At 71.2% G+C, this 111,551-nt stretch carries 105 protein-coding genes, 8 tRNA genes and 1 other RNA gene (1 of these 114 running past the window's edge); 56 read left to right on the forward strand and 58 right to left on the reverse strand.

Going from position 1 to position 111,551, the window contains the following annotated elements; all coding sequences use genetic code 11:
- Positions 1-96 precede the first annotated feature (96 nt).
- From ACZ4AA_RS19680 to purS, 4 genes are all read right to left on the reverse strand, one after another.
- The gene (locus ACZ4AA_RS19680) at positions 97-891 is read right to left on the reverse strand and encodes a maleylpyruvate isomerase family mycothiol-dependent enzyme (RefSeq protein WP_467603342.1); all 795 of its coding nucleotides are present in this window, start codon (positions 889-891) and stop codon (positions 97-99) included.
- A gap of 151 nt (positions 892-1,042) precedes the next feature.
- Positions 1,043-3,316, reverse strand: coding sequence for a phosphoribosylformylglycinamidine synthase subunit PurL (purL, locus tag ACZ4AA_RS19685; protein WP_467603345.1), 2,274 nt, complete (start codon positions 3,314-3,316; stop codon positions 1,043-1,045).
- Positions 3,313-3,993, reverse strand: coding sequence for a phosphoribosylformylglycinamidine synthase subunit PurQ (purQ, locus tag ACZ4AA_RS19690; protein WP_467603348.1), 681 nt, complete (start codon positions 3,991-3,993; stop codon positions 3,313-3,315). Before purQ ends, purL begins: the two co-directional genes overlap by 4 nt.
- Complete coding sequence (purS, locus tag ACZ4AA_RS19695; RefSeq protein ID WP_005482678.1) at positions 3,990-4,253, reverse strand: phosphoribosylformylglycinamidine synthase subunit PurS; 264 nt, start codon at positions 4,251-4,253, stop codon at positions 3,990-3,992. Before purS ends, purQ begins: the two co-directional genes overlap by 4 nt.
- 361 nt (positions 4,254-4,614) lie before the next feature.
- Between purS and ACZ4AA_RS19700 the strand changes: the two genes are divergently transcribed.
- The 8 genes from ACZ4AA_RS19700 (at position 4,615) to ACZ4AA_RS19735 (ending at position 9,403) form a co-directional block, all read left to right on the forward strand.
- Positions 4,615-4,932, forward strand: a complete 318-nt coding sequence (locus tag ACZ4AA_RS19700; protein ID WP_467603353.1) for a histone-like nucleoid-structuring protein Lsr2 — start codon at positions 4,615-4,617, stop codon at positions 4,930-4,932.
- Positions 4,933-5,089: 157 nt separating this feature from the next.
- Positions 5,090-5,161 (forward strand) — tRNA-Gly (locus ACZ4AA_RS19705).
- A gap of 77 nt (positions 5,162-5,238) precedes the next feature.
- A tRNA-Gly gene (locus tag ACZ4AA_RS19710) sits at positions 5,239-5,311 on the forward strand.
- A 161-nt stretch (positions 5,312-5,472) separates the two neighbouring features.
- Positions 5,473-6,477, forward strand: coding sequence for an ABC transporter ATP-binding protein (locus ACZ4AA_RS19715; RefSeq protein ID WP_467603357.1), 1,005 nt, complete (start codon positions 5,473-5,475; stop codon positions 6,475-6,477).
- Entirely contained in the window at positions 6,474-7,277 is an 804-nt protein-coding gene (locus tag ACZ4AA_RS19720; RefSeq protein ID WP_467603359.1) for an ABC transporter permease, read from the forward strand. The genes ACZ4AA_RS19715 and ACZ4AA_RS19720 overlap by 4 nt, the downstream gene beginning before the upstream one ends.
- Before the next feature lie 20 nt (positions 7,278-7,297).
- Complete coding sequence (locus ACZ4AA_RS19725) at positions 7,298-8,650, forward strand: sensor histidine kinase (protein ID WP_467604339.1); 1,353 nt, start codon at positions 7,298-7,300, stop codon at positions 8,648-8,650.
- A 13-nt stretch (positions 8,651-8,663) separates the two neighbouring features.
- On the forward strand, positions 8,664-9,308 hold the full coding sequence (locus ACZ4AA_RS19730) for a response regulator (protein WP_467603362.1): 645 nt from the start codon (positions 8,664-8,666) through the stop codon (positions 9,306-9,308).
- A gap of 22 nt (positions 9,309-9,330) precedes the next feature.
- Positions 9,331-9,403: transfer RNA gene (locus ACZ4AA_RS19735), tRNA-Gly, on the forward strand.
- Positions 9,404-9,512: 109 nt separating this feature from the next.
- Here the strand turns inward: ACZ4AA_RS19735 and ACZ4AA_RS19740 are convergent.
- The 6 genes from ACZ4AA_RS19740 to ffs all read right to left on the reverse strand — a co-directional run bounded on the left by ACZ4AA_RS19740 (position 9,513) and on the right by ffs (position 18,403).
- The gene (locus tag ACZ4AA_RS19740) at positions 9,513-10,412 is read right to left on the reverse strand and encodes a phosphoribosylaminoimidazolesuccinocarboxamide synthase (RefSeq protein ID WP_467603365.1); all 900 of its coding nucleotides are present in this window, start codon (positions 10,410-10,412) and stop codon (positions 9,513-9,515) included.
- Positions 10,413-10,546: 134 nt separating this feature from the next.
- Positions 10,547-12,067, reverse strand: a complete 1,521-nt coding sequence (locus tag ACZ4AA_RS19745; protein WP_467603368.1) for a N,N-dimethylformamidase beta subunit family domain-containing protein — start codon at positions 12,065-12,067, stop codon at positions 10,547-10,549.
- A gap of 209 nt (positions 12,068-12,276) precedes the next feature.
- Positions 12,277-14,115 carry a hypothetical protein gene (locus ACZ4AA_RS19750; protein ID WP_467604341.1) on the reverse strand — a complete coding sequence of 613 codons (1,839 nt, stop codon included), beginning with the start codon at positions 14,113-14,115 and terminating at the stop codon, positions 12,277-12,279.
- Between the two features lie 365 nt (positions 14,116-14,480).
- Positions 14,481-15,734 carry a phosphoribosylamine--glycine ligase gene (gene purD, locus ACZ4AA_RS19755; RefSeq protein WP_467603371.1) on the reverse strand — a complete coding sequence of 418 codons (1,254 nt, stop codon included), beginning with the start codon at positions 15,732-15,734 and terminating at the stop codon, positions 14,481-14,483.
- Positions 15,735-15,878: 144 nt separating this feature from the next.
- Positions 15,879-18,200 carry a DNA polymerase III subunit gamma and tau gene (locus tag ACZ4AA_RS19760; protein WP_467603373.1) on the reverse strand — a complete coding sequence of 774 codons (2,322 nt, stop codon included), beginning with the start codon at positions 18,198-18,200 and terminating at the stop codon, positions 15,879-15,881.
- 104 nt (positions 18,201-18,304) lie between these two features.
- Positions 18,305-18,403, reverse strand: an RNA gene (gene ffs, locus ACZ4AA_RS19765) — signal recognition particle sRNA small type.
- Positions 18,404-18,475: 72 nt separating this feature from the next.
- Between ffs and ACZ4AA_RS19770 the strand changes: the two genes are divergently transcribed.
- A tRNA-Ser gene (locus ACZ4AA_RS19770) sits at positions 18,476-18,563 on the forward strand.
- A gap of 219 nt (positions 18,564-18,782) precedes the next feature.
- On the forward strand, positions 18,783-20,204 hold the full coding sequence (locus ACZ4AA_RS19775) for an ATP-binding protein (protein WP_467603376.1): 1,422 nt from the start codon (positions 18,783-18,785) through the stop codon (positions 20,202-20,204).
- A 102-nt stretch (positions 20,205-20,306) separates the two neighbouring features.
- Here the strand turns inward: ACZ4AA_RS19775 and ACZ4AA_RS19780 are convergent, their stop codons facing one another.
- From ACZ4AA_RS19780 to ACZ4AA_RS19790, 3 genes are read right to left on the reverse strand one after another with little or no spacing between them, the layout of a single operon-like run.
- The gene (locus tag ACZ4AA_RS19780) at positions 20,307-22,202 is read right to left on the reverse strand and encodes a copper resistance protein CopC (protein ID WP_467604344.1); all 1,896 of its coding nucleotides are present in this window, start codon (positions 22,200-22,202) and stop codon (positions 20,307-20,309) included.
- 42 nt (positions 22,203-22,244) lie between these two features.
- Positions 22,245-22,877 carry a GNAT family N-acetyltransferase gene (locus ACZ4AA_RS19785; protein WP_467603380.1) on the reverse strand — a complete coding sequence of 211 codons (633 nt, stop codon included), beginning with the start codon at positions 22,875-22,877 and terminating at the stop codon, positions 22,245-22,247.
- The gene (locus ACZ4AA_RS19790; protein WP_467603384.1) at positions 22,867-24,927 is read right to left on the reverse strand and encodes a penicillin acylase family protein; all 2,061 of its coding nucleotides are present in this window, start codon (positions 24,925-24,927) and stop codon (positions 22,867-22,869) included. The genes ACZ4AA_RS19785 and ACZ4AA_RS19790 overlap by 11 nt, the downstream gene beginning before the upstream one ends.
- A gap of 141 nt (positions 24,928-25,068) precedes the next feature.
- On the opposite strand from ACZ4AA_RS19790, the gene ACZ4AA_RS19795 reads away from it, so the two are divergent.
- Complete coding sequence (locus tag ACZ4AA_RS19795) at positions 25,069-25,653, forward strand: HhH-GPD-type base excision DNA repair protein (protein WP_467603388.1); 585 nt, start codon at positions 25,069-25,071, stop codon at positions 25,651-25,653.
- A 132-nt stretch (positions 25,654-25,785) separates the two neighbouring features.
- Here the strand turns inward: ACZ4AA_RS19795 and ACZ4AA_RS19800 are convergent, their stop codons facing one another.
- Positions 25,786-27,414, reverse strand: coding sequence for a helicase HerA-like domain-containing protein (locus ACZ4AA_RS19800; protein ID WP_467603392.1), 1,629 nt, complete (start codon positions 27,412-27,414; stop codon positions 25,786-25,788).
- Between the two features lie 105 nt (positions 27,415-27,519).
- On the opposite strand from ACZ4AA_RS19800, the gene ACZ4AA_RS19805 reads away from it, so the two are divergent.
- Together ACZ4AA_RS19805 and ACZ4AA_RS19810 are read left to right on the forward strand one after the other, a co-directional pair.
- Positions 27,520-27,816, forward strand: a complete 297-nt coding sequence (locus ACZ4AA_RS19805) for a type II toxin-antitoxin system VapB family antitoxin (protein WP_003999914.1) — start codon at positions 27,520-27,522, stop codon at positions 27,814-27,816.
- A 90-nt stretch (positions 27,817-27,906) separates the two neighbouring features.
- Positions 27,907-28,563, forward strand: a complete 657-nt coding sequence (locus tag ACZ4AA_RS19810) for a LytR C-terminal domain-containing protein (protein WP_467603396.1) — start codon at positions 27,907-27,909, stop codon at positions 28,561-28,563.
- 70 nt (positions 28,564-28,633) lie between these two features.
- Here ACZ4AA_RS19810 and upp read toward each other — a convergent pair whose 3' ends face one another.
- Complete coding sequence (gene upp, locus ACZ4AA_RS19815) at positions 28,634-29,269, reverse strand: uracil phosphoribosyltransferase (RefSeq protein WP_467603400.1); 636 nt, start codon at positions 29,267-29,269, stop codon at positions 28,634-28,636.
- A 138-nt stretch (positions 29,270-29,407) separates the two neighbouring features.
- On the opposite strand from upp, the gene ACZ4AA_RS19820 reads away from it, so the two are divergent.
- The 4 genes from ACZ4AA_RS19820 (at position 29,408) to ACZ4AA_RS19835 (ending at position 32,043) form a co-directional block, all read left to right on the forward strand.
- Positions 29,408-29,590 (forward strand): hypothetical protein, encoded by a 183-nt coding sequence (locus tag ACZ4AA_RS19820; protein ID WP_209441133.1) that lies wholly within the window; start codon positions 29,408-29,410, stop codon positions 29,588-29,590.
- Positions 29,591-30,496: 906 nt separating this feature from the next.
- Positions 30,497-31,036, forward strand: a complete 540-nt coding sequence (locus ACZ4AA_RS19825) for a tRNA adenosine deaminase-associated protein (protein ID WP_467604347.1) — start codon at positions 30,497-30,499, stop codon at positions 31,034-31,036.
- Between the two features lie 364 nt (positions 31,037-31,400).
- A complete protein-coding gene (tadA, locus tag ACZ4AA_RS19830) occupies positions 31,401-31,832 on the forward strand; it encodes a tRNA adenosine(34) deaminase TadA (RefSeq protein WP_467604350.1) in 432 nt (143 codons plus the stop codon).
- A gap of 126 nt (positions 31,833-31,958) precedes the next feature.
- Positions 31,959-32,043: transfer RNA gene (locus tag ACZ4AA_RS19835), tRNA-Ser, on the forward strand.
- Positions 32,044-32,930: 887 nt separating this feature from the next.
- Here the strand turns inward: ACZ4AA_RS19835 and ACZ4AA_RS19840 are convergent.
- The 6 genes from ACZ4AA_RS19840 to ACZ4AA_RS19865 form a co-directional block, all read right to left on the reverse strand.
- Positions 32,931-34,178, reverse strand: coding sequence for a tyrosine-type recombinase/integrase (locus ACZ4AA_RS19840; protein WP_467603406.1), 1,248 nt, complete (start codon positions 34,176-34,178; stop codon positions 32,931-32,933).
- 9 nt (positions 34,179-34,187) lie between these two features.
- Positions 34,188-34,433, reverse strand: a complete 246-nt coding sequence (locus ACZ4AA_RS19845) for a helix-turn-helix domain-containing protein (protein ID WP_467603409.1) — start codon at positions 34,431-34,433, stop codon at positions 34,188-34,190.
- 194 nt (positions 34,434-34,627) lie between these two features.
- Positions 34,628-35,776, reverse strand: a complete 1,149-nt coding sequence (locus tag ACZ4AA_RS19850; protein ID WP_467603412.1) for a DUF3631 domain-containing protein — start codon at positions 35,774-35,776, stop codon at positions 34,628-34,630.
- Entirely contained in the window at positions 35,773-36,207 is a 435-nt protein-coding gene (locus ACZ4AA_RS19855; RefSeq protein ID WP_467603414.1) for a hypothetical protein, read from the reverse strand. The genes ACZ4AA_RS19850 and ACZ4AA_RS19855 overlap by 4 nt, the downstream gene beginning before the upstream one ends.
- A complete protein-coding gene (locus tag ACZ4AA_RS19860; protein WP_467603417.1) occupies positions 36,204-37,097 on the reverse strand; it encodes a bifunctional DNA primase/polymerase in 894 nt (297 codons plus the stop codon). Before ACZ4AA_RS19860 ends, ACZ4AA_RS19855 begins: the two co-directional genes overlap by 4 nt.
- Positions 37,094-37,846, reverse strand: coding sequence for a class I SAM-dependent methyltransferase (locus ACZ4AA_RS19865; protein WP_467603420.1), 753 nt, complete (start codon positions 37,844-37,846; stop codon positions 37,094-37,096). Before ACZ4AA_RS19865 ends, ACZ4AA_RS19860 begins: the two co-directional genes overlap by 4 nt.
- Positions 37,847-37,987: 141 nt before the next feature.
- On the opposite strand from ACZ4AA_RS19865, the gene ACZ4AA_RS19870 reads away from it, so the two are divergent.
- Positions 37,988-38,521: a hypothetical protein gene (locus ACZ4AA_RS19870; RefSeq protein WP_467603422.1), complete on the forward strand. Its 534-nt coding sequence runs from the start codon at positions 37,988-37,990 to the stop codon at positions 38,519-38,521.
- A gap of 36 nt (positions 38,522-38,557) precedes the next feature.
- Here ACZ4AA_RS19870 and ACZ4AA_RS19875 read toward each other — a convergent pair whose 3' ends face one another.
- From ACZ4AA_RS19875 to ACZ4AA_RS19905, 7 genes are all read right to left on the reverse strand, one after another.
- Positions 38,558-39,034, reverse strand: coding sequence for a hypothetical protein (locus tag ACZ4AA_RS19875; protein WP_467603424.1), 477 nt, complete (start codon positions 39,032-39,034; stop codon positions 38,558-38,560).
- Positions 39,035-39,225: 191 nt separating this feature from the next.
- Positions 39,226-41,349 (reverse strand): Ish1 domain-containing protein, encoded by a 2,124-nt coding sequence (locus tag ACZ4AA_RS19880; RefSeq protein ID WP_467603426.1) that lies wholly within the window; start codon positions 41,347-41,349, stop codon positions 39,226-39,228.
- A gap of 71 nt (positions 41,350-41,420) precedes the next feature.
- Positions 41,421-41,738 (reverse strand): hypothetical protein, encoded by a 318-nt coding sequence (locus ACZ4AA_RS19885; RefSeq protein ID WP_467603428.1) that lies wholly within the window; start codon positions 41,736-41,738, stop codon positions 41,421-41,423.
- A gap of 2 nt (positions 41,739-41,740) precedes the next feature.
- On the reverse strand, positions 41,741-41,971 hold the full coding sequence (locus ACZ4AA_RS19890; protein ID WP_467603430.1) for a hypothetical protein: 231 nt from the start codon (positions 41,969-41,971) through the stop codon (positions 41,741-41,743).
- Between the two features lie 29 nt (positions 41,972-42,000).
- Positions 42,001-42,339 (reverse strand): RRQRL motif-containing zinc-binding protein, encoded by a 339-nt coding sequence (locus tag ACZ4AA_RS19895; RefSeq protein ID WP_467603432.1) that lies wholly within the window; start codon positions 42,337-42,339, stop codon positions 42,001-42,003.
- Positions 42,339-43,193, reverse strand: coding sequence for a protein spdB (locus tag ACZ4AA_RS19900; protein WP_467603434.1), 855 nt, complete (start codon positions 43,191-43,193; stop codon positions 42,339-42,341). Before ACZ4AA_RS19900 ends, ACZ4AA_RS19895 begins: the two co-directional genes overlap by 1 nt.
- The gene (locus tag ACZ4AA_RS19905; RefSeq protein WP_467603437.1) at positions 43,193-43,459 is read right to left on the reverse strand and encodes a DUF6284 family protein; all 267 of its coding nucleotides are present in this window, start codon (positions 43,457-43,459) and stop codon (positions 43,193-43,195) included. Before ACZ4AA_RS19905 ends, ACZ4AA_RS19900 begins: the two co-directional genes overlap by 1 nt.
- Positions 43,460-43,885: 426 nt before the next feature.
- Between ACZ4AA_RS19905 and ACZ4AA_RS19910 the strand changes: the two genes are divergently transcribed.
- The 8 genes from ACZ4AA_RS19910 to ACZ4AA_RS19945 all read left to right on the forward strand — a co-directional run bounded on the left by ACZ4AA_RS19910 (position 43,886) and on the right by ACZ4AA_RS19945 (position 51,296).
- Positions 43,886-44,731 carry a sigma factor-like helix-turn-helix DNA-binding protein gene (locus tag ACZ4AA_RS19910; protein WP_467603440.1) on the forward strand — a complete coding sequence of 282 codons (846 nt, stop codon included), beginning with the start codon at positions 43,886-43,888 and terminating at the stop codon, positions 44,729-44,731.
- A gap of 2 nt (positions 44,732-44,733) precedes the next feature.
- Positions 44,734-45,540 carry a protein phosphatase 2C domain-containing protein gene (locus tag ACZ4AA_RS19915; RefSeq protein WP_467603443.1) on the forward strand — a complete coding sequence of 269 codons (807 nt, stop codon included), beginning with the start codon at positions 44,734-44,736 and terminating at the stop codon, positions 45,538-45,540.
- Positions 45,541-46,124: 584 nt separating this feature from the next.
- Positions 46,125-47,054, forward strand: coding sequence for an ADP-ribosylglycohydrolase family protein (locus tag ACZ4AA_RS19920; RefSeq protein WP_467603445.1), 930 nt, complete (start codon positions 46,125-46,127; stop codon positions 47,052-47,054).
- A 434-nt stretch (positions 47,055-47,488) separates the two neighbouring features.
- Positions 47,489-47,668 carry a hypothetical protein gene (locus ACZ4AA_RS19925; protein WP_037615173.1) on the forward strand — a complete coding sequence of 60 codons (180 nt, stop codon included), beginning with the start codon at positions 47,489-47,491 and terminating at the stop codon, positions 47,666-47,668.
- Between the two features lie 78 nt (positions 47,669-47,746).
- On the forward strand, positions 47,747-48,040 hold the full coding sequence (locus ACZ4AA_RS19930; protein WP_467603449.1) for a Dabb family protein: 294 nt from the start codon (positions 47,747-47,749) through the stop codon (positions 48,038-48,040).
- Positions 48,041-48,267: 227 nt separating this feature from the next.
- The gene (locus tag ACZ4AA_RS19935; protein WP_467603452.1) at positions 48,268-49,275 is read left to right on the forward strand and encodes an RNA polymerase sigma factor SigF; all 1,008 of its coding nucleotides are present in this window, start codon (positions 48,268-48,270) and stop codon (positions 49,273-49,275) included.
- Positions 49,276-49,519: 244 nt separating this feature from the next.
- Positions 49,520-50,416: an RNA polymerase sigma factor SigF gene (locus ACZ4AA_RS19940; protein WP_339130332.1), complete on the forward strand. Its 897-nt coding sequence runs from the start codon at positions 49,520-49,522 to the stop codon at positions 50,414-50,416.
- Positions 50,417-50,465: 49 nt separating this feature from the next.
- Complete coding sequence (locus ACZ4AA_RS19945) at positions 50,466-51,296, forward strand: hypothetical protein (protein WP_467603456.1); 831 nt, start codon at positions 50,466-50,468, stop codon at positions 51,294-51,296.
- Between the two features lie 87 nt (positions 51,297-51,383).
- Here the strand turns inward: ACZ4AA_RS19945 and ACZ4AA_RS19950 are convergent, their stop codons facing one another.
- Positions 51,384-51,581: a hypothetical protein gene (locus ACZ4AA_RS19950; RefSeq protein ID WP_339130334.1), complete on the reverse strand. Its 198-nt coding sequence runs from the start codon at positions 51,579-51,581 to the stop codon at positions 51,384-51,386.
- Positions 51,582-51,796: 215 nt separating this feature from the next.
- Here ACZ4AA_RS19950 and ACZ4AA_RS19955 point away from each other — a divergent pair, with 215 nt between their 5' ends.
- From ACZ4AA_RS19955 to ACZ4AA_RS19965, 3 genes are all read left to right on the forward strand, one after another.
- A complete protein-coding gene (locus ACZ4AA_RS19955; RefSeq protein ID WP_467603459.1) occupies positions 51,797-52,303 on the forward strand; it encodes a MarR family winged helix-turn-helix transcriptional regulator in 507 nt (168 codons plus the stop codon).
- Positions 52,304-52,385: 82 nt separating this feature from the next.
- A complete protein-coding gene (locus ACZ4AA_RS19960) occupies positions 52,386-54,851 on the forward strand; it encodes an MFS transporter (protein WP_467604354.1) in 2,466 nt (821 codons plus the stop codon).
- Between the two features lie 94 nt (positions 54,852-54,945).
- Complete coding sequence (locus ACZ4AA_RS19965) at positions 54,946-55,767, forward strand: YceI family protein (protein WP_467603461.1); 822 nt, start codon at positions 54,946-54,948, stop codon at positions 55,765-55,767.
- 7 nt (positions 55,768-55,774) lie between these two features.
- On the opposite strand, the gene ACZ4AA_RS19970 is transcribed toward ACZ4AA_RS19965, so the two are convergent.
- Complete coding sequence (locus ACZ4AA_RS19970) at positions 55,775-56,503, reverse strand: ANTAR domain-containing protein (RefSeq protein WP_467603464.1); 729 nt, start codon at positions 56,501-56,503, stop codon at positions 55,775-55,777.
- A gap of 154 nt (positions 56,504-56,657) precedes the next feature.
- Between ACZ4AA_RS19970 and ACZ4AA_RS19975 the strand changes: the two genes are divergently transcribed.
- Positions 56,658-57,122, forward strand: a complete 465-nt coding sequence (locus ACZ4AA_RS19975) for a PPOX class F420-dependent oxidoreductase (RefSeq protein ID WP_467603466.1) — start codon at positions 56,658-56,660, stop codon at positions 57,120-57,122.
- A 26-nt stretch (positions 57,123-57,148) separates the two neighbouring features.
- Here ACZ4AA_RS19975 and ACZ4AA_RS19980 read toward each other — a convergent pair whose 3' ends face one another.
- From ACZ4AA_RS19980 to ACZ4AA_RS20025, 10 genes are all read right to left on the reverse strand, one after another.
- Entirely contained in the window at positions 57,149-57,766 is a 618-nt protein-coding gene (locus ACZ4AA_RS19980; RefSeq protein WP_467603469.1) for a TetR/AcrR family transcriptional regulator, read from the reverse strand.
- Positions 57,767-58,009: 243 nt separating this feature from the next.
- Complete coding sequence (locus ACZ4AA_RS19985) at positions 58,010-60,262, reverse strand: ArnT family glycosyltransferase (RefSeq protein WP_467604357.1); 2,253 nt, start codon at positions 60,260-60,262, stop codon at positions 58,010-58,012.
- 32 nt (positions 60,263-60,294) lie between these two features.
- Complete coding sequence (locus ACZ4AA_RS19990; RefSeq protein ID WP_467603471.1) at positions 60,295-61,887, reverse strand: bifunctional glycosyltransferase family 2/GtrA family protein; 1,593 nt, start codon at positions 61,885-61,887, stop codon at positions 60,295-60,297.
- Between the two features lie 14 nt (positions 61,888-61,901).
- Positions 61,902-63,551: a sensor histidine kinase gene (locus ACZ4AA_RS19995; protein ID WP_467603474.1), complete on the reverse strand. Its 1,650-nt coding sequence runs from the start codon at positions 63,549-63,551 to the stop codon at positions 61,902-61,904.
- Entirely contained in the window at positions 63,548-64,288 is a 741-nt protein-coding gene (locus tag ACZ4AA_RS20000; protein WP_467603477.1) for a response regulator transcription factor, read from the reverse strand. The genes ACZ4AA_RS19995 and ACZ4AA_RS20000 overlap by 4 nt, the downstream gene beginning before the upstream one ends.
- Before the next feature lie 108 nt (positions 64,289-64,396).
- Positions 64,397-65,302: an amidohydrolase family protein gene (locus ACZ4AA_RS20005; protein WP_467603481.1), complete on the reverse strand. Its 906-nt coding sequence runs from the start codon at positions 65,300-65,302 to the stop codon at positions 64,397-64,399.
- Positions 65,289-65,639, reverse strand: coding sequence for an antibiotic biosynthesis monooxygenase family protein (locus ACZ4AA_RS20010; RefSeq protein WP_467603484.1), 351 nt, complete (start codon positions 65,637-65,639; stop codon positions 65,289-65,291). Before ACZ4AA_RS20010 ends, ACZ4AA_RS20005 begins: the two co-directional genes overlap by 14 nt.
- Before the next feature lie 116 nt (positions 65,640-65,755).
- On the reverse strand, positions 65,756-66,655 hold the full coding sequence (locus ACZ4AA_RS20015) for a DUF2797 domain-containing protein (RefSeq protein WP_467603487.1): 900 nt from the start codon (positions 66,653-66,655) through the stop codon (positions 65,756-65,758).
- Positions 66,656-66,760: 105 nt separating this feature from the next.
- The gene (locus ACZ4AA_RS20020) at positions 66,761-67,192 is read right to left on the reverse strand and encodes a DUF5959 family protein (RefSeq protein WP_467603490.1); all 432 of its coding nucleotides are present in this window, start codon (positions 67,190-67,192) and stop codon (positions 66,761-66,763) included.
- Positions 67,193-67,469: 277 nt separating this feature from the next.
- The gene (locus ACZ4AA_RS20025) at positions 67,470-67,961 is read right to left on the reverse strand and encodes a hypothetical protein (protein WP_467603492.1); all 492 of its coding nucleotides are present in this window, start codon (positions 67,959-67,961) and stop codon (positions 67,470-67,472) included.
- A gap of 163 nt (positions 67,962-68,124) precedes the next feature.
- Between ACZ4AA_RS20025 and ACZ4AA_RS20030 the strand changes: the two genes are divergently transcribed.
- Entirely contained in the window at positions 68,125-68,958 is an 834-nt protein-coding gene (locus ACZ4AA_RS20030; RefSeq protein ID WP_467603495.1) for a hypothetical protein, read from the forward strand.
- A gap of 12 nt (positions 68,959-68,970) precedes the next feature.
- Complete coding sequence (locus tag ACZ4AA_RS20035) at positions 68,971-70,161, forward strand: helix-turn-helix domain-containing protein (protein ID WP_467603499.1); 1,191 nt, start codon at positions 68,971-68,973, stop codon at positions 70,159-70,161.
- A 33-nt stretch (positions 70,162-70,194) separates the two neighbouring features.
- Here the strand turns inward: ACZ4AA_RS20035 and ACZ4AA_RS20040 are convergent, their stop codons facing one another.
- Positions 70,195-71,067, reverse strand: coding sequence for a class I SAM-dependent methyltransferase (locus tag ACZ4AA_RS20040; RefSeq protein WP_467603503.1), 873 nt, complete (start codon positions 71,065-71,067; stop codon positions 70,195-70,197).
- A 56-nt stretch (positions 71,068-71,123) separates the two neighbouring features.
- Here ACZ4AA_RS20040 and ACZ4AA_RS20045 point away from each other — a divergent pair, with 56 nt between their 5' ends.
- The 15 genes from ACZ4AA_RS20045 (at position 71,124) to ACZ4AA_RS20115 (ending at position 83,616) form a co-directional block, all read left to right on the forward strand.
- Entirely contained in the window at positions 71,124-71,840 is a 717-nt protein-coding gene (locus tag ACZ4AA_RS20045) for a GntR family transcriptional regulator (RefSeq protein WP_467603507.1), read from the forward strand.
- Between the two features lie 478 nt (positions 71,841-72,318).
- A complete protein-coding gene (locus ACZ4AA_RS20050; RefSeq protein WP_467603511.1) occupies positions 72,319-72,624 on the forward strand; it encodes a hypothetical protein in 306 nt (101 codons plus the stop codon).
- On the forward strand, positions 72,621-72,821 hold the full coding sequence (locus ACZ4AA_RS20055; protein ID WP_467603513.1) for a hypothetical protein: 201 nt from the start codon (positions 72,621-72,623) through the stop codon (positions 72,819-72,821). The genes ACZ4AA_RS20050 and ACZ4AA_RS20055 overlap by 4 nt, the downstream gene beginning before the upstream one ends.
- Entirely contained in the window at positions 72,814-73,854 is a 1,041-nt protein-coding gene (locus ACZ4AA_RS20060) for a DUF2637 domain-containing protein (RefSeq protein ID WP_467603517.1), read from the forward strand. The genes ACZ4AA_RS20055 and ACZ4AA_RS20060 overlap by 8 nt, the downstream gene beginning before the upstream one ends.
- Positions 73,854-74,195: an RRQRL motif-containing zinc-binding protein gene (locus ACZ4AA_RS20065; protein WP_467603520.1), complete on the forward strand. Its 342-nt coding sequence runs from the start codon at positions 73,854-73,856 to the stop codon at positions 74,193-74,195. Before ACZ4AA_RS20060 ends, ACZ4AA_RS20065 begins: the two co-directional genes overlap by 1 nt.
- Positions 74,196-74,270: 75 nt before the next feature.
- Positions 74,271-75,884 (forward strand): hypothetical protein, encoded by a 1,614-nt coding sequence (locus ACZ4AA_RS20070; protein ID WP_467603525.1) that lies wholly within the window; start codon positions 74,271-74,273, stop codon positions 75,882-75,884.
- A gap of 1 nt (position 75,885) precedes the next feature.
- Positions 75,886-77,979, forward strand: a complete 2,094-nt coding sequence (locus ACZ4AA_RS20075; RefSeq protein WP_467603529.1) for a hypothetical protein — start codon at positions 75,886-75,888, stop codon at positions 77,977-77,979.
- Between the two features lie 233 nt (positions 77,980-78,212).
- Entirely contained in the window at positions 78,213-78,515 is a 303-nt protein-coding gene (locus ACZ4AA_RS20080) for a hypothetical protein (protein ID WP_467603534.1), read from the forward strand.
- Between the two features lie 396 nt (positions 78,516-78,911).
- Entirely contained in the window at positions 78,912-79,073 is a 162-nt protein-coding gene (locus ACZ4AA_RS20085; RefSeq protein WP_467603538.1) for a hypothetical protein, read from the forward strand.
- An 88-nt stretch (positions 79,074-79,161) separates the two neighbouring features.
- Complete coding sequence (locus tag ACZ4AA_RS20090; protein ID WP_467603541.1) at positions 79,162-79,509, forward strand: hypothetical protein; 348 nt, start codon at positions 79,162-79,164, stop codon at positions 79,507-79,509.
- On the forward strand, positions 79,506-80,408 hold the full coding sequence (locus ACZ4AA_RS20095; protein WP_467603545.1) for a bifunctional DNA primase/polymerase: 903 nt from the start codon (positions 79,506-79,508) through the stop codon (positions 80,406-80,408). The genes ACZ4AA_RS20090 and ACZ4AA_RS20095 overlap by 4 nt, the downstream gene beginning before the upstream one ends.
- Positions 80,409-80,494: 86 nt before the next feature.
- Positions 80,495-80,836: a hypothetical protein gene (locus ACZ4AA_RS20100; protein ID WP_467603548.1), complete on the forward strand. Its 342-nt coding sequence runs from the start codon at positions 80,495-80,497 to the stop codon at positions 80,834-80,836.
- Positions 80,833-81,981: a DUF3631 domain-containing protein gene (locus tag ACZ4AA_RS20105; RefSeq protein WP_467603553.1), complete on the forward strand. Its 1,149-nt coding sequence runs from the start codon at positions 80,833-80,835 to the stop codon at positions 81,979-81,981. The genes ACZ4AA_RS20100 and ACZ4AA_RS20105 overlap by 4 nt, the downstream gene beginning before the upstream one ends.
- A 184-nt stretch (positions 81,982-82,165) precedes the next feature.
- Positions 82,166-82,363, forward strand: a complete 198-nt coding sequence (locus tag ACZ4AA_RS20110) for a helix-turn-helix domain-containing protein (protein WP_467603557.1) — start codon at positions 82,166-82,168, stop codon at positions 82,361-82,363.
- Positions 82,363-83,616, forward strand: coding sequence for a tyrosine-type recombinase/integrase (locus ACZ4AA_RS20115; protein WP_467603561.1), 1,254 nt, complete (start codon positions 82,363-82,365; stop codon positions 83,614-83,616). Before ACZ4AA_RS20110 ends, ACZ4AA_RS20115 begins: the two co-directional genes overlap by 1 nt.
- A 116-nt stretch (positions 83,617-83,732) precedes the next feature.
- On the opposite strand, the gene ACZ4AA_RS20120 is transcribed toward ACZ4AA_RS20115, so the two are convergent.
- Together ACZ4AA_RS20120 and ACZ4AA_RS20125 are read right to left on the reverse strand one after the other, a co-directional pair.
- Positions 83,733-83,805: transfer RNA gene (locus ACZ4AA_RS20120), tRNA-Arg, on the reverse strand.
- 219 nt (positions 83,806-84,024) lie between these two features.
- Positions 84,025-84,115: transfer RNA gene (locus ACZ4AA_RS20125), tRNA-Ser, on the reverse strand.
- A gap of 156 nt (positions 84,116-84,271) precedes the next feature.
- On the opposite strand from ACZ4AA_RS20125, the gene ACZ4AA_RS20130 reads away from it, so the two are divergent.
- A complete protein-coding gene (locus ACZ4AA_RS20130; protein WP_467603566.1) occupies positions 84,272-84,886 on the forward strand; it encodes an SSI family serine proteinase inhibitor in 615 nt (204 codons plus the stop codon).
- Positions 84,887-85,131: 245 nt separating this feature from the next.
- Entirely contained in the window at positions 85,132-89,382 is a 4,251-nt protein-coding gene (locus tag ACZ4AA_RS20135) for a hybrid sensor histidine kinase/response regulator (protein ID WP_467603571.1), read from the forward strand.
- 85 nt (positions 89,383-89,467) lie between these two features.
- Here the strand turns inward: ACZ4AA_RS20135 and ACZ4AA_RS20140 are convergent, their stop codons facing one another.
- From ACZ4AA_RS20140 to ACZ4AA_RS20175, 8 genes are all read right to left on the reverse strand, one after another.
- Positions 89,468-91,111, reverse strand: coding sequence for a long-chain fatty acid--CoA ligase (locus ACZ4AA_RS20140; protein WP_467604362.1), 1,644 nt, complete (start codon positions 91,109-91,111; stop codon positions 89,468-89,470).
- Positions 91,112-91,223: 112 nt separating this feature from the next.
- The gene (locus ACZ4AA_RS20145) at positions 91,224-91,817 is read right to left on the reverse strand and encodes a SigE family RNA polymerase sigma factor (protein WP_467603575.1); all 594 of its coding nucleotides are present in this window, start codon (positions 91,815-91,817) and stop codon (positions 91,224-91,226) included.
- Positions 91,818-92,212: 395 nt separating this feature from the next.
- Positions 92,213-93,379 (reverse strand): lipid-transfer protein, encoded by a 1,167-nt coding sequence (locus ACZ4AA_RS20150; protein WP_467603580.1) that lies wholly within the window; start codon positions 93,377-93,379, stop codon positions 92,213-92,215.
- The gene (locus tag ACZ4AA_RS20155) at positions 93,376-93,834 is read right to left on the reverse strand and encodes a MaoC family dehydratase (protein WP_467603585.1); all 459 of its coding nucleotides are present in this window, start codon (positions 93,832-93,834) and stop codon (positions 93,376-93,378) included. Before ACZ4AA_RS20155 ends, ACZ4AA_RS20150 begins: the two co-directional genes overlap by 4 nt.
- On the reverse strand, positions 93,831-94,907 hold the full coding sequence (locus ACZ4AA_RS20160) for an acyl-CoA dehydrogenase family protein (RefSeq protein ID WP_467603591.1): 1,077 nt from the start codon (positions 94,905-94,907) through the stop codon (positions 93,831-93,833). Before ACZ4AA_RS20160 ends, ACZ4AA_RS20155 begins: the two co-directional genes overlap by 4 nt.
- Before the next feature lies 1 nt (position 94,908).
- Positions 94,909-95,874: a bifunctional MaoC family dehydratase N-terminal/OB-fold nucleic acid binding domain-containing protein gene (locus tag ACZ4AA_RS20165; RefSeq protein ID WP_467603596.1), complete on the reverse strand. Its 966-nt coding sequence runs from the start codon at positions 95,872-95,874 to the stop codon at positions 94,909-94,911.
- The gene (locus ACZ4AA_RS20170) at positions 95,871-97,046 is read right to left on the reverse strand and encodes an acyl-CoA dehydrogenase family protein (RefSeq protein ID WP_467603598.1); all 1,176 of its coding nucleotides are present in this window, start codon (positions 97,044-97,046) and stop codon (positions 95,871-95,873) included. The genes ACZ4AA_RS20165 and ACZ4AA_RS20170 overlap by 4 nt, the downstream gene beginning before the upstream one ends.
- 431 nt (positions 97,047-97,477) lie before the next feature.
- Positions 97,478-97,789, reverse strand: a complete 312-nt coding sequence (locus tag ACZ4AA_RS20175; RefSeq protein WP_467603601.1) for a hypothetical protein — start codon at positions 97,787-97,789, stop codon at positions 97,478-97,480.
- Between the two features lie 391 nt (positions 97,790-98,180).
- Between ACZ4AA_RS20175 and ACZ4AA_RS20180 the strand changes: the two genes are divergently transcribed.
- Complete coding sequence (locus ACZ4AA_RS20180) at positions 98,181-99,062, forward strand: bifunctional DNA primase/polymerase (RefSeq protein WP_467603603.1); 882 nt, start codon at positions 98,181-98,183, stop codon at positions 99,060-99,062.
- A 115-nt stretch (positions 99,063-99,177) separates the two neighbouring features.
- Here the strand turns inward: ACZ4AA_RS20180 and ACZ4AA_RS20185 are convergent.
- Positions 99,178-99,262: transfer RNA gene (locus ACZ4AA_RS20185), tRNA-Ser, on the reverse strand.
- A 408-nt stretch (positions 99,263-99,670) separates the two neighbouring features.
- Here ACZ4AA_RS20185 and ACZ4AA_RS20190 point away from each other — a divergent pair.
- On the forward strand, positions 99,671-100,519 hold the full coding sequence (locus tag ACZ4AA_RS20190) for a DUF2637 domain-containing protein (protein WP_467603607.1): 849 nt from the start codon (positions 99,671-99,673) through the stop codon (positions 100,517-100,519).
- A gap of 79 nt (positions 100,520-100,598) precedes the next feature.
- On the opposite strand, the gene ACZ4AA_RS20195 is transcribed toward ACZ4AA_RS20190, so the two are convergent.
- Complete coding sequence (locus ACZ4AA_RS20195; RefSeq protein WP_467603610.1) at positions 100,599-102,155, reverse strand: S1C family serine protease; 1,557 nt, start codon at positions 102,153-102,155, stop codon at positions 100,599-100,601.
- Positions 102,156-102,412: 257 nt separating this feature from the next.
- Between ACZ4AA_RS20195 and ACZ4AA_RS20200 the strand changes: the two genes are divergently transcribed.
- On the forward strand, positions 102,413-103,222 hold the full coding sequence (locus ACZ4AA_RS20200) for a glycerophosphodiester phosphodiesterase (protein WP_467603614.1): 810 nt from the start codon (positions 102,413-102,415) through the stop codon (positions 103,220-103,222).
- 132 nt (positions 103,223-103,354) lie between these two features.
- On the opposite strand, the gene ACZ4AA_RS20205 is transcribed toward ACZ4AA_RS20200, so the two are convergent.
- Positions 103,355-103,480, reverse strand: coding sequence for a hypothetical protein (locus ACZ4AA_RS20205; RefSeq protein ID WP_467603618.1), 126 nt, complete (start codon positions 103,478-103,480; stop codon positions 103,355-103,357).
- On the opposite strand from ACZ4AA_RS20205, the gene ACZ4AA_RS20210 reads away from it, so the two are divergent.
- Positions 103,479-103,979 (forward strand): ATP-binding protein, encoded by a 501-nt coding sequence (locus ACZ4AA_RS20210; protein WP_467603622.1) that lies wholly within the window; start codon positions 103,479-103,481, stop codon positions 103,977-103,979. The genes ACZ4AA_RS20205 and ACZ4AA_RS20210 overlap by 2 nt on opposite strands.
- Before the next feature lie 135 nt (positions 103,980-104,114).
- Entirely contained in the window at positions 104,115-105,080 is a 966-nt protein-coding gene (locus ACZ4AA_RS20215) for a DUF5926 family protein (protein ID WP_467603626.1), read from the forward strand.
- Between the two features lie 241 nt (positions 105,081-105,321).
- On the opposite strand, the gene ACZ4AA_RS20220 is transcribed toward ACZ4AA_RS20215, so the two are convergent.
- Positions 105,322-105,909, reverse strand: coding sequence for a hypothetical protein (locus ACZ4AA_RS20220; protein ID WP_467603630.1), 588 nt, complete (start codon positions 105,907-105,909; stop codon positions 105,322-105,324).
- A 55-nt stretch (positions 105,910-105,964) separates the two neighbouring features.
- Positions 105,965-106,630, reverse strand: a complete 666-nt coding sequence (locus tag ACZ4AA_RS20225) for a bifunctional DNA primase/polymerase (protein ID WP_467603633.1) — start codon at positions 106,628-106,630, stop codon at positions 105,965-105,967.
- Between the two features lie 482 nt (positions 106,631-107,112).
- Here ACZ4AA_RS20225 and ACZ4AA_RS20230 point away from each other — a divergent pair, with 482 nt between their 5' ends.
- Positions 107,113-108,624, forward strand: coding sequence for a PP2C family protein-serine/threonine phosphatase (locus ACZ4AA_RS20230; RefSeq protein ID WP_467603637.1), 1,512 nt, complete (start codon positions 107,113-107,115; stop codon positions 108,622-108,624).
- Between the two features lie 98 nt (positions 108,625-108,722).
- Positions 108,723-110,210: an aminopeptidase P family protein gene (locus ACZ4AA_RS20235; protein WP_467603641.1), complete on the forward strand. Its 1,488-nt coding sequence runs from the start codon at positions 108,723-108,725 to the stop codon at positions 110,208-110,210.
- 144 nt (positions 110,211-110,354) lie between these two features.
- Here ACZ4AA_RS20235 and ACZ4AA_RS20240 read toward each other — a convergent pair whose 3' ends face one another.
- The gene (locus tag ACZ4AA_RS20240; protein ID WP_467603647.1) at positions 110,355-111,179 is read right to left on the reverse strand and encodes a triphosphoribosyl-dephospho-CoA synthase; all 825 of its coding nucleotides are present in this window, start codon (positions 111,177-111,179) and stop codon (positions 110,355-110,357) included.
- Between the two features lie 144 nt (positions 111,180-111,323).
- Positions 111,324-111,551 carry the end of an ATP-binding protein gene (locus ACZ4AA_RS20245; protein ID WP_467603651.1) on the reverse strand. Its footprint extends 228 nt past the window's final position, so 228 of the gene's 456 nt are visible here — the last part of the coding sequence; the start codon falls outside the window, past its right edge; it ends in the stop codon at positions 111,324-111,326.

Below are 111,551 nucleotides of genomic sequence, written 5' to 3' on the forward strand. Positions count from 1 at the left end.
CCTCCGTGCGGTGCAGTCCTAGACAGCTCCACCACATCGGAGGTCTTCGCCATGTTCAAGACCCGCCAGTGTCAACAACGCTCGTGATCAATACACCTAGCCCATCAGGGGCAGGAGCGGGCCGAGGTCGGCGCGTTCGCCGCTCGCGCTGACCTTCGCCTCGTCCAGCGCCGCCTTCCACTCCGTACGTCCCGTGGCGAGCCGGATCCAGGTCAGCGGGTCCGTCTCGACGACGTTCGGCGGGGTGCCGCGGGTGTGCCGGGGCCCTTCCACGCACTGCACGACGGCGTACGGCGGAATCCTGACCTCGGTCGACGCGCCGGGTGCCTTCACGGCGAGGGTGTCGGCGAGCAGCCGGGTGCAGGCGGCCAGCGCCTGGCGGTCGAAGGGGATGTCGAGGCCCGCCGCGCGGTTGAGGTCGTCGGTGTGGACGACGAGTTCCACCGTACGGGTGACGAGGTAGTCGGCGAGGGTCATGGCCCCGGCGGGCACGGAGAGCAGTCGGCCGTCGGGTGCGCCGTCGAGGTGCGCGGTGATCCGGGCGTCGGCGGCGGCGTACAGCGCGTCGAGGTCGGGGTGGGCCTCGGCGAGGGCGCGGGTGCCGTCGGCGATGGCCCCGGCGCGGGAGGCCGTCCCGAACGGCCAGTCGAGAAGCGCGAGTTCCTTCGCGGCGGGGGCGGGCAGATCGAGATGCCGGCTCACGGCGTCGACGCCCATCGTGAGGTGGGCGGCCAACTCCCGCACGGTCCAGTCCCCGAGCCCCGCGGGCAGCGCCAACTGCTCGTCGCTCAGGGCGCGTACACCCTCCCGCACGTTCCCGAACTGCGCGAGCACCGCCGCACGGATCCTGGCCGGGTCGTACGTACGCGCGCGCTTCCGGGCTGAGGTCATACGGCGAGCGTAGCCTCAAGCCCCCTGCGGGCGGGGCCGCTTGAAGATCGCGCCGTCACGGCACGCGGGCGGCCCGCGGGCGGAGGGCGTGGCGAAGGCCCCGTCCGTCGGAACGGGCGGGGCCTTCGCCGGGCCGGACGGGGCGGGCGCGTTACGCCAGCAGCGCCGGGATCGTCTCCTCGTGGGCCGTGCGCAGCTCGGCCAGGGAGAGCGCGAACTCGCCCTGGACCTCGACCACGGCGGCCTCGGACTCGGTGCCGTCGACGACACCGATGCGGGTGACGGGCAGACCCCGGGCACCGCACATGTCGTTGAAGCGGAGCTCCTCCGAGCGCGGGACGGCGACGACCGCGCGGCCCGCCGACTCCGAGAACAGGAAGGTGAACGCGTCGAGACCGTCGGGCACGACCAGGCGGGCGCCCTTGCGGCCGAGCAGCGCGGACTCGACCACGGCCTGGATCAGCCCGCCGTCGGACAGGTCGTGCGCGGAGTCGACCATGCCGTCGCGGGAGGCCGAGATGAGGATCTCGGCGAGCAGCCGCTCGCGTTCCAGGTCGACCTTCGGCGGCAGACCGCCCAGGTGGTCGTGGACGACCTGCGACCAGGCCGAACCGCCGAACTCCTCGTGGGTGTCACCGAGCAGGTAGAGGAGCTGGCCCTCTTCCTGGAAGGCGACCGGGGTGCGGCGGGCGACGTCGTCGATGACGCCCAGCACGGCCACGACCGGGGTCGGGTGGATGGCCACCTCGCCGGTCTGGTTGTACAACGAGACGTTGCCGCCGGTCACCGGGGTGCCCAGCTGCTGGCAGGCGTCGGCCAGACCGCGGATCGCCTCGGCGAACTGCCACATGACGGCCGGGTCCTCGGGCGAGCCGAAGTTCAGGCAGTCGGACACGGCGAGCGGCTTGGCACCGGTCGTCGCGACGTTGCGGTAGGCCTCGGCGAGGGCCAGCTGCGCGCCCGTGTACGGGTCGAGCTTGGCGTAACGGCCGTTGCCGTCGGTCGCGATGGCGACGCCGAGTCCGGTCTCCTCGTCGATGCGGATCATGCCCGAGTCCTCGGGCTGCGCCAGCACGGTGTTGCCCTGCACGAAGTGGTCGTACTGGGAGGTGATCCAGGACTTGGAGGCCTGGTTCGGGGAGGAGACCAGCCGGAGGACCTGGTCCTTCAGTTCGTCGCCGGTCGCCGGGCGGGGCAGCTTGTTCGCGTCGTCGGCCTGGAGCGCGTCCTGCCACGACGGGCGGGCGTAGGGGCGCTCGTAGACCGGGCCGTCGTGCGCGACCGTGCGCGGGTCGACGTCGACGATCTTGCCGCCGTGCCAGAAGATCTCCAGCCGGTCGCCGTCGGTGACCTCACCGATGACGGTGGCAATGACGTCCCACTTGTCGCAGATCTCCAGGAAGCGGGCGACCTTCTCCGGCTCGACGACCGCGCACATGCGTTCCTGCGACTCGCTCATGAGGATTTCCTCGGGCGAGAGGGTCGAGTCGCGCAGCGGTACGTCGTCCAGGGTGACGCGCATACCGCCGGAGCCGTTGGACGCCAACTCGCTGGTGGCGCAGGACAGTCCGGCCGCGCCGAGGTCCTGGATGCCGACGACCAGCTTCTCGGCGAAGGCCTCCAGGGTGCACTCGATGAGGAGCTTCTCCTGGAAGGGGTCGCCGACCTGGACGGCCGGACGCTTCGACGGCTTGGCGTCGTCGAAGGTCTCGGAGGCGAGGATCGACGCGCCGCCGATGCCGTCGCCGCCCGTGCGGGCCCCGTAGAGGATGACCTTGTTGCCGGTGCCGGAGGCCTTCGCGAGGTGGATGTCCTCGTGCCGCATGACGCCGATGGCACCGGCGTTGACCAGCGGGTTGCCCTGGTAGCAGGCGTCGAAGACGACCTCGCCGCCGATGTTGGGCAGGCCCAGGCAGTTGCCGTAGCCGCCGATGCCGGCGACGACGCCGGGCAGGACGCGCTTGGTGTCGGGGTGGTCGGCCGCGCCGAAGCGCAGCGGGTCCACGACCGCGACCGGGCGGGCGCCCATCGCGATGATGTCGCGGACGATGCCGCCGACACCGGTGGCCGCGCCCTGGTAGGGCTCGACGTACGACGGGTGGTTGTGCGACTCGACCTTGAAGGTGACCGCGTAGCCCTGGCCGACGTCGACGACACCGGCGTTCTCGCCGATGCCGACGAGCAGCGCGTCCGACTGCGGGGCCTTCTCGCCGAACTGGCGGAGGTGGACCTTCGAGGACTTGTACGAGCAGTGCTCGGACCACATGACGGAGTACATGGCGAGCTCGGCGCCGGTGGGCCGGCGGCCGAGGATCTCGACGACCCGCTCGTACTCGTCCTTCTTCAGACCCAGTTCGGCCCAGGGCAGCTCGACGTCGGGGGTCGCGGCCGCGTGCTCGACCGTGTCCAGAGGCGTGCGGCTCATGCGTTGACCAGCTTCTTGAGGATCGAGGTGAAGAAGGGGAGGCCGTCGGTGCGGCCGGAGCCGACGAGGGGCTCGACGGCGTGCTCCGGGTGCGGCATCAGACCGACGACGTTGCCCGCCTCGTTCGTGATGCCGGCGATGTCACGCAGCGAGCCGTTCGGGTTGAAGTCCTCATAACGGAAGACGACCCGGCCCTCCGCCTCCAGCATGTCGAGCGTGTGCTCGTCGGCGACGTAGCGCCCGTCCATGTTCTTCAGCGGGATGTGGATCTCCTGGCCGGCCGTGTAGTCGGCGGTCCAGGCGGTCCCCGCGTTCTCCACCCGCAGCTTCTGGTCGCGGCAGATGAAGTGGAGGTGGTTGTTGCCGAGCATCGCGCCGGGCAGGAGGTGCGCCTCGGTGAGGACCTGGAAGCCGTTGCAGATGCCGAGAACCGGCATTCCGGACTTCGCCTGCTCGATGACGGTCTCCATCACCGGCGAGAAGCGCGAGATGGCACCGGCCCGCAGATAGTCGCCGTACGAGAAACCGCCCGGCAGCACGACGGCGTCGACCTGCTTGAGGTCCTTGTCCTTGTGCCAGAGGGCTACGGGTTCCGCGCCCGCGAGCCTGATCGCGCGCTGGGTGTCGCGGTCGTCGAGGCTGCCGGGAAAGGTGACGACTCCAATACGAGCGGTCACTTTCCGGCCTCCGCGACTTCCTCGACCTTGACGGTGAAGTCCTCGATCACGGTGTTGGCGAGGAAGGATTCCGCCAGTTCATGGATGCGGGCGAGGGCGGCGTCGTCCACCGGTCCGTCCACTTCCAGTTCGAATCGCTTTCCCTGACGGACGTCGGAGACACCTTCGAAACCGAGGCGCGGCAGTGCACGCTGCACCGCCTGGCCCTGGGGGTCGAGGATCTCCGGCTTGAGCATGACGTCGACTACGACGCGTGCCACTGGCACTCCCGGTGTGTGGTGCTGAGCAGGTCCCTTCAGACTACCCGTACGAAATTTCTACTCGCGTAGATTCGTAGAATCCTACGTGACCGCGATCACGATCGCGCATCGGCACGGGGGCAGGCACGGAAAATCCTGGGAAAAACTGCAGAAGAACGGCAGGACCCCATTGCCGATGGACACGCGGAGGGTTTTAGTCGGGCTTCACCATGCAATGCCGGGCACTGTACAAATGAATTGGCAATAGCCGATACTTTGCTCAATAACAGCCGGACAGTCGACATCTCCCCGACAACTCCCTGACGTCAGCGCACGTCATGGCCGTTGATCGCAGAGGTGTCGCACGAAGGGACCGATATTCGTGGCGCAGCGTGTCGTGGTCACTCTCTTTGACGACATCGACGGCTCGGAAGCGGCGGAGACGATCGCCTTCGGACTCGACGGCAAGTCGTACGAGATCGACCTCAATCCCACCAATGCCGAGGAACTGCGCAAGGCCCTCGAGCCGTACGTCGAGGCCGGCCGCAAGCGGTCGAAGTCCGGGAAGGCGTACACGCACACGGCGCTGACGCCCGATCCCGCCGCGGTCCGCGCCTGGGCCCGCTCCAACAAGCTGGACGTGCCGCCGCGCGGCCGGATCCCCAAGAAGGTCTACGAGGCCTTCGCCGAGGCGCACTGAGCCGGCGTCCCGACCAGGCCGGGCACCCCTCCCGAGGTGCCCTCCGGACCCCTCCGCCGACCCCCGGAAGAACCGACTTGCGCTGACCCCCGCCCGATCGGCTAGAGTCTGGAACACGCCGAGGGGCCAGGCCGAAAGGCCGGAACCCGAAGGTCGTGCGGGTGTAGTTCAGTAGCAGAACATCCCCCTTCCAGGGGGAAGGCGCAGTGTGCAATTCCTGTCACCCGCTCTGCATCGTCCACCGGTCGCTTGTCGATCAGGTAGGGTAGTGCTCGCGCCGAACGGTGGAAGCCGTTCGGAGGCAATGCGGACGTAGCTCAGTTGGTAGAGCGCAACCTTGCCAAGGTTGAGGTCGCCAGTTCGAACCTGGTCGTCCGCTCAGCGAAGTAAAGGCCCCGGTCATCGACCGGGGCCTTTCTCGTATCCCCGTGCGCGACGAAGCCCTCGCGACGGAATACGGTCCGCCCGTCTGACATTTGTCATGCCGAGTGATGACACCGCGCACTGCTGCCGGGCTCCGTCCGCGCCGACGCTGGTCCCATGAACACGAACGAGCGCGACCACGTGATCGAGGTCACTGATCTGCGGCGTGTGTACGGGGGCGACGGAAGGGATTTCGAGGCGGTCCGCGGAGTCACCTTCTCCGTGGGCCGCGGTGAGATCTTCGCCCTCCTCGGCACCAACGGCGCGGGCAAGACCTCCACCGTCGAACTGATCGAGGGTCTGGCTCCCGCGGCGGGCGGGCGCGTAAGGGTCCTCGGGCACGATCCCTACGCGGACCGGGCCGCCGTACGGCCCCGGATCGGCGTGATGCTCCAGGAAGGCGGCTTCCCGTCCGAGCTGACCGTCGCCGAGACCGCGCGCATGTGGGCGGGGTGCACCAGCGGTGCCAGGCCCACCGGACAGGTCCTGGAGCGGGCCGGCCTCGCGCACCGCTCGGGCGTCCGCGTGAAGCAGCTGTCCGGCGGCGAGAAGCGGCGCCTGGACCTGGCGCTCGCGCTCCTCGGCGACCCCGAGGTCCTCTTCCTCGACGAGCCGACGACCGGACTCGACGTGGAAGGCCGCAGGAGCACCTGGGAGTTGGTCCGCGAGCTGCGCGACGGCGGGACCACGGTCCTGCTGACCACCCACTACCTGGAAGAGGCGGAGTCGCTCGCCGATCGGCTGGCGATCCTGCACGAGGGGCGGGTCGCGACCGTCGGGACCCCCGCCGAGGTCACCGCCTCCCAGCCGTCCCACGTCTCCTTCGAACTGCCCGACGGGTACTTCCCCGGCGACCTGCCACCGCTGCCGGACCTCGGGGTCAGCGGCCACGAGACGACGGGCAGAAGGATCCGGCTGCGCACCGGCGACCTCCAGCGCACGGCCACCGCCCTGCTGGTGTGGGCCGAGCGTGCGCGCGTCGAACTGCGCGGGCTCGACGTGCGCTCGGCCTCCCTGGAGGAGGCGTTCCTGCGGATCTCGCGGGAGGCGGCGAGCGGGGCGGACGTACCGGCGAGGACCGCGGACACGCGGAAGGCACGCACGAGGGGAACGGCGGCATGAGCGCAACGACGGTCACCACCGACACCGGCACGATCAGGACCACGGCCGCCGGCCGGACGAGAGCACTGGCACGCGCCGAACTCACGCTGCTGGGCCGCAGCAGGGCCACCCTCGCGGCGGCGGTGTTCGTACCGCTGGTCATGCCGCTCACGCTCCGCTCGGCCGTCGCCTCGATGCACCTGAAGGGCACCGGCCTGACCGTCGGCTCGGTCCTGCTCCCCTCCTCCTTCGGCTTCGCGCTCCTCTTCGCCGTCTACGGCTCCCTGGTGAGCGTGTACACGGCGCGCCGCGAGGAACTCGTCCTCAAACGGCTGCGCACCGGGGAGCTGCGGGACCTGGAGATCCTCGCGGGCGCCGCGCTTCCCTCGGTGGCGATCGGGCTCGCCCAGTGCCTGATCCTGACGGTCGCCTGCCGCGCGACCCTCGGCGTCGGAATGCCCGCGCGGCCCGAACTCGTCCTGCTGGGGCTGCTGTCCGCGCTCGTCACCTGGCCGGCGCTCGCCGCCGTCACGTCGAGTCTCAGCAGGAGCGTGGAGGGCGCCCAGGTAGCGGCCACACCCCTGACCCTGGTGTCCCTGGTCGGCTCGGGGGCCCTCGTCCCCCTGGAACTGCTGCCGGACGGCGTGGCCCCGTTCTGCGAACTGCTGCCTCTCACCCCGGTGATCACCCTGATCCGCGGCGGCTGGACCGGGCACCTCTCCGCCCACGACACCGCCGGCGCCCTCGTCACGGCGGTGGCCTGGACCGTGATCGCGGTGTTTGCTGTACGACGGTGGTTCCGCTGGGAGCCGCGGCGATGACCACGGACACGGGGGTGGGCATGGGCAGGCCGTCCGGCTGGTGGCGGGGCAAGAGCACACCGGCGAAGGTCGAGACGTACACCCGCTGGTCGTTCCACGTCTTCTCGCTCCTCGAAGCGGCCTCGATCGGGCTGCCCGTCCTCGGGAACCTGCCGACGGCCCGGGCCTGGGCGGTGCTCCTGCTGGTGAGCGGACACGCGGCGTTCTGCGCCGTGACCGCCTCACGGGCGCTGGACTGGACGCGCGGCACCCGGGAACAACCCCGGCGGACGCTGCTCGCACTGGCCGTCAGCACCTGTGCGGTGGCCGTCCTCGGCACCCTCCTGACCGGCGCTCCCTGGCACCCGGCGGACGACGACGCGTTCCTGGTCGCCTCCTCGCTGCTCGTCGGTGCCACCGCGTTCGGCACGGGCACGGTCGCGCTCGGGACCCGGGACCGGCGCCGGATGACGTACGTCGTGCTCGGCGCCTCCGCGGGCACCGGCGTGCTCGCCGTCCCCCTCGGCTTCCCGGGACCCGCCGCCCTCGTCACCGCCGTCCTGGTCCTGCTGACCGCCGGCTTCCTCACCTTCACCGCGGCCTTCTCCGTCTGGCTGCTCAACGCCGTCTACGAACTCGACGAGGCCCGCGAGACCCGCGCCCGGCTCGCCGTCGCCGAGGAGCGGCTGCGCTTCGGCCGCGATCTGCACGACGTGATGGGCCGCAACCTCGCGGTGATCGCCCTCAAGAGCGAACTCGCGGTGCAGCTGGCCCGGCGTGGGCGGCCCGAGGCCGTGGACCAGATGACCGAGGTGCAGCGGATCGCGCGGGAGTCCCAGCGGGAGGTGCGCGAAGTGGTACGGGGCTATCGCGACGCCGATCTCGCCAACGAACTGGCCGGAGCGCAGGGCGTGTTGACGGCCGCGGGCATCGACTGCGCCGTCACCGGCACCGCCGCCGGGCTCCCGCCGCAGATCCAGTCGGCGCTCGGCTGGGTCGTGCGGGAGGCGACCACCAATGTGCTGCGGCACGGGAACGCCGGGAGGTGCGCGCTGTCCCTGCGGGCGACACAGGACCGGGTGACGCTCACCGTCGAGAACGACGGGGTGCCGCGGGACGCGGCGCCGGACCCGGGACCGGGCAGAGGCAGCGGGCTCGTGGGGCTGCGGGAACGGCTGGAGGCGGTGGACGGGGTGCTGCGGGCCGACGCGGGCGACGGGGTGTTCCGGCTGACGGCGGAGGTGCCCCTGCGGCCGTCCTCGGACCAGGGGACCGGCGCTCCCGGGCCCGTCCGCACGGCAGCAGGCGCCACCGGACCCCGGCCGCACTCAGCCGGACCGCCGGCTCCGGCAGCTCCATCGGTTCCGGCGGCCCGGCGGTTCCGCATCAGGTGAAGGAGATCGCGCCATGACGCACGCGCAGGACGGCTCGCCCGTGGCCGACGGGCCCCTACGGCTGCTGCTCGCCGACGACGAGCATCTGATCCGGGGAGCGATGGCCGCGCTGCTCGGCCTGGAGGACGACCTGGTCGTGGTGGCGGAGGCGGCGACCGGACCGGAGGCGCTGGCGATGGCGCGGGCGCACGTGCCCGACGTCGCCGTGCTGGATCTTCAGATGCCGGGGGCGGACGGTGTGAGCGTGGCCACATCCCTGCGGGCCGAACTGCCGGGCTGCCAGGTGCTGATCGTGACCGGTCACGGGCGTCCCGGGCATCTGAAGCGGGCGCTCGCGGCGGGTGTACGGGGCTTCGTCCCGAAAACGGTCAGCGCACGGCGGCTGGCGGAGATCATCCGTACCGTGCACGCGGGAAACCGTTATGTGGACCCGGAGTTGGCCGCCGACGCGATCTCCGCCGGGGACTCGCCACTGACCGCGCGCGAGGCCGAGGTGCTCGAATTCGCCGCCGACGGCGCGCCCGTGGCGGAGATCGCGGAGCGGGCCGCGCTGTCGCAGGGGACGGTGCGGAACTATCTGTCCTCGGCCGTGTCCAAACTGGGCGCGGAGAACCGGCACACGGCAGTGCGTCTCGCACGGGAGCGAGGTTGGGTATAGTTGCTCTCGCGCCACGGCGCATGCGGACGTAGCTCAGTTGGTAGAGCGCAACCTTGCCAAGGTTGAGGTCGCCAGTTCGAACCTGGTCGTCCGCTCCGGAAAAGAAGCCCCCGACTCCGGTCGGGGGCTTCTTCGTGTGCGCTCACGTCCTCCCGCGCGCGGGCGACCGACGGGCCCGGCCGACGGCCGGGCCCGTGCGCGAGGTCAGGACCAGCTGACGCCCGTCAGACGCTCGTACGCCTCGATGTACTTGGCGCGGGTGGCCTCCACGATCCGCTCGGGCAGGGCGGGCGGCGGCTGCTCGCTCCCGCGGTCCCAGCCCGACTCGGCGGAGGTCAGCCAGTCGCGGACGTACTGCTTGTCGAAGGACGGCTGCGCGTGGCCCGGCTCCCAGACGTCGGCGGGCCAGAAGCGCGAGGAGTCCGGGGTCAGCACCTCGTCGGCGAGGACCAGCGTGTCGCCGTCGTAGCCGAACTCGAACTTGGTGTCCGCAAGGATGATGCCCCGGTCGCGGGCGATGTCACGGGCCCGGCCGTAGACGGCGAGGGTCGCCCGGCGCAGCTCGGCCGCGGTGTCGGCGCCGACCTGACGGACGACCTCCTCGTACGAGACGTTCTCGTCGTGCTCGCCGACCGCGGCCTTGGTGGCCGGGGTGAAGATCGGCGCGGGGAGCTCCGAACCGTCGACGAGTCCCTCGGGGAGCGCGAGCCCGCAGACCGTACGGGACGCGTTGTACTCGACGAGGCCCGAGCCGGTCAGATAGCCGCGGGCGACGCATTCGACCGGGGCCATCCGCAGGGACTTGCAGATCAGGGTGCGGCCGGCCCAGTCGGCGGGGGCGCCCGGCGGGAGTTCGGTGCTCAGCACGTGGTGGGGCGCCAGTTCGGAGAGCTGGTCGAACCACCACAGGGAGAGCTGGGTGAGCGTACGGCCCTTGTCGGGGATCTCGGTGGGGAGAACCCAGTCGTAGGCGGAGATGCGGTCGCTGGCGACCATCACGAGGTCGCCCGCCTCGTTCTGGTACAGATCGCGCACCTTGCCGGTGTGCAGATGTACCAGACCCGGCACCTGGAGGGGCTCGGGCTTTTCGACGAATCCGGACACGGTTCCTCCCCGTGGTTCTGTACAAGTGGCTCGATTCTCCCGTACGGGACGAGCGGCTGTGGACACGGGGCGCCCCGAGCGGGTGCGGGCACCCCGTGGCACGGGTGCGCCACGGGGTGCCCGGCGGTGTTTCCTCAGTCGTGTTTGCAGATGCGGTCGAGGAGATTGGCGGTCGCCCGCTGGATACGGGGGTCCACGTGGCCGGGGCGGTCAAGGGCCGGGGACCACGCGAACGTCCCGGACGCGAAGACCAGGGCGCCGGACGGGGCGCGGTAGAGCGAGGTCTCCTGATGGCGCGGGACGCCCTCGCTGTCCGGGTACGGGGAGTGCGCCAGCAGGATCCGGTCCTGGTGCTCCGGCAGTGCCGTACGCGGGAAGTAACGGTCCGCCTCACCGGCGACCATGCCCTCCACCTCGTCACCGTCGTGCGCTCCGGTGGCCTCCCACAGCCAGTGGTCGGCGTTGCGGACGATCAGCGGGTGCGGCTCGGGAACGCGCCCGGCGTACTGGATGCCGATGAGCTGCTGCTCCGGGCGGTCGATGTCCCGCCACAGAACGGGCTTTCCGGGGCCCCGGCGCTTGCGGCAGGTCAGCAGCCGGTCCGGGACGCCCGAGGGGGAAGGCCCCAGCTCCACCTGCCAGTACATGGTGTTGGCGGAGAGGAAGACGAGCGAGGTGCCGTGCTCGCGGGCGAGTTCCGTGGTGCGGCGCATCTGCGGCGACCAGTACTCGTCGTGGCCGGGGAAGACGAGACCCCGGTACCGGGTCGGGTCGACGCGGCCCGCGTGCAGATCACGGGCGTCGGCGTAGGCGAGGTCGTAGCCGTAGCGCTCGGCCCAGCGGATGAAGTCGTAGGCGTGGCCCACGTGCAGGGGTAGGCCCGCGCCCGCGTACGGGCGGTCGAAGGAGACGGTCGTCGCGGCGTCGGCCTCGCCGAGGAGCCGCCCGTTCTCGTCCCACGCGTGATAGAGGCTGGCGCCGGTGTGACCGTCCTCCGGATACAGGTTGTACGCCTGCCAGGTGATGTCCGGAAGCAGCAGGAGCAGATCGGCCGTCTGGTGATTGCGGACGGTGAAGGGGACGTGCGAGCGGTAGCCGTCTAGGGTGGTGAGGACGGCGACGTACGCGCCGACGCTCCAGTAGGTCGGGATCTGGAGGCGCCAGGACAGCCACCAGTGGTGGCAGGAGACCGTGCGGTCGGCCGTCAGCGGCGGTGGCTGGACGATCCCGGAGAGCCGGGGGCTCGTGGTGATCTTGCTGGCGCCGTCCCCGCCGTAATGGCCGATGCGGTAGATGTCGACGCTGAACTCCTGCGGCGGGTCGACCGTGACATGGAAGTCGATGGACTCGCCGGGAGCGGCGGCGCCCGTGCTGGTGAAGCCCTTGATCTGGCGGTGGACGTCGTCGGCGGAGCGGGGGCCTCCGGGACCCGTGCGCGGCCGGGCGCGGGAGGTGGAACGCGGGGCCGGGATCCGGGAGGAGCCGGCCGCCGGCTGGGGTGCTTCGGTGTCCACGTACCAGGGGACGACGTGGCCGGTGTCGTCGAAATAGGTCTCGCTGCCGCGGAGCCAGGGAACGGGTCCCAGGCCGAAGGGATCCGTGACGGCGTGCGCGAGTGCTCCCGACTCCCAGCGGCGGATCTGCTCCGATCCCATGCCCGCACCCCTCCCTCGTGCCCCCGTCGTACTGGCAAGCCCTTGCGCTGTGCTCGATCGGTCCCAGCACATCACATTACGCACGCAGTCCGTCACCGTTCGTCGCGAATTGGCGTGAGTGGAACGGGTGGCTCCACCTGGGCCGGGGCCCCTGCGCAGCATGGGGTGGACGAAGGGCCGGGGACGGGGACCGGAGGGGCGGGCTGCCGTCAGACCAGGCGGACCGGTTTCTCCGGGCGGACTCCCAGATGGCGTAGCCAGTCCCGCAGGGGTGTGGGGTCTCCCGTCTCTATGAGGGTGAGGACGCGGGGGCCGATGTCGGCGGCCCGTTCACCGGCGACCAGGAGGGAGGGGCCGTCCAGCCAGTCGAGTCCGGGGGCCGCTCCGGCGGTGTCCATCGCGGCGCAGCAGACCATCGCCGTGACATGGTCGGCCAGCAGTTCGCGGCCGGTCCTGGGCGGCTGGAGGGGGAACAGCGGAAGCATCCGGTCGTCCCAGAGGTCGTGGTCGGGGTCCTGCTGACCGGCGTTCCCCGCGGGCCGGGGCCGCGCCGGGGCGGACGCCTCCTCGCGGGCCAGTTCCGCGGTGAGCCGGGCCGCGAGGGCCGCCGACCGCTCGTTCCCCACGGCGAGGTCGGGGTCGTCGCTCTCGGAGATCCCCATCTCGCCGTACGCCTCCGTCCGGTGCTCGGCGAGGGAGCTCACCGGGCCGCGATCGGGGCCGGGCGTGGCTGCCCGCGGCGCGGAAAGGTGGTCGAGCACCCGGGCCAGGGTCGGTCCGTCGGCCTCGGGCAGCGCGGGGTCGGCGGGATGGCGTACGCCGAGCGCGTCCAGGACCCGGTGGAGCCGGGCGGCGTCGGTGCGCCACTTCCGGTCGACGACCTCGTCCGGGTAGTCCTGCCAGTCGACCGGCGCCCAGTCGGGGCCGGACTCGGCGGGGCCTCCGTGGAAGAGCCGGGCGGCGAGCAGCGAGGCGGCCTCGTCCACCGTGCCGGGCTCTTCGAGCAGGTCGCAGGCGGGGCGCTCGCCGAGCCGGGAGGTGAAGCCCTCGGCGAGGCGGTCGCGCCGGGACAGCTCGGTCAGGGCGGCGACGACACCCACGTCCAGCCGGGAGGGCCAGCGGCCCATCCGCCAGGCGGGCAGCGCGACCCGGGTCAGCAGACGGTCCCAGCCCGCGTACGCGAGGCCCACCTGTTCCTGCGCGACGATCCGCACGCCGTAGTCCACGGCCCGGGCGCGCTCGGCCGAGGCGGACGCCACGGCCCGCTCCATCTCGGCCGCGTGGTCCCGGCAGCCGCGCAGCAGGACGCGGGTGATCCGGCCGACGCCGGCCAGGACCGTACGGGACAGCGGGCCGCGGCCGGGCGCGGAGGCCACGGCGACGGCGGCGTCGAGGCCCCGGACGAAGCGGCGGGCCGCGGCTATGTCCGGGTGCGCGGACGGTCCCGTACCGGCGACGACGGGGGCCAGGACCGCCCGCAGCTCGCCGACGCGCATCCACCACAGGAAGGGGGAGCCGATGACGAGGACGGGGGCGTCGGTGGCCTGGGCGGCGCGGTCGGTCAGCGCCGTGACGGGGCCGTTTCCGGCCGGATTCCGGCGCCCGCCGTCCGGCTCGCGCCGTCCGCCCGGGGAGAACCGGCCGTGCGCCCGGTGGGTGCGGTCCTCCAGCCAGCTGTCGCAGTCCGGGGTGAGCGCTATCGCGGAGGGGGCCGGGACGTCCAGGCGGTCGGCCAGGTCACGGACCATGCGGTAGAGATCGGGGGCCGACGCCTCGGGGATCGGGACGGTGGGGCTCATCGCGGGCCGGGCACGGGCCACGACGAGCGCGACGCCCGCAGCGGCGAGCAGGACGAGAACGGCGAGGACCGTCACGGTCCACCCCGCGATCCCCCAGGGCCTGCCGGTGACACGGCCGGTGGCCGCCCCGACGAGCAGCACGACGGCCACGGCCGCGGGCAGCAGGGCGACGGCCAGCGCCCTGCTGCGCACCCGCAGCACGGCCAGAGCCCGGGAGCGCGCTGCCTGCGCGCCCACCTCCACACCCATACCGGTCACGACCGGACGTCACCCCCTCTTGTCCACCGTGCCCCGGCCTTGTCGCTGCCGGCGCCGGCGGATGCCCTGGCGTTGGTCACTCCCCCACTGTGGCACCCGCCGCCGACATCGCAACGCCGGTGGGCCAAGTGCCGGAACGCTTTCGCCGCACCCTAGTTGGGGCCCCGGCCCTCGTCAGCCGGATACGGCATCGGTCACCCGATGGAATGGCTCTGGGGAAAGGTGGGTGACGCCAGGCCCCGGACACGCTTCCGGTTCCGTACAGAAACCCGCAGCTGGAGGGGCCGGGCCGCAACGGACGAAGCCCCGGATTCCTTACGGAGTCCGGGGCCCGGTGCTGCGGTGGGGGCGGGGGGCTATGCCTCGGCCGCCGCCTTCGCGGCGATGTCGGTGCGGTGCTGCGAACCGTCCAGACCGATGCGGGCGACGGCCGTGTAGGCGCGCTCGCGGGCCTCGGTGAGGCCGGATCCGATCGCTGTGACGGACAGCACACGGCCGCCCGCGCTCACCACCGCACCGCCCTCGTGCCGGGTGCCGGCGTGCAGGACGTACGCGTGCGGGGCGTCCTTCGCCGCCACCTCGTCCAGCCCGGTGATCGGGTCGCCGGTGCGCGGGGTGTCCGGGTAGTTGTGCGAGGCCACGACGACGGTGACCGCCGCCTCGTCGCTCCAGCGCAGGGGCTCCAGATCGGCGAGGGTGCCGTTCGCGGACGCCAGCAGGAGACCGGCGAGCGGGGTCCTCAGGCGGGCGAGGACGACCTGGGTCTCGGGGTCGCCGAAGCGGGCGTTGAACTCGATGACCCGCACACCGCGGCCGGTGATGGCCAGACCCGCGTACAGCAGGCCGGAGAACGGGGTGCCGCGGCGGCGCAGTTCGTCGACGGTCGGCTGGAGGACGCTCTCCATGACCTCCTCGACGAGCTTCGGGTCCGCCCACGGCAGCGGCGAGTACGCGCCCATGCCGCCGGTGTTCGGGCCCTCGTCGCCGTCCAGCGCGCGCTTGAAGTCCTGGGCGGGCTGGAGCGGGACGACGGTCGTGCCGTCGGTGACCGCGAAGAGGGAGACCTCGGGGCCGTCGAGGAACTCCTCGATGACGACGCGGTCGCAGGCGTTCGCGTGGGCCCGCGCCGTCTCCAGGTCGTCGGTCACGACGACGCCCTTGCCGGCCGCCAGCCCGTCGTCCTTCACGACGTACGGCGCCCCGAACGCGTCGAGCGCCTCCTCGACCTCCTCCGGAGTCACGCAGACGTACGAGCGTGCCGTGGGGACGCCGGCACCCGCCATCACGTCCTTCGCGAACGCCTTGGAGCCCTCCAGCCGCGCGGCCTCCCCGGAGGGGCCGAAGCAGGGAATGCCCGCCGCGCGCACGGCGTCGGCGACACCGGCGACGAGCGGGGCCTCCGGGCCCACGATCACCAGTTCGGCGCCGAGCTCCGTGGCCAGCGCGGCCACGGCGGAGCCGTCGAGGGCGTCGACCGCGTGCAGTTCCGCCACCTCCGCGATCCCGGCGTTCCCGGGAGCGCAGTGCAGGGCGGTGACGTCGGGGTCGAGGGACAGGGAGCGGCACAGGGCGTGTTCGCGGGCGCCACCACCGATGACAAGGACCTTCACGGGGGTCAGCCTAGCCGCCGCACGCGGATGCCCTTGTGGGGGCTTCCGAAGACGCGGCGGTACGGCACTGGTGCGATCCTCCGAGAACCGGGTCCCCGGCACGCGGCCCAGCCCTGTCCCGGGGGCCGGTCGGGGGCCGGTCCCTCAGTCGTTCGTGAACTCCTCGAGCACCGTCGCCCCGAGTTCACGGACGATCAGTTCGTGGCCCGAGAGAGCCGACTCGTCCAGGTCGGGGTCGTCGTCCTCGGGGGTGTCGTCCTCCGGGGCGACCGGGGGCGGCTCGTACGCCGGGGCGGCCTGCGGGGGCGCGGACATGCCCTGGGCCTGGGGACGGCCCGTGGCCGGCCCTGACTGCGGGGCCGAGGGGGCGGGGGCCGGGGCGGACGGCTGCTGGGGCGCGGGGCGCTGACCGGCCGGAGCCCCGCCGTACCCACCGGCGCCGCCGCCTGCGCCGCCGTAACCGCCTCCGCCGCCGAAGCCGCCGGCCGGGGCGGGCGGGGGTGCCGAGCCGCCCGAGGCGTCCACGATCGCCTCGACCTTCCAGTGCACGTTGAACTGCTCCGCGAGCGCCTGCCGCAGCACGTCCTCGCTGCCGCTGCCGGCGAAGTTGTCCCGCGCCCCGGCGTTGACGAACCCGATCTGGAGGGTCGTGCCGTCGAAGGCCGTGACCTGCGCGTTCTGGCTGAGCAGGATCCAGGTGAACCGGCGGCGGTTCTTGACCGCCTCCAGGATGTTGGGCCACAGCACGCGGGGGTCGGGGCCGCCCGGGGCCGGAGCGGCCGCCTGGGGCCCGCCGGGAGCCGCCGCGGCGGCCTGAGGAGCCGGTGCGCCGGCGGGCGCCGGTGCGGACTGCGCCGGAGGCCGTGCACTGCCCGCCGGGGCCGCCGTGGGCCAGCCGCCGGGGCGGCGGCCGCTGCCTGCCGCCGTGGGGGTGGGCCAGCCGCCGGGAGCGGCCCCCGCGGGGGCGCCGGCCGGGGGCTGCTCGGGCGCCGCCGGGGCGGGCGCGGGCGCGCCGGTCGGAGCCGGGTCGGTGTAGGAGGCGGCGGGTGCGGCGGGCACGGGTGCGGCGGGAACGGGCGTGCCCTGGGCCGCGCCCGGCGCGGCACCGGCGCTGTCACCGGAACCCACCTGGCCCGCGCCCTGCCCGGCTCCGCGGGCCGCGGCACGGGCGGCGGCGAGACCTCCCCCGGGGGCGACCGGGGCGGCCGGGGCGGCGACGGGCCCGGCCTGCGGGACCGGTGCCGCGCCGTGCGCCTCGGGTCCGGGCACGTAACCCATGGCGGGGGCGGTCGCGCCACCGGAGAAGTTCACCCCGCGCTCGATGCGGTCGAGGCGGGCCATGACGGACCGCTCGTCCCGGTAGGCGGCGGGCAGCAGCACGCGGGCGCAGATCAGTTCGAGCTGGAGGCGCGGCGAGGTGGCCCCGCGCATCTCCGTGAGGCCCTCGTTGACGAGGTCGGCGGCGCGGCTGAGCTCGGCGGCGCCGAAGACGGCGGCCTGCGCCTGCATGCGCTCCACGACGTCGACCGGGGCGTCGATGAGCCCCTTCTCCGCCGCGTCCGGGACGGCCGCCAGGATCACCAGGTCCCGCAGCCGCTCCAGCAGGTCGGCGACGAAGCGCCGCGGGTCGTTGCCGCCCTCGATGACGGTGTCCACCACCTCGAAGGCGGCGGCGCCGTCCCCCGCCGCGAACGCCTCCACGACGGCGTCCAGCAGGGAGGCGTCCGTGTACCCGAGCAGCGAGGTCGCCATGGCGTACGTCACACCGTCGTCGGCGGAACCCGCGAGCAGCTGGTCCATCACGGACATGGAGTCACGCACGGATCCCGCGCCGGCCCGCACGACGAGAGGCAGCACGCCGTCCGCGACGGGGATCCCCTCCTGCCCGCAGACCTGGCCGAGGTAGTCGCGCAGGGTGCCGGGCGGCACCAGCCGGAACGGGTAGTGGTGGGTCCGCGAGCGGATCGTCCCGATGACCTTCTCGGGCTCGGTCGTGGCGAAGATGAACTTGAGGTGCTCCGGGGGCTCCTCGACGACCTTCAGCAGCGCGTTGAAACCGGCCGGCGTGACCATGTGGGCCTCGTCGATGATGTAGATCTTGTACCGGCTGCTCGCGGGGCCGAAGAAGGCCTTTTCGCGCAGGTCACGGGCGTCGTCCACACCACCGTGCGAAGCGGCGTCGATCTCGATGACGTCGATGGAGCCCCGGCCGCCGCGGGAGAGGTCCTGGCAGGACTGGCACTGGCCGCACGGGGTCGGGGTGGGGCCCTGCTCGCAGTTCAGACAGCGGGCCAGGATGCGCGCGCTGGTCGTCTTGCCGCATCCGCGCGGACCGCTGAACAGGTACGCGTGATTGACCCGGTTGTTCCGCAGCGCCTGCGACAACGGGTCGGTGACATGCTCCTGCCCGATGACCTCGGCGAACGACTCCGGGCGATAGCGGCGGTACAGCGCGAGAGACGACACGTCTACGAGGTTATAGGCGCCCACTGACATCAAGGACCGCTCCGAGGGCATCCCGGGCGCATCCCCTGCGCGGGCCCGGTGGTCGTCCGGGCAACCACCCCGGAAACGCAAGCGCCCCCCACGCACCCGCCAGAGCCGACCTACCCTTGCTGCCTTCCGGCCCTGGGGGAGTTCAGTCAGATAGCGCCACGTGAGGGGCTCCGCAAAGAGTACAGGATGCCGGGGGTGGGGAACGAGTTCGCGAGCACTCCTCAACGTCTTGTATTGTTTGCCCCGGAGGATTCGCCTAGTGGCCTAGGGCGCACGCTTGGAAAGCGTGTTGGGGGCAACCCCTCACGAGTTCGAATCTCGTATCCTCCGCCAGTGCCTCACCGGGCACGATGTCGAAGGGCCCCGTTGCTTGCAGCGGGGCCCTTCTTCGTTGTCCGCCTCGGCTTCCGTCTCGGCCGGATTTTTTCCTGGACGGTGTCCCCTGGCTGTAGCTCCGGGGCGCTCGGCATCGTCACTCCCTGATCACGTGGGCAAGAAAGTAACAGCAGAGATAGTATCTCCAGCGATACCATCTCTGCTGGGGGTTTTCTCTTGCGCCGTTTCATCGGGCGGGACCGGGAGCTGAACCTGTTGCGCGGTGCCCTGCGGGCGGTCGGGGACGCGGCCGGAGCGGGCAAACCGGGGCAGTGCGTCCTGATCCGGGGAAGGCGGCGGGTCGGCAAGTCCAGCCTCGTCGAGGAGTTCCTCCGGCGCACCGGGGTGCCGCACCTCTTCTTCACCGCGGCGGGCGGCACGGCCCGGGACGAGTTGTCGGAGCTGATGGACGCCGTGGCCAGGTCCACCCTGCCCGAGCGGGGGCTGTTCGCGGAGGAGGCGCCGGAGCAGTGGAACGCGGCCTTCAGACTGCTCGCCGAGATCCTCCCCGAGGACAGCCCGAGCGTGATCGTCATCGATGAGGTCCCGTACCTCATCGACCGCATCGACGCCTTCGAGGGCATGCTCCAGCGGGCGTGGGACCGCCTGCTCTGCCGCAAGCCCGTGCTGCTGCTCCTGGTCGGATCCGACCTGTCGATGATGGAGGCGCTCAACAGCTACGACCGTCCCTTCCACCAGCGGGGCCGGGAGATGGTCGTGGGGCCGCTGAACCCCGCCGACATCGGCGAGATGCTCGGACTGGAGCCGGCGGCCGCCTTCGACGCCGCGCTGGTCACCGGCGGCCTGCCCCTGCTCTGCACGGAGTGGCGGCCGGGAGCGGACGTCTGGGAGTTCCTGCGTGACGCGCTGGACAACCCGATCTCCGCGCTGCTGGTCTCCGCCGAGCGGTCGCTGGCCGCGGAGTTTCCTCCCCAGGCCATGAGCAAGGAGGTCCTGCGGGCCGTCGGGAGCGGGGAGCGGACCTTCACCAACATCGCGCGTGCCTCCGGTGGCATCGCCCACACCACGCTCACCCGCGCCATGGACGTCCTGACGGAGAAACGCGTGGTGGCCGCCGAACTGCCCCTCTCCCTGCGGCCCTCGAAGGAACGCCGCTACCGCGTGGCCGACCCGTACCTGCGCTTCTGGCTCGCGTTCGTGGGTCCGCACATGGCGGAGATCGAGCGGATGCGGGGAGATCTCACGCTGGGCCGGATCAAGGAACGGTGGACGAGCTGGCGGGGCCGTGCGGTCGAACCCCTGGTCCGGGAATCCCTCGCCCGCCTCCTGCCGGACGAGTTCCTGCCGTCCGCTCCGGCGATCGGCGGCTACTGGACCCGCAGCAACGACGTCGAGATCGACCTGGTGGGTGCCGACCGGCAGCCCGTGGCCGGGCGTCTGCTCTTCCTCGGCTCGGTCAAGTGGCTGGAGAACTCCGCGTTCGACGGTCACGACCTGGCCGCGCTCCAGAAGCACCGGGCCGCGATCACGGACGAGCCCGTGCCGCTCGTCGCGGTCTCCCGCAGGGGCGTGGCCTGTTCCGGGCTGCGAGCGGCGTACGGGCCCGAGGAACTGCTCGGCGCCTGGCGCAGGGCGTGAGTCCTCGGGTGCCGGACGCCCTCGGTGTCCACCGCCCCCGTCTCGCACCCGGCCCCGTCCAGCCCCCCGGCCCCGCGCCCGTCTCGCCCCCGGCCGTCCGGATCAGTCGATCTCGACCTTCTTGGAGACAGTGACCTCGTCCAGGTCGCTGGTGCGGACCGTGACCTTCATCGTCCAGGTGCCGGGGAGGGGGAGGGTCAGGCCGTCGGAGGTCCAGTAGCCGCCCTTGTCGGTGATCTCCGCGTCGATCGGGCCTACCTTCTGTGCTTCCTGGGTGAAGGTCAGACGGACCTCGGGGACCGTCGCCAGACCGCCGTCGGGGCCGAAGATCACAGCCTGCACGGAGTTCTCGCCCACCTGGCCGGGCGTCAGCTCGATCTGGACCTTGCCGTGCCCGCCCGGGGTGCCGACGTCGAAGGGGACCACGGTCGTCTTGGACGTCACCCGGCGCACGGCCGCGACCGCGTCGGCGCTCTGCGTCGCGGAACGGCCCGGCTGGCTGCCGGTCAGCATCGTCGTGATCACCAGCACCACGACGCCGACGGTGACCTCGGCGAGGACCGAGCGGCGCAGTCCCCGGTGGTGTTCGGCGGCGTCCGAGGTTCCCGGACCGTCCGTGGCTCCCGGACCGTCCGTGGTCCCCGCGGCGTCCGTGGTGCCCGCGCCGTCCGTCGATCCGGCTCCCGCCGGCTCCTCCGGCGTCGGCCCCGCCGTCACCGCTACCGTGACCGGGACCGGGGCGGATGCGACCGGGACCGTCGCGGGGGCCTCGGACGTCGCCGCCAGCCGGGCCGTCCAGCGGCGCGAGACCGCGGCTCCCGCCAGGAGCAGCGCCACCAGGAGGACCTTCACGGTCAGGAGCCTGCCGTACGACGTCGAGGTCAGGGCGTCCCAGGAGCCGAGGCCGCGCCAGGACTGGTAGACGCCGGTGACCACGAGGACGGCGACCGAGGCGAGGGCGAGCCGGGAGAAGCGGGTGACGACGGACGCCGGGACCGGCTCGGCGGGGCGGTGCAGGACGGTCAGCAGGGCGGCCAGACCGCCGAGCCACACCGCCATGGCGAGCAGGTGCAGCACCGAGGAGACCATCGCCACGGGGACCTGGATCCCGGCGGAGGCGTGCTCGGAGGCGGCCCAGGTGACCGCCAGGGCCAGGGAGAACAGCGTGCCGAGCACGAGGACGCCCCGGCCGGCCCCCCGCTCCCGTACGGGCACCCGTGGGGGCACGAAGGCCACCGCGGCGAGCAGCGCAAGGCGCGCCACCAGCACGATGCCCGGCCGGCCGGCCAGGGTGTCGCTGAGGGTCGCCGGGTCGAGGGCTCCCGACACCCCGGTGCCGCGCTCGTAGGGGCCGCGCAGCAGGAGCAGCGCGAACGTGGAGCCGAGCAGGATCCACCAGCCGGTGACCAGGAGACGCCGTACGGATCCCCGGAAGCCGCAGCCGGTCACGAAGGTGACCGCGCCGATGAACAGGGCGAGGCCGCAGTAGGCGGTGTAGCGGGCGATGCCGTAGAGGGCGGAGGAGACGGGATCGCCGGCGGTGGGCGGCAGCGGCACGGGGGTCGCGGAGGCTTTGCCGACGGAGAACGTGAAGGCGCCGGAGACGGGGTGGCTGTCCGCCGAGACGACCCGCCAGGCGACGGTGTACGTGCCCTCGGCGAGGCCGCGCGGCAGGGTGACGCCTGCGGTGTCGGAACGGCCGTCCGCGTGCTCCGCCTCGCCGGTGCGCACGCGCCGGTTCTCCGGGTCGAGCACGCGGAAGGAGTCGTCGAACAGGCCGATCGACTCACTGAACGTCAGGGTCACCCGGCGGGGTGCCGACTTCAGCACACTGCCCTCCTGCGGATCGGTGCCCGTCAGCGCCGCGTGGGCCGACGCGCCGCTCACACCGCCGAAGAGCACCAGGACCAGGACACCGCCCAGCAGGGCCAGGGCCCGGGCGCCGAACCGCCGCTCTCGCTGCCAGCTTCCGTTCACACGCCGTCTCCGTATCCGCATGTCCAGAGTCTCGGTCATGTACGGAAACGGGCCGCGTCCGGCTCACCTCGCAGCCGTCGGGCCCTTCTCGAAGTCCTCGCGCGTCAGGAAGGCGAGCCGGGCGCGCTTCTCGGGCAGACGGACCTCGGGCAGGTCGATCCCGGGGAGCACGATGTCCCCGGCGTCGACGAAGCCCTGCCGCGTCAGCCGGTCGATGGCCCTGGTGTTGCGGGCGTCGGGTTCGACCACGGCCCGCTGTCGGCCGAGGCCGGTCAGCGCGTATGCCAGGAACGCTCCCAGCAGCGTGGAGGACCAGCCCGGGCGTCCGCCGGCGCCGGGCGCGGGGGGTCCGATGAGCAGATGGACCCCGATGTCGCCGGGCCTGACCTCGTAGCACTCCGAGACCCGGTCGGCCTCGGGCTCGTAGGTCTGGAAGAGCGCGGCCGGCACACCGTCCTTGACGGTGAGGAAGGCGTGGTGGGTGTCGAGCGAGTCGAGGTGCAGATAGGTCTCCAGCACCTGCCGCCTGGTCCATCCGGCCATCCCCCAGTACGCGGCCCGCTCCTCGGTGACCCAGCCGTGCAGGACGTCGAGGTCCGCGTGCGGGTCCAGGGGCAGCACGCGGACCGTGCCGAAGCCGTCGATCCGCTGCTCGTGGACGGCCTCGCGGGCGTCGGCGTACGTCTCAGTCGTCATCGCTCTCCTTGGTCAGGGCGTTCCAGTCGGTGGTCACCGGGGCGAGATCTCCCCTGAGCCACAAGGGGAGTTGATCGCGGTGGTGGGCCGCGCCCGGCACGCCGTCGGCGCCGAAGGGGACCACCCAGCGGCTGCCGTCCCGGTCGGCGAGGTCCCAGACGTAGCGGGCGGCGGGTCCGCGGGCGCTCAGGTCGGTCAGTCCCGGGAGCGACGAGGTGGACAGGACGCAGTCGTTGTCGCCGGACAGGGCCGGTTCGTCGTGCGCGGCGCCGGTCAGGGCCCGCCAGGGGGCGAGCCGGTGGGTGTCGCCCCAGGTGTCCGGGACGGGCTCCGCGGCCACCTCCTCGACGGCCGCCCGCACCACGGCGTCGCGGTCGATGCCGTACGGCTCCCCCGCCGTCAGCAGGTTCTCCAGGGCGAAGGCGACGCGCGGGGTGAGCGCGAGCCAGGGCAGGAACACGGCCGGGAGGGCGGGCGGTTCGGCCAGGACGGCGAGCGCCGGGTGCGCCACGAGCCGTCGTACGGCCGCGTCGCGCACGCGCGCGTAGACGGCGGCCGTGCCGCTGTCGGCGTCCATGTGCCGGTCCCAGCCGAGGAGTTGGTCCCGCAGGGCGGCCGCGGGAGCGGAGAGTTCCAGGGCGGCCAGCGGTTCCAGCAGGGCCGCCGCGGAGGCGAGATACGTGTCCATGTGGACGGCCGGCATGTCCGAGGCCGACAACGTACGCCCCGTGTCGAGCAGTTGGCGGATGCGGTCGGCGCGGTGGGGCGGCGCGAACTCGACACCGAGCGGGCCGGCGGGGCCGCGCTGGTTGGCCATCACGGCGATTCCGTCCTCGACCGGGCCGTACGGCATCGCGTGCCAGCCGGTCCACTCGTGGCCGGCCTCCCAGGCGGGCACCACCCGGACGCGGTTGGCGGTCTCGCGCACCGGGACCCGTCCCGCGACCCGGTGCAGCAGCCCACCCTCGGTGTCGGCGGCCTGCACGACGTTCACCGGCTCCGCCCAGGCGTCGAAGGCCCGGTCCACGTCGTCGACGCGGCGGGCCCGCAGCAGCGGCAGGAGCGCGCCGAAACCGAGGTCCCCGGTCACGCGGGGCGGGTAGCGCAGGCTGATGGACTCCTCGGCGCCGGCGCCCCCGATCACCACGGGTCCGCGTGCCGTCTCGGTCACCTCGACCTCGACGGGTTCGGCGCCGGCCACCTCCACCCGCTCCACGTGCCGTTCCGCGACCCGCCAGACCCCGTCGGGATCGAGCGCCTCGACGGCCCCGTCGCCGCCGTGCCGCAGCCGCTCGCGGTAGAGGTCCTGGTAGTCGGCCATCGCGTTGGTGATCGCCCAGGCGACGGTTCCGGTGTGGGCGAAGTGGGCGATGCCGGGGACGCCGGGGACGGCGAGGCCGACGACGTCGAACTCCGGGCAGGAGAGGCGGATCTGCTGGTAGACGCCGGGGTCCTCGATGAAGCGGTGCGGGTCGCCCGCGATCAACGCCTGCCCGGTGGAGGTGCGTTCGCCGCTCACCAGCCATCCGTTGCTGCCCGCCGTGCCCGGCCCGTCCATGGCGAACAGGCCGACCGCGTCCGCGCCGAGACGGCGTACGACCTCCTCGCGCCACAGCTTGGCGGGGAACCCGGCGAACAGGATGTGGGTGCCGAGCCAGACCCCCATCGGGCTCCAGGGCTCCCAGCGCCCGGGAACGAGCCCGATCCGCGCGAACTCGGGTCCCCGCGCGGCCCCTTCGGCCAGACCGGCGTTGACCCCGTCGACGTACGCGACGACCCACGCGGCGGTCTCGGGGTCGCTCTTCTCCAGGGTCGCGAAGCAGCGCCGCGCGGTGTCGTCGAGCCGGGCCTGCCGCGCGAACCGGTCCCAGCCGACGGACTCGGCGCCGAGGAAGGCGGCCGAGGTGCCCTGGGACCGGTGGCGTTCGACCTCCAGCTGCCAGGCGCGGTCCAGGGCGGTGACCCGGCCCTGGGTGTGGGCGAGTTCGAGGGCGTCGCCCGCCCGCAGATGCGGGACGCCCCAGGTGTCACGGTAGATCTCGGCGGTCACGGTCCATCCCCAGTCATGTCAGGTTAGGCTAACCTAATCAACTCTCGGGGATCGTACGTCGGGGGTGAGGACCCGGTGAAGCGGGGCGGACACGAGGGCCGCGGCCGAGCGGCCCGCCGCCGCACGCGGGATCATCGGTCCATGGACGTCACGCTTCACCTCGCCCAGCAGCCCGAGGCCGACGAACTGCTCGGCCGCAGCCCGCTCGCCGCCCTGGTCGGCATGCTGCTGGACCAGCAGGTGCCGATGGAGTGGGCCTTCGCGGGGCCGTACACGATCGCCCGGCGGATGGGGGCGGACGATCTCGACGCGCACGAGATCGCCGCGTACGACCCGGAGAAGTTCGCCGAGCTGCTCTCGGCCAAGCCCGCCGTGCACCGCTACCCCGGCTCGATGGGCAAGCGGATCCATCAGCTGTGCCAGTACCTCGTCGAGCACTACGACGGGGACGCCGCCGCCGTGTGGAAGGACGCCGGAACCGGCAAGGAACTGCTGCGCCGCCTCAAGGAACTGCCCGGCTTCGGTCCGCAGAAGGCCCAGATCTTCCTGGCCCTGCTCGGCAAGCAGCTCGGCGTGACCCCCGAGGGCTGGCGCGAGGCGGCGGGCCCGTACGGCGAGGCCGGCTCCTTCCGCTCGGTCGCCGACATCACCGGCCCGGAGTCGCTGACCAAGGTCCGCGCTCACAAGCAGGAGATGAAGGCCGCGGCCAAGGCCGCCCGCGGCTGACCGGGGCCCCGGCACCCACGCCTCGGCAGTCCTCCCCTCGGCCGCACACCTCGGCAGCCCCTCGGCCACACCTCGGCCGTCCCTGGCCGTCCCTCGGTCGCGCCCCGGCCGTCCGAGGGGCGGGCGCCCGGGTCAGCGTCGCCTGCGCGCCGTCCCGAAGACCGACCGGGTGATCTCGCGCCCGATCTGCGTGCCCACCGACCGCGCCAGGGACTTGAACAGCCCGCTGCCGACGACCTGTTCGACCATGGAGGCCTCCTCCTTCGGCCGTCCCCCGCCACCGGAGCGCCCGGCCCCGGGCTCGGCCTCGGCCTTCGGCCCCGAGGAGGGCGGGGGCGCCGCGGAGGCCGTCTGCGCCGCCGTCAGCTTCTCGTAGGCCGACTCCCGGTCCACCGCCTGCGCGTACCGCCCGTACAGCGGCGACTGACGCACCGCCCGGTCGAGCGCGTCCGCGCCCACCGGCGCCATCAGCGACCGCGGCGCGCGCAGCCGGGTCACCGCGACCGGCGTCGGGGCGCCCCGCTCGCTCAGCACGGTGACCACGGCCTCACCGGTGCCGAGGCCCATGAGCACCTCCTCCAGGTCGTACGGGGAGTCGGGGAACGTCTTCACGGTGGCCTTCAGCGCCTTCTGGTCGTCCGGGGTGAAGGCGCGCAGCGCGTGCTGGACCCGGTTGCCGAGCTGGGCGAGGACATCCCCGGGAACGTCCTTCGGCGTCTGCGTCACGAAGAAGACGCCGACTCCTTTCGAGCGAATGAGCCGGACGGTCTGGGTGATCGACTCCAGGAACGCCTTCGAGGCGTCGCTGAAGAGCAGATGGGCCTCGTCGAAGAAGAAGACGAGCTTCGGCCTGTCGGCGTCGCCGACCTCCGGGAGGTCGTGGAAGAGATCGGCGAGCATCCACATCAGGAAGGTGGAGAAGAGCTGGGGCCTGTCCTGCACCGCGGACAGTTCGAGGACCGAGACCACGCCCCGGCCGTCCGGCGCCAGGCGGGTCAGCTCGCCGGTGTCGAACTCCGGCTCCCCGAAGAACGGGCTCATGCCCTGCGCCTCGAACGCCGTGAGCGAGCGCAGGATGACCCCCGCCGTGGCGGTGGACAGACCGCCGATCCCCTTCAGTTCCTGCTTGCCCTCGTCCGAGGTCAGAAAGGCGACGACCGCGCGCAGGTCCTTGAGGTCGACCAGCTCCAGGCCCTTCTGGTCGGCGTAGTGGAAGATCAGGCCGAGCGACTGCTCCTGGGTCCGGTTGAGCTGGAGCACCTTGGACAGCAGCACGGGCCCGAAGCTGGTGACCGTGGCCCGTACGGGAATGCCGTGGCCGAGACCGCCGAGCGCGTAGAACTCCGCCGGACAGCCGGACGGTGTCCATTCCTGGCCGACCTCCCGGGCCCGTTCCTGGGCCTTCGCCCCGGGCTCACCGGGTGCCGAGATCCCGGAGACGTCCCCCTTGATGTCGGCGAGGAAGACCGGCACGCCCTGTGCCGACAGCTGTTCGGCGATCAGCTGGAGCGTCTTGGTCTTCCCGGTGCCGGTGGCTCCCGCCACCAGGCCGTGCCGGTTGAGCATCGGCAGCGGCACACGGATCTGCGCGTCGGGCAGACAGGTCCCGTCCCAGAGCAGGGCGCCGAGGTCGAGGGCGGGGCCCGCGAAGGCGTATCCGGCGGCGATCGCCAGTGCCTCCGCAGGGAGGGCGGGGGCGCCGGGAGCCCGTTCGGGGGCGGTCCCGGCGGCAGTCGAGCCCATGGTCTCGCCGTCACTCATATCAGACCCCTGTTCCCGATTTGCAAGGATTTACGACATCTTTTCCAGCGTCGCACTCCGCCGCCATGGCTGCGCCCGGAAGGTCTTGACCGGTAGGCTTTCCGTGTGATCTTCAAGCGCATCGGAAACGGCCGGCCGTACCCCGACCACGGCCGGGAAAGCACCCGCCAGTGGGCGGACGTCGCCCCGCGCCCGGTCCGCCTCGATCAGCTCGTGACGACCAAGGGCCAGCTGGACCTGGAGACCCTCCTCGCCGAGGACTCCACCTTCTACGGCGACCTGTTCGCGCACGTGGTCAAGTGGCAGGGCGATCTGTACCTGGAGGACGGCCTCCACCGCGCCGTCCGCGCCGCGCTCCAGCAGCGCCAGGTGCTGCACGCGCGCGTTCTTGAACTGGACTAATGGCCACGGCTTGACCCCAATGGGTTGAACTCAACGCCGGGCAATGATCATCTAGTAGGCATTGGCGCCCCGGCGCACTACGCTGCGCCCATGAGCATGCTTACTCCCCCTGGCATGGGTGGCCAGTATCGGATCACGGGGGACAAGTACCCGCGGATGCGCCGCCGAGGCGGGCGCCGCAGGTTCGCGTTCGTGAGCGTCGCCTCCGTGACCGTTCTCGGGCTGATCGGGTGGGGGTCCCTCCAGCTCATCGACATCTACACGGGCGGCAGCAAGGCCACGGCGGCGGACACCAAGGCGGACTGCGCCTCGAAGGTCACGCCGGAGGCGAAGGCGTCCGCCGCGGCAGCCGTCGCGGCCACGCTGCCGAAGCCCGGTCAGATCACCGTGAACGTCTTCAACGCGACGCCCCGCAGCGGGCTCGCCAAGCAGACGGCCGACGAGCTGAAGAAGCGCGGCTTCAAGATCGGTGACGTGGGCAACGCGGCGGCCGCGTACGACAAGAAGGTCGCGGGCGCCGGGATACTGCTCGGTGCCAAGGGCGCCGACCGGGCCGCGCTGCCCGTCCTCAACACCCAGCTCTCCGGAGCCCAGTTGAAGACCGACGGCCGCGCCCAGGCCACCACGGTCGACCTGATCATCGGCACCGCCTTCAAGACGCTGGCGAAGCGGGAGGACGCCGACAAGGCGCTGACCGTCCTGTCGCGGCCCGAGCCGGCTCCCGCCACGGCCAAGAAGCACTGCTGACCCGGGGGACGGGTTCCGAGGCCGGCGTCACCGGCTGCGGAACCCGTCCCGCGGTCGCGGTCGCGGGGAACTACTCGGCGGCCCCGTACATGCGGTCACCCGCGTCGCCCAGGCCCGGCACGATGTAGCCGTGCTCGTTCAGGCGCTCGTCGACCGAGGCCGTGACCACGGTGACCGGGGTGCCGGCGAGCTCGCGCTCCATGAGCTCGACCCCCTCGGGGGCGGCCAGCAGGACCACGGCGGTGACGTCGTCCGCGCCGCGCTTGATCAGCTCCTGGATCGCGGCGACGAGCGTGCCTCCGGTGGCCAGCATCGGGTCCAGGACGTACACCTGACGGGCCGAGAGGTCGTCCGGCATCCGGGTGGCGTACGTGGAAGCCTCCAGCGTCTCCTCGTCGCGCACCATGCCCAGGAAGCCCACCTCGGCGGTCGGCAGCAGCCGGACCATGCCGTCGAGCATGCCGAGGCCCGCGCGCAGGATCGGCACGACGAGCGGGCGCGGGTAGGAGAGCTTGACGCCCGTGGTCGGGGAGACCGGCGTCACGATGTCGACCTGCTCCGTGCGCACGTCGCGGGTGGCCTCGTAGGCGAGCAGGGTGACCAGCTCGTCGGCCAGCCGCCGGAAGGTCGCGGAGTCGGTGCGCTGGTCGCGCAGGGTGGTGAGCTTATGGGCGACCAGGGGGTGGTCGACGACGTGAAGACGCATGTCCACAACAGTAGCGGGGCCCACGGCACCCGCCACTGACCCGCCCGGCAAGGGCCACCGCCCCGCGTCACCCGTCCGCTGGCATCAAACCCCCCGTCGGAGGGAAGGTGGGAGGGACGGACCTGGGGTGGTGTGCCAATGCGAAACCCGCAAGAGGAGTCGTCCGAACGGCTGGAGACCGACGCCGAGCGCAGGAGGCGGCGGGCCCAGTTCCTGCGCGACCTGGCCGAGGCGCGCGAGCTGCGCGACCGGGTCCAGCCCCGTCGCGCCAAGACGGCCCGCCTGCGCCACGCGATGCGCATGCGTACCTTCCGCTGGTGACGGGCGCCCGCAACGCCCTCCGGACCGCTCCCCGGGCCGTCCGGACGGGTCGCTGCACCGCTGCCCGCCGCGCTCTCCGGGACGGGCGCCCGCCTCGCTGACCGTCCCGCCCTCCGGGACGGCCCCGGGCACCTCGTGCGGGCGCCACGCCCTCGCGCCGGGCTCTGGAGCGCCGCGCCGGACCTCGGACCCCCGCGCCACGCGTCGGGCCCGTGCGCCACACGTGAGATTCGCTCACCACGCCTCAGGCCCCTGCGCCACGCGTGAGACTCCTTCACCGCGTCTCAAGCCCCCACGCCTCGCGTCAAGCCCTTGCGCCACGCGCGCGATCCCCCCGCCTCAGGCCCCCGCGCCTCGCGACGGGCTCCTGCGTCCCGCGCGCGATCCCCTCACCACGCCTCAAGCTCCCGTGCCTCGCGTCAGGCACCCGCGCCGCGCCCGCGGCGGACCCGCCGTCGGCCGGGCCGACACGCCCACGGGTGGAATCGGGGCCGTTTTCACCGTGCGCCCGGCACCCCGGAGCCCGCGGGGACACCGCCCGGGGTGCCCACGGCGGCGCCGCCGACGGACCCGCCGTGACAGGGGAACGCGCCCGCACGGCGGCCGGCGCGCGCCCGGGGGGAACCGGCCGCACGGCCTCCGCGGAACCGGGCCCGCGCGCGTGACACGAGGGGCCGTGTGGCGGACGTGTCGGGCGGGGAGGTGTCCACAGGGCACGGACAGCCGCGTACGATCCGCTGTTAGCGATCAGGCCGGGCAGACACAGCAGGCCGAAGACGTCCCCTGAACGCTGTCTTTCTGCCACGATTCCGAGTGGGCGGGGCTCGGAGCAGCAGCACTCCTCGCCCACAGCCTCCGCCGGGGGGAACCCCAACCGGCACACCTATGACCAGTGGGAGAGTCACGGTGTACTTCGCCGCACTGCTCGCGCGCACCGAAGACGGGTGGGAAGCGAGCGATACAGAGCTCGACGATGTGGAAACCCTGTCGGATCTGACCGATCTGGCCCGTGAAGTCTCGGACGAGGACACGGTGCTCGTGCTCATCGAGCAGGAGGACGCGTGGTTCGGCGTCGTCCGCGTGGACGGCGAGGAGGATCCCCGTATCTACGTCTCGGACGCCGCCGCGGCCGCCCGTAGCTCGTACGGCGAGATCCTGCTCACGGACGAACTACTAGGACGGGAGCCGGGCGACGACGACGCCGACCTGGACTCCCTCGATCTGGACGGCACGGAGGACGGTGAACCAGGTGACTCCGAGGACGACGAGGAGGACCAGGGGAGCGTGTCGGGCGACGCCGTCTCGCACAGCCCCGTCGGGGACCGCTACATCCTCGCGGACCTCGGCGTGAGCGAGAAGGAACTGCTGGCCCTGGACGAAGGCGACGCGCTCAGCACGATCGCCGAGGCCCTGGGAGCGGCAGAGGTCCTGGAGACGGTCCGCTAGGACCCGTCCGCCGGGACAGCCCCGGGCCTCCGGAAACGGCGGCCCGGCCAGTCCCCTCGCCCGCGCGCCTTCCCCCATACCGGCGAACCGGCCCGATCCACCGGGCCGGACTTCCGCCTGCCGTCGGCCGCCCTTCGTCTCCGGGACGGTGAGAACGGCCGGGGGACGGCACGCACCGGCCCGCGCCCCCTCCTGCCCTCTGGCCCCCTACCTCTGCGCCCTGCGCTCTGCGCTCTCTGCACCTCCGCCCTCCGCCCTCCGCCTCCCGTCGGATCCGGCGGGATTCCGCTAGGTTCCCCGGGTGAGCACCCCGCATCAGGTCACCCCGCCGCCCGATCCCGTACGCGACCGGTGGCGGGCCCCGATGCGGCTCGCGCTGGACGAGGCGCGGCTGGCGGTCCGGGGCGGGGACGTTCCCGTGGGCGCCGTGGTGCTGTCCACGGACGGTACGACCGTGCTGGCGGCCGGACACAACGAACGCGAGGCCACCGGCGACCCGACGGCGCACGCCGAGGTTCTCGCGCTGCGCCGGGCCGCCGCCCGGCTCGGCGAGTGGCGGCTGTCCGGGTGCACGCTCGTCGTCACCCTGGAGCCCTGCGTGATGTGCGCGGGCGCGCTCGTCCAGTCCCGTGTCGAGCGGGTGGTGTACGGCGCCCGCGACGAGAAGGCGGGCGCGACCGGCTCCGTCTGGGACGTCGTCCGCGACCGCCGGCTCAACCACCGCCCCGAGGTCATCGAGGGCGTGCTCGCCGCAGAGTGCGCCGGCCTGCTCACCGACTTCTTCCGCGACCGCTGACCCGTCCAGCCCGATCCGGCCCGATCCGGTCCGGTTCGGTCCGGTCCAGACGGCCGAAACCGTCCGCCGCCGGGTCCGCCGAAACGGATTTCAGACCATGGCCCACCTTGGGGTAGGGTCTCCCTCGGTAGCGTGTCCGAGCGGCCGAAGGAGCTCGCCTCGAAAGCGAGTGTGGCGCAAGTCACCGAGGGTTCAAATCCCTCCGCTACCGCAGGTCGAAGGGCCCGGCTCGTTGAGCCGGGCCCTTCGTGCGTCCCCTCCGTCTCAGTTTCCGTCTCAGTCCACTGACGACCCTGATCCGCACAGCGACGGAACTGCATGGACGCTGCACCCCCTGAACGCATAGTCACGTCCAGTCGGGCCCCAGGTGAACCCCGCCACCCCCCGCGAAAAGGTCGATAGCGCGGAGCGAGCTACGCCGAGTCATCCACAGGTAATGGGTGAAACCCCAACAGGCCCATAACATGCTCTAATTACGCCGAATGGGCTATTACTGCCCCTGGCCTGCGAAGATTTAGATCTCTCGAACTCGCACACGATTTAGAGGACCGGGGAATTTCAGGTCCCGCCAGCGTCCCCCTGTATCGTCCTGGTTACTCCTTTCGGGGACAACGGACCGCGCCTCCAGCTGGGGCGCGGACGCGTCTCCAGCGATCCGGGGCGCCTCCCCGTATCTCTGACCTAAGGGTCAGGAAGGAGCCGGTCTTGAAGCCGCTCCAATGGCTGAAGGATCGGTGGCAAGAACACGTACGGCCGCGCGTTTCTTCGGAACGCGTGAGCGCGAGCTGCGAGGTGTTCCTCGTGATCGCGTGGCTCTACGAGCGCTGTCCGTGGTCTTGAAGCAGTGAGCCCCGGCTGAGTGATCAGCCAGGGCTCACAACACCACCAGGGCCTCGCCCTCAGCTGTCCGCGGGCGGCTACCTGCGGGAGGGCGGGGTCTGGTTGTCTGCGTAGACGATATCACCGTGATATTACGCCATGTGGTATTGCTCTACGCTGGCCGCGCAATGCTGTTCAGCGGTGCATTACGCCGAGACATTGCCTGCACGATTGCGCGGCCAAATGTTGCTGGCGATATACAACGTGACGCGTCTGGCTTCACGGGGCCGGACTGGCCCCATCCGGCTTCCAGATGAGCCCGTCAACTTGCCGGGCAACGTCGCTCCGGACCGAGTCCACCATGTGTTGGTATCGCGCTGCCATGGCCGTGGTGGACCAGCCCATGAGCCCCATAACGGCCCGCTCAGAGACTCCGAGGATCAGCAGAACCGTGGCAGCGGTGTGCCGGGCGTCGTGCAGTCGGCCGTCGCGAACCTTGGCGCCGGTCAGGAGTTCCTTCCAGTCGTCGTAGTCCGTTCGGGGGGAAGTGCCGCGCCCGGTCGGAGTCGCGAACAACCACCCCTCCTCAGCCCACTCGTCCCCCGCCGCTGCCCTCTCGGAGTCCTGTCGGCCCCGGTGCTGCTTCAGCAGGTCGACGAGCTGCGAGGGCAAGCCCACCGCACGCCGACCCGCTCGGGACTTGGTGTCGGCCGTCTCAGGGTTCGTCCGCTCGCGCTGCGGGCAGTAGCCAGCCTTCCGACCGCAGGCATCTCCGCACCCGTGGGCGTAGCGCGGACGGCGGCGACTCCGACGGACCATCAGAACACCCCGCCCCAGGTCAACATCCGCCCATTTGAGCCCCAGGGCCTCACCCTGCCGAAGTCCCAGGGCGAGCGCGACGGCCCACCGTGCCGAGTTCCGCCGCGCGTCCGCAGCCCGTAAGAGCCGTTGCACCTCCTCCACGGTGTACGGCTCCACCTCCTCCTCCCGGACTCTGGGGGCCTTGGCGAGCTGAACAGGGTTCCGTCCGAGGTGGCCACGCCGGACCGCCTCGTTCAGCGCAGTGCGGAACGTCCGGTGGATCTGGTGGATCGTGCCAGCCTTACGGCCGTCGGCCTGCATCTTCCCGTAGAAGGTCTCGATGTGTTCGGGCCTGAGCTTGTCCAGCCGATGAGCACCGAGTGCCGGGATCAGGTGCTTCCGGACGGCGACGCCGTACCCAACCATCGTGTTCTCGTTGACGGCGAGCGGGGCGATGCTCTCAACCCAGTGGGTCAGCCACGTCGCGACCGTCCACGCACGGCCCGCCTTGCGGATCGTCTTGGCGTCGCGCTGCTTCTCCAGCTCACGGACGGCGGTGGTCACCTCGGCCCGCGTCTTGCGTTCGACGTGGCGCCGGTCGGGCGTACCGTCGTCGCGGATGCCGACCGTGACGCGGCCGTGCCACTTCCCGTCCTTGCCCTGGTAGATGGACGAACGGCCGTTCGGTTGTCGGGTGCGCTTCTTTTCGTTCTTGTCTTCGGCCATGCGTACTCCTCAGGCGACGGAGGCGAGGGTGATCGAGGTGGTGGGGCGCTGCCGGACGCGCCGACGAGCGACGAACTCGGGTACGGCGTCGGCCGGCACCCGGCGGAGGTGGCCGACGGTGATGGACTCCAGCTCTCCCGAGCTGATGAGCCGGTAGCAGACGGTGCGGCCGATCTGGAGGCGGCGGGCGGCCTCTTCGACGGTCAGCAGGACAAGGGACGGGTCAACGGCTTCGGCGAGGCGGGCCGGGTTCATGGATGCGGTGCTCCTTCGACGTATGGGAGGAGCGGGGGCCCGGGGCCCCCTTCTGAGGGGCGCTACTTCCGCTACCGCCGCTACCGCGCAGGTCAGGGGCCTGTTCGGGGTAGCGGGAAGGGGTAGCGGTAGCGGATGGGTAGCGGGCCGGTAGCGGCAACCGAGGACGGTTGCCGCTACCGCGTTGTCGCAGGTCAAGTTTGGTTTTCGGTCCCCGGTAGCGGAGGTAGCGGACTTTCCGGGGGTGGGGGGCAGTAGCGGGCCCACGCGTCATGCAGATCGGTGGCGTAGTAGCCCTTGAGGACGCTCCCGGCGGTCTTGATGTTTCGGGAGGCGATCGGCTCGATGTCGGCCGTCATGTACTCCGCGAGCATCTTCGACAGGCGCCGGTTGTCGAGCGGCTTGCCGTTGAGGTCGGCCCACGGCGCGTCGTCCAGGGAGTTGAGCCGGTCCAGGATGGCGACGGTGGGCAAGCGGTCGATGCCGGCCATGACGTGATCGCGCAGGTCGGTCAGGAGTCGGACGCCGATGCTGCCTTTGTCGTTGGTCTTGGACGCGGTCACCAGCGTCACGCACGCGGCCCGTGCCCGTTCGGGCCAGTTGCCGCCAGCCGCGTCGGCGACGGCGATCAGGGGTTCCCATACGTCCGCCGGCCGGTCGGTGACCTCGTCCGGGAGCGTGGGGAAGGCGCCAGTGATCTGCTCCTCCACGGACGCGGCCCACTCGGCGAGACGGTCGCGGATCTCGTTGCCCTCGCGCACGTGGATGCGGGAACGGAACGGCTCCGCCTTCTCGTTCCTGGCCCGGCGACGCATACGGATGATGACGGAGCGGGTGAGGATCGTGGTGGGCAGGGAGCCAAGTCCGGCGACGGCAACGGCGCAGTACGAGGGGAAGCCCTGCACCTGTTGGTTAGCGCCGTCCCCGACGCACCGGTAGACGGGGCGCCCTCGCGAGTGGCCCGCGTTGATGAAGCCACGGAGCTGTTCGTTGTCCCCGGCCTTGGGGCCGAAGATGGTGTCGATCTCGTCGAACAGGATGGTGGGCCGGCCGCCGTCGATGCCGGACACGGACCGGAACAGCGCTGCTGCGGATGCATCGGCGGCAGCCATGGAACGCGGCACGAGGGTTTCGACCACGTCCAGTGCCCGGGACTTCCCGGACCCCGGTTCGGGGGACAGGAAGGCGAGGCGTGGGGTGGAGTCGAAGCAGTCGAGCAGGTGGGCGTGTGCGTCCCACAGCGCGACGGCGACGTAGGCGGCCTCGTGGGGGAAGACGTTGAAGCGGCGGTGGAAGGCTTCCACCTCGTCGAGCAGTGCGGCCCCGTCGATGGTGTCGGTCATGCGGCGGCCCTCCCTTCGGTGAGTGTGGGGGTTCCGGTGCACTCCTTGGCCCGGTGGTACTCGTAGTCGGAGATCAGGGCGGCGACGTCGTCGGCGCCGCGCGCGGTGTCGGTGAGGCCGCACGGGCAGGTGTACGCGGCGTACGGGGTGTCGCCGTGGCGCTTGGACCAGCGGGCGCTGTCGTAGTGGTGGCGGTAGACCGGTGGGGCGTAGATGCGGATGCCGGGCCGGTCCGGTGTTGGATCGTCGCCGTGTCCGGGTGAGGCGCCAGCCTGGTCGCGGTCCGGGCGAGGAAGGACTGAAAGGACGCCCTGTCGGGCGACGACCCTCGGTTCGCCCACGGTCGCCGTGTCCACAGGCTGTGGAGCGGCGTGCGGTTCGTCCGGGGTGGTGGTGATGCTCTTCAGAGGGGGATGCGGTCGGGTGCTCATGCCGTCGCCCGGCGGGTCTGGTTGTGGGCGATGGACCAGTCCAGGGCGCTGCGCAGGGTGGAGCGGCACTCGGACGCGGACAGGCCGGCCGCCTCGCCGCCTGCCTGAAGAGCCTCCTCGACCACGTGTCGGGGGAGGTCGCCCCACGCGACGAACCGCCCCAGAGCGCGTGCGGCCCGGAACAACTTGGCCTCCCGCTGCCCGACTTGAGCCGAAGCCACGTTCCGGCACTCTTCGGCGAGCGCTACATCCGCGTATCGGCGTGATTGCCCCAATGCGGCCACGGAAGGGGCCTGAGGGCGCTTGGGGGCCGGTTGCAGGATGCTTTGCAGCCACGAGGGCAGAGGAGCCACCACGGGCCCGCGCAGGGCTTCGTACATCCCTGTGGGGGTAGTGCTGCCGGCGGCGACGACGTAGCCGCCCCATGCGCGGGTGTCGACCGAATCGGCAACGGTGCCTTGGGTGTTGGTCATCCGGGTGCCGGGCGGGGTGGTGAAGTACAGGTGGGTTCCGCCGCTCGCGGTCCGGACCCGGTAGGTGTCGGGGACGGTGTGCCCGGCGCGCTCGCAGAGCGCTCCAAAGGTTGCCGCGCCGTCAGGCGCGTCCGAACTGCCCTTGTGATCGGGCGTGTCCAGGTCAACGACCAGCAGTCCGGAAGGGCCGGTGGCGATGCCGACGTTGAACGGCGCCCGCGACCATGCGGCACGGATTCGGTCCGGGTCGGTCGTGGCCTGCTGCTCCCACTTCCGATGCCCGTCCGCGCACGGGCCGGTGCCAGTGCATGCCCGCTCGCCGTGCAGCGCAGGTACCTTGAGGCCGGGGCGGAGGGGGAAGACGGGCCAACCGCGAGCGGCGGCGGACAGGGCCGCGTCAAGCAGGTGCCCGCTCATGCCGCCACCTCCAGCCGGGGGGCGAGGGTGGTGAGGTAGGCGGCGCCAATCCATTCCGTGTACGCGGGCGGTAGAGCTTCGCGGAGGCGGAGGTGATGGGTGGACCAGTCGATCTCCTTGGCCGTGCGGATCTCGTCCATGGTGGCCTTGCCGCCGCCCTTGCCGTACGCGGCGACGTACGGGCCGTCGCGCCAGATGCCGTGGCGGTAGCCCCGGACGTAGCCGCGATGGCGTGGGTGAATGGGCTGAGGAACCGTCCAGCGACCGAGTTCGAAGTACCGGTACATGAGGACGGCGAGCCCGAACTGTTCGCCGCACAGGCGGATGTCCTTGCGGACGTCGGAGCCGGCCACGTTCTCCATCACGTACGGCCGACCCGTCGCCTCCAGGGCGGCACGCGTCGGGACGATCAGGCGGGGATACGTGCGGCCGATTGCGGCGTTCCGGGCCGCGTTGGTGCCCTTGGTGGGGGCTCCCTCGCCCTGGCACGGCGGGGAGGCGTGAATGAGGTCGAATTCGTGGCCGTGGGCGCGGATGTACTCGATCGCGTCGCCCTGGTGGAAGGCGTCACCGCAGTAGTCCGGCTGTGCCTGGATGTCGACGCCGGTGATGTGGCAGTCGGCGCCGAACGCGCGCCGGTAGCCCTTGGTGGCGCCGCCGATGCACGAGTAGGCGTCCAGTACCCGGAACACGTCCCCGCGTCGGGGGCGTAAGGCGAGGGCTCGCCGGATGTCGGTGTGTTCGGTCATGCTGGATGTCTCCAGTTCCGTGGATGGATGCTGGCAGGTAGGGCGGCCCCGGACTTTGGCGAGACGGGGCCGCCCTGTTGATGCGGATCAGGGTCGGGGACGCACCCTGGAAAGGGGCGCTTGCGAATGCCGTGGTCTGTGGTGGACGACTCTGAGCGCGCTCAATGGACGCTGGTGCCGTTCGAGAGCGTCGGCCCGCTTCGGTTCGGCATGAGCCTCGAAGCAGTGGCCACGGAGATGGAGGCCGAGGGCTTCACGGGCGTGGAGGTCTCGATGCCCCAACACGGTGCCCTGGTTCGGCGGACCTGCTTCTATCCGAAGGGTGACCCCGCCCATCTGCTTGCCGTTACGGCCTACGCCCGGCAGTCCGGCGACCTGGCAGCAGTCGCGGTGGACGCACTGCGCGGGCCACAGGTCACCATCGACGGGATGCGCCTGATCGGTCAGGTGCCGTCTCAGCTTGAGGACCGCTTCTTGGAGTACACCGAGGCACGCGGACTGGAGTTCAGGATCTCCGTCGGAGGCGAGCCGATGTCGGAAGAACTCGGTCTGATGGTCCGGGCCCAGCGTGCCCGCGACGCTCTGCTGACACGGGTCTTCTTCACAGGGAACTTCGACGACTGGGCTTTCACGGTGCACGATTCCGTTCCCGGACCGGAGTGGGACACCCGGTGATGCCGGGACCACGGCGGCCGGCGCGACGTGCTTCGGTCAGCCGTGGAAGTGGCTGCGCTTGATCACGGCTTTGCGGATGTTGACCGTGTTGCCCTTGCCGCCGCTGATGGCTCGGGCGGGGGCGCGCAGGGCGAGGACGATGACGGCGACCCACACGAGGGCTCCGCCGCTGATTCCGGCGGCGGCGCTGACGATCTCGCCCACGCCGTAGCCGAGGCCGGCCGCAAGGGCGCCGCCCCCCAGTCCCGCGCCCATGAAGCGCTGAGCGACGGGGTCCAGGAGCGGGAGCGGGGTCAGGTCGCGCGGCTCGGGCGGGAGGGTCGGGGCGGGGGCGAGGTGCTTGGGCATGGGGACCATGCGCCCGTAGGCGTCGGGCACCCACACCACGGCCTGACGCTCGCCGTACGGGTCCAGCGCCCCCGCCGGGCCCAGGTCGTACGGGCTGAGGGGCTGCGGCTGGTGGACGGTCACGGCCCGCTGTGCGGGCAGGTAGGCGGAGTGTTCGGGGTACATGCGGAATCCCTTCCGGTGCGCGGTTGGGGAGGCTGGCCCACCCCCTTCGGGGTGGGCTCTGGAGGGGGTTTTCGGGGGTTGACCTGGGGCTCCTCCCCGCCTCCCTGAAACGGTGTTTTCGCTGATCAACGCGGGGGAGGGGGTTGGGGAGTTCTCCCCGCCTCCCCGAGCCGGGAGGGTTCGCCTCCCCGCTATCGGGAGGCGGAAGCGGAACCGTCGGCGTCGCGGTTGGCGAGAGCCCGCAGGACGTGATCGCGGTGCACGACCATGACCCCGTGCGACTTCTTCGGCTCCACGCCGTGGCTCTCCAGGAGCGCCTTGAGGCGGTCATTGGTCCACTGGTCGCCGTAGGTGCCCGGCGCCAAGGCGTGCAGCCGCTTGAGGACCTCGTTCGTCCGAAGGCGCGGGGCGTCGCCGATCGCGGTGGCGACGTCGGCGAGCGCGTCCCGCTGCTCACCCTCATCGACGGCGCGCAGGGTGGTGATGCCGTCGCGCAGGGCCTTGGCCCGGTCGGTGATGGCCTTGGCGTCGTCATCGCCGATGAAGTGCGTGCGCACCGTGATGGACGACTGCCCCTTGGGAATCTCGATGCCGTCGGAGGCGATGACCAGCGTTCCCTTGTCCAGACCCTGACGCAGCAGGTGAGGGGCCGCGCCACCGTTGACTGCCTTCTCGCCCAGCGCCATGACGGACTGCGCCTCGGTGCCCAGCGCGAGAGATGCGCGGGTGTGGGCACCCTCGCGGACCAGCTTGGGCAGGTTCTGATCGGTGGGGTCCTGGGTGCCCTCGTACATGAGCACGTCGACCACGCGGCCCTGGTTGTGGACCTTGCGGACGCCCATGAAGTAGCGGGACGTGGCCTTGGAGCCGCCGTAGGGCCGCTTCTGGTCGTCCACGGCCGGGCACATGAACGCAACCTGCGCTTCGTCCACGATGCCGATCAGCGGGTCGAACACGATGGTGGGGTCGGCCTGTCGCGCCGCGATGCGCCGGTTCATCTCATCGACCAGGCCCTCGACCATCTCGGTCGCCTCGATCACGTGCTCATCGGTCGGTCCCTGGATCAGCGTGGTGGCGAGCCCGTCGAACATGGACCAGTCGCCCGCGCCCTTGAGGTCAGCGATGCGGAACTCAACCCGTCGATCCAGCGACGCCCACAGGGCCAGCGACCGCAGTGCGGCCGTCTTGCCCTGGTTCGACAACCCCGTGATCAGCAGGTGCCGCTGATACAGGGACAGAGCCGCCGCGTCGCCGCGCAGGTCCTGCCCCCAAGGGGCGCGACCCTTGGTGTAGTCGGCGGTCAGCGTCTCGTCGGTGACCAGCGGCGACGGACCGATCGGCTCGTCCAGCGCCCCCGAGTCCGCGATCCACAGACGGACCGTGCGGGCTGCCTGCGGGATGACGATGAACACCTCGTGCTCATGCCTGCTCAGGTTCTCCGCGAGCTTGCGACGCTTGGCCTGTACCTCGTTTGTCGCCACCCCCGAGGGCAGGGTGACGTCGACCTCTACGCCGCAGCCGGCGATCCGGATCGGTCCGAGCATCGACGCGCCGACGTCCCCCATGTCCTTGATCGCATTGCGCAGGGCGGGGATGCCGAGGTCGCGCAGGGCCTTGACCACGATCGAGGGAGTGATCGGCTCACCCTCACTGTTACTGGCACGCTCGGGCAGCGCCCAGGCGGGTGCGGCCTGCTGCTTGCTGCCCACCGCCCATAAGGCCAGCAGCGCCAGAAACGGGCCGATGGCGAGCGCGGGCCCCCACACCACCTGAACGATGGTGATGATCAGGTTGATGAACTCGATCGTGGCCATCAAAGGGGTCACGACCTGCGTGACGTCCTTCGTCGCGATCGCCATCACGACCCCGAGCCCGACCAGTGAACCGACCCCCATGCCCGCGGTGATGCCGACGCCCTTGGCCGCATCGAGCGGGGAGTGCAGCAGGTCCATCCGGCGACGGTGGCGGGCCTCGCGGAAGTGCTGCCCGCGCTCCTCCCACTCCGCCGCTGCCTCGTAGTTCCCGGCGGCCTCGGCCGCGCGCAGCATCCGCTCATACCGGGAGGCGGTGCGCCCGTCCCATGCCCGCTTCGCCGCGATCCGGGCACCGCCGGCGACGTACAGGGTGTGCCGGGCAACCGTGCGGGCGGTTGTCTTGGTCGTCTCGTGCGTGACGGCGGTGCGGATGGCGCGCCCGGAGCGGACCCACAGCGGGACCGGCCGGGTGGGTGCCGGTTCGGGGACCACGGTCAGCGTGGTCACGTTGGCGGGCTCGGGGTTGGTGTCTTTGTGCAGGTGAACGACGTTGTCACTCATGGTTGGTGGCACTCCTGACTGCCCCGTGTCCGGGGTGAGAGGGAAGGGAGAAGGCGCGGTGCGGGCGGGTGTTACCACCAGCCGGAGGACTTCTTGGCGGCCTTGGCGCGGGCGGCCTCGGTGACGATCCGCTGACGCTCGATCTGCAACGCGGTGATCTCCGCGATCAGCCGCGTCTCAGCCGAGGTAGAGACGGAATTGATCCGGTTCTCTGCGCGGCCAGTGCTCTTGCCGCGCATGACCCGGTAGGAGCCGCCGGCGAGCGCGGCCAGCATCTGGCGCCGCTCCGAACCGGTGAGCGGCCACAGCTCGCCCTCGCGGACCGCGTCCAGCTTCCGGTTCGTCTCGCGGATCGCCCGGTCAAGGCGACGGGTGTCGGGCTTGCCCATGGTCAGACCGCCTTTCCGGCGTCGGGGGCGAGGATGAGGTGAATGTCGGCGAGCTGGACGGTCGAACCCTGCGAGCGCAGCCACGCGGCGACTTCGCGGGTGACGCGCTCGGAGCAGTAAGCGATCGGGACCATCACGGTTCCGTGGGCGAACGCGGGGCCTTGGCCGGGCACGGTCACGTGCGCGTGCCAGGCGTATTCGATGCTGCCCGGGGCAGCGTTGGTGCCGGTCACAGCAGAACTCCAAGGAGTGGAGGGAAGGTTCAGGCGGCGCGCTGGTCTTCGGGGTAGGCGCAGGGCACGCAGGTCCCGAGCGAGGCGGGGATGACGTATCCGGCGTCCGTGCGGCACTTGGGGCAGGTGCGGCGCGCGAGCATCGCTTTGGCGAGCGCTGCCCGCCGCCCCGCAGTCATCGGCCGAACGGGCTTGGCGAGGTCGATGCGGTAGAGGTAGGCAACGAGCGGGCCCCGGCGGCGGCGCGGCCGTTCGAGCGTCGCGGCCACCGGTTGTCCGCCGGGTCGCAGTCCGCGGGCTCGGAGTTGGCGGCGGGTGGCGTAGCCGTCCGGGGCGAGGCGCCATCGGAATACCGGCAGCGCGGCCATCACGCCACGCGCTTCCACGCCGCCCGCAGCCGGACTTCAGAGGCGGAGTGGCCAGCCGCCCGGAAGCGGGTGGCCATCTCCCGGTAGGACAGGGCCGGAACGCGGCTGGTGCGGATGTCCTCCACGACCGTCTCAAGTTCCGTGTCGGTGAGCGCCGGGCCCGATTCGATCGCGGGCAGAGGCTCGGTCGGCCCCCAGACGGGCAGCTCCCATCGGGGTGCGACGTCCGGTGTGACGCGGTGCGTCACGCTGGTCAGCGCCCGTCCGGTGTCCTCGCCGCTCCTCGCTGCTTCGAGCGTCGACCACGCATCGGAGAGCCGCGTAGCGGTGTCGGCCTGGACGCGTGCGACGCGAGCGCCAGCCTGCGTCACGGCCTTCAGCCGCGTCTCCTCTGTCGACGCTTCGGCCCGCAGCCGGGCACGGGCCACGGCGGCTTCGTCGCGGGCTTCCTGCTGAATCCCGGAGATGGCGTTCAACGCGGTCTGAGTGAGCGCGGTCCGCTCCCACAACCCGTGGACCAGCCACAGTGCCTTCGCCGCGAGCGGCAGCCAGGCCACGGCGAGCCACGCGCCGGTGTCCGCTTCCGCGGTGAGCGCGTGGGCGACCAGGACGCCGGTGGCGAGCAGGCCAAACGACCAGCCCACCGTCGTTACCGCGTTGGAGTGGTCGCCCTGCGCTGCGAGGCGCCGTTCGTAGGCGAGGGTGGCGAGCCATCCCCCGTCGATGCCCAGGCCGACCACGAGAGCGACGGGCCACGGCATTGCCGAGCCCAGCCACATCACGACCACGGCCAGCGTGAGAACCAGGGACACCGCCGTCACGGCGACGGCGGGCAGAGCGGTCGGACGGGCCATCACGCCACCCCCGCCGGGGTCATGCCGGCGGTGCGGTTGGTCAGCTTGGCCCGCTCGGCGAGCACCCGGGCCAGCGCCCGACGTACCCGACGAGTGTCGACCTCGTTCGGGGCGTGGTCCATGGCGATGATCTGCGCGTCGATCAGGGCGACGTCCGCGAGGATCGCGGGCATCTCCAGATCGATCGCGTCCAGCTCCGCACCCGTCGGCTCCATGACGTCGGCGAACGCGGTAACAGCTTCCTGAACAGTGACGATGGGGTTCATTGGGTCGTGTTCTCCCTGCAAGGTGAACGGCCCGAACAGCGGCTCCCGGGTGGCACCCCGGGAGCCGCGCGCCGTTGTTGGGTAGGTCTGCTCGGCCGAGCAGCCACGGCCCCCGGCGCCCCAGTTCGAGGCGTCAAGGACCGTGAGCACTCGGGCTCACGTCAATCCATCGACCGCCCGTGTTCAGGCGGCTGGATCGGCACACTGTTGAGTTCTCAACCGATGCGCGCTCACTTCGTACTCACCCTCGCGGGCTTTCCTCCGGACGCTGTCAGTGCAGGTCAAACAGCCGCGATGCGACGTTCCCGACTTGCTTAGGGGGGGTTGCCGTTTCGCTTGTTAGGTACCGTAGGCAAACCGGAGGCTGCGCGCAACCCCCTCTCGCGATAGAGTCTGATAGCCCCCCTAGGCGACGTTGGGAGAGACGTGCAGGACGACATGCAGAAGGTCTCTGGGATCACGGACCCCGTTGACCGTGCCAAAACCGCAATCGACCTGATGGCGCGGTATCAGAGCCACGTGAATGAGCTGTCTCGCATCCGCCGGGAAGCGATCGAGGAAGCTCAGGCGTCGGGTATGACGCAAGCCGAGATCGCGAAGCGACTCGGGGTCAGCCGTGGGCGCGTCGGCCAGCTCGCATCTGCCGGGCCCCCGCCGGAACGCGCGTTCTTCGGCACAGACATGGTCACGGTGTCCGTTGCCGGCATGTACGAGGCGGGCAAGGGGCCCGATCAGAACCCCAGCGAGGTTGTCACCCGGGAAGACCTGAACAACTTCGAGCACCTACGCAAGCTGGTCACCGGCATGAAGCTTGACGCGCAGTACGAGGTGATTCCGCCAACTGGAATCGTCAACCTCAACCGGGACAACCACGTCGTAATCTGCGGGCCGCGCCGCTCCCCGATCGTGGCGCAGGTACTCGAAGGGGACGACAGCCTTCGGTTTGAGAAGGACACGGCGTGGCACGTGATCGACCAGGTAGCCGGGAAGAAGTACCGGTCACCCGTCGACGAAGACGGATCGCACGGGGACGTTGGCTACCTAGGGCGGCTCCCCCGTCTGGACGGCAAGGGGACGTTCCTCTACATCGCCGGCATCCACGCCATCGGGGCCAGTGGAGTCGTCCACTTCCTTGAAAACAACCTGGCCGAGCTGTACAGAGAAGTCCGAACGCGCCGGTTCTCCACCTTGATTTCGTGCCGTTACGACCCGAAGACGCTCGAAGTACAGGAGAGTCGACGCGTCACCCCGCTGTACAGACACGAAGGCTGAGGATGCGCGTCGCCATTGACACCCAACCCGGTGGAGCCGCTCCCAATGAAGACTGGGTGGCAGCCACGCCGACTCTCGCCGTTGTGCTGGACGGACTCAGCACAGCGGGCCTGGACACGGGATGCCGCCATGGCGTCCCGTGGTACGTGGCCCAGCTTGGCAGTCAGCTTGTCGCCGCAATGGCGGACCCGAGTCTCTCGCTCGCGGCCAGTCTGGCGGGTGCGCTCGAACGGGTGGCGGCGCTGCACTCTGAATGCGACTTGGGCCACCCAGGAACGCCCTCGGCAACAGTCGCGGTTCTTCGACAGCGAGATGGGGTCCTAGATCACCTCGTCTTGGCGGACTCCCCAATCATCCTCGAAGGTCACCAAGACTTCAGCGTGATCACTGATCTGCGGGTGGACGAAGTCCTTCCCGAGTTGCGGGCCAAGGTCGAGCGGTATGAGACCCATACGGCAGAGCACAAAGAGGCCCTGCAACGACTGATCACCGCACAGCGACTGACCCGCAACACGCCAACCGGTTACTGGGTGGCGGCAGCCAGCCCAGAAGTGGCAGATCACGCGCTAGTGGGCAGCACTCCCGCCAAGGACGTACGCGCCGCAGCGGTCCTGTCTGACGGCGTGTCGCGCCTTGTCACCGAGTACGCCATGGCGACGTGGTCCGAAGTCTTCACGACGCTCCGGTCCGGGGGCCCGCAAGAGCTGATCGACACCGTTCGGAAGGTCGAGGCCACAGACCCCACAGGGCGACGGTGGCCACGCTACAAGTCGGGCGACGACGCGTCCGTCGCCTTCTGCAACTGGTGATTACCGCAGGTCAGGGGTCGTGACGCACCGATGACTTTCGTGTACCTTTCAACGACTACGTCAGGCGCCGTTTCCAGGGACTGAAGCACTCGGTTGTGCCCCCGAGTGGCCACACTGTGGCAAAGCGCGTGGGATTTATTCAGGTAGGCGGGCGTGTCTGATCAATGACGCTCAGCGCGCCCTGCGGACAACGCGAATCCGGTAGTAGGTGGGGGGTGGACTACAGCCCCCCACCATCCGGGTAGGTCATGTAGTCGAGACCGGCCAGGAGCGACACATCCCGGCAGGTCAGCGCCAGTCAGCTCCGTCTCAGTTTCCGTCTCATTCACCCCCGTCCGAAGCCGTCCCCGGCGGTTCACGGGACGGGCGCGGGGACGGGAATGAACGAGGTTGAACGGCCCTGGATCACGCTCTGACCAGCACGAACAGACCTCGAAAGCGAGTGTGGCGCAAGTCACCGAGGGTTCAAATCCCTCCGCTACCGCGGTAGACGAAGGGCCTGATCCATTGGATCGGGCCCTTCGCTCGTTGCCGGTCCGGAAACCGGAGCGCGGGGGCGGGTGTCCGATTGCCATACTGCCCCGATGATCACCTTGCCCCCCGCCGTGCTGGATTCGTTGCACGGGCTCGCGTTCGGCGACGCCTTCGGTGACCGCTGGTTCGCCATCCTGCGCCGGGACGGGCAGACGGCCCTGGAGTCGCGGACGCCGCCCCCGGAGCCGCTGTGGCAGTGGAGTGACGACACCGCCCAGGCGCTCGTCCTCGTCCGCGAGCTCGCCGAGGGCGACGGCACCGTCGACCAGGACCGTCTCGCCCTGCGCTTCGCGGCCGCGTACGCCGAGGACACGCACCGCGGCTACGGGGCCTCGATGCACGACGTGCTCCGCCGGATCGGCGCGGGCGAGCCCTGGCGGGAGGTGGTCGCCGGGCAGTTCGGCGGCCAGGGCTCCTGGGGCAACGGAGCGGCCATGCGCGCCGCCCCGCTCGGCGCCTGGCATGCCGGCGACCTCGACGCGGTCGCCGAGCAGGCGGCCCGCCAGAGCGAGGTCTCGCACCACCACCCGGAGGCCGTCGCCGGGGCCGTGGCGGTCGCCGTCGCCGCGGCGCTGGCCACCCGCGGCCGGGGCGGGCCCGCCCCGGCGCGGCCGGAGTTCCTGCGGGCCGTCGCCGAGCGGCTCCCCGACAGCGACGTCAGGTCGGGGGTGCGGATCGCGGCCCGGATGCCGGAGCACACCTCGGTGCGGCACGCGGCCGAGGTCCTGGGCTCCGGCTACCGGATGTCGGGTCCCGACACGGTCCCGTACGCCCTGTGGTGCGCGGCGGGGCATCTCGACGACCTGGCGGAGGGCCTGTGGCTCACGGTCGCCGGGCGCGGCGACATCGACACCACCTGCGCGATCGCGGGCGGGGTGATCGCCGCCCGCACCGGCGTCGCCGCGCTCCCCCCTGCCTGGCACGCGGCCCGTGAACCGCTGCCCCCGATCGTGACGGAGCAGGCGGAACGCACGGAGTAGGCGGCAGGCGGAACGGCGGGCGGGCCCGCGGCGCGGCGAGGGGGCCGCGGACCTGGCCCGGAACGCGGACGAGCCCCGGCGCCGCTCGGCCGCCGGGGCTGCTCCGTACCAGGGAGGGTTCTCCGCTCCCACGAAGGAGGGGGGAAGGAGCGCTATCGGGGGCGCCCCTTCCCCCACGAAAGGACCCGCGAGTCCCTGCCGCCGTCTCGGGGGAAGTCGGGCGGCGGGAACCCCGTAGTCGGGTCCCTCCTCGCCCCGCGGACTCCTGTCGGTATCCGTCGGGGCTCGTTTCCATCCTGGACCGCCAGGGCGCCGCTCAGGCCCGGCAAAGGACCTCTACCAGCGGGCCGTTGGTCCTTAAAGCGGGCGTGAAGGTTACACTCGCCGCCGGCAGCAGGGGGCCGACGGGCGCAGAAGTCACAGGGGAGGCCGCCATGGCGGTGAATTCGAAGAAGATCGCCATCTACGTACTCGTGGTCTTCGCGCTCTACGTGATCATCACGGATCCGGCCAAGGCCGCCGACTACGTACAGATAGCCTTCGAGGGCATATCGAACGCCGCCGGGGCGATAGGCGACTTCATGACCTGGATCGCCGACGGGGCGAAGAACTGACGCCGGACACCGTCACCGGCCCGGCGGGGACTCCACGCGCCCCGTAGCGCAGCACCGCCTCACCATCAGGGAGCACCCGTGATCCGCCATCTGGTCCTCTTCAAGCTCGACGAGGGTGTCGCGCGCGACGAACCCCGGGTCGTCGAGGGCGTCGCCGCCTTCCGCGCGCTCGGCGGTCTGATCCCCGAGCTGCGGTTCTGGGAGTGCGAGTGGAACATCAGCGACCGCCCCATCGCGTACGACTTCGCGATCAACTCCGCCGTCGAGGACGCCGACGCCCTCAAGGCTTACCTGGAGCACCCGGCCCATGTGGCAGGTGTCGCTCTCTGGCGGGAGTTCGCCACCTGGGTGATCGCCGACTATCCGTTCTGACTGTTTTTGATCGCACTCTCTTACCGAGCCCTTGACCACAACCGGTCAGGGGTTTTCGACGTCTTGGACCCCGATCCACCTCCCCGTCACCCTCAACTCACCTCCAACACGGCGTTATGGGGTGCTTGCACACAGTGCACATGTCTTGTGATGCTATGACCGCTTTTGAGGGATGAATTGACGGATATGTTGACGGGTCGTTGACGAACGAAGAGGTGGCGTTGACCGTGTCGGCCAGTACTGCGCCGCCCCAGGAGGAAGCCCCGGCCGTCGCCAGGGCGACGGCCCTCCCGTCCGCCCCGCCGCCGCCCCCGGCCCGCCCCCTGACGCAGACCACGGCACCGAACCCCGCGGCCGGCCCCACAGCGGGCCCCACGCCCCCTCCGCCGCCCGCCCCCGCCACGGACGCCACCACCGCCCCGGAGACCGAGGCCGACCCCGCACCGGTCCAGGAGGTCGCTCCGGAACGGCGTCGCGGCGCCGACACCCGCGCCCTCACCCAGGTGCTCTTCGGCGAGCTCAAGGTGCTGGAGCCGGGAACGCCCGAGCACAACCGGGTCCGCGGCGCCCTCATCGAGGCGAACCTGCCGCTCGTCCGGTACGCGGCGGCCCGCTTCCGCTCCCGCAACGAGCCGATGGAGGACGTGGTCCAGGTCGGCACCATCGGCCTGATCAACGCCATCGACCGCTTCGACCCGGACCGGGGCGTGCAGTTCCCGACCTTCGCGATGCCCACGGTCGTCGGCGAGATCAAGCGGTACTTCCGTGACAACGTTCGCACCGTGCACGTGCCGCGCCGGCTGCACGAGCTGTGGGTGCAGGTGAACAGCGCGACCGAGGACCTGACGACCGCCTTCGGGCGCTCGCCCACCACCGCGGAGATCGCCGAACGGCTGCGCATCACCGAGGAGGAGGTGCTCTCCTGCATCGAGGCGGGGCGGTCGTACCACGCGACCTCCCTCGAAGCGGCCCAGGAGGGCGACGGGCTGCCGGGGCTCCTCGACCGGCTCGGCTACGAGGACCCCGCGCTCGACGGGGTCGAGCACCGCGATCTCGTACGGCATCTGCTCGTACAGCTGCCCGAACGCGAGCAGCGGATCCTGCTGCTCCGCTACTACAGCAACCTGACCCAGTCACAGATCAGCGCGGAACTGGGCGTTTCCCAGATGCATGTGTCAAGGCTCCTCGCCCGCAGCTTCGCGCGTCTTCGATCCGCAAACAGGATCGAGGCGTAACCGAAAAGAGCTAATCGCTCAAGGGCGATTTTTACGTCGGTTCAGCGCTGAAAATCCGTCAGACCCCCTTTTTCCAGGGCCGATCCACCCTCTACATGTCGACAAGTCTCTACAGCGTGTTGCCGACATGTGACATTCTTCCGGCAGCGCGTTTGCCGCGGCCTCGCCTCCGGTATTCAGGTGGAGGCTGCGTTCCTCCGACGGGAGCGACTGCCGCGACCGTCCGCGACCCAAAGGGGGTGGCATGTCCGCAGATCAGGGCAGCTCGAAGGTGCTCACGCTCACGAAGAGCGACGCAGTGCCCGAGGCGCACGCCGCGCTTCACGATGTCCCTGCCGCCGAGGCCCCGGAGCCCGTGCTGGTCCCCGAGTCCTCGGGCGCCATCGACACCCGGACCCTGTCCCGCTCCCTCTTCCTGCGGCTCGCCGCACTCGCCGAGAACAGCCCGGAGCGTGCCTACGTCCGGGACACCCTCATCGAGCTCAACCTCCCGCTCGTCCGGTACGCGGCGGCCCGCTTCCGCTCCCGCAACGAGCCGATGGAGGACATCGTCCAGGTCGGCACCATCGGCCTGATCAAGGCGATCGACCGCTTCGACTGCGAGCGCGGTGTCGAGTTCCCGACCTTCGCGATGCCCACGGTCGTCGGCGAGATCAAGCGGTTCTTCCGTGACACGTCCTGGTCGGTCCGCGTCCCGCGCCGCCTCCAGGAGCTGCGCCTGGCCCTCACCAAGGCCAGCGACGAGCTCTCGCAGCGGCTCGACCGTTCGCCGACGGTCGCCGAACTCGCCACGGCCCTCGGGGTGTCCGAGGAGGACGTGGTCGACGGTCTCGCCGTCGGCAACGCGTACACGGCGTCCTCGCTGGACTCGCCCGCCCCCGAGGACGACGGCGGCGAGGGCTCCCTCGCGGACCGTCTCGGCTACGAGGACACCGCGCTGGAGGGCGTGGAGTACCGCGAGTCGCTCAAGCCCCTGCTCGCCAAGCTGCCGCCACGCGAGCGCCGCATCATCATGCTCCGCTTCTTCGCGAACATGACCCAGTCCCAGATCGGCGAAGAGGTCGGCATCTCGCAGATGCACGTCTCCCGCCTGCTCACCCGCACCCTCGCGCAGCTGCGCGAAGGCCTCATCTCCGACTGACTCCCGCACGCGGGTTCTTAATTGACGGATCGTCAGCCACACTGGCGCGATGCGTCACGAGCCGATGCGTCACGAGCCGACAGGCCGTCGCCGAGGTGCCCTGCTGGGCGCCTCGGCGGCCTTGCTGTGTCTGGGCGGGGCCCTGGCCGCGTGCGGGAGCGGCGGAGGCGGTGGCGGCTATGCCGCCGTCGGCCCCGCGGACGGCTCTCCCCGGGCGGTGGCGCCTTCGGGCGACGTGTCCCTGGTGCCGCTGGAGGGCAGGGCCGGGAGCGGTTCCAACACCCCTGGCAACACGGCCGGTTCAGGGACCGGGGCATCGACCGCGGACCCGGGCGGCTCGTCGGCCGGCTCCGGCGCGGGCGGCTCCGGGTCGACCGGTGCGGGAGGCGGGGGAACCGGCTCCGACGGCGGGCGCACCTCGCCCTCCGGAACATCGCCCGGTCCGGCTTCCGGCACGTCGTCCGGCTCGTCCTCCGGCGGCGACTCCGGTCGTACGGGAGGGAGTTCGGGCGGAGGTCCGGGCGGGGGCCCGGGGGGTTCCTCCACGCCGACCGCACCCGCCCCGACGGTGAGCGCCGGTCCCGCCGTGCTCGCCGCGAAGGCCACCGCGCGCGCGGCCACCGATCGGCGCTGGTGCGAGAAGGTGACCGTCTCCTTCGCCAACACCGGTGGTACGGCGGCGCGTTCGGGCACGGTGACGTTCGGGACCCACATCATCGGGTCGCTCGGGATCGACTGGGCGACGATCCGGTCGACCGAGGCCCTCCCGGCGCCGATCGCCGCGGGCACGACGAAGAGCAGGACCTGGACGGTGTGCGTGGACGCCTGGCGCGTACCGCTGGGCATGCACATCGAGACACGGGACGTGTCGGTCGGATGAACCAGGGGCGTGGCCCCGACGGGTCACGCCGCCCCGGTCGTCGGCGGTGCCGCCCGGCCGTGGATCCGGCCGCGCGGTCCCGCGGGATCACATGAAGGCGAGATAGGCCACCGCGGCGACGACCGCGACGGCGAGGACGACGCCGACGATCAGACCCACGCGGGGGCCCGCGGGAGCGGCCGCCTGCTGCTGCCGGCCCTGGGGGGCCTCGTCGACGAACGCACGGAACATCTGAGTGCTGCCCGCGGGGTCGTAGTTGCCCTCGGGGCCCTGGGTGTTTGCCATAGGCCGGACCCTAGCGAATAGGCGGGGGCTGCCCAAGTGCCGGGCTCCCCTTCACACCGATCCTCACCACTCTCCCCATCGGCCGCCCCCACCTGCACGTTTCCGATCGCCAACACTTGCCTTTGCCAACTTTTTAGCCTTGAAGCATCGAACTCGTTTGCCTGCGGCAACCAACTTCTTTATGGTTGCCCTAAGCAACGAATAGAGGGGGTGCGATGGCCGGGCAGGCGCAGTACGAGGAACTGGCTCGTCAGCTCAGCGCCATCGGTGCCGTGAAGCGGGACATGGGCCGGATCCTGCCGCCCGACTGCCCCGCGGGTTCCGCCGCCGTGCTCACCCTGCTCGGCCGGTACGGCCAGATGCGGATGAGCAGGCTGGCGGAGCTCCTCTCCGTGGACATGTCGGTGACCAGCCGCCATGTCGCGCACGTCGCCGACCGGGGCTGGATCGAACGGTCCCCCGACCCGGCCGACAAGCGCTCGCGCATCCTGCGCCTCACCGAGGCCGGGCACGCGCAGCTCGACGAGCTGTCCCTGCGTACGTCGCGACTACTCTCCGACCGCCTGAGCCACTGGTCCGACGACGAGGTCGGGCTGCTCATCGAGCTGATGGGCCGGCTGCGCGAGAGCTTCGGCGACTGCCGCTCGCCGCAGCGGACGCCCGCCCACCCTCCCCCGTACGCGACAGACGTAGCAGAACCGACCACCCGTACACCCGCGTAAGAAAAGGAACCCCATGGCAACGACCACACCAGCCGGTGTGCGGGGCTCTCACGCCAAGCACGGAGGCGCCGACGGCGCTCCGATGACGCATCGGCAGATCATGGAGGCGCTGTCCGGGCTGCTGCTCGGCATGTTCGTCGCGATCCTGTCGTCGACGATCGTCACCAACGCGCTCCCCGAGATCATCGGCGACCTGGGCGGCGGCCAGTCCGCCTACACCTGGGTCGTCACGGCCTCGCTGCTGGCCATGACCGCGACCACGCCCCTGTGGGGCAAGCTCTCCGACCTGTACAGCAAGAAGGCGCTCGTCCAGATAGCGCTGATCGTCTACGTCCTGGGATCGGCCGCCGCCGGGCTCTCCCAGAACCCCGGCATGCTCATCGCCTGCCGTGTGATCCAGGGCGTCGGCGTCGGCGGTCTGTCCGCCCTCGCGCAGATCGTGATGGCCGCGATGATCTCCCCGCGTGAGCGCGGGCGCTACTCCGGTTACCTCGGCGCGACGTTCGCCGTCGCAACCGTCGGCGGCCCGCTGCTCGGCGGTGTCATCACCGACACGAGCTGGCTCGGCTGGCGCTGGTGCTTCTACGTGGGTGTGCCGTTCGCGGTCATCGCGCTGATCGTGCTCCAGAAGACCCTGCACCTGCCCGTCGTGAAGCGGGACGTGAAGGTCGACTGGGCCGGCGCGTTCTTCATCTCCGCCGCGGTCTCGCTGCTGCTGGTCTGGGTCACCTTCGCCGGTGACAAGTACGACTGGGTCTCGTGGCAGACGTACACGATGGTCGGCGGCGCGATCGCGCTCGGCCTGCTGTTCGTGCTGGTCGAGTCCCGGGCGAGCGAGCCGATCATCCCGCTGCGGCTGTTCCGCAACCGGACCATCACCCTCTCCTCCCTCGCCTCGCTGTTCGTCGGTGTCGCGATGTTCACCGGCACCGTGTTCTTCAGCCAGTACTTCCAGCTGGCGCGGGACAAGTCCCCGACGATGTCGGGCGTCATGACGATCCCGATGATCGGCGGTCTGTTCGTCTCCTCCACGGTCTCGGGCCAGGTCATCACCAAGACGGGACGGTGGAAGTACTGGCTCGTCTCCGGCGGCTTCCTCGTCACCGCGGGCCTCGGCCTGCTCGGCACGATCCGCTACGACACGACGTACTGGCACATCGCGATCTTCATGGCGCTGCTGGGCCTCGGCGTCGGCATGATGATGCAGAACCTGGTGCTCTCCACGCAGAACCAGGTGGCTCCGGCCGACCTGGGCTCGGCCAGCTCCACGGTGACGTTCTTCCGCTCCCTCGGCGGTGCGATCGGTGTCTCCGCGCTCGGCGCGATCATGGCCACCAGGATCACCGACTACGCCAAGGACGGACTGACCCACCTCGGCCCCAAGTACGCGGCCCTCGCCGCCGGTTCGGACTCCAGCTCCACCATCCCGGACATGGACAAGCTGCCCGCGCCGCTGCGCACCGTGATGGAGAGCGCGTACGGCCACGGCATCGCCGACGTCTTCCTGATCGCCGCCGGCCTGGCGCTGGTCGCCTTCCTGATCGTGCTGTTCATCAAGGAGGTCCCGCTGCGGACGTCCGGCGCGCTGGCCCAGGCCGCCGCCGAGAAGGCCGGGGCGCCCTCGGCCGAGACACAGGTCGCCGAGGCCGTCGAGGCGGCGGCCACCGCCGCCCTCGCCCCGGCCGTCACCCCCGTCGAGACCCTCTCCGAGACCGCGCCCGAGGGCACGCAGCGGCTCGGCGCCGTCGCCACCGCGACGCGCCAGGACGACCCGCAGCCCGTCTCCGGCGGCATCGCCGTGCACGGTCAGGTCCGCGGCGCCGAGAGCGCGCCCGTGCCGCAGGCCGCGGTCACGCTGATCTCGCCCGAGGGGCGCCAGCTCGGCCGCTCGGTCGCCCAGGCCGACGGCTCCTACGCGGTGGACGCGCCCGGTGTGGGCTCCTACGTCCTGATCGCCTCCGCCGACGGCTACCAGCCGCAGGCCTCGACGATCGTCGTGACCGGGGACCCGCTCGCGTACGACATCCTGCTGAGCGGCACCAGCGGGCTCAGCGGTGTCGTCCGGGCCGCCGAGGGCGCTTCGCCGGTCAAGGACGCGATGGTCGTCGTGACCGACGTCCGCGGGGATGTGCTGGCCACCGGAACCACCGGTGAGCAGGGCGAGTTCGCCTTCGCCGAGCTCGTGCCCGGCGTGGTGACGGTCGCGGTGAACGCCGCGGGCCACCGGCCGCGGGCGCTGCCCGTCGAGGTCGGCGGCACCGGGGTCACCCGGGTCGAGGTCGACCTCGACGCGGGCTCCCAGGTCCAGGGTGTCGTCCGGGCGCCGCACGGCCCCCTGTCGGACGCCCGCGTGACGCTGGTGGACGCGGCCGGAAACGTGGTCGGCACGGCCAGGACCGGCGGCGACGGGGCGTACGCCTTCACCGATCTGGACGGCGGCGAGTACACCGTCATCGCGGCGGGCTACCCGCCGGTGGCGACCGCGCTGACCGTCGGCGGCCGTGGCGTGGACGCCCACGACATCGAACTCGCCCACCCCGGCGAGTAGTCCGAGCTCCGGCCCGTGGGGATGCGCGCACTCTGAGCGGAGGTGCGCCCCCCACGGGCCGGTTTTCATTGGTACACCGCAAGGAGTTACTGCCATGGGCTTGACCGCGAAGATCCGCACACGGGACGGATGGGCCGTGTCGCACGCGGTCGTCACGGTGACCGACGGGGCCGGCGCGCAGGTGCTGCGGGCCGAAGCGGACACCGACGGAGCCGTGCACGACACCACGAGCCTCGCGCCGGGCGCCTACACCGTGATCGTGACCGCGCTCGGATACGCGCCCGCCGCCTCCGGCGCCATCGTCACGGCGTCCGGCCGGGCCGAGGTCGGCCAGGTGACGCTGGCCCGCCGCGGCGGCACCGAACTGCCCCCGCCGGGACCGTGGACCCTCGACCCGGCGCACTCCTCCGTCGGCGCCGTCGCCCAGCACCTGGGGATCTCCAGCGTGCACGGCCGCTTCACGGACTTCACCGGCCGCATCGAGATCGCCCCCGGCGACGTGACCGCCTCCCGGGTCGAGGCCACGATCACGGCCGCCTCCATCGACACCGGCAACGGCATGCGCGACGGACACCTGAGGTCACCGGACTTCCTCGACGCCGAGAAGTACCCGCTGATCACCTACCGTTCGACGGGCCTGACCCCGGCGGGATCCGACCGCTGGACCGTGCACGGCGAGCTCACCCTGCACGGCGTCGTACGGCCCGTCGACCTCGACCTCGCCTACCTCGGCACCGGCGCCGACCCCTGGGGCGGCACCCGCGCCGCGTTCCGGGCGAGGGCCGAACTCCACCGCGAGGACTTCGCCCTGCGCTACAACCAGATCGTCCAGGCGGGCATCTCCGCGATCGGCACGACCCTGAGGGTGGAGCTCGACATCCAGGCCGTGCAGGGCGAGTCGCTGCCGGCCGTCTGAGCCCGGCTCACTCGCCCTCGCTGGCGTCGACGATCCGTCGGGCCAGGTCACGGAGCTTGACGTTCTCCCGCTGGGAGGTGCGCACGAGGCTGTCGAACGCCTCGGACGCGTCGATGTCGAGCCGCTCCATGAGGATGCCCGTGGCCTGCCCGATCAGATCCCGGGTGCGCATCGCCTCGGTGAGCTGCTCGCGCAGGGTCGCCGAGTCCAGCGCGATACCGACGTGCGCGGTGAACAGCCGCCCTATCCGGGTGGCCGACTCGTCGAAGGCGCGGGGCGCCCGCGCGTACGCCGTCAGGACGGTCAGCCGGCGCCGGTCGGCCCGCAGCCGCAGTGACAGCACCGACCGCAGTCCGAGGCCGGACAGCGCGCGGTCCCCGTCCCCGTCCGCCGAGGCGCTGTCCTCGATCCGGGCCACCGGCGCCGTCCACAGCCGGCTCCAGTACGGGTGGTGCTCACGGCCCGCGTTCAGCGCGTCGGCGGAGCGGACGACCTCGTCCGTCCAGGCCAGTGTCTGCCGGTGGGCCTTCGGCTCGATGACCGAGATCCCCGCGTACTCGACACCGGGGAGGATGCGCACGGCCAGCCCGACGGCCGTTCGCAGGGTGGCATGAGGACTCGATGTCCCGTGCAGTTGCTGAGCCGCCGCCGTGAGGCCTTCGGCCAGCTCAAAACCCGTATCAGAACGGGACAATTCGGAAAACTCAGACGCAGCCACCACGAACCTCTTCGGCATGCACGGCCACATGACCATGCGCAGGAGAGCTCCGCAGCACATTCCCGACTGCGAGCACAGGACGAAGAGCACTTTAGCCGCTCCGATGAGGCGCGGTGCCGCCCACCGGCGCAGCCCGCGGGCGATCGGCCCGCACGCGGCCTACGCTGATCGCATGGCACCCCACATCGCGACGAACACCTCGGTCTCCCTGGACGAGTTGCTGGACTTCGTACGTCCCCGCCACCGGGCGATCCTGCTCACCCGCCGCGCCGACGGCGGCCCCCAGGGATCCCCCCTGACCTGTGGTGTCGACGACTCGGGCCGCGTCGTCGTCTCGACGTACCCCGAGCGCGCCAAGACCCGCAACGCCCGGCGGGACGAGCGGGTGAGCCTCATCGTCCTGAGCGACGAGTGGAACGGGCCCTGGGTCCAGATCGACGGCACCGCCGAGGTGATCGACTCACCCGACTCCGTCGAGCCCCTCGTCGAGTACTACCGGAACATCGCCGGTGAGCATCCCGACTGGGACGAGTACCGCGAGGCCATGCGCAAGCAGGCCAAGTCGATCATCCGCGTCACCCCCACCCGCTGGGGCCCGGTGGCCACCGGCGGCTTCCCGGCCCACCTGGCCCCCTAGGGCGTGCCCGGGGCCCCGGGGGGGGCTCAGCCGCGCGACACCATGGCCTCGATCCCCGCGGTCAGCAGGTCGAGGCCGAAGCCGAAGTCCCGCTCCCGGCTCCCGACCGTCCCGGACCCGTACACGAACTGGAGCACGGCCGCCGTCGCCCCGGGCCGCCCGTCCACCGGCATCCCGGTGTTCCCGATCACCTGCTGCACACACGCCGAGAACGCCGTGGAACACGGCCCGATGTTCCGGAAGTCGCCGATCAGCGTCGACACCCAGGGGTGGCGCACCAGCAACGCCCGGTATCCGTCGGCCAGCGCCCGCAGCTGATCGCGCCAGCCCTCCCGCGGCCCCGCGTCCGGCAGTTCCAGTTCACCGAACGCGGCGTCGAGCGCCAGCTCCAGCAGATCGTCCTTGGTGTCGACGTACCAGTACACGGACATCGCCGTGACGTTCAGTTCGGCCGCAAGGCGCCGCATGGAGAACTTCCCCAGCCCCTCGGCGTCCAGCAGCCGCACCGTGGCCGCGGTGATCCGCTCCCGGTCGAGCCCGGACGGCTGGCCGCCGTGCCGGGGGGTCCTGCCGCGGGGGGCCCTGCCCTCCAGCCAGACACTGGTCCGCGCCGCTCGCTCCGCCCCGTCGGCTGCCCTCACCATGGCGCACCTTCCTAGGAACCCGAACCACGTCGCGGGCCGGAACCTCCCGGACCACCGGAACTTCCCGGACCACCCTCCCCGATGATGCTATGCGGGCACTTCAGGGACATGACCCTCACTCCGGCCGAAATCCGGCCCTCGTACGAAAGAGCGGTGGCCCGGAGCGAGTTCGCTCCGGGCCACCGCCACCGTCCGTCCGCCGGGCCCCTGCCGCGGCTTCCGGTCAGCTGCCGCGCCTTCCGGTCAGCCGGCGCTCGCCGGCCGCGTCAGGTCGTAGAAGGTGGCCGAACCCACCGTCACCTTCTTGAAGTTGGCCGTGACCCACGAGGTGATCTGCGAGGAGGTGGAAGTGGTGCCGGAGGATTCGCCGCCCATGCCACCGCCCATGCCGCCGCCCGAGATGAAGTAGTGGATCCTGCCGTCCGTCACGTACTTCTTGAACTGGGCCAGGGTCGGGGACGGGTCGGTGCCGTTGAAGCCGCCGATCGCCATCACCGGCTTGCCGGTGGCCAGTTGGTAGCTGGCGGAGTTCTGGGAACCGATCGCCGCGGCCGCCCAGGTGTAGTCCCCCGCGTTCTTCGACAGCAGCGCCTTGGCCGCGGAGCCGACGGACGCGCCGTTCAGCAGTCCTCCCGCGCCGCCGCCGGGCATCCCGCCCTCGCCCATGCCGCCGGGCATGCCGCCCTGCTGGTTCCGGCCCTGGGTACCGCCGTTGCCCTGCTGGTTCTGGCCGGGGAAGCCGCCGGTGCCGCCCGTCGGAGGGCCGCCCGTGCCACCGCCGGGCATGCCCTGCGAAGCGTTCGGCGTTCCGCCGTTGCCGTTCTGCTGATTCGGGCCGCCACCGGGGAACCCGCCGCGCGTGCCACCGCCGCCGGGGAAGCCGCCCCTGCCGCCCATCATGCTCGCCCCGGCCGGACCGGCCGTCACGATGGAGCCGGTGTGCCCGGTGTCCACCGTGGAGAGCGTGTACGCCGTCGGGCCCGCGAGCGCGGTCACGAGGCCCAGCCCGGCCGCCGCGAGGGCGAGCCGCCTGGCCGGCCCGGCAGCGAAGACCAGACCGAGCGCTCCGGTCAGACCGCCCACGAGGACCAGCCACCTGAGCCACGGCAGATAGTCGGGGGTGCGGTTGAGGAGCACATATCCCCAGGCCGCGGTGGCGGCGAGCGATCCGGCGAGGGTGAGCGATGCCCACACCTTGCCCCGCTCCTCCCACAGCACCGTCGCGCCCATGCCGACCACGGCGGCGATGTAGGGGGCCAGGGCCACCGTGTAGTACTGGTGGAAGATGCCGGCCATGTAGCTGAAGACCAGCGCGGTCGTCAGCAGCGCGCCGCCCCAGGCGAGGAACGAGGCACGGGCCAGGTCGGTCCGCTTCGCCCCGCGGGTGAGGACGAGGCCGGCCACCAGCAGGATGAGGGCCGCCGGGAGCAGCCAGGAGATCTGGCTGCCGATCTCGGAGCTGAACATCCGGTTCCAGCCGGTCTCGCCCCACTGCCCGGTGCCGCCGCCCCCACCGCCGCCGACACTGCCGGTCTCGTCGCCGTTGATACGGCCGAGGCCGTTGTAGCCGAAGGTCAGCTCCAGGAAGGAGTTGTTCTGGGAACCGCCGATGTACGGGCGGGAGGACGCGGGCCACAGTTCGACGATCGCGACCCACCAGCCGCCGGCGACCACCATCGCGGCCGCCGAGAGGCCCAGCTGCGCGAACCGCCTGCGCACCGTCACCGGCGCGCAGACCGCGTACAGGACGGCCAGCGGCGGCAGGATCAGGAAGGCCTGGAGCGTCTTGGTGAGGAACGCGAGGCCGACCGCGGCCCCCGCCCACAGGAGCCACTTCGTGCGGCCGTCCTCCAGGCCGCGGATCACGCAGTAGACCGTGACGGTCATGAGCAGCGCGAGCATCGCGTCCGGGTTGTTGAACCGGAACATCAGCGCGGCGACCGGGGTGAGCGCGAGCACCGCGCCGGCGATCAGACCCGCCGGGGCGCCGAACCGCCGGCGTACCGCCGCGTACAGGACGCCGACCGTGGCCACGCCCATCAGTACCTCGGGGACGAGGATCGCCCAGGAGCTGAGGCCGAAGATCCGTACCGACAGGGCCATCGGCCACAGCGAGGCCGGGGGCTTGTCGACGGTGATGGCGTTGGCCGAGTCGAGCGAGCCGAAGAAGAAGGCCTTCCAGCTCTGGCTGCCGGCCTGCACGGCCGCGGAGTAGAAGGAGTTGGCGTACCCGGAGGCGCTCAGGTCGTACAGGTAGAGCACCGCGGTGACGAGCAGCAGACCGAGGAGGGCGGGGCGCGCCCAGCGCGGGTCCTCGGGCCGCCCTCTCCAGGCCCTGCGCGGGAAGGGCAGGGCGGGCTCACCGGGCCCGGGGGAGACGGCGGGAAGGGCGTGCTCGGGGAGAGGCGTCGAGGCGGTCGGCCCCCAGGCCGGCCCGGAGCCGAGGCTGGTTCCCGTACTCGTGGTCGTGGTCGTCGTGCTCGGGCCGGTGTGCATACCGGTGCCGGTGCTCGTGTCGGGCCGTGTCGTCATCGCGCGTTCCTCGGATCGTGGTCGTGCGGGCGCACCGCCTGCAACTGCATGGTCGAATCCCGCCAGGAGCGGTCCACGGCGTCGTCGGCGCGGTGGGGGGCCACGGGGGCCGTGTCGTACGGGGACGGAGGCGCGGTGGGGCGCTGCGGCAGCGGCGGATACGTGTCCGCGCCCTGCCGTGCCGAGGCCGGGCGGAGCCCCCGGTCCTGCTGCTGGTGGAGCCCCCGGTCCTGTTGCTGGTGGAGCCCCCGGTCCTGTTGCTGGTGGAGCCCCCGGTCCTGTTGCTGGTGGAGCCCCCGGTCCTGTTGCTGGTGCGGGTCCGCCGCCGGGGACGGCGACGGTGTCCCGTCCTGCCGGTCGGGGAAGACCCAGGCGCGGAAGAGCAGGAAGCGCAGCACGGTCGCCGCGAGGTTGGCGGCGATGAGCACCGCCAGTTCGGTGGAGTGCGCGGGATCGCTCGTCGCCGCGTTGAGGGCGGCGAGGGAGCCGCTGGTCAGGGCGAGGCCGATACCGAAGACGACCAGACCCTGGGCCTGGTGTCGGACGGCACCGCCCCGGCCGCGTACGCCGAAGGTGAGCCGCCGGTTGGCCGCCGTGTTGGCGATCGCCGACACGAGCAGCGCGAGCGCGTTGGCGACCTGGGCCCCGGAGAAGGAGCGGAAGCCGCTGTAGAGCAGCAGGTAGAAGAGGGTGGACAGGCCGCCGACGACGCAGAATCCGACGAGCTGGCGGGCCAATCCCTTGGGAACGTCGGTCAGTTCGCGATCGCGCGGGTCGTCCCCGAAGGGCCGGGCGAGCCGGTCGAGCGACAGGGAGCCGGTGGTGAGGGCGCGTCCCACCCGCCACACACCTTTGAGGTCGTCCGTCGCGGTCTTCACGATGTGGACGGTCGAGTCCGGGTCGTCGACCCAGTCGACCGGGACCTCGTGGATGCGCAGCCCGGCCCGTTCGGCCAGCACCAGCATCTCGGTGTCGAAGAACCAGCCGGTGTCCTCGACCAGGGGCAGCAGTTCCTGGGCGACGTCACGGCGGATCGCCTTGAAGCCGCACTGCGCGTCCGAGAAGCGGGCCTGGAGCGAACCGCGCAGGATCAGGTTGTACGTGCGGCTGATGAACTCCCGCTTGGCGCCCCGCACCACCCGTGAGGAGCGGGACAGCCGCGAACCGATCGCAAGGTCCGAGTGACCGGAGATCAGGGGGGCCACCAGCGGCAGCAGCGCGTTCAGGTCGGTGGACAGGTCCACGTCCATGTAGGCGAGGACCGGGGCGTCGGAGGCCGACCACACGGTCCGCAGCGCCCGGCCGCGGCCCTTCTGCTCCAGCTGGAAGGACGTGACCTCCGGGATCCGCTCCGCCAGCCGCGCCGCCACCAGGGGGGTGGTGTCCGTGGACGCGTTGTCCGCCACCGTGATGCGGAACGCGTACGGGAACGTGCGCCTGAGGTGCTCGTGCAGTCTGAGCACACATCGCTGGAGGTCCTTCTCCTCGTTGTAGACGGGGATCACTACGTCCAGGACAGCCGTACCGGCGTCTGTGGCCGGGAGGTGCTCCCGCGCCGGCAGATTGCCGGGAGAAGAGTCGGTTCGCATGCGAACGACTCTCGTCAGGCCCCCTGTCGCACCGATGTGGTGGCGCTGTGCTGTGCCTGTGAGTGCGATGACCACGATGTTTCGGGGTGGATCGCGGGCAGATGCAGCGTGAACACGGTCCTGCCGGGGACGCTGTCCACGGTCACGGCGCCCTGGTGCGCGGCCGCGACGGCCTGCACGATGGCGAGCCCGAGACCGGTCGATCCGGAGGCACGCGAACGGGAGGAGTCGCCTCGCGCGAAGCGTTCGAAGACGCGGGGCAGCAGATCGGGCGGGATGCCCGGGCCGTCGTCCTGGACGTCCACGCACAGCCACGGCCCGTGCCGGTGCACGCGCGCGGTGACGGTCGTCCCCGGCGGGGTGTGCGTACGGGCGTTGGCGAAGAGATTGACCATGACCTGCTGGAGGCGTGCGGCGTCCGCCGACACCAGCGCGGGCTCCTCGGGCAGTTCGAGCCGCCAGTTGTGGCCGCGCCCGGCGGCCCGCGCGTCGCTGACGGCGTCGATCACCAGGGGTACGAGATCGGTCTGCTCGTACTGGAGCGGCCGGCCGGCGTCGAGCCGGGCGAGCAGCAGCAGGTCCTCCACGAGCAGGGTCATCCGGCCGGCCTCGGACTCGATCCGCCCGAGCGCGTGCCGGGTGTCGGGCCCGGTCTCCTCACGGCCGCGTCTGGTCAGCTCGGCGTACCCGCGGATGGAGGCCAGCGGGGTGCGCAGCTCATGACTGGCGTCGGCGACGAACTGCCGTACGCGCATCTCGCTCTGCTGGCGTGCGTGCAGTGCTCCGTGGATGTGGTCGAGCATGCGGTTGAGCGCCGCCCCGACCTGCCCGACCTCGGTGTGCGGATCGGACTCGGACTCCGGAACCCGCTCGTAGAGGGTGACCTCGCCGGTGTGCAGGGGGAGTTCGGAGACCCGGGTGGCGGTCGCGGCGACCTTGCGCAGGGGGCGCAGGGCCAGACCGACGATCACGCTGCCCGCGATGCCGGCGGCGACGAGTCCGGCGCCGGTGATGCTCGCCTCCACGAGGATCAGGGTGTTGACGGTGTTCGTGACCGCCGCGGTGGGCATGGCGACGTAGAAGGTGCCGTGTCCGCCGGTCAGGTACTTGACGCGGTACTCGCCCAGCCCCGGGACGTCGACGCTGTGGGCGTGACCGTCCGTGCTGACGGTGGCGAGCGCGGCCTTCTGCGCGCTGGTGAGGGGGATGCCCTTCATTCCCCTGAACCCGTCGCTGCTGCTGTTCTTCTCCGCGGCGACGACCGCCTCGCCGACCCGGCCGTTGGTGCCGACCTCGGCCGCTATGGTCTTCGTCGGCGTCGGACCCATGGTGACGAAGGACGTGAGTCTGTCCTCGTCGCCGGACAGGCCGCCGGCGGAGTCCGTCGAGCCGCCGCCGTTCGGGTTTCCGGGCGCCTGGCCTCCGTCGCCCGGGCTCGCGCCGCGGATGTTCCCCGGGGGCCCCGAGAGCCGCCGGGCCGCGTCGGTAACCTGGGAGTCCAGTTGCGTGTAGAGGTGCTGGCGCAGGGCGATGGTCGTGACCGTGCCGATCATGGCGCAGACCACGGCGATGAGCGCCACCGCCGAGACGACGAGCCGCGACCGCAGGGTCCGCGGCTGTCGTGCTCGCCTTCTCTGCGTTCGCGGCCGTCGTCGTCCGCTCATGACGTGGCGGGCTTGATCAGGTATCCGGCCCCACGCCGGGTGTGGATCATCGGCTCGCGTCCGGCGTCGATCTTGCGGCGCAGATACGAGATGTAGAGCTCGACCACATTGGCCTGGCCGCCGAAGTCATACGACCACACACGGTCGAGGATCTGCGCCTTGCTCAGCACCCGGCGCGGATTGCGCATCAGGAAGCGCAGCAGCTCGAACTCGGTCGCGGTGAGGTGGATGTTGGCCCCGCCGCGCGACACCTCGTGGCTGTCCTCGTCCAGGGTGAGGTCCCCGACGACGAGCACGGACTCGGACCGCCGGTCGGCCGCGCCGGAACGCCGGATCAGACCGCGCAGCCGGGCCACGACCTCCTCCAGGCTGAACGGCTTGGTGACGTAGTCGTCGCCGCCGGCGGTGAGGCCGGCGATCCGGTCCTCGACCGCGTCCTTCGCCGTCAGGAACAGGACCGGGACGTCGGGCAGCTCCCGGCGGAGCCGACCGAGCACCGCCAGGCCGTCCATGTCGGGCAGCATCATGTCGAGCACCACGGCGTCGGGCCGGAACTCGCGCGCGGTCTGCACCGCGCCCGTGCCGTCACCCGCGCTGCGGATCTGCCATCCCTCGTAGCGAAGGGCCATGGACAGCAGCTCGGTGATCGACAGTTCGTCGTCCACCACAAGCACCCGGACGGGGCTCCCGTCCGGCCTCAGCAGTTCGGTGCGCCCCTGGGGCGAGGTCGTGGTCATAGCGGACACCCTGGTGCGCGCCGCTGAGAACATCCTTTCGTGAACCTGTGATTTCCCTGAGAAACGCACAGGCGCCTCTCAGGGAACTCCTGGGAACCGCCTCTCCCGTCAGCGGAGGCCGAAGAGGCGGGCGCCGTTCCCGAAGCAGACGGCACGCAGCCAGTCGTCGCCCAGCCCGAGCCGTTCCAGCGCGCGCAGCTGATGGACGTACGGGTACGGGATGTTGGGGAAGTCCGTGCCGAGGAGCACCCGGTCCCCGAGGTCGGCGAGACGGGGCAGCAGGCCCGGCGGGAACGGCGCGAGGCGCTCGCTGAAGTCGGTGAACGCCATGGTCGTGTCGAGCCGCACCTCCTCGTACCGCTCGGCGAGGCCGAGGAAGTCCTCGTACTCGGGCATCCCCATGTGCGCGAAGACGAACCGCAGCCGTGGATGGCGGCGCAGGACGGCCGCGGCCGGTCCCGGGCCGGTGTACTTGCCGGGCGAGGGCCCCGAACCGCAGTGGATCACCACGGGGATTCCCGCCTCGGCGATCAACCCCCAGACGGGGTCGAGGAGTTCGTCCGCCGGGTCGTACGCACCCACCTGTACGTGCGCCTTGAAGACACGCGTGCCCGCCTCCACCGCCTCACGCACGTAACCCTCGACTCCCTTCTCGGGGAACAGGGTCGAGGTGTGCAGACAGTCGGGGGTGCGGCGGGCGAAGTCGACGGCCCAGGAGTTGAGCCATTCGGCCATGCCGGCCTTGTGCGGGTAGAGCATCGCGGTGAAGGCGCGCACGCCGAACTCCCGGATCAGCGCCAGCCGTTCTTCCTCGTCCGCGCGGTAGGCGATGGGCCACTCGATGCCTCCGGTGAGCTCGCCGAGTCCGTCGAAGTAGTCCCACACCTTGCGCAGCACCCGTTCGGGCATGAAGTGCGTGTGGACGTCGACGAGTCCGGGCAGCCCGAGCCCCTCCCAGAAGCCCCGTACCTCCCGGGCCTCGTCCCGCGCTTCCCGGCGCTCAGCCGTCGGCACGTTCGAACCCGTGGCTCCGCTCGACCTTGGCGATGTGCAGGGTGTAGCGCTCGTACCAATCGGCCCGGCCGCGCCGCTGTGCCGACCGGTGCTCGGCATGCGCGCTCCACTCCTTGATCGCGTCCTCGTCCCGGAAGTAGCCGACGGTGATGGCCAGTCCGCCCGGCGTCCGCGCGTGGTCCATCCCCAGATAGCCCGGGATCTCCTTCACCAGCTCCTCCATACGCTCGGCGGTCTCCTCGTACCCGCCGTCGCCCTCCTTGCGCACGGAGGTGAACACGGCGGCGTAGTAGGGGGGCTCATGGGCTGCGAAAGGCACGTCGGGGTGATCGCTCATGTCCGCCACTCTCCTTCCGGGCGTCGCCCGTCGTCCAGCACCTTTCCGAACGGGATCCGAAAGGGATCGAAGTCTTGACCATCGCGGCCGGCGGTCCGTCCTTCCCGGCTCCGCCGTCAGAAGAGGCCGTCCTGCACACCCGCGTCGGGCGCGGACGACTCCCGTACCTCCCGTACGGGAAAGGTGATTCCGGAGCCGCCGGCCCCGTCCGTGTCCCCGGCTCCGGTCAGGTCCCAACCCGTCATCAGCCGGGTGTCCAGGACGACGACTCCCCGCCCGGTGAGGAGATGGAGGTCGGGACCCGCGGCGGCGCACAGCTCACCGGCGACCGCGCCCGCGGCGGCCAGCTCGCGCACGACCCCCTGCGCGGGGAGGAGCCCGGCGAGCCCGAACAGGTCCGTGTGATCGACGGGCTCGAAGGGCTCGCGCCGGAGCGTCTCCGGCCAGCCGTCGAGTTCCCCGGCCCGCGCGTGCAGCTCACGGATCTCGGCGACGCGCTCGTCCGCCCCGGGCAGCAGCGCCCGTACCGCCCGCTTGTCGGCGTACGGAATCCGGTCCGGCACCCCGAGCGCGGCCCGCAACAGCTCCTCGGTCCGGCGCGCGGCCATCAACGGCCCCTGCCCCAGCCAGGTGAAGGTGACGGCGCCCTGCTCCATGAGCCGCGCGGAACCCCGCTCGGCCCGCGTGATCCCGGCCTTGACCATGCCGGGCCCGAACCACGCCAGATACACGCGGTACGGACGCGGGTCGTCGGCCAGTGTGTCGGCGGCCACGGAGTGCGCCCTGTCCAGCCGCGCGCACTCCTCACACCGGGCGCCCGTGCCGCGCGGCGACACCCCGGCCCGTACGGGACACGCGTTCCCCCGCGCGCCCACGCAGGTCCGCACACCCCCGTCCACGACACCGAACGCGACCCGCCGCCCCGGAACCAGGGGGCTGGTCCGCCCCCCGCCCCACACGAGCACGGCCCCGTCCCCCGACCACCGCAACCCCGAACACGTCCACACCCGCCGCACACGACGACAGTAGAGGACACCACTGACAGGCACTCCGCCCCGCGAACGCCCGGGATACCGTCCGAGACAGGACCGCTCTCGCGGCGCGCTCCGTGTTCGACCCTGCTAGATCCCGAGCGCTCGTCGGACCGCCGCGAGCCGGGTCCGGGACTCGTCGATCCAGTCGGGCTTGAGGTCGAGAGGCACGCGGACACAGATCTGTGTGTCGGGCGCGTCGTGAACCTCGACCACGTACGGGTCGTCGGCCACGAACGTGAGGTACGCGGCGCGTCCCTCTCCCGGCCAGTTCCCGGCGAACACGTCGTCCTCGTCCTGGTCGACGTCCGCGTCGTCGTCCTCGACCGCGTCCAGGAGGTCGCCCCACTCGCCGATGTCGTCGGCGTCGAAGTCGGTTCGCACCGTGGCGTTCACGAAGTCGCTGCGGACGACGATCTCGGCGTCGTAGTAGCCGGGCCGCGTCGACAACACACGCACGACCACGCTCTGCGTCCCGTCGGACAAGTGAATCAACTCAAGCGGCTCGGCGCTCTCGGTCACGGCTCCCCCTCCGGCTGACCCGGTTGCTCTACTTCAGTGCTGTACTTCGCTGTCGTACGGCACGGAAACGCAAGAGGCCCCGGATCTCTCCGGGGCCTCTCACCTGTGTGCACTCGGCAGGATTCGAACCTGCAACCTTCTGATCCGTAGGCGCGTGCGGCGCTGCCACGGATCACTCAAGCTCGATGACGGAACTGCGCAGACCTACCGGCGAGGTCAGGCCCGGGACTGTCGGGGGTGCGTCGTTGTGCGCCCATGTTGATGTCAAGGATTGATGTCAACGGCCCCCGCCTGGCCGACGCGGCGAGGACCTCGGCTGGCTCGGAACTGCGATGTGCAGAAGCTGAAGGCCGTACATCGCGGCGTGGAACGCGGCTCCGATCTCGCGTGCCCGCTCTTCGGTCTCGATTGGCCACATGGAGATGTAGTCAGCTCCGATGTTGGCCTGCTCCACGGTGCCGTCCAGGACGAGCGCTTCGGCTGCTGATCGCAGGACGGCCATTGCCTGATCCGGTACGTAGGGCTTGCTGTTGGCCATGACGTCAAGCTGCACCTTCCAGCGCTGCCCATGGCGAGCAATGCATACAAAGATCGCGTCGTTGGCCTTGGCTGTTCTGTAGGCAGCACGGTGGTCTCCCGGCTTGGTGCAGTCGGGAATGAGCGCGGCTTGGAGAGGCATTCCAGGCTTCGGCATGACCACATCGTCGCAGGCGCCCGCGCCGTTGATCAGGCGAATGCCACGACTGTCACCGGTGTCCAGGATCCGCACCAAGCCCCCGGCGCGAGCAGTGACGGGGTACTGGTGGGGCGGCCAGCAAGACGATAGGTTCAGCTTGGATTAGATCACGTGTTCGGTTTACTCAACCACGCCGACGCGGGCGTGTGGTTTATTTTTGCGCACCACTTACTGGGATGAGGTATAGTCATGCGACATGAGCGAACAGCAGGATGCGCTTGAGGACCTTGAGTCCAGTGGTGTTCTCGCGACCCTCACATGGGCCAGCGCGTCGGCCTACCGACGCACCATGGAGGACTACGACCCCGACACGGGTCATGACCAGGGCTGGGTCGGATCTACCGCCCACAAGCTCTTCGTTGACCGACTGCATCGAGCCTTCTCCACGGGGAAGCACGGCGTGGACTCACCTGAGTCCGCCTCCGCTGGACTGGACCTCGTGGCCGCCGGACTGGCCCCGGGCGAGCACCGGAAGATGCCGCTCATCACCCCGGGCACAGTCGTCCGGTCCGACCTCAATCAGTCGCCGGGGTGGCGGTACGGGGATTGGCGGATCCTGCTCACATCGTTCGTGTTCGGGGAGAGCAATGGCATCCCGTGGCCCCAGAAGAGCCCCACCAAGCAGCGCGTTGCGGCTCAGGGTCAGCCGGCAGGGTGGCTGGACCCTCATCCCACCCTGTGGGAGGACGAGGCCGAGTCGCTCGCCGCCACGATCCAGGCATTGAGGGAAGCGAACGCGGAGCTCAACGCGACAACGCTCATCGTCGCCCACAGTATTGAACGAGAGCTGAACATCCGAGAACTCTTCTTGGGGCGGTCTCGTTTGAATCGTGGGGGCGGAGATGCCTGGTACTGGAAGCATGATCTACTTGCAGCCGAACCGGGTAATCCCACTTCGGTACCGATTCCCACTTCGCCCGACCCTCGCCCCGGATTGTCCGGCATCCAGGACGCACCCGTTCGCCTTCGCCGCCAGCCGTCGGAAGGGAGCGGAGAGCGTCGCTTGACGTCGGGAGAGAACGACAAGTAATGAAACGAGTGGATGGTCATGGATTCCTCACGCCGCACAGATGTGCAGGTTAGTGACGCCTCTCGCCTCTTCGACGGACGACGGTTGACGCTCGCGCGGCAGCTCATCGGCCTAAGAAAGAACGCACTCGCGACGAAGATCGACAAAAGCCCTACCGCTATCGCAGCGTACGAAAACAACACGAAGCGCCCGGCACCTGCGACGGTTGCTCAGCTATGCCTGACGCTTGGAGTGGATCCAGGTTTCTTCCTCCCGGGCCCTCACCAATCCACAGCTAGCGACTCCGTGCCTCACTTTCGCTCACTGCGTTCGACAACACAGTTGGCGCGAGACCAAGCATTCGCGTACGGAGTGATCTCTGGAGATGTGGGTGCCGCCCTCGAACGGCACGTCGAGTTTCCGGAGCCCAATCTGCCGCAGCTAAGCGTCGACGTGGAAGACGAGTCGAGCACACTTCCCGAGGAGGCGGCTCGTCTTCTTCGCAAGCACTGGGACATCGGCTCAGGGCCGGTTGGCCACCTTGTGCGCCTGGCAGAAAACCATGGAGTCGTCGTGGTGTTCAGCCCCGCGCAAACTGCCGCAGTTGATGCCTACTCCTTTGACGACGGCTATAGGCCGACGGTGGTACTGAATCCAGCAAAGGAGGATTACTACCGCCAGCGCTTCGACGTCGCTCATGAAATTGGGCATCTCGTGATGCACGTGGATGCCGAACCAGGGAGCAAGGTAGTCGAGAACCAGGCCCACCGATTCGCGGCTGAACTCCTACTTCCAGAAGATGAGTTGCGCGACCTTTTGCCTAGCAAGGCCGACTGGAGAATCCTCGCAAAACTCAAAGAGACTTACGGGGTAAGCATTCAAGCTCTCCTGTATCGATCCAGGGCTCTCGGCGTGATGAGTGAGGTGACATATCGCAACGCAGTCACCTATTTGTCATCGAAGGGATGGCGCCGCCGTGAACCAGGAGAGATGCCGGCCGTGGAACAACCGTCGCTATACCCCAAGGCGGTTGAAATCCTGTCGAGCGTAGGGATGGACGAACTTTCATTGGCCAAAGAATCCCGGGTAACTCCAGGGATCTTTCGAACAGTGACAGCAAGGTTCCCCGTACGTGAAGATCTATTTCTTGAACATCAAGAAGTGGATAGCCAAGACGGCGTAATCCCCCTATTTGGAAGCAAAATCGATAAGCCCGGGACCTAAGTCCCGGGCTTGATCAATTCTAATCTGGCCCTGTCAGGAAAGGCGGGTACTCCCGATCTCGGCAGCCTGCGGCGCCGTTGGCGCGGCAGGCGCCGCCGGGTGGGGAGCCCGCCCCACAGCAAGCAGATGCGAACTGGCGGCTAGCAGCTCTGGATACGGCTCCGCCATCCGTGCTGCCTCCATCGCAGACGCAATGAGGTCGTCCGTCGGCCCTTCGCCCGGCTGTTGCTCGGCTGCCTTCACGAGTGACCACGCAGGCCCTTCGATCCCGAAGACCTGCACGTCCTCCAGGCCGGAGGCAATCAACTCTGCCGCCAGCTCTTCAGCGCGGTGGAAGTACGACAGCGTGAACCCGCGCACCCCGTCGTAGACGGCTGTCTCAAGGATCTCGGAAACCGAGTCCCGAATCCGCTCAGTGTGCAGGTGGGCATACGTGACGTGCTCGAAGAGCGACGCGTACCGATTGATCGCCGCCGCAGCCACCAACCCACCTGGCTTCACAACTCGGTTGGCCTCCGCCAACGCCCTAGTCCGGTCGTCGGGATCGGGCAGGTGGTACAGCGGCCCGAGAAGCTGCACTACGTCAAAACTGTCGTCCGGCTCGTGCAGATCACGAGCGTCCCCCACGATCGCCGAGCACACGGCCGAGGCGGTCTCGACATGCCGCGGCACCGGATCCACAAGCGTGACTTCGTAGCCGTCCTTCACGAGCCATTCAGCGTGAATTCCCGTCGCCCCTCCCACGTCGAGTACACGCGCCGGTGCGGGGGGCAAGAAGCGTCGGAGAAGCTCTTGCGTCCTGACCAACTCCATGCGCCCGTCTGCCGAGATGCGCAGACGACTGTCCTCGTTCACTGTCTCGCCGTAGAACCGCATCACGGAGGGAGCCAATTCGAGATTCGACATGCCCGCAGTATCGTGTGTACCGGTGGACCAGTCCAGCGTGCGAGGTAGAGGAAGCCATGGCTGTTCTGAAGTACGAAGAGATCGCCGAGTCGCTTCGGACCCGCATCGCCGCAGGTGAATACGCCCCTGGCGAGGTGATCCCGTCCGGTCGCGACTTGGCCGAGCAGTGGGGCGTGTCACGGGCCACGGCCATCAAAGCCGTGGATGTGCTCCGAAACGACGGGGTCGTCGTGGCCAAGCAGGGCACCGGCTTCGTGGTCACCGAAACCCCCGTGGCACGCCCCGCCGGCGCACGTCGGGCTGGATCGGCACGCATCTTGGGCGGCATGCCGTTCCTTCGGATTGGTGCGCCCGACTGGGCCGAGCCCTCCGCACGCGTTGCCACAGCGCTTGGGCTTGCACCTGGCACCCTTGCGCTCCGTCGCATCCGCGTTCTCCAACTCCCGGACGGGAGCCCAAATAGCAGCGTGGAAGCGTGGTTCCCACCCGAGATCGGAGAGGCGGCACCCCGCCTTTCCGACACAGCACCAATCGCAGAGGGCACGACGCGCTACGTCCGGCGCCAGACTGGTCGCTTTCCCGTGGAGGGGATCGATGTCACCACAGTCCGCCTCGCCACGGAGGTCGAGGCTGAGCGACTAGGGGTTGACGCGGGCAGCGCAATCGCAGTCCTCCTTCACACTGCCCTTGACCAGGACGGACGCCCACTGGTCTGCGAGGAAGGCGTCACCCCTGCGGCATTGTTCGAGCAGGTGGATAACTACGCGATGTAGGACAAGCACCGCGTAAAGCTGGACCGGTCCGCCGGTCCAGCTTTTTTGATGCTCCATCAAGCCTCCTGAGCTGCAATAACTCACTTAGACACTTAGCCAACTAAGATTTGGCGCTTGACTGGACCGGTCCACCGGTCCAGTCTGTAGCTGCACCGCAAGGGCTCCCGCAAGGGGGTCATGAGGCCCCGTTGCGGCGGGGGCGAGGGACCCGGACCCCTTGGCAGTCCGGAGGGCTTAGGCCGAAAGGCCACGTCTCCATACGCCTTCGCCGGGACTCCGCTCTACCTGATACGGGAGCGGGCCCGAAGGAGACACCAGAACGATCACGACTTCCGCAGGCCGGTTGCCTCCGCTGCTCGTCTTGCACGAGCAGCGCTGAGGGGAGCTGGAGTTGTCCAACTTCAACGGCGCGCGGCCCCGGAGGTGCAACTCCGGGGCCGCTGTTCGGGCCGTTCCACTGATGAAGGAGTCACGACCCATGAAGTGCATCGTTGCTGGTCATGTGGCTGTTACGCCGGCCGAGTTCGCGGAGCTGGCGTTCGGCATCGACCTTGAACTGTTCACCGGCCCCATCCGGGAGTCGGACCTGGAGCGGGCGGCACGGCTGGACGTGGCGCGGGAAGTCCTCGCGGAGCTCCGCGAAAGCGACCCGGAGGCCGCGGCGTTCGCCGAGTCCCTGCTGCGCATGAGCCCGCTCATCTCCCGCCCCACTGCCCGCCGTTCGCGCCGTACGACGAAGCGGCAGGGTGGCCGCTGCACCGCGGGAACGCAGGTGGCGGCATGAGGAAACGTCTTCTGTCCTGGTGGCTGCGCCGGGGCGGGGCAGTGCTGATCGCGGCGTCCGTGACGTCGTGGCTGCTGCCGCTTCCGTCGTGGGGGCGCGGTCTGTGGAACCTGCTCGTAGCCGCGGGCTGCGTACACCTGCTGCTCGCCTACCGGGCCCGCCACGAGCGCGGCCAGGGCGGGGGCCGTAATGCTTGAGTCCCTGTCCGCGGATCAGATCTGCTCCGCGGAGAAGACGCTCTCGGCCGGGACGTGGGCCATCACCGCGGGTGCGGTGCTGTTCTCCGTCCTCACGGTCACGCCGCTGGTCGAACGGGTCACCCCGGACGGCTGGGACCGCACCGCCCCGATCCTTCCACTGGTTGTGGATACCGCGGTCGTCATCGTGGTCCGTCTCGACGCGACCGTAGCCCGCCTCGGTGGGAGCTCCGGTGCCTGGCCGACCGTGCTGCGGTGGATGACCGGTCTGATGACGCTGCTCCTGAACGTCGGGGACAGCGCGCTCAACGGCAACGCGGTCGGCGTCGCGGTCCACTCCGTGGCGCCGCTCCTGCTGATCGTCACCGCGGAAGCGGGGCTCGCCTACCGGCGTGCGATCAATCGCGCGGTGGAGAAGATCGAGCGTTCACGGGCCGCCGAAATCGAGCGACGTGAACAGCAGCAGCGGGCCGACCGTGAACGGGAGCAGCAGGCCCGTGAACATCGTGAACAGCAGGCCCGTGATCATGCCGAACAGCTCGAACGCGAGCGGGCCGATCGGGAGGCTTCCGAGCGGGCCGCTGAGCGCGACCACACGGCCCGTATCGATCGTGAACGTCAGGACCGTGCGGCTGAGGAACGGCGTGAGCAGCGCGAATACGAAGAGCGCGTCCGGCGCGAGGAGCAGCAGCGCGAGGACGCGTTGCGGCGTGAACAGCGTGAACAGGCAGAGCGTTCACGGTCCGACAGGCAGGCCCGGGAGGTCGTCTCCCTGGCCTCTCGCGACGTTGTTGAGCGGGAGATCGTGAACACCGTGAACGGCAGCGTGAACACCGCCGTGAACAGTCGGCCGACCCCGTTCACGAAGATGCCCGAGGACAACGCTCGCGCCTACCTCCGCTCGTTCCGGGAGGGCGAGAAGTCGGTGCGGCAGCTCGCGGAAGAGACCGGCTGGTCGATCGGATGGGTCGCCAACCGGCTGCGCGAGAACGCGGACGAGGACGGGGACGGACCGGCTGAGGCTGCCGTCTGATGGCCTCCGTACCCGTCTACCCGTGGCGCCTCGCCCCCGACGGACTGGCCACGATCCGGCAACTGCGGGCCCGGGGGTTACGGCCCGGCGGGCAGGACGTCGCCGCACAGATCGAACGGCCCCGGCGGCGCCGCCGCCCGTTGGTCGCCTACCTCTACGCGATCGATAAGGCCCAGCCCGTCCGGCCGATGACGCCGGCGAAATGGGCGGCTCTGGCCAAGGCCAACACCGCTCGGCGCACCTGTCCGGAGTGCAGCAGGGATGTCGGATACATCATCCCTACCTCACTCGGCATGTGCGTGACCTGCGCCTACCCCGACGACGAACAGCGCGCCGCCTGAACACCGTTGGCAGGCCCGGCCGGACGACCTCTCACAATCCCCGGCCGGGCCCTACTCCTAGGGAGTGCTCACAGCATGACGGACCTCAGCACTGAACCGGTAGCCGTTCCGGCTGCCCCCATCACCCCACCGCCCCCGGCGCCCGAGCAGCCCAAACCGGCAGCCACGGACGTGAAGGAGGTGGACCACACGCCCGGCGGGTGGCCGATCGTCCCGCTCGCCCTGTCGGGGGCGAACGGCACCGTCGGCGCGGTCGCCGCCGCTTCCCTGGCCGGCGGGCCGATCGCTGCGGCAGTGGCAGCTACCGGCATGGTCGTCCTCGGCACGGTCGCCGCCGCCCGCTCCCGCAAGCCCCACCCGCGCCGCGACGCCCGCCGGTCCGCCGCCCGCACTGCCGGCCGCGACGCTGCCCGCAGGACCGGGCACGGCGGCTCAGGTTGGGGCAGTCACGGCAGCGGCAGGAGCCGCTCGGGAGGCTCACGCTCCGGGGGTTCTGCTGGCCGGTCGGGCAAGGTTCCCGGCCAGCACCGCCGCACCAACGGCTCCACGGCCCGCCACGCCGCAAGCGGTAGCGGTACTGGTACCAATACCCGTACCGCTTCTGGCGGAAAGTCCCTGACCAAGACCAGTAATGGCCTGTCCAAGCACACTGCGGGCAAGGGTTCTGCGGGCCGGTTGGGGCAGGTCAAGGCTCTACGGGCAGCGCATAAGGATGCGGCTGGCTCGCGTGGCGGGCTGCGGAGGCAGACGACCGACGCGCGGCGCGCGGTCGCCGACGCCCGCCGCAACGCCAGGATCGGCGTGGGGGGCACCGGCCAGCTGGGCAAGCGCACGCGTCCGGCAAGCCGCCTGATAGGCGGGACTGCCCGCAAGGCTCGCGCGGCGCGGGATGCGGCGGTGGCCAAGCAGCGCAACAAGCGCGACGCGAAGACCGGCGGCACGGTTGCCGCTCAGCGCGCGCAGGTGCGAAAGGCGCCCGCACGCCGGGCGGCGCGGCAGGCGTTGCGCCGGTCCGCGGCCCGCTTCCACGGTCGGCGCCTGCTGACCGCGCTGCTCGCCCTGCCGGTCGGTCTGCTGGGTTTGCTGACCAGCCCGATCGGTCGGAAGCTCCGGCTGCCGTGGCTGGTCAACCCCGGCTGGCGCCTGTACCGGCGTCTCGTACGGACCGCGGGCGAGCAGCGCGCGGCCCGTGACGAGACCGCCCGCGACAGGCAGCGCGAGCAGGAGGCCGCCGCGGATGCGGAAGCGGCGAAGGACGGCACGGACGGCATCGCGGAGGACGTTCAGCGTCCCGCGGCCACGGTTCCCACCAGCACGAACATCCCTGTGAGTGAAGGAGAGCACGTGTCCGGATTCCGATTCGAAGAGGCCGCTATCGAGATGGAGCAGGCCGCCAACTCCTACGAGCCCGAGAACGCCATGGAGATCCTCGCCATGGTCGAAGGCCTGCCGGCCGCGCTCACCGCGGTCGCCAACGTCATGAAGATCCTCGCCGAGCGCTCCGACTCGGAGTTCCCGCTGGAGAAAGAAGTCGCGGACGGGTTCAACGACATCTTCGGCGCCCTGATGAGCGCCGTTGCGGTCGCGGAGGACATGGGGCCGCTGTTCAGGCAGGCGCATGAGCAGGACATCGCCCGGCACGAGGACCCCCGCAACGGCACCGAGGCTGAGAAGGGCTGGAACGTCTGAGATGAGCAGCACCGCCACCGCCAAGAACCAGAGCAGTGGCCCGGTGCTGGACTGGAGCGCCGGTCACGGACCCGTGACCGGCGCTCTGTCCGCCACCACCGGAGCCTTCGCCCTCGCCACCACCGGCGCCGCCACCCACATGCCCCCCGGCTGGGCCCTCGCCGCCGGCGCCGCCGGCGCCCTCGGCCACACCGTCGCCGGTATCCGCGTCCGCAACGCCGGCCGCACCGTCGCCACCAAAGCCGCATCCTGGCTCGTCGGCGCCGGATGGACCACATGGGCCATGACGAACGGACCACTCACCTGGGCCGCCCTCGGCTCCCTGGCCACCATCGGCGTCGGCATCGGCGCCGCCGCCCGATCCACCGCCCTCTACGAAGAGGCCCGCGAGGACGAAGCCAATGCTGCTGAACAGCGGCACATCGCTGCAGAGTTGTCCGCGGAACGGCGGGCGGTCGCCGCGGAATGGATGGACCGCATCCAGCGGGTCTGCTCCATCACGATCCACGTGGTCGGGGTGGAGATGTGGAAGACGGGCGCCGGCTACTCGATCGACGCCGAACTCCCGCCCGGCGGCGCGACCTGGAACAAGATTGCAGGCGAGTCGCCGCGGCTGTCCGCGGATGCCCGGCTCCCGCACGGCTGCACCGCCACCGCATCCCCCGGCATCCACCAGGGCCGGGTCATCATCGACGTGACCACGGTGAACGTGCTGGCAGAGGAGCGGACTTACCCGGCGGAGTACGGGCCGCTGTCCGTACACACGGGCATTCCGTGGGGGTACCGGACGAACGCGGAAGAGATCCTCGCCTACCTGCGCGAGCAGTGCGCGCTGATCGTCGGTCCGACCGGATCGGGCAAGACCAACATGGTGCACGCGATCCTCGCCGGGTTCGCCCGCGCCGAGGACATCCTCACGTGGGTGATCGACCTCAACGCCGGATCCGCCGGACTCCCGTGGGTACTTCCCGCGCTCAACGGTGAGTTGACCCGGGAGGACAGCAAGCCCGTGCGGCCCGGCGTCGACTGGCTCGCCGGCACCTACGACGAAGCCCTGACCATGCTCGACGCCGCGGTGCGCGTGGCCAAGCAGCGCAAGATGGGCTACCAGGATCTACTTTCGAGGGCCAACACAGATCTTCTGCCGGTCAGCGCGAAGATTCCTCAGATCATGCTCGTCATTGACGAGGGTGCGGAGATCCTGGCCAGCACCGACCGGCAAATCCGCAAGCTCGGTGAGAAGATCCTCGAAGTGATCCGGATCGCCCGCGCCATGGGCGTCCGGACTGTCATCACCGCGCTTGGCGCCACCGGCAGTGTGCTGAACAACCTGATGATCCGCCGTGAGGCAAAGGTGCGCGTCGCGCTCACGGGCGGTGAGACCGAGGGCATGGACCTGTCGAAGATGTTCCCCGGCAGCCGCGGCCTCCGGGTCGACCAGGCCCCGCACAAGGGGGCCGGGTTCATGGGCACTCCCGAGTCGCCTGCCGCGTTGTTCAAGGCGTGGCGGATCCTGCCCAACCAGATCCGGGAGATCACCGCCGCAACCTCCGACCGGCACCCCACGCTCGATGCCGTGTCCGCACAGGCTGCCGGGCCCGCCTACGCGCGCCGCTGGGATGCCGACCGCACCGCCTGGATGCGGGACGCCGCGACCGACGACGCTGAAGGCGCGTCCCCGACCACGCCAGGGCCGCTGCGGCTGTCCGCGCTGAGCGACCAGCGTGAGTCTCCGGAAGACGCGCTCGCCCGCCGCTTCCGGGAGGAAATCGACGCGCAATTTGGCACTACGCCGGACCCGCACACCCCCGGGCAGGACGACGAACCGGAACGGCCGGCCGGGCTGAACCTGTCCGCGCTCCGAGAGGAGCAGGACAGCCCCGCGCAGCAGGCCGCGCTCGCCGCACTGCTCGCCGCAGGGCCCGAGGGCACCGGAGCATCCGCGATCGCCCGCGCGCTCGCGGATGCCTACGGGACGACGCGTCAGACGGTCGTGGGATGGCTGAAAACGTGGATGCAGGACGGCACCGCCGTTCGCGTCGGGGAGGGCACCAAAGCCCGCTATGTCCACCGCAACCACGCGCCCGAGGGCTGATCCCTTGTCGCTTGTCGTCCCCGCTTCGCTGCATGTCGTCTGAAGGTCCGTGGGGCTCGGATACGAGTTGTGACCTGGGAGGCGACAAGCGACAAGACAAGTGACAAGACAAGTAAGGCGACAAGCCGCACGACAAGAGAGACGACAAGCCACGCGACAAGCAAACCCACCCCGCTACGGGCCCGCACCGCTCACTCGGCGCGGGCCCGCGGCCTGCCCTGAGGGAGTCTGAAATGAGCCAGCCCACCCCGCCCGGCCAGATAGCCCCGCACATCCCCGCGGACGTCTTCCAACGCGCACAGGCGACCGGGCAGCCGGTCGTGGTCATCGTCCAGAGCGCCCCGGCCGTCTTCCCCTGGCAGCGACTGCTGATCCCGTTCGCGATCGCCGCGGCCGCCGCCCTCGGCACCTGGGGCGTCGTCCTCGCCATCGCCTGGCTCGTGGACGCGGCCGCACACACCGCCACCGTCATCGCGAGCACGGCCGGACCCATCGGAGCCGGCGGCATCACTCTCAAGCTCGCCCGATCGAAGTAGCCCTACCCTCCCGAGCCGCCATCCGGCGGCGCGGCGCGCGGCCTCGGCCGACGCGCAACGCGAGAGGGACCGCCCCGATCCCCGAGGCCATCCCGCACCCGCACCACCGCTTCACTCCCTCCACCAAAGCGAAGGGCAAGGGGCAGCAGAGGGGATGTCAGCACCCCGACCACGCTCCAGCACGCCTGCCACCAGCAGAAACACGCGATGGCCGAATCCGTGAGCGCAACCCCCAACGCAACACAGAGCGCAACAGCAGGAGCAACCCCGAACGCAACAGATACCGCGCGTTCACCTTCGCAACATGGCCGCCTTTAGCGGCGACAGCGCCAAACGACACCAGCCAGGCTCCAACAACCCAACCCACGCCACCTGTTGATACATGGGAGGACCCGCGTGCTCGACAACGAACCGTACTGCGACCAGTGCGCCGACCACGGCTGTTCCGGACACGAATTGTGTGACCACTGCTCCGGCGACATCTGCAACGAGTGCAACGGCTGCGACTGCCCCGACACCCTTTGTCCCGGCCCCGCCGCCCACGCCAACGACCGCTAGCTACGCCAAGGGCGGCCCCCGCGTCTCGCCAAAGCCACGGGGCCGCCCTTGCCAACCAGCATCCAACGAAGGAACTGGAGACCCCAGCATGACCCATCGCACGGACCACCCGCGAGTGCCCGAGGGCACCGAGCAGGTGACCATGGTCCGCACCGAGCCCCGCGCGGACGGCAGCACCGTCCTGACCCTGCTCATCGTCGGCCCGCCGCTCACCCTGATCGAGCACCGCATGGCCCTGGACCCGTACCTCACGTGGGCCCTGCTCCACACGCTCACCCGCGACCTGGACGGCATCGAGCCCCCGGGACCCAACCCGCAGACCGCCGCGCTGCTGGACGCACTGCGTACGGGCGACCGCGAAGCCTTCACCGCTGCCGTGGACGGCTACAACCACCGCATCCTCAGTCTGTGGTCGGACGGGAGCGCCGCCGCGTGACCACGGCCCCGACCCGGGCCCTGCTCGCCAGGGCCTTAGATGCAGCACACCGCGGATGGCACGTCATCCCGCTCCGCCCCGGCGACAAACGGCCCGCCGGCCACGCGGAAAAGCACTGTCCCGCCACCGGGCGGTGCACGGACGGGCACAGGACGCCCGAGCAACGTGCCACCACCCACCCGGCCCTGCTCGCCGCCGCTTGGGCACAGCAGCCGTACAACGTCGGAATTGCCACCGGCCCGTCCGGGCTGCTGGTCATCGACCTGGACACGCTCAAGCCCACAGACGTGGAAGGAACGCCTGACGGCGCGACTTCCTTTGCAGCGCTCTGCGAGCGCGCCGGACAGGCCGCCCCCGACACCTACCGGGTGCGGACCGCACGCGGCGGGGAGCACCTGTACTTCACTCAACCCCCCGACAGCCGACTGCACTCCACGGCCGGACGGCTCGCGAAGAAGATCGACACCCGAGGGTGGGGTGGGTACGTCGTCGCCCCGAGCAGCGTTACCCCGCACGGCACGTATGAGGTCCTGGATGACCGTGAGCCTGCTCCGCTGCCGGACTGGTTGCACGCGGCTCTGGCAGCCGCTCCGGAGGCTCCGCAGGGGCCGCTGAGGCTTCCAGTCGTGAATGGCAGCCGCGCGGCACAGGCAGCGCTGGAAGCCGAATGCGCCGCGGTCGCCGCCGCCGCGGATGGCACCCGGAACACCGTGCTCAACCGCAGCGCGTTCAAGGTGGGGCGGTTCGTCGCGTGGGGCGACCTCCCCCGGCGTGTGGTGGAGGAGGCCTTCCAGGCGGCGGGGGAGTCGGCCGGTCTCACCGCGGCCGAGTGCCGCACCACGATCCAAAGCGCCCTGAACAGCTCCATCCGCACCGCTCGACCGCGGGAGGCAGCATGACCGGCCGCAACTCCTCCCACCTGGAAGGCCAACCCCAACCCACCAATCACCGGCACCCCGCCCAATCGACGGAACCGCGGCCGGCCGTGGGCGAACCGAAAGGCGCCGCCCGCAAGGGCGTCCCTTCTGCTGTTCGCTCTGAGAAGTTCCGCAGCAACCAGGCCCGCCACAGCACACCCGACCCGACACCGGATGAGCCCGGTATCCGCATCTACGCCCCACCGGTCTACCGCCACCACTACGACGGGGCCCGCTGGTGGAAACAGCCCGGCGACACCCCGAACGCCGCCTACGCCTGCACCTGTGGGCAGACCGGCACGGCCACCGGAGCTGAGGACGCTGCCGCGCTCGCGGCCGAGTACGCCGACCACAAATCCGTCTGCACGGGAGCTCCCGTGACCCCGCCCGAAAGGAGGGCCGCCGCATGACCGACGCCATCGACGGGGCCGCGCTGCTGGACGAGGTCGAAGCCTTCCACCGCCGCTTCAACGTCTTCCCACTGGAGGCCGCTTACGTCGCGGTGACCTTGTGGGACGGGCACGCGCACCTGCTCGACTGCTTCGACTCCACCCCCCGACTCGCCTTCCTGTCCCCCGAACCGGGATCGGGTAAGTCCCGCGCACTGGACGTCGTGGAGACACTCGTGCCGCGCGCCATGGCTGCCGCGGACGCATCGGCCGCGGCGCTGTTCCGGTCCGTATCGGGCCTTGATGGCGGCCGGCCCACGATCCTGTTCGATGAGATCGACACCATCTTCGGCCCGAAAGCCGGGGACAACGAGCAGCTACGCGGCTTCATCAACGCAGGCCACGCACGCGGACGCCCCGTGTACCGGTGCGTGGGGGACGGCTCCAACCAACAGGTACAGGGCTTCCCTTCGTACTGCGCCGTTGCCGTGGCCGGACTCGGATCGCTGCCCGACACGATCCTGACCCGCTCCATCATCATCCGCATGCGCCGCAGGGCCAGGAACGAGAAGGCAGAGCCGTTCCGCTCCCGCATTCACGTCCGTGAGGGCAACGAGATCCGCGACCGGCTCGCCAAGTGGGCCGAGTCCGTAGAGAAGCAGGTCGCCGGCGTCTTCCCTGCGCTCCCCGAAGGGATCACCGACCGCCCGGCAGACGTCTGGGAACCCCTGATCGCGGTTGCGGATGCCGCCGGGGGCGACTGGCCCCGCCGGGCCCGCGAAGCCTGCGTGGCTCTGGTCAAAGCCTCGCGCGCCAATGACAAGGGCAGCATCGGAATCCGGCTCCTGACGGACCTGCGCGATAACGTCCTGAACGGCATCGACCGCCTGCCCACCGTCGCCATCCTCGACAGGCTCAACGCCCTGGACGACGCCCCGTGGGCTGACCTCAACGGCAGGCCGCTCGACAACCGGCGCCTGTCCAAGATGCTCAGCGAGTACGTCACCGCCGACGGAGACCCCATCGGCTCCCGCAACATCAAGACCGGCGGCAGCGTGCTCAAGGGCTACTACGCCTCAGACCTCCGGGACGCATGGGCCCGCTACTGCCCCCCACCCCCGGAAAGTCCGCTACTCCCGCTACCTGACCTCGAAAACGCGGTCTGACCAGCAGAAACCCGGTAGCGGCCCGCACCACCGCGGGCCGCTACCCGATCGCGCCTAGCCGCTACCGCTACCCGCTCCGCTACCCCCGACAGGCCACCTGACCTGCAAGGTAGCCGCAGTAGCGGAGGTAGCGGACCTCAGTGAAGGGGTTTCAAGGACCCCGCCACGTACCCGGAGGCTCGTCGTGCCCACCGCTGTCCCTGGCCCACCTGAAGCACTCACGGTTCCCGAGGTCATGCACGCGCTGCGCCTCAGCCGCAGCAAGGTCTACGACCTCTTCCGTTCTAAGCAGCTCGAAAGCTTCACCGCGGGTCGCGCCCGCCGCGTGCCCGTCGCCGCCGTACACCGATACATGCAGGACCGCCTTGAGGAGGCCGCCTGATGGCCAAGCGCCGCGCCAACGGCGAAGGAACGATCACCAAGCGCAAAGACGGTCGCTACCACGCAGCCGCCTACGTCTACCGCCCTGACGGGACCCGGACCCGGAAGTTCGTCTACGGCAAGACCCGCGAGGAAGTCGCGGACAAGCTGACCGAGTTGCAGGAGATGACACGGCAGGGCATCCCGGCCGCGTCGTCCACGATGGCGTTCGGGGACTACCTGACCTACTGGTTGGCCGCTGTCGCCCCGGAGCGACTGAAGCCCGCGACACTCAACAGCTATGAGGGTCTGTCCCGGCTCTACATCCGCCCCGCCCTCGGCAAGAAGCGGCTCAACCGGCTGTCACCCACGGACGTACGACGCTTCCTGACGGACTTCAAGGGCGCGTGCCTCTGCTGCCTGCGGGGCGCCGATGCCGAGCGACCGGAGGACAAGCAGGTCTGCTGTGCCGTCGGGCGTTGCTGCAAGCGCCGGCCCTCGGCCCGCACGGTCCAGTACATCCATGCAGTGCTGAGGTCTGCACTTCAACAGGCGATGCGCGAGGAGCTGATCGCGCGGAACGTCGCCCGGATCGTGGAGACGCCCACCGTCGCCCCTCAGGAGGTTCGTCCCCTGGACCGGGCAGAGGTGCGGATGTTGCTCAAGGTCGCCGAGTCTCACCGGCTCTACGCCCTGTGGCTGTTGCTCGTGTCTACGGGCTTACGCCGGGGGGAGGCTTTGGCGGTGACGTGGTCGGACATCGATCTTGCGACGGGAACGCTCCGGGTTCGGCGCAACGTGCAGCGCATCCGGCGCGAACTCATCTTCGGCACGCCCAAGACGAAGCGCTCTGTACGCACGATCTCAGTGCCTCAGCGATGCGTGCAGGCCCTGGCCGAGCACAGGGAGCAGCAGGAACGGGAACGCAAGGTCGCTGGGCCGAAGTGGAAGCCGACACCGAGCCAGCCGGCCGGGCTCGTCTTCACCACGGCGACCGGTGGAGTCACGGACCCGAGGGGCTTGAACCGGATGCTCACGATCCTGTGCCGTGATGCCCGGGTGCGGCGGGTCCGTGTCCACGACCTCCGGCACACCTGCGCGTCCCTGCTGCTCGCTCAAGGAGTCGATGCCCGGACCATCATGGAGACGCTGGGGCACAGCACGATCACCATGACGCTGGACACCTACGCGCATGTAATGAGTACGACGCTGCGCGCGGCTGCGGATCGGATGGACGACGCGTTGGGCGACGAACCCAAAGAGGAGATCTTGTAGTCGGGTGCCCTAGTGAAGTCGTCCGTGCGGCCGACGTAGGTGATGCGGGCCGCGTTGATGTCACCCGCTGATGTCAAAGGCCCCGCCGGTTCAACCGGCGGGGCCTTTGATCTGTGTGCACTCGGCAGGATTCGAACCTGCAACCTTCTGATCCGTAGTCAGATGCTCTATCCGTTAAGCTACGAGTGCTTGTTCTGTTGTTTCCTGCTGTCTTCGCTTCCCGGGCTTTTGCCCCGCTCGCGGCGACAGGAAGAACATTACATGACTGCCGCCGCCATGTGAAATCCATTCCCCTCACCCCTTGTGACCTGCGAAAACGCGCTTCAGGGCGATGCGGTCGGCAGGGCTCGTGGACCTCGGGAACGCCGAAACCCCGGTCCAGATGGACCGGGGTTTCGGATCTTCGCGCGGAGGCGGAGGGATTTGAACCCTCGATGGGATTGAAGTCCCAAACCGCATTAGCAGTGCGGCGCCATAGACCGGACTAGGCGACGCCTCCCGCACAACCCCTCACGCGAGCGCGAGTGGTGCGTGCAGATGATGACACAGTCGAGCGCCGTGTCACCAATCGCCCCCCACGGTACTAGGCGGATACGCCGCACCGCAAAGCCCCGCCCGTACGCAACCGGGAGGGCCGCCCCGCGTTAGGCAGGGCATGCTGCGCCGACTGCTCCTCACCGCCACCGTGTCCGCCACCGCCGCGCTCTCCTGGGTGCCCGGCGCCACCGCCGCCACCATCGCCACCGCCGGTGACACCCCCGGCATGGCCTCCGCCCCCCTGGTCTCCCCCACAAGCCCCGGCGCGGCCCGCACCGCGTTCACCGAATTCGCCCGGCTCACCGCGTTCACCTCGTTCACCGGTCTGCCGTCGTCGCCGACCCTCGCCCCGGACGGACTCGCCCTGCCGGCCCTCATGCCCCCGCCGGCCCGTCCGGAGGACTCCGCCGACCGGCTGACCGTGACCGTCGCCGGGGCGGGCGGCGGCGCGGACGGCACGTTCGAGCTGGACTGCCACCCCGCGGGCGGCACACATCCGCGCGCGGCGGAGGCCTGCGACCGCCTGGACCGCATGACCACCTGGGGCAAGGACACCTTCGCCCCGGTGCCGCCGGACGCCCTGTGCACGATGGAGTACGGGGGCCCGGCCACCGCGCATGTCACCGGAACCTGGGCGGGGCGCCCCGTCGACGCGCGCTACGACCGCTCGAACGGATGCGAGATCTCGCGCTGGAACGCCCTGATGCCCGTTCTCCCCGGCACCCGCCCATAGCGCGGATCCGAAGAGGACACGGCGAAGTCACGGTGATCTCACGGTGCTCTCACGGTTCCGTACGGTGAAGTGCGTGGTCACGGGTTCTCCGCCGGTTCTGCCTCTCATATGTGTGCGACCTCCCTCTCATCCGGCATCGCGAGCGCAACCTCTGCCCGTAGACTCCCTCGCGTGACACGCTGCGGGCCGGTTGGCAAGATGGCCCCCGCGGTCGGCAAGGTGCGGTAACAGGGAGGAAGCGTCTCGTGAGCAGCAGGCCATCCCGAGGCGCTGCTCGCCTCGCAGCCATACTGGACGCGCTGCCCGATGCGCTGGTCCTGGTCAACGCCAACGGGACGGTCGTCAACGCCAACACGATCGCCCTGGAGGCCTTCGAGACCCCGGGCACGGCCCTGGTGGGCCGCGGGCTGCTCGACCTGCTTCCCGAGTTCGACTCCAAGCTGATCCCCGGCTCCATGCGGCGCCCCGACAGCACCGACGAGCGCGGGCGGACCAAGCCGACCCGGATGATCGCGCGGCGGACCGACGGCTCGGAGTTCCCGGTCGAGGTCACCAGCGCGAACCTGGAGAGCGGCCAGCAGGCCTACGACAACTACGGCCCCCTCCCCGACGAGCTGCTCATGCTCGTCGTACGCGACCTCTCGGGCACCGTCGACACCGAGGCCGAGCTCGCGCGCTCGCAGCGCCAGACCGAGATGATCCTGCGCGCGGCGGCCGAGGGTGTCGTCGGGACGGACACCGACGGGCGGGTCGTGCTCGTCAACCCCGCCGCCGCCCAGATCCTCGGATACCGGGCCAGCGACCTCGGCGGCAGGGAACTGCACACCCTGATCCTGCACTCGCGCGCGGACGGCGAGCCGTTCCCCTACGCGGAGTCGCCGCTGGCCGACACCCTGCGCTCCGGACGCAAGCACCGGGTGCGCGGGCAGGTGCTGTGGTCGAAGTCCGGGGCCCAGGTGCCCGTCGACCTGACGACCTCTCCGGTGCGCGACGGGGACCAGCTCGTCGGCGCCGTCATGACCTTCACCGACCGGCGGCCGTACGACACCCTGGTCGAGGAGAAGGAAGCCGCCGAGACCCGGCACACCGAGGAACTGGAGCGGCTCGGCGAGGAGCACACCGCCGAGCTGGAGAAGCTGCGCGAGAACCACACCGCAGAGCTCACCGAGCTGACCGAGGGGCACGAGGAGGAACTCGCCTCGGGCGAGGAGAGGTACGCGGCTCTCGGCGAGCGGGAGAAGGACCGCTACGAGGCGCTGTCCGCCCGGCACGATCAGCTGCTCGCCGTCCTCGGCCACTCCCTGCGCGGCCCCCTCGACCAGCTGCGCGGCGAACTCGCCAAGCTCGCCGCCGACGACGCGGGGCAGCTGTGGCCGGAGGCCAACCAGGTGCTCCACCACCTCGCGGCCGGCTACTCGCGCATCACCACGCTCGTCGACAACGTCCTCGGCTACCAGCGGCTGGACGCGGGCGTCGACACGATCTTCCGTACGAACGTGATGCTCGACGCCGTGGTCGCGGCCGGTGTCGAGGGTGCCATCGACCTGATCGGGCCCGGCCGCGTGCAGTTCGCCGTGCACGCCCCGCCCATCGAGGCCGAGGTCGACCCGCAGCGTCTCGCGCGCGCCCTCGCCCACCTCGTCGCGGACGTCGCCGGAGTCGACGCGACCGGCAACGCGCCGGTGTCGGCGGGCGGTTACATGGACAACACGGTCGTCGTGGCCGCGGCGCAGCGCGGCGAGGTCGTCCGCATCGAGGTGCGCGGACCCTACGCCGGGGGAGACCCGGTGCACGAGCCGATCGTGCGCGGGATCGTGCGCGCGCACGGCGGGGTGCTCCAGACGCACGAGGTGCCCGGGATGAGCGGCAGCGCCTACGTCCTGGAGGTGCCCATCGGCGGCGGGGCGGGCGCGGTTCCGCCCGGCAGCGTGGTGCCCGTCGGCACCGAGATCGCCCTGGCCGGACAGGACCCGCGGCAGGCCCTCCAGCAGGCCCCGCAGCAGAGCGGCGGCAGGCGCCGCGCCCGGCGGGCCTCCACGGACGCCTTCCTGGAGAGCGAGGAGTCGGGGGAGACCGGTCCGCAGGCCCTGGAGGCGGCGGGCGCGACCGCTCCCACCGGGCGCCGTCGCCGGCGTGCGGCGGAGGAGCAGGGGACGGGCGAGCAGGCGGTTCCCGCACAACAGCAGGAGCAGGACCAGCGAGGCGAGGGCACCGAGGACGGATCCGGCGGCACCGGACGGCGCCGCGGCCGGCCCAGCTCCGCTGAGGGCGCGAGCGAGGGCGCCTCGGACGCGGTCTCCGAGGGCGCGGTCGTGATGGCGGGCGAGCACGGAGCGGGAACCGCGGCCGTGGGCTCGGGACTCGGCGGGACGGTGCCTCCGCAGGGCGTCCCCGTACCGGTGCCCTCCGGGCGGCGCGCGCGCCGCGACGGTGAGCAGAACGCGCTGCCCGCGGCGCCCGCCGCTTCGGCGCCCGACCGGGGTGCCGGCGAGGACGAGGACACCGACGAGTCGGGCCGGCCGACCGGGCGGCGCCGTCGTGCGCTCGCCGCGGCCGCCGAGCGCGCCGCCGCGCAGGACACGGGCGCCCGTGCGGTGTTCGCGCTGCCTCCGGCGGAGGCGGACCGCTCACCGGAGTACGTGCAGGCCGCGGCCCAGGCACAGGCCGCCCAGGCGCATGCGGCACAGGCCCAGGCCGCTCAGGTCCAGGCCGCTCAGGCGCAGGTGGCCCAGGCGGCGCAGGCTCAGGTGCAGGCTCAGGTCGCGCTGGCCCAGCAGGCCGACGGCCGCCATGACGCGATGCGGCACGACCCCGAGGACGACCACACCCCGCCGCAGCCGCACCCGGTCTCGGCCCCGACGGGCCGCCGGCGCGCCCGCCAGCTCGCGGAACCGGCGGCCGGCGCACCCGGGCAGGCGCTCCCGGCCCAGGGCGCCCCCGGCCAGCCGGTACCCGCTCAGTCCGTGCCCGCTCAGTCGGCACCCGGACAGTCCGTACCCGGACAGCCGGTGCCCGCGCTCGGGCAGACGGTTCCGGCACAGGGACTTCCGGCGCAGGGGCTTCCGCAGGGATCTCCGGCGGTGCCCCCGCCAGGGCTCCCCGCGCAGGTCGCCCCGGCCGCCGGCGCCGCGGGTCAGCCGGTTCCCACCGGCCTGCCCGCCGCCGCGCAGCCCGGTGCCGCCCCGGCGGCCCGGTCCTGGCCCGACGCGAACACGACCACCGGTGCCGACGCCCCGGCGCCGTCCGGGGCCGGGGCCCGGCCCGCGCTCCCGGCGGCCCCCGCCGCCCAGGCGGCTCCCGCCCCGCTCCCCCCGGAGCGCCCGGCCGCGCGGATCGCCCAGCCGCTGCCCGCCGAGGCGGCGCCCGCGTCCGCGCCCGCCGACCCCAACGCGACGCAGGGCCGTGCCATAAGCGTGCGCACGCTCGGCCAGGGCGTCCCGTTCGCCCGCCAGGTCGCGGCGGCCCAGCCGGGCGGCGGTGTCCAGGCCCCGACGCCTCCCCCGCACGCGACCAACGGCGGAGGACGCCGCCGCAAGCTCGGCACACCGCCGGAGCCCGCCGGCGACCGTCCGGAGACGGCGGCGCGCGCGCTTCCGGGAGGTGCCCAGCCGGGTGCCGGACCCCGGCGGCCCGGCACCACCGAGGGCGCCGGACGGTCCTACGCCATAGGGGCGCCGGACGAGAACGCCGCCGAGGGCCCCGAGCCGCTCGACGGTCCCGGCGGTGCCGTCGAGGTCGCCGACCCGCCGCAGCCGCGGCCCGTGGACGACGAACTGCCCCCGGAGCCCCTGGACAACCCGCGGCGGCTGCTCGTGTGGCCGGCGCCGGACGCGAGCACCCAGCAGGCGCTGAGCGACCGCGGCTACCGGCCGGTCATCGTGAACTCGCGCGAGGAGGTGGACGCGCAGATCGCCGCGTTCCCGGCCGCGCTGTTCGTCGACCCGCTGACCGGCCCGATCACCCGCACGGCACTTCAGTCGCTGCGTCAGGCCGCCGTCGCGGCCGAGGTTCCCGTCCTGGTGACGGCGGGGCTCGGACAGGCGACGCGCGAGGAGGCGTACGGGGCCGACCCGGCCGTCCTGCTGAAGGCGCTCGCGCCGCGCGACTCCGAGCAGCACCCGCCGCGCGTGCTGCTCATCGAGGAGCACGCGGAGATCGCGCTCGCGCTGACGGCCACCCTGGAGCGGCGCGGGATGCAGGTCGCGCGCGCCTCGACGGACGAGGACGCTGTCACGCTGGCCTCGCAGATGCGGCCGAACCTCGTGGTGATGGACCTGTTGCAGGTACGGCGCCGCCAGGCCGGGATCGTCGACTGGCTGCGGGCGAACGGGCAGTTGAACCGCACGCCGCTGGTCGTCTACACCGCCGCCGTCGACACGGCCGAACTGCCGCGGCTGGCCGCGGGGGAGTCGGTGCTGTTCCTCGCCGAACGCTCGACGACCGACGAGGTCCAGGAGCGGATCGTCGAGCTCCTGGCCCGCATCGGCACCAACTAGGGCCTGCCACAAGGCCATGAGCGGCACGTGAGCCGGGAGGGACGCCCCAGGGCGTCCCTCCCGGCTCACGTGTGAGGTGGGCGCGTCAGAGCTTGGTCACGTCCAGGCCACCCTCCGCGTACCTCTTGCGGATGACCTTCTTGTCGAACTTGCCGACGCTCGTCTTCGGGACGGCCTCGACGATCGACCAGCGCTCGGGAAGCTGCCACTTGGCGATCTTGCCCTCGTCGGCGAGGAAGGCGCGCAGCGACGCGAAGTCGGCCGTCGAGCCCTCCCGCAGGACGACGGTGGCCAGCGGGCGCTCGCCCCACTTGTCGTCGGGGACGGCGACGACCGCGGCCTCGGTCACGTCCGGGTGGGACATGAGGGCGTTCTCCAGGTCGACCGAGGAGATCCACTCGCCGCCCGACTTGATGACGTCCTTGGCGCGGTCGGTGAGGGTCAGGAAGCCGTCCGCGCTGATCGTGCCGACGTCACCGGTCTTGAGCCAGCCGTCCTCGCTGAACTTGTCGGCGGGGCGCAGCGGTTCGCCGTCGTTGCCGCCGTAGTAGGCACCGGCGATCCACGGGCCGCGGACCTCCAGCTCGCCCGCGGACTCGCCGTCCCACGGGAGCCGTTCGCCGCCGGGGCCGGTGAGACGGGCCTCGACGCCCGTCGGGAAGCGGCCCTGGGTGAGGCGGTAGGCGAACTCCTCGTCCGTGCCCACCGCGTGGGCCGGCGGGCGGGCGATGGTGCCGAGCGGCGAGGTCTCGGTCATGCCCCAGGCGTGGCAGACGCGCATGCCCAGGTCGTCGAAGGCGGCCATGAGCGAGGGCGGGCAGGCCGAGCCGCCGATCGTCACCTGGGTGAGGGAGGAGACGTCACGGGGCTTGGCGGTCAGCTCGGCGAGCAGGCCCTGCCAGATGGTCGGGACGGCGGCGGCGTGCGTGGGCCGCTCGCTCTCGATCATCTCGGCGAGCGGCGCGGGCTGGAGGAAGCGGTCCGGCATCAGCATGTTGATGCCGGACATGAAGGTCGCGTGCGGCAGGCCCCAGGCGTTGACGTGGAACTGCGGGACCACGACGAGGGTCGTGTCCTGGTCCGTGAGGCCCATGGACTGGGCCATGTTCACCTGCATGGAGTGCAGGTAGATCGAACGGTGGGAGTAGACGACGCCCTTGGGGTCCCCGGTGGTGCCGGAGGTGTAGCACATGGCCGCGGCCTGCCGCTCGTCGATCTCCGGCCAGTCGTAGGCGGCCGGCTTGCCGGCGATGAGCTCCTCGTAGTCGTGCACCCGCACGCCCGTGCCGTCGAGGAGCGAACGGTCACCGGGACCCGAGACCACCACGTGCTCCAGCGTCGGCAGCTGGGGGAGGAGCGGCGCGAGCAGCGGAAGCAGCGAGCCGTTGGCGATGACCACCCGGTCGGCCGCGTGGTTGACGATGAAGACGAGCTGCTCGGCCGGGAGGCGCAGGTTCAGGGTGTGCAGCACGGCGCCCATGGAGGGGATCGCGTAGTACGCCTCGACGTGCTCGGCGTTGTTCCACATCAGGGTCGCGACCCGCTCGTCGCCCGTCACCCCGAGGTCGTCGCGCAGGGCGTGGGCCAGCTGGTTCGCACGCAGGCCGGCCTCACGGAAGCTGCGGCGGTGCGGTTCGCCCTCGCCGGTCCAGGTCGTGATCTGCGACTGTCCGTGCACCAGCGCCCCGTGCTCCAGAATGCGGGTCACAGTCAGCGGTACGTCCTGCATCGTGCTCAGCACGGCGTCCTCCCGGGGGCGACATTGCCTACGCGGTAGTGATGGGTTCCGCTGATTCTGCGCACATACCGCGTGGTATGTCACTAGGCCCCGGAATGATCGATCACCTCAGGACACGCCCGGACACCGGCCGGGGGCCTTCTCCGCGTACGGGTATGAGCTCGGGGTCCTCGCGCAGTTTGCCCAGCGCGCGGGAGACGGCGGACTTGACCGTGCCCACGGAGACCCCGAGGATCTCGGCGGTCCGGGCCTCGCTCAGGTCCTCGTAGTAGCGCAGCACCACCATCGCCCGCTGCCGCGCCGGCAGCTTGGTGATCGCCCGCCACATCGCGTCGTGCAGCGCCTGCTGCTCGGCGGGGTCGGCGGCGGGCAGCCCCTCGGGCTCCGGCAGTTCCTCGCAGACGAACTCGTCGACCTTGCGCTTGCGCCACTGCGAGGTCCGCGTGTTGAGCAGCGCCCGCCGCACATAGCCGTCCAGCGCCCGGTGGTCCTCGATCCGGTCCCAGGCGACGTACGTCTTCGTCAGCGCCGTCTGGAGCAGGTCCTCCGCGTCGCCCGGGTCCGCGGTGAGCGACCGGGCGGTCCGCAGCAGCACCGGCCGGCGCGCCTTCACGTACGAGGAGAACGACGGGTACGACGGGGTCCGTGCCGCCCCGGTGGCGGCGTCCGAGGCGCTCGTGCAGACGAGTGTGGTCATGGCTCCACGCTAGGTTCGCCCCCTCCTCCCGCGGATCGGCCGCAGGTCCCGAAGCCATGTCCGCCTCAGGTTGTAGAACCGGGGTCGCGCTCACCTCCTGAAGGTGGACACGCGGACCGTGCCCTCTGAGGGTTCGCCCCTGAGACACGGTCGCTGGACGCGGTTTCCGTCCGGTGGGTGGGCCGGGGCCGTGCCGGGCCCCTCGCGTCCGATTCCGGCTGCGGGCCGAGGAAGGTTTCAGCCCCTCCGGCGTTTGAGGAGCGGGGTCTGGGGCGGAGCCCCGGGTACGGGACGGGTAGGGGCGGAGGGGCGAAGGAGAAGGGGTGGGTTCGTCCGGCTGGGCAGGGCAGTCCTTCAGGGCCGGGTGGGCCGGGAAGTGCGGGTGATTCCCGGCGTCAGGCGTCGGTCCCGAGGATCAGGCCCGAGGTCGGGACCCCGGTTCCCGCCGTCACCAGGACGCGGGAGGCACCCGGCACCTGGTTCACGGAGGTGCCCCGCAGCTGCCGTACGCCCTCCGCTATCCCGTTCATCCCGTGCAGGTACGCCTCCCCGAGCTGTCCCCCGTGCGTGTTCAGCGGCAGCCTCTCCTCGGCGACGAAGTCCGCGGCCTCGCCCGGCTTGCAGAAGCCGAACTCCTCCAGCTGCATCAGCACGAACGGCGTGAAGTGGTCGTAGAGGATCCCCACGTCGATGTCCCCCGGGCCGATCCCTGCCGTCCGCCACAGCTGCCTGGCCACCACGCCCATCTCCGGAAGCCCGGTCAGGTCGTCGCGGTAGAAGCTGGTCATCTGCTCCTGGGCGCGGCCCGCTCCCTGGGCGGCGGCCGTGACCACCGCCGGGGGGTGCCGAAGGTCGCGGGCCCGTTCCACGGTGGTGACCACCAAGGCCTGGCCGCCGTCGGTCTCCTGGCAGCAGTCCAGCAGCCGCAGGGGCTCCACGATCCACCGTGAGGCCGCGTGCTCGGCGAGCGTGATCGGTCTGCCGTGGAAGTACGCGGCCGGGTTCGTCGCCGCGTACTTCCGGTCCACCACCGCGACATGGCCGAACGCCTCGGGCGTCAGTCCATAGGCGTGCAGATACCGCCGGGCCGCCATCGCCACCCAGGAGGCCGGGGTGAGCAGCCCGAACGGCAGGGCCCAGCCCAGCGCCGCGCCCTCCGCCGACGGCTCCCGCCGCTGGACGCCCGAGCCGAACCTGCGCCCCGACCGCTCGTTGAACGCCCGGTAGCAGACCACGACCTCGGCCACTCCGGCGGCGACGGCGAGCGCCGCCTGCTGCACGGTCGCGCACGCCGCCCCGCCGCCGTAGTGGACGCGCGAGAAGAACGACAGCTCCCCCATCCCGGCCGCCTGCGCGACGGTGATCTCCGGGCTCGTGTCCATCGTGAACGTCACCAGACCGTCCACATCGCCCGGTGTCAGCCCCGCGTCGTCCAGCGCGGCCCGCACCGCCTCCACCGCGAGACGCAGCTCGCTGCGCCCCGAGTCCTTGGAGAACTCGGTGGCCCCGATCCCGGCGACGGCCGCCCGCCCGCCGAGGGCGTCCCGCCCGCGCACGCTCATGCGCCGCCGCCCGCGGACGGTGTGCCGGCGGACCGCGCGTGCGCCGGCGGCGCTCCCGCAGGCCGTGCGGCGGAGGCCGGGACCGACACGGTCACGGTGCCCATGACGTGCCGGCCGAGGCCGTTGGCGCCGAGGATCCGCACCGTCGCCGTGTCGCCGTCGACCTCCTCGACGGAACCGGTCAACACCATGGTGTCTCCTGGGTGGTTGGGGGCACCGAGCCGTATCGCGACCCGGCGCAGCACCGCGGCCGGCCCGAGGTGGTCGGTCACGTACCGTCCGACCAGGCCGTTGGTCGTCAGGATGTTCATGAAGATGTCCGGCGAGCCCTTCGCCCGCGCCAGGTCCGCGTCGTGGTGCACGTCCTGGTAGTCCCGTGACGCGATCGCCCCGGCCACGATCAGCGTGCGGGTGATCTCGATCTCCAACGGCGGCAGTACGTCGCCCACCCTCATGTGCCCGCCTCTCCGTCCACGATCAACTCCCCCAGTTCCTGGAGCAGTTCGGCTCCACAGCCGAGATGCGCGTCCAGCTGCCTGCCCCACAGGAAGTGCCGGTGCACGGGATGTCCCAGGTCCGCGCCCGCCCCGCCGTGCAGATGCTGGCCCGTGTGCACCACCCGGCAGCCCGCCTCGGACGCCCACCAGGCGGCCGTGAGGGCGTGCGTCGCCCAGGGCAGGCCCTCGTCACGCCGCCATGCCGCCTCGTACGCCGTCACCCGGATCGCCTCGGTGTCCATGTACGCGTCGGCGGCGCGCAGTTGGACGCCCTGCCGGACGGCGAGCGGCTGCCCGAACTGCTCGCGCGTGTTCGTGTGCTCCACCGCCCGCGCCAGCGAGCCCGCGCACACACCGGCCTGGAGTCCGGCGAAGGCGGTACGGGCCGTCGCCAGGACGTCGTCGTACGCCCCGGCGCCGCCCAGCGCCTCGCCCGGCGTCGCCTCCAGCACCAGCCGCCCCGCCGACCAGGGCGCCGTCAGCTCGACCGGCTCGATCGCCGCCGCCTCCGCCGTGCGCACCAGCCAGAGCCGGCGCCGGCCGTCGGCGACGAGCACATGGGTGGCGTCGCGCAGCCACGGCACGGCGGGGAGGACACCGGTCAACTCCCCGGAGACCGGGGGAGATCCGGAAGCGGCCGGAGAGGAGTTCGCGGAGGAGGAGACCGATGTCGCGTCCGGGCCCGCGATCGCCCCGGTCACCACCACCGTCCCGTCGGCGATCCCCGGCAGCAGCCGCTCGCGCTGCTCGGGCGAACCGTGCGCCGCCACCGCGAGCAGGCCGTAGACACAGCTCGCGGCGAACGGCACCTGCGCCGTGGTGCGCCCCTGCTCCTCGACCACCAGGACGAGCCCGAGGAGCCCGGTGTCGGCGACCGCCCCCACGAGCCCCGCCGCGCACAGTTCCTTCCACAGTCCGGCGTCGCTGCCCGTCCCGGCCGCGGTGAGCCGTTCGGGGGTGGAGAGGTCGCCGAAGATCCGCGCGGCCAGCCCCGCGGCGGCCGTCTGTTCCCCGGTGGGCGTGAAGTCCATGTCAGCTCCCCCCGCCCGGGCCGGACAGGGGCTCCACCGCACGGAAGACCGGCAGTTCCAGCTCCTCGTCGCACCGCTGGAACGCGAGCCGCACCGGCATCCCGATCCGCACCTCGTCGTGCGGCACGCCGACCACGTTGCTCACGATCCGCACCCCCTCGGCGAGCTCGACCAGGGCGACGGCATAGGGAGGGTCGAAGGCCGGGAACGGCGGATGGTGCATGACGACGTACGAGTACACGGTCCCCTCGCCGCCCGATGCGACCGTGTCCCAGTCCGGGCCGCCGCACGCGCCGCACCCCGGCAGCCACGGGAACCTCAGCGCCCCGCAGTCCGTGCAGCGCTGGATCAGCAGCCGGTGCCGCGCGACGCCCTCCCAGAACCCGGCGTTGTCGCGGTTGATCACCGGACGCGGACGCCTGCCGCCGGCCTCCGCGGGCTTCGGCTCCCCGCCGTCACTCCTCGGACTCCGGTGCGCCGGGGCGTACTTGAGGATGCGGAACCGGTGGGTCCCGGCGAGCTCGCCGCCCGCCCTGATGTCCATCCGCGTGGTGACGAAGTACCCGGTGCCCAGCTTGGTCGTCTTGAGCCCGGACACGGACTCGATCATCGAGTCGAAGGTGATCTCGTCCCCGGGGCGCAGCGGACGCAGATACTCCTGTTCGCAGTCGGTGGCGACCACCGAGGTGTATCCGGCGCCGTCGAGCAGGGCGAACAGCTCGTCGTAGATCTCGGAGCGGCCGGGGCGGTCGGTGTGCCCGGACAGGCCGCTCATCGTCCACGCCTGGAGCATGGTGGGCGGGGCCACGGCGTCCGGCCCCCGGTAGGCCGGGTTGGTGTCGCCCATGGCCTCGCACCAGTGCCGGATCATCGGCGCGTTCACCAGGTCCCTGCCGACACCCCCGGCCGTGGCGGCACGCCCCTCGTACGCCTTCAGCCGCTCCGGCAGCCCGCCCCCCTCGCTCACCGCCGCCCCCTCCGCATGCCGAGCCGCATGGTCGCGACGATCTCCCGCTGCACCTCGCTCACCCCGCCCCCGAACGTGTTGATCTGGGCCGCCCTGTTCATCCGCTCCAGTGCGCCGCCCTCGAACGCCCCGGCGGAGCCGGAGCGGACCAGGGCTTCCGGTCCCACGACGTGCTGGCACATCCGGTACACCGCGACCGCGGACTCGGTCCCCATGACCTTGACGCCGCTCGCGTCCCCGGGCGCCGGCCCGCCGGCTTCCACGGCTCCCACCAGACGCCAGTTGAGCAGGCGGGAGGCGGCCGTACGCGCATGCGCCTCGGCGAGCTGGGACCGCACCCACGGCTCGTCGGCCCGGCGCCGCCCGGTCACCGGGTCGGGGGTGCGCGCCGCCTCCAGCGCGGCCGCGCAGAAGTCCTCGGCCTGCATGCCGATCGCGGCGAGGGCCACGCGCTCGTGGTTCAGCTGGCTGGTGACGAGTCCCCAGCCGCCGTTCTCCTCGCCGACCAGGTTCCCGGCCGGGACGCGGATCCCGTCGTAGTAGGTCGCCGTGGTGGTCTGGCCGCCCACGGTCTCGATCGGTGTCCAGGAGAAGCCGGGGGCGTCGGTGGGGACGAGCAGGATCGAGATGCCCCGGTGCCTGGGCGCGTCCGGGTCGGTCCGGCAGGCGAGCCAGATCCAGTCGGCGTTCTGGGCGTTGGACGTGAAGATCTTCTGCCCGTCGATCCGCCAGAGCCCGCCGCCGGCTCCGGTCTCCCGGACCGCGCGGGTACGCAGGGCGGCCAGGTCCGTACCGGCGGACGGCTCCGAGTACCCGATGGCGAAGACGAGTTCGCCCGCCAGGATCCGCGGCAGGAAGAACTCCCTCTGCTCCTGGCTGCCGTACTTCATGAGGGTCGGTCCGACGGTGTTCAGGGTGACCATCGAGACGGGAGCGCCGGCCCGGTAGGCCTCGTCGAAGAAGACGAACTGCTCGTCCGCTCCGCGCCCCTGCCCTCCGTAGGCGGCCGGCCAGCCGATCCCGAGCAGACCGTCGGCACCGATGCGGCGCAGCAGCGCCCGCTGCCGGCCGGGGTCGTCGGCGGGCGGCGGGCCGTCCGGCATGAGATCCCTGAAGTACGTGCGGAGTTCGGCGCGCAGCCGCTGCTGGCGCTCGGTGGGGGCGAGGTGCACGGCGGCGGCCCTCCCGGACCTCGTACGAACAAGGTTTTCTGACTGTCCGTCAGATGCCTTGTGCTGTCAAGGTCATGGGCACCGCCCCGGAAGCCCGCGCACCCCGCGCCGGACAGACGGCCGGGACTCCCCGGAACGCGTCCGCGCGACGGCGCCGAAGCACCGTCGCGCGGACACCGCGACCCCCACCCACCCCCCACCGGGCGCCCACCTCACCGAGAACTCGCCCCACCGAGCTCTCACTTCACCGAGCACCCACCCCCTGAGCACTCGCCCCACCGAGCACTCCCTCCCCCTTGAGCGCCCGCCCCACCGAGCACCCGCCCCCTGAGCGCCCGCCCCACCGAGCACCCACCCCTTGAGCGCCCGCCCCACGGAACGCTCAGCCCACCCGCGAGCCCCCGGCCGGCGGGAATCCGCCGGCCCCCGGCTCACCAGAGCTTGGCGAAGTCGACGAGGACGTTCGAGTTGCCCTGGTTGAGGGCGGTGGACGCGGAGCCGTTCACCTGGGCGGTATTGCTCTGGTTCGAGGCACCGCCGCCGACCGCCTGTTGCTGGGTGGTCCCGGAATTGCCGCTGTTGTCGCGTCCGACCCCGCTGCCGCCCACGGTCGCCACTCCCGCGTTCGATCCGGTGTCCGCGATCGAGCCGTCGTCGGCCGCCGCGACCCCGGCCAGGAAGGTGACGGCCAGGGGCAGGGCCGCGGCGGCGGCGAGAACGCGAGCGGTACGGGTGCTTGCCATGCGAGTTCCTCCAGAACCGGTTGTACGCACCGGCGGTGAGCCGGGCTGTACGCGAAATACGGCTTGTCCCAGGGCGGTTGGCCGGCCGCCTCAGCGTTGTCCACGACGTCGCGAGTCCAGAGTTGCCCAGCGCATCCCGGCGAACCACACCGGAAGCCGCGATTCCCCCTCAAGCGTGAGGACATGTCGATAAACCACCTTCACGCACCCCTTCGCGCACACGAAGCCCTGCTCAGAGCCCCGGAACCGGCTCGGCCCGTGCCCCGCAACGGCCGAAGGGTTCCGACGCGTTCCGGGCCGGTCCCGCCTCTCACCCGCCCGGCCCCCCGCCGAACCCGGAGGGTCGTCCCGGACCCTTCCCTTTCTCGAACACTCGTACGATTATGGAGTCATGGCCACCATCGACCGGCGGGCCACCACACTGGCCCTGGCGCATGCTCTGTCCGCGGCCGAGCGCGGGCTCGCGGTGATCCCGCTGTCCCGTACGAAGCTTCCGGCCCTGCGTTCCCCCCACCGAGACGAACCCGAGCCCCGCCCGTGCCACGGCGCGTGCGGCCGGCTCGGACACGGCGTGTACGACGCCTCGACCGAGCCCCGGCGCATCCGTGAACTCTTCGCCGCCGCCCCCTGGGCCACCGGCTACGGCATCGCCTGCGGGCTGCGCCCGCACCACCTCATCGGTGTCGACCTCGACACCAAGTCCGACACCGACTCCTCGGCCGCCCTGCGCGAGCTGGCCCTGCGCCATCTGTTCACGATCCCGGACACGGTCGTCGTCCTGACCCCCAGCGGCGGCCGCCATCTGTGGCTGAGCGGACCGCCGGACGTCGTCGTCCCCAACTCGGCGAGCCGACTCGCCCCCGGCATCGACATCCGCGGCGCCGGCGGCTACCTCGTCGGCCCCGGCTCACGCACCGAACACGGCATCTACGGGACGGCACCCGGTACCTCCCGGCTGGCACCCGCGCCCTGCCCGCCCGAACTCCTGCGGCTGCTCCTGCCACCGCCACCGGCGCGCGCCCACCACCCCACGGTCTCCGACGGCGAACGGCAGGGCCAGGGGCTCGTCCAGTTCGTGCTCGCCGCCCACGAGGGCCAGCGCAACACCCGTCTGTTCTGGGCCGCCTGCCGCGCCTACGAGAACGGAATCGGCCCCCGGCTGACCACCCCGCTCGTCCAGGCCGCCGTCCGCACGGGCCTGTCCGAACGGGAGGCCCGCTCGACCATCGCCTCGGCGGCCCGCATGACGGCCCCCTCGCCCCCGCGGGAGTGAGGGCCCTTTCGGAGCGCGCCGAGCAGCGCGGCCCGGTCATGCCGGTGGGCGTGAAGGCGAGCACGGACACGGCGACGGCCCCCGACCGTTTCCCCGGTCGGGGGCCGTTCAGCTGCGGTGGGTGTGGGATTTGAACCCACGGTGACTCGCGCCACGACGGTTTTCAAGACCGTTCCCTTAGGCCGCTCGGGCAACCCACCCCGCTCCCGCCCAGGCGGGTGGAGCGGGTACAGAGTACCCGGCTCCGAGGGTGCCGCGGAGGCGTGGTCGGCACCGGATCGGCCGGTGCCGACCCGGTCCGCCGACGGCACCGGCCCCCGCAGGAGAAAAGCCGCTTTGGTGAATACTTCCGCCGCCGCGCGCTCACTCGATTGCCGCACATCTGGAGGCAGGGGAGCGGCGTTAGCGGGACATGGCGAAAGCAAGATCTCTCGCTCCGGCCGTCTCCCTCCCGGGAGCGACGGCAGAGGGTCCGGTCCCGGCCCATGCGGTGCCGGGCGGACCAGGGGCCCGCACGCCCGACACGGTGCGGGAGGACATCGGCCGGCGATGCGAGGACGCAGGACATTCCGGCCGCCGCGGCACTCAGGGGACCGGGACGGAATTCCGTGAATGACGACTACCCGAATCTCTCCTTCGCCCGGTACGGACACCATCCCGGATATCCCACGGGGACGGAGAACGGCCCGTACGGCGATCCGGTGGGCGCGCTGCACGAACAGGGCTGGGACCCGGTCGAGGAACTCACCTACCTGCTCCAGGACGCCGCGGCGGACCAGGAGGTCACCGTGCCCCCGCCGCGCGACGAGCAGGTGTACGCGGACGAGTTCGAGCCGGTGTACGGCGACGAGTCCACCGGCGACCCGATGGACAACCTGGTCCAGCTGACCGCCGAACTGCCGCCCATCCGGCGCTCATCGGCCGGTCACCGCAAGGTACGGGTGCGCAATCCCCGTAACTGGATCCAGACCGTCAGCTTCGTGATCGCCGCGGTCGCCGCCGCCACCGTGTCGATGGTGAGCGTCTTCAGCGGCATGGTGGCCTACTCGCCCCTCCAGCGCATCGCGTCCAACGCGCAGAGCGGTACGGGACCTTGGTGGCCGCTGCTGGTCTACGGCCCCTGGATGGTGGCCTCGCTCTCCATCCTGAGGGCCGCCCTGCACCAGCGCCGGGCCGTGCACTCCTGGTACGTCGTCCTGCTGTTCTCGTCCGTGGCCATGATGTTCTGTGTGGCCGACGCCCACCAGACGATCACCGGCGTCGCCACGGCCGTCGTCCCCGCCCTCGCGTCGCTGACCTGCTTCCAGCAGTTAATCCGTCAGATCACGCTGACCCGGCCGCCGCGCCAGACCGTGTCCCGCCACCGGCAGCAGCGTCCCTCACCGCCCCCGCCCTCGCCCCCGGAGCGCACCGGCGGCAAGAAGGGACCGTCGTCCGCGAAGAAGGCACGCGCCTGATCCCGGGCCGGACGGCCCACCCGCGCGCAAGGGGTGCCTCCCGTGTGAGAGACACCCCTTGCGCGTCACGGGCGGAGGATCAGCTGTCGCCTTCACGGGAGCCGAGGGTGACGTCGACCGTGTGGGTCTTGCCGTCGCGCGTGTAGGTGAGCTTGACGGTGTCACCGGGCTTGTGGGTCCAGATCGCGCCGATGAGGGTCGGGCCGCTGTCGACCGTCATGCCGTCGAGCTTGGTGATGACGTCGCCGGGCTTGAGGCCCGCCTTGGCCGCGGGACCGCCGGCCTCGACCGACGAGGAGCCGCTCGCGCCCTGCTCGGTGATCTTCGCGCCGCCCGTGCCCTCCTCCAGGGAGACGGACGCGCCGATCTTCGCGTACACCGGCTTGCCCGTCTGGATCAGCTGCTGGGCCACGTACTTGGCCTGGTTGATCGGGATGGCGAAGCCGAGGCCGATCGAGCCGGACTGGCCCGAGCCGCCGAGACCGCCGCTGCTCGACGACTGGATCGCCGAGTTGATGCCGATCACCGCGCCCGAGGAGTCGAGCAGCGGACCGCCGGAGTTGCCCGGGTTGATCGAGGCGTCCGTCTGGAGGGCGCTCATGTACGAGGACTTGCTGCTGGCGCTGCCGTCGCTGGAGGCGACCGGACGGTTCTTCGCACTGATGATGCCCGTGGTCACCGTGTTGGAGAGACCGAACGGGGCGCCGATGGCGATCGTCGGGTCGCCGACGGCCACGTCGTCGGAGTCGCCGAGGACGAGCGGCTTCAGGTCCGAGGGCGCGTTCTTCAGCTTGATGACCGCGACGTCGTAGCCCTGCGCGTGGCCGACCACCTCGGCGTCGTACTTCTTGCCGCTCGGGAAGGTGGCGGTGAGCTTGCCGCCGTCGACCGCGTCCGCCACCACGTGGTTGTTGGTGAGGATGTGGCCCTGCTTGTCGAAGACGAAGCCGGTGCCCGTGCCGCCCTCGCCGTTGGTGCTCTGGGCCTCGATGGTGACGGTGCTGGGCAGCGCGTTGGCGGCCACGTTCGCGACCGTGCCCGAGGCGCGCTTGACCTGGCCGCTGGTGCTCGGCGCGGAGACCGTCGTCGAGTCGGTGGAGCCGTTGTCGTCGTTCTTGGCCAGCGAGTAGCCGATGCCTCCGCCGACACCGCCGGCGACCAGCGCGGCCACCAGGACCGCGGCGATCAGACCGCCCCGGCCGTTCTTGGGCTTCGGCGCGGGCTGCTGGTAGTCGGAGCCCCAGCCGCCGTGCCCCGAGCCGCCACCGCCGTCGGCGTACGAGGGGGTGGCGGGCGGCGGGGGCGGCCAGCCCGCTTCGGGCGCGGAGCCCTGGGCCTGCCCATAGGGGTCGGCGCCCTGAGCCTGAGCCTGTCCGTAAGGGTCGGCGCCCTGGGCCTGAGCCTGTCCGTAGGGGTCGGCGTCCTGCCCGGCTCCGTTCGGCGCGTACGCCGGCATGTCCGCGGGCGCCGACGCGTGCTCCGGTGCGCCGGGGGTGCCGGGCACCGCGGGGATCGGAGCGGTCGGCGCGCCCCCCGCGTGCGAGGCGCCCTGCGCGGAAGCAGCGGGAGTTTCCACCGGCACGGGAGGTGCGGACGGGGCCGGGGGTACTGCGTTGCCCTCGTTCTCGGTGCTCACAGCTCTTCTCCTCGATCCACGGCTGTTGTTCTCGGTCGCACTCGGTCACGCCCACTCACGCTTGTCGATGGCCCGGCGCGATTCAGCTGTGCATGTGCTTTTGTACGCCGTCAGCTTTTCCCACAGGGCGTCAGGGCACCATAAGCGGTGGCTGTGCGTCCGAGGCCATCCTTTATAACGGACTTTTATTACCAAACGGAATGTTCTGGGATCTATCTCACCTCACACTCGCCCGGCGTCGGTGGCACCATGACGCGGTGACCCTCGCACGACAGCACCCGATTCAGGTGGTCGCCCACCGCGGAGCCTCCGAAGAGGCCCCCGAGCACACACTGGCCGCGTACAAGAAGGCGATCGAGGACGGCGCGGACGCCCTCGAGTGCGATGTACGGCTGACGGCCGACGGCCATCTCGTCTGCGTCCACGACCGCCGGGTGAACCGGACGTCCAACGGCCGCGGAGCCGTCTCCGCCCTGGAACTCGCCGAGCTCGCCGCGCTGGACTTCGGCTCGTGGAAGAACCGCGACGAGTCGCCCGACTGGGAACACACTCCCGGCGGCCTCGCGGACACCTCCGTGCTCACGCTGGAGAAACTGCTCGAACTCGTCGCCGACGCCGGCCGCCGGGTGGAACTGGCCATCGAGACCAAGCACCCGACCCGCTGGGCGGGCCAGGTCGAGGAGCGGCTGCTCCACCTGCTGAAGCGTTTCGGCCTCGACACCCCCGCCGACCCGGCCGAGTCCCCGGTGCGCGTCATGAGCTTCTCGGCACGCTCGCTGCACCGTGTCCGGGCGGCGTCCCCGACCCTGCCGACGGTCTATCTGCTCCAGTTCGTCTCACCCCGGCTGCGGGACGGAAGGCTGCCCGCGGGTGTCCGGATCGCGGGCCCCTCGATGCGGATCGTGAGGAACCACCCGGCCTACGTCGAGCGGCTGAAACGCGCCGGTCACCAGGTGCACGTCTGGACCGTGAACGAGCCCGAGGACGTCGATCTCTGCGTTGAGCTGGGCATCGACGCCATCATCACCAACCGCCCCCGCGCGGTACTGCGCCAACTGGGCCGCTGACCTGGCCCGGCCCGGAGCCGGCGACCCCGCCGAGAACACCGTGACCACCCCCCGGAAACCGGCGAGAACCGGCCACTCGGTCACCGGGAGTGCACCGGCGCGTTCGCTCCGCATTCGATCGTTACGAGTGCGTCAGCAGACGTCGATTGGCCGGTTTCCGGTCCAGTCCCAAGGGGCATCCACACCGTGGCGTGGGGTGAAGGAGGTCTCGGGGGTGGCGTTGGTGGTGGCACAGGAGGTGCCCACGTCGTCGAGCATGGCCGTACCCCATGGCCCTGCGGGCGTGGGGGAAGCAAGACACCGGATGCGTGATCAGCTGCGTTCGGGGGGTGTCACGGACGCGGTCATCGACGACGCCGTGCTGATCCTTTCCGAACTGCTCAGCAACGCGTGCCGGCACGGCAGACCGCTGGGCGGCGCTCTGGCCGGCGACGGAAGCGTGCGCGCGGCCTGGCGTGTCGACCCCGCGGGCCGGCTGACGGTCGAGGTGACGGACGGCGGCGGCCCGACCCGCCCCGTGCCGGCCACCCCGTCGGTCACCGCCCGGGGCGGCCGGGGGCTGAACATCATCAGGGCGCTGGCCAAGGACTGGGGTGTCCGGGACGACATCCACGGCGAGGTCACCGTGTGGGTGGTCGTCCAGGGCGACGTGGAAACGGCGCACCGGCACGACGACTTCGCTACGCGCGTCGCGTCACCGAGGGTGTCCGGCCTGTCCGCTCTGGACTTCGCGGACGCCTTCGACGACCTCGACTGAGCCGGACCGGGGCGCGCGGAGCGGGCGGCGGGCTCCGGACGACGCGGTGCGTTGTCCACAGGATCCCGTCGCTCTCCGTACGAACGGCTAGGCTCGCGCCAGTACGAGACGAGCCGTGATCGGGAGACAGCCACGATGGCCAAGAAGCGACCCCAGACGAAGGCCAAGCAGCCGCAGCTCAAGGACGGCGAGATCCCGGTCGTCGGCGCCCGCGAGCCCTGCCCCTGCGGCAGCGGCCGGCGCTACAAGGCCTGCCACGGCCGGGCCGCCGCGCACGCCGTGACCGAGCTGGTGCACCGCCCCTTCGAGGGCCTGCGGGGCGAGGGCGACTGGGTCGCGCTGCGCGAACTGGTGCCCGCCGCGACGGTCGGACTGAAGCTCAAGGAGAGCCTGCCCGAGGGCGTTCCCTCGGTCACCCTGGCCACGGTCCTGCCGATGGCCTGGCCCGCGCTGCGCCGCGAGGACGGCTCGGTGCTGCTCGGCCTCCAGAACGACACGTCGTCCGGCGACATCAGCCGCGACCTCGCCGACACCCTCCAGCGCGCGCTGGTCGCGCCGCCCGGCACCCCGGTCGAGGGACGGCGCGCCCCGGCCGACGGCCCGCGGCTCCAGGACCTGCTCGACCCCGAAGGCGCCTTCGAGCCAGAAGTCCACAGCGGCTTCGAGTTCTGGGTCCCGGACGCGGAGAACGCCACGGCCGAGGTGACCGCCTCGCTGGAGCGGGCCAACGCCGCCGCCATCCCGACGGTGAAGCTCTCCGGGGTCGACGCCGCCTACTGGTGCGAGACGCCCGAGAAGAACCACCTGCGCTGGGTCATGCCGTACGCGGAGGAGCAGCTTCTGGACGCTCTCGCGCGGCTGCACGCCGAGGGCCGTTCGCGCCTCGGGGAGGGCACGCGGCTGGTCGGTTCCTTCCGTGCGCACGGGCTCACGGTGCCGGTCTGGGACCTGCCGAGCGGTGTCACGGCGGAGGACGTCGAGAAGCCGGCGGCCGAGTTCGCCGAGCGCCTCACCGCCGCTCTGGCCATGGACGCGCCGCTGACGGCGGACGAGCGCCGTGCGCGCGGCGGACTCACCAACCGCCAGGTGACCCTCAGCTGACCCACAGCGGATCCACAGAACGGTGAACTGACCGACCAGTCAGCTGGTCGGGACCTCGAGAACGGGTGACTCCTGTCACAACTCCCCGTTGTGACAGGTAAATCCGTGTCCGAATAGCCGAGATCGAATTTGCGAACCGCCGATCTCTTGTTACCGTTCGAGTAGCCCGGTTGCTGGTGCATCCCCCGTCGCCAGCAACCGGGTCTTTCCATGTTCGGAATCCCGAACAATATCAATCGCCTTACCCACGGCCCGAGTTGCTTCCCGAACGCAACAGAAGCGGCCCGTCGGCGCCGGCGCTCCGCGCGAATTCCGCGATCGCCGAGTACGCCCCCGAATCCCCCGTCGTGCGCTGCCGGGGCGTCTCGCACTCTCCCGGGTCGTCCTCCGCGTCCACCGCGCAGTCCATCTGCACCGTGCGGCCGTCAGGTCCCATCAGCGTCAGGGCAGAGCTCAGCGAGTCGCCGGTCGCGTTGCGGTAGTAGGTGCGCGCCCAGGTCTCCCCGCCCCGCGTCAGGACACAGGTCTGCGCCTCGACGCCGTCGGGCGAGGAGAGCTCGGGGCCGCACCGGGCGGCGGTCACGAGACCGAGGCCGAGCGCCGGGACGGAGCGCCGGGGCGCGGGCACCCGCGGGCGGTCGTCCGCCGGCTCCTTCCCGCGTCCTGCCGCGGAACCGCCGTCGCCCACCGGGCCGGCCGAGGCCACCGCCAGCGGCAGGGCGAGGACGGCCACCACGGCTCCCGCGAGCGCCACCAGGCGGACTGTGCGGGGGTCCGGACCGCCGCCCGGCGCCGTTGCGGCCCGGTACCCCCCGGAATGACGCTGCATAGGCGGACGATAACGAGCGCGGGCGGGCGCCCGGCCCGCCGCGCGCTGGACGCCCCTACAACTCGGGCGCGCTCACACCCGTACGAGTGAGTGCCTCGACGACGGCATCCACCACGGCCTCCACGCCGGGCACCCAGGGGGCGGCCGAACCGGGCAGCGGAGCGCGCTCCCAGCGGATCTGGCCCTGGCCCGTCTCGGACGGCGGCAGCGCGATGTAGCCGCCCTCGCCGTGGAAGCGCAGGGAACCGGGGACGAAGTCCTTGGCGTAGAGCAGTTCGCCGAGCTGCTCCATGGAGTACGGGGCGACGAGGATCGCCCAGCGGGAGGGGGACGCGACGACCGGGCCGAGACGCATCCCGGTGCGGTCGAGGGCGTCGAGCGCGCGGGCCGCCGCGAGAGCGGGCAGGCTCACCGCGCACGGGGCGCCGCCACCGGTGGCCAGCACCACGGGGGCGGAGGGCCGGTTGGTCCACCACCAGCGCACCATGCGCTCGTCCGTGGTGGCCGCGAGGAGGCCGGGATCGAAGGGATGGGCGCCCGGCACCGTGCACTCCGGGTCGGGGCAGCCGCAGCGGGCGCGCCCCTGCGGGTCGGCCGCCACACCCGGCAGGACGGGCCACCGCCATGCGGCCGCGAAGGTCAGGGCCGCGCTGAGCATCTCAGGCTTCCCGTCGTTCCGCCTGGACAGGAGCCTGCGTCGCCTTCCGAGGATCTCGCGCATGAGCGCTCGTTCCTTTCCGTTGCACGCCTGGCAACACCGAGGATCACATCACACCATGTGTCGATCACTTCACTGTGCGTACCTGCTGGCGCATCACACCCCTGCTGGAGACAAGGGGAACCCCTCTGGGCCGAGCATGTGGCTGTGTCCGCGCCCATACCGCGTACATCCAAAGCATGGGCATGGCGTGGGGTGGCGGCGCCTGGCGTTTTACGTCCCGCGTATTGCTAGCCGCCTCCGCCACGGGAGGATGGGGCACGGTCGTCGGTGGTTAAGACGCCCGGGTCCGTCGCCAGGTTCCGGGCGGATCTCAACCACCCCTGGCCTTCACCGAGTACGTACCCATCACGACCGCTGTGACGCTCCGTCGAACGAGGCCAGTCGACCTCAATAAGCCGTTGCCCGAGTCAGTTTTAGGCCAATTTTGATTTCCCGCAAGGGTTACCACCGGTCGCACGGACACCAGGAATCCCGGCAGGACAATGCTGGACATCCCCTCACGAGTACGTGTACATGTGGAGACACCGCTAGCGGCGCAGAACGACATGGGGGTTTGCGATGCTATGGAGCAATACGCACCGGTCGGAAGGCCGGACGTCATGAACGCCCCTCACCTTCCGAAAGTGGCCGGAATCGATTCAACGGTTCCGTCGCCCGCACACACTGTCGCGCCCGCGCCCGCTCCCACGGGCGGCTCTTCTGCCGTCCCGCCGACAGGCCCAGGGGCCGCGCTCCAGGACCGCCTCGCGGGCTGGGTCTCGGACCTGACCACGCTCCACGAACTCACCGAGCGCCTCGCGGGCACCGCGACGCTGAGCGACGCGCTCCAGGAACTGCTGCGCGCCGGAGCCGCCCTCGTGGGCGCCCGGCGCGGTCTGGTCGTCATGGAACCTGGCGACGGACTCGGCCCCGACACCACGATCGGCCTCGGCCTCGCCCGTGCCGACCTCGGACACATCGAGACGGTGCCGCGCAGCTCCATGTCGTACGGGAAGATCCTTGACGGACTGCCGGGCGGCGAGGGCGAGATCAGCCAGCCGGACCTCCTCTCGGAGGACGGCCTCGACCCGCGCCACCGCGAGGTCGCCGCCCGCCTCGGCTACGCCGCCAGCTACGCGCTGCCGCTGTCCACCGAGACGGCGGGACGTCTCGGCGCCGCCGTGTGGCTCTACGACGAACCCGCCGAGCCGGTGGAACGCCAGCGCCACCTCGTCGGCCACTACGCCCGCTACGCCGCGGAGCACCTGGCGCGGCTGCTGGAGCTCGAACGCGCGCGGGCGTGCGTCACGACGATGTCCGAGGAACTGCTTCCCCCGCGGCTGCCCCGGGTACCGGGCGTCCAGCTCGCCGCCCGGCACCGCACCGGCCCGCGCGGCGGCGGCGACTGGTACGACGCCCTGCCGCTGCCCGACGCGGCGCTCGGCCTCGCGGTCGGCTCCGTCACCGGCTCGGGCCCCAGCGCGGTCGCCGCCATGGGCCGGCTGCGGGCCTCCCTGCGCGCCTACGCCGTCATGGAGGGCGAGGACCCGGTCGCCGTCCTCTCCGACCTCGAACTGCTGCTGCGGCTCACCGAACCCGCGCGCTCCGCCACCGCCCTCTTCGCCTACTGCGAGCCCTCCCTGCGCAAGCTCACGCTGGCCGGCGCCGGACACAGCCCGCCCCTGGTGATCGGCCCGCGGCGCACCGAGTTCGTGGAGACCTCCCTGTCCGCGCCGCTGGGCATGCTCGCCTGCTGGGAGGCGCCGAGCGTCGAACTGACGGCCGAGCCGGGCGAGACGGTGCTCCTCTACACCGACGGCCTGCTGCACCGCACCGGCGACCCGATGGACCGTGCCTTCGCCCGGCTGCACGCGGCGGCCGCGAGCGTCCCGAGGGCGCTGCGCGAGGATCCGGGCGCGATCGCCGACCACGTGCTGCGCGGGGTGCTGCCGGACGGCCTCGACGAGGCGGACAGCGACGAGGACGTCGTCCTCCTGGCGGCCCGCTTCGAGTGAGCGGGCTCTTATCTGGTGTAACGGGTCCTCCGGCCCTGGACCCCCTTCAGTACGACCGTACGATGGGGTGGTCCAAAGTCGTATGAAGGAGGCAGACCGTGTCGGAGGCGCTCACCCCGGAGACCCCGGAAGCCGTGCTCGACGAAGCCGCTGACGAAGCGGGCGAGGAAGAGCCCATCAAGCAGCGCAAGAACGGCCTGTACCCGGGCGTGTCCGACGAGCTCGCCGACAGCATGAAGTCCGGCTGGGCCGACACCGAGCTGCGGGGCCTCACGCCCATCGCCCAGGCCGAGTACACCGCGGCCCGCCGCGCCGCGCTGTCCGCCCGCTTCCCGGGCGAGCGCCTGGTGATCCCGGCCGGCAACCTGAAGACCCGCTCGAACGACACGGAGTACCCCTTCCGCGCCTCGGTCGAGTACGCCTACCTCACCGGCAACCTCACCGAGGACGGCGTCCTCGTGCTGGAGCCGGCCACCGAGGGCCACAAGGCGACGATCTACCTGCTGCCGCGCTCCAACCGCGAGAACGGCGAGTTCTGGCTGTCCGGACAGGGCGAGCTGTGGGTCGGCCGCCGTCACTCCCTGACCGAGGCCGAGCAGCTGTACGGCATCCCCGCGTCCGACGTCCGCGAACTGCCGGCCGCGCTGAAGGAGGCCACCGGCCCCGTGCGCGTCGTGCGGGGCTACGACGCCGCGATCGAGGCCGCGCTGACCGACAAGGTCACCCGCGAGCACGACGACGAGCTGCGTGTCTTCCTGTCCGAGGCACGGCTCGTCAAGGACGAGTTCGAGGCCGGCGAGTTGCAGAAGGCCGTCGACTCCACCGTGCGCGGCTTCGAGGACGTCGTGAAGGTCCTGGACAAGGCCGAGGCCACCAGCGAGCGCTTCATCGAGGGCACCTTCTTCCTGCGCGCGCGGGTCGAGGGCAACGACATCGGCTACGGCTCCATCTGCGCCTCGGGACCGCACGCCTGCACGCTGCACTGGGTGCGCAACGACGGCCCGGTCCGCTCCGGCGATCTGCTGCTGCTGGACGCGGGCGTCGAGACCCACACCCTCTACACCGCGGACGTCACCCGCACGCTGCCGGTCGACGGCACGTACACGGAGATCCAGAAGAAGATCTACGACGCCGTGTACGACGCCCAGGAGGCCGGTATCGCGGCCGTCCGGCCGGGCGCCAAGTACCGCGACTTCCACGACGCCGCACAGCACGTGCTGGCCGAGCGGCTCGTCGAGTGGGGGCTCGTCGAGGGCCCCGTCGAGCGGGTCCTGGAGCTCGGTCTCCAGCGCCGCTGGACCCTGCACGGCACCGGCCACATGCTCGGCATGGACGTCCACGACTGCGCCGCCGCGCGCACCGAGTCGTACGTCGAGGGCACGCTGGAGCCGGGCATGTGCCTGACCGTCGAGCCGGGCCTGTACTTCCAGGCGGACGACCTGACCGTGCCGGAGGAGTACCGCGGCATCGGCGTCCGGATCGAGGACGACCTCCTGGTCACCGAGGACGGCAACCGGAACCTGTCGGCCGGCCTGCCGCGCCGCTCCGACGAGGTCGAGGCCTGGATGGCGTCCCTCAAGGGCTGACTCCGGGCCCGCGAGGGCTGATCCGCGTCCGGTGGCCGGGTTCCCTTCGGGGTGCCCGGCCACCGGTGTGTCCGGGGAGTGGGAGCCGGCCGGTGCCGGAGCGGACCTGAACGGGGTGTCACCGGAGCGGACCTGGACGGGGTGTCAGAGGGGTGCGACCGGCAGGGCGTCCACGAACAGCGCGCCCGCGAGCAGGGCTCCGCTGCCCCGGGGGCTCCACCCGCGCGCGTGCAGGTCGTCGTCGAGGGCGGCCAGGCCCGCCCGCCCCGCCTCCGTGGCCGTGCCCCCCGCTTCGAGGACCTCCCGGGCGCCGGTCTGGACATGGCGCAGGCCATGGGGTCCCGCCGTGTACAGCAGCTCGGTGTCCTGGAGCGTGGACATGATGGTGAGCAGGGCGTCGAGGCGGGCGCACGGTTCGGGCGCGCCGGCCGAGCGGGCGGCGGTGAGCGCCTCCAGCGCCCTGCGCACATGCGGGAATCCGGCACGTGCCTCACCGCGCGCACCGGCCGCGCCGTACCGCACTGAGACGGACGAGCCGCGGGAGGGCCGCCGCGGCGCCCGCCGGTCGGCGTGCGCCGCGATCCGCTTGGCCGTCGCGGTGACCTCGGGTCCGGCGGCCCCGGGGTCCAGGGCCGCGGCGGCGACCAGCAGCCCGAGCGACCACAGCGCGCCGCGGTGTCCGCCGCCCGTCAGGGCCACGGTGTGCTCGGCGCAGCGGCCGATCGACCCCAGTTCCGCGCGGAGTGCGGGCGTGGCCCCGCCGGTGCGGCGGGCGGCGGCGGCCATGGCGGCTAGGCCGGGTGCCAGTGCCTTCGCGGACCAGCGCAGGGCTCGCAGATCCCGCCGGGTGACCCGGGCGCGGAGGTCACGGGGGTCGGGCAGTCCGGGTTTGGGGGTCAGCTCCAGCTGCCGGATCAGCGCCTCCACCGCCGCCCTGGCCAGCGCCTCGTCGTCCTGGCGGCCGCTCATCGACGTACCCCTCCCCTGCGGACACCGGCGGTGCGGGCGGCGGAGCCGCGGCCGGGCGTGTGCGAGGGAACGTAGACCTGCCGGCCCTGAGGAACCTGGGCGAGCGCTGTCACCGGCCTGTGAAAGGTCCCGGCCTCCCGCTCGTCAGACCGGCAGCAGCGAGGGGACCGTCCGCCACTTGAGGATCTTGTCGAAGCTCACCACCGCGCCGCCGCGCCCCGGCTTGTTACCGATGTGGACGTGGTCGGCGAGCTCGCGGATCAGGCACAGTCCCCGGCCGTGCTCCGCGTCCTCGCCTGCTTGGCGCAGCAGGGCGCGGCCGTTCCCGGCCGGGAAACCGGGGCCGGAATCGGCGACCTCGATCCGGCACTG

It is taken from the genome of Streptomyces sp. NPDC024698 (genome assembly GCF_055559015.1).

Coding starts and splice junctions, on each gene's coding strand:
- ACZ4AA_RS19680 (WP_467603342.1), bottom strand. CDS start 891: ATGACCTCAGCCCGGAAGCGCGCGCGTACGTACGACCCGGCCAGGATC.
- purL (WP_467603345.1), bottom strand. CDS start 3,316: ATGAGCCGCACGCCTCTGGACACGGTCGAGCACGCGGCCGCGACCCCC.
- ACZ4AA_RS19715 (WP_467603357.1), top strand. CDS start 5,473: ATGAACACGAACGAGCGCGACCACGTGATCGAGGTCACTGATCTGCGG.
- ACZ4AA_RS19720 (WP_467603359.1), top strand. CDS start 6,474: ATGAGCGCAACGACGGTCACCACCGACACCGGCACGATCAGGACCACG.
- ACZ4AA_RS19725 (WP_467604339.1), top strand. CDS start 7,298: ATGGGCAGGCCGTCCGGCTGGTGGCGGGGCAAGAGCACACCGGCGAAG.
- ACZ4AA_RS19730 (WP_467603362.1), top strand. CDS start 8,664: ATGACGCACGCGCAGGACGGCTCGCCCGTGGCCGACGGGCCCCTACGG.
- ACZ4AA_RS19745 (WP_467603368.1), bottom strand. CDS start 12,067: ATGGGATCGGAGCAGATCCGCCGCTGGGAGTCGGGAGCACTCGCGCAC.
- ACZ4AA_RS19750 (WP_467604341.1), bottom strand. CDS start 14,115: ATGGGTGTGGAGGTGGGCGCGCAGGCAGCGCGCTCCCGGGCTCTGGCC.
- ACZ4AA_RS19780 (WP_467604344.1), bottom strand. CDS start 22,202: ATGCGGATACGGAGACGGCGTGTGAACGGAAGCTGGCAGCGAGAGCGG.
- ACZ4AA_RS19785 (WP_467603380.1), bottom strand. CDS start 22,877: ATGACGACTGAGACGTACGCCGACGCCCGCGAGGCCGTCCACGAGCAG.
- ACZ4AA_RS19795 (WP_467603388.1), top strand. CDS start 25,069: ATGGACGTCACGCTTCACCTCGCCCAGCAGCCCGAGGCCGACGAACTG.
- ACZ4AA_RS19800 (WP_467603392.1), bottom strand. CDS start 27,414: ATGAGTGACGGCGAGACCATGGGCTCGACTGCCGCCGGGACCGCCCCC.
- ACZ4AA_RS19810 (WP_467603396.1), top strand. CDS start 27,907: ATGAGCATGCTTACTCCCCCTGGCATGGGTGGCCAGTATCGGATCACG.
- upp (WP_467603400.1), bottom strand. CDS start 29,269: ATGCGTCTTCACGTCGTCGACCACCCCCTGGTCGCCCATAAGCTCACC.
- ACZ4AA_RS19820 (WP_209441133.1), top strand. CDS start 29,408: ATGCGAAACCCGCAAGAGGAGTCGTCCGAACGGCTGGAGACCGACGCC.
- tadA (WP_467604350.1), top strand. CDS start 31,401: ATGCGGCTCGCGCTGGACGAGGCGCGGCTGGCGGTCCGGGGCGGGGAC.
- ACZ4AA_RS19840 (WP_467603406.1), bottom strand. CDS start 34,178: ATGGCCGAAGACAAGAACGAAAAGAAGCGCACCCGACAACCGAACGGC.
- ACZ4AA_RS19845 (WP_467603409.1), bottom strand. CDS start 34,433: ATGAACCCGGCCCGCCTCGCCGAAGCCGTTGACCCGTCCCTTGTCCTG.
- ACZ4AA_RS19850 (WP_467603412.1), bottom strand. CDS start 35,776: ATGACCGACACCATCGACGGGGCCGCACTGCTCGACGAGGTGGAAGCC.
- ACZ4AA_RS19855 (WP_467603414.1), bottom strand. CDS start 36,207: ATGAGCACCCGACCGCATCCCCCTCTGAAGAGCATCACCACCACCCCG.
- ACZ4AA_RS19860 (WP_467603417.1), bottom strand. CDS start 37,097: ATGAGCGGGCACCTGCTTGACGCGGCCCTGTCCGCCGCCGCTCGCGGT.
- ACZ4AA_RS19865 (WP_467603420.1), bottom strand. CDS start 37,846: ATGACCGAACACACCGACATCCGGCGAGCCCTCGCCTTACGCCCCCGA.
- ACZ4AA_RS19875 (WP_467603424.1), bottom strand. CDS start 39,034: ATGTACCCCGAACACTCCGCCTACCTGCCCGCACAGCGGGCCGTGACC.
- ACZ4AA_RS19880 (WP_467603426.1), bottom strand. CDS start 41,349: ATGAGTGACAACGTCGTTCACCTGCACAAAGACACCAACCCCGAGCCC.
- ACZ4AA_RS19885 (WP_467603428.1), bottom strand. CDS start 41,738: ATGGGCAAGCCCGACACCCGTCGCCTTGACCGGGCGATCCGCGAGACG.
- ACZ4AA_RS19895 (WP_467603432.1), bottom strand. CDS start 42,339: ATGGCCGCGCTGCCGGTATTCCGATGGCGCCTCGCCCCGGACGGCTAC.
- ACZ4AA_RS19900 (WP_467603434.1), bottom strand. CDS start 43,193: ATGGCCCGTCCGACCGCTCTGCCCGCCGTCGCCGTGACGGCGGTGTCC.
- ACZ4AA_RS19905 (WP_467603437.1), bottom strand. CDS start 43,459: ATGAACCCCATCGTCACTGTTCAGGAAGCTGTTACCGCGTTCGCCGAC.
- ACZ4AA_RS19915 (WP_467603443.1), top strand. CDS start 44,734: ATGCGCGTCGCCATTGACACCCAACCCGGTGGAGCCGCTCCCAATGAA.
- ACZ4AA_RS19920 (WP_467603445.1), top strand. CDS start 46,125: ATGATCACCTTGCCCCCCGCCGTGCTGGATTCGTTGCACGGGCTCGCG.
- ACZ4AA_RS19925 (WP_037615173.1), top strand. CDS start 47,489: ATGGCGGTGAATTCGAAGAAGATCGCCATCTACGTACTCGTGGTCTTC.
- ACZ4AA_RS19940 (WP_339130332.1), top strand. CDS start 49,520: ATGTCCGCAGATCAGGGCAGCTCGAAGGTGCTCACGCTCACGAAGAGC.
- ACZ4AA_RS19945 (WP_467603456.1), top strand. CDS start 50,466: ATGCGTCACGAGCCGATGCGTCACGAGCCGACAGGCCGTCGCCGAGGT.
- ACZ4AA_RS19950 (WP_339130334.1), bottom strand. CDS start 51,581: ATGGCAAACACCCAGGGCCCCGAGGGCAACTACGACCCCGCGGGCAGC.
- ACZ4AA_RS19955 (WP_467603459.1), top strand. CDS start 51,797: ATGGCCGGGCAGGCGCAGTACGAGGAACTGGCTCGTCAGCTCAGCGCC.
- ACZ4AA_RS19960 (WP_467604354.1), top strand. CDS start 52,386: ATGACGCATCGGCAGATCATGGAGGCGCTGTCCGGGCTGCTGCTCGGC.
- ACZ4AA_RS19965 (WP_467603461.1), top strand. CDS start 54,946: ATGGGCTTGACCGCGAAGATCCGCACACGGGACGGATGGGCCGTGTCG.
- ACZ4AA_RS19970 (WP_467603464.1), bottom strand. CDS start 56,503: ATGCCGAAGAGGTTCGTGGTGGCTGCGTCTGAGTTTTCCGAATTGTCC.
- ACZ4AA_RS19975 (WP_467603466.1), top strand. CDS start 56,658: ATGGCACCCCACATCGCGACGAACACCTCGGTCTCCCTGGACGAGTTG.
- ACZ4AA_RS19980 (WP_467603469.1), bottom strand. CDS start 57,766: ATGGTGAGGGCAGCCGACGGGGCGGAGCGAGCGGCGCGGACCAGTGTC.
- ACZ4AA_RS19985 (WP_467604357.1), bottom strand. CDS start 60,262: ATGCACACCGGCCCGAGCACGACGACCACGACCACGAGTACGGGAACC.
- ACZ4AA_RS19990 (WP_467603471.1), bottom strand. CDS start 61,887: ATGCGAACCGACTCTTCTCCCGGCAATCTGCCGGCGCGGGAGCACCTC.
- ACZ4AA_RS19995 (WP_467603474.1), bottom strand. CDS start 63,551: ATGAGCGGACGACGACGGCCGCGAACGCAGAGAAGGCGAGCACGACAG.
- ACZ4AA_RS20000 (WP_467603477.1), bottom strand. CDS start 64,288: ATGACCACGACCTCGCCCCAGGGGCGCACCGAACTGCTGAGGCCGGAC.
- ACZ4AA_RS20010 (WP_467603484.1), bottom strand. CDS start 65,639: ATGAGCGATCACCCCGACGTGCCTTTCGCAGCCCATGAGCCCCCCTAC.
- ACZ4AA_RS20030 (WP_467603495.1), top strand. CDS start 68,125: ATGAGCGAACAGCAGGATGCGCTTGAGGACCTTGAGTCCAGTGGTGTT.
- ACZ4AA_RS20035 (WP_467603499.1), top strand. CDS start 68,971: ATGGTCATGGATTCCTCACGCCGCACAGATGTGCAGGTTAGTGACGCC.
- ACZ4AA_RS20040 (WP_467603503.1), bottom strand. CDS start 71,067: ATGTCGAATCTCGAATTGGCTCCCTCCGTGATGCGGTTCTACGGCGAG.
- ACZ4AA_RS20045 (WP_467603507.1), top strand. CDS start 71,124: ATGGCTGTTCTGAAGTACGAAGAGATCGCCGAGTCGCTTCGGACCCGC.
- ACZ4AA_RS20050 (WP_467603511.1), top strand. CDS start 72,319: ATGAAGTGCATCGTTGCTGGTCATGTGGCTGTTACGCCGGCCGAGTTC.
- ACZ4AA_RS20055 (WP_467603513.1), top strand. CDS start 72,621: ATGAGGAAACGTCTTCTGTCCTGGTGGCTGCGCCGGGGCGGGGCAGTG.
- ACZ4AA_RS20060 (WP_467603517.1), top strand. CDS start 72,814: ATGCTTGAGTCCCTGTCCGCGGATCAGATCTGCTCCGCGGAGAAGACG.
- ACZ4AA_RS20065 (WP_467603520.1), top strand. CDS start 73,854: ATGGCCTCCGTACCCGTCTACCCGTGGCGCCTCGCCCCCGACGGACTG.
- ACZ4AA_RS20070 (WP_467603525.1), top strand. CDS start 74,271: ATGACGGACCTCAGCACTGAACCGGTAGCCGTTCCGGCTGCCCCCATC.
- ACZ4AA_RS20075 (WP_467603529.1), top strand. CDS start 75,886: ATGAGCAGCACCGCCACCGCCAAGAACCAGAGCAGTGGCCCGGTGCTG.
- ACZ4AA_RS20080 (WP_467603534.1), top strand. CDS start 78,213: ATGAGCCAGCCCACCCCGCCCGGCCAGATAGCCCCGCACATCCCCGCG.
- ACZ4AA_RS20090 (WP_467603541.1), top strand. CDS start 79,162: ATGACCCATCGCACGGACCACCCGCGAGTGCCCGAGGGCACCGAGCAG.
- ACZ4AA_RS20105 (WP_467603553.1), top strand. CDS start 80,833: ATGACCGACGCCATCGACGGGGCCGCGCTGCTGGACGAGGTCGAAGCC.
- ACZ4AA_RS20115 (WP_467603561.1), top strand. CDS start 82,363: ATGGCCAAGCGCCGCGCCAACGGCGAAGGAACGATCACCAAGCGCAAA.
- ACZ4AA_RS20130 (WP_467603566.1), top strand. CDS start 84,272: ATGCTGCGCCGACTGCTCCTCACCGCCACCGTGTCCGCCACCGCCGCG.
- ACZ4AA_RS20140 (WP_467604362.1), bottom strand. CDS start 91,111: ATGCAGGACGTACCGCTGACTGTGACCCGCATTCTGGAGCACGGGGCG.
- ACZ4AA_RS20145 (WP_467603575.1), bottom strand. CDS start 91,817: ATGACCACACTCGTCTGCACGAGCGCCTCGGACGCCGCCACCGGGGCG.
- ACZ4AA_RS20150 (WP_467603580.1), bottom strand. CDS start 93,379: ATGAGCGTGCGCGGGCGGGACGCCCTCGGCGGGCGGGCGGCCGTCGCC.
- ACZ4AA_RS20155 (WP_467603585.1), bottom strand. CDS start 93,834: ATGAGGGTGGGCGACGTACTGCCGCCGTTGGAGATCGAGATCACCCGC.
- ACZ4AA_RS20160 (WP_467603591.1), bottom strand. CDS start 94,907: ATGGACTTCACGCCCACCGGGGAACAGACGGCCGCCGCGGGGCTGGCC.
- ACZ4AA_RS20175 (WP_467603601.1), bottom strand. CDS start 97,789: ATGGCAAGCACCCGTACCGCTCGCGTTCTCGCCGCCGCCGCGGCCCTG.
- ACZ4AA_RS20180 (WP_467603603.1), top strand. CDS start 98,181: ATGGCCACCATCGACCGGCGGGCCACCACACTGGCCCTGGCGCATGCT.
- ACZ4AA_RS20210 (WP_467603622.1), top strand. CDS start 103,479: ATGGCCGTACCCCATGGCCCTGCGGGCGTGGGGGAAGCAAGACACCGG.
- ACZ4AA_RS20205 (WP_467603618.1), bottom strand. CDS start 103,480: ATGCTCGACGACGTGGGCACCTCCTGTGCCACCACCAACGCCACCCCC.
- ACZ4AA_RS20215 (WP_467603626.1), top strand. CDS start 104,115: ATGGCCAAGAAGCGACCCCAGACGAAGGCCAAGCAGCCGCAGCTCAAG.
- ACZ4AA_RS20220 (WP_467603630.1), bottom strand. CDS start 105,909: ATGCAGCGTCATTCCGGGGGGTACCGGGCCGCAACGGCGCCGGGCGGC.
- ACZ4AA_RS20225 (WP_467603633.1), bottom strand. CDS start 106,630: ATGCGCGAGATCCTCGGAAGGCGACGCAGGCTCCTGTCCAGGCGGAAC.
- ACZ4AA_RS20230 (WP_467603637.1), top strand. CDS start 107,113: ATGCTGGACATCCCCTCACGAGTACGTGTACATGTGGAGACACCGCTA.
- ACZ4AA_RS20240 (WP_467603647.1), bottom strand. CDS start 111,179: ATGAGCGGCCGCCAGGACGACGAGGCGCTGGCCAGGGCGGCGGTGGAG.